Raw genomic sequence first — 115,343 nt, forward strand, 5'->3', positions numbered from 1 at the left:
ACTGAAAATTGATCTGGTGCTGACGGCTCATCCCACCGAGGTTACCCGCCGCACGCTGATACATAAATACAGCGAACTGGCCAACTGCCTGGCTGCCGTTCATGGTAAGGCACCCGATGAAAATCAGCGTAAAGCTTTGCTTAATCGTATTGCGGCGCTGATCAGTCAGGCCTGGCACACCGAGGAGATCCGTTCTGTCCGTCCGACTCCGGTAGATGAAGCACAGTGGGGCTTTTCAGTGATTGAAAACTCCCTGTGGGATGCCGTTCCGGCCTGCCTGCGGGAAATGAATGCCAGCTTTAAAAAGCACTTTAGTGAAAGCTTGCCGCTGGATGCCAGCCCGATTCGCTTTTCATCCTGGATGGGAGGCGATCGCGACGGCAACCCTTTTGTTACCGCTGATGTCACTGCCAAAGTGCTGCTGCTGGCGCGAAAAACCGCTGCCAGACTGTTTTATCAGGATATCAACAAGCTCCAGGTTGAACTGTCGATGAGCGATTGTAATGACGAGCTCAGAGAACAAGCCGGGGAACATCGTGAGCCTTATCGTTTTTTGCTGCGTCAACTGCGCGACAGACTGCAGGCCACCCATGATGGCATCGATGATTTCCTGTCCGGCAAACGGGTCGATCAATCTGTCTGGATCAGCCGTCAGGAGGAATTGCTTGAGCCCCTGATGCTGTGCTACCGCTCCTTAGCAGAAACCGGGCTGGAGATTGTTGCCAACAGTGAATTGCTGGATACCATACGTCGCGCCCACTGCTTTGGCATCCACCTGCTAAAACTGGATGTGCGTCAGCATTCCGAGCGTCACAGTCAGGTACTCAGTGAAGTGACCCGCTACCTGGGTATCGGTGATTATTTAAGCTGGAACGAGGAAGATAAACAGTCTTTCCTGTTAAGAGAACTGGCCTCCAAACGTCCTTTGATGCCGCGCAAATGGCAACCTTCTGATGACGCCAGGGAAGTGTTGGAAACCTGCAAGGTGCTGGCAGAAAACGATCAACAAGGCTTTGGTATTTATATTATCTCTATGGCCAGCCAGCCATCAGACATTCTGAGCGTACAATTGTTGCTCAAAGAGGCCGGCATTGACTGGCCGATGCCGGTGGCGCCGCTGTTTGAGACCCTGGAAGATCTCAACAATGCCCCGGATGTGATTGGAAAACTGCTGGATATTGACTGGTACCGGGGTTATATCCAGAGCCAGCAGTTTGTCATGATCGGCTACTCCGATTCGGCTAAAGACGCCGGAGCCCTCGCTGCGGGCTGGGCCCAATATGAATCTCAGGAAAAACTGGTGGCCCTGACCGATAAGATGGGTGTCAATCTGACCCTGTTTCACGGTCGTGGCGGCACCATCGGTCGTGGAGGCTTACCCGCCCATGCAGCGATACTCTCTCAGCCTCCTGGTTCACTCAAAGGCGGTTTCCGGGTTACCGAGCAAGGAGAAACCATACGCTACAAATTCGGTATGCCGCCGCTGGCCAAGCGCAGCCTGAAACTATACGCCAGCGCCATTCTCGAAGGCATGTTATTGCCACCACCCGCGCCCAAAGACGAATGGCGTGAGCTGATTAAGGCGATGGCTGCAGAAGGCCGGGATAATTACCGCAAGGTGGTAAGGGACGATCCTGAATTTGTGCCCTACTTCCGCGCGGCCACACCTGAAGAAGAGCTGGGCAAGCTGCCCCTGGGCAGTCGCCCCTCGAAGCGCAAGCCGGATGGTGGCGTAGAAAGCCTGCGTGCCATTCCATGGATCTTCGCCTGGGCGCAGAACCGCATGGTACTGCCTTCCTGGCTGGGTGTGATGAAAGCAGTGGAAACCGCTATCCAGGATGGTCAGCAGGACATGCTGGAACAGATGATCGAGCACTGGCCGTTTTTCAAAACCCGCCTGTCAATGCTGGATATGGTGTTTGCCAAAGCCGAGCCACGGATCGCGCTGGAATATGACAAGCGACTGGTGCCAGACGACCTGCGCCACTTTGGTAAAGGTTTGCGTGATGAACTGGCCCATAGCCAGGCATTGTTGCTCCAGTTGATGAAACAAAGCAGCTCCATGGAGCAGGATCCACAGGGCAAAGAGTCGATGCAGATCCGAGCAGGTTATCTGGAGCCATTGCATATGCTTCAGATAGAGCTGTTACACCGGGTACGCACGCAGGAGGATGCCAGGCCGTTGCTTGAAAGAGCCATGATGGTGGCCATCGCCGGCATCGCCGTAGGCATGCGCAACACCGGCTAGGCCTAAAAGCGTTCTACCGCAAAGTCGCAGAGAACGCGGAGGTGAAAATGAACAGAGATAAAAATCTCTGCGATCTCAGCGTCTCCGCGGTAAATTTACCATCATCAAAGGCACTGGATTCCCGCCAAAAGCTCGCGGGAATGACACCCGGTCATGCCCGAGTGTCGTTATCGGGCATCCAGCGACCCTTATGAACAGCATGAATAACCACAGAGGCACGGAGAACACAGAGATTTGAGTGATTAAGCACTTGGATCCCTTTCGTTTTTCTCGTGCCTTTCGTGGTTAAAAAGCTTTCAACCGCGACAAATAGCCCCGTATTCCGCTTCGCGCTATACGGCCTACGCTGTTATCTCGCAGAGATGAAGGGTTGTAGGGTCGAAAGCGGATACAAGGATGTATTGTTTCGCGAACCGAAGGATGGAAAGCGGATACAAGGATGTATTGCTTCGCGAACCGAAGGATGGAATTTATTCGCCTGACAGCGCCAGTTAGCCACACAAGTCCAATAAATTGGCGCTTACAAAATATTGCTTTTCTTTGCGCCCCTGCGCCTTTGCGAGATCATCCTGCTTTTGTTTATTTGATCTCGCAAAGGCGCAAAGACGCAAAGACGCGAAGATCTTAAGACCCCTTCTATGCTCTGTGCTCTTTGCCCTCTGCCTGCCCAGCCCTTTTTTAAGCTGTTTCCTGAGGAAAATACCTCTAATCTAAAATTGCAAAGGTGCGGGGTGTCTCTGTGGTGAATTTCTTTTAAGACCTCTATAGCTGATAAAAAAAGCCCCCGTAACTTGCGCTACAGGGGCTTTTTTATTGATATATACCGATTTTAATTGAGGTTTTCTTCAAACAAGTTGTAGATCCGGCGATATTCGTCCAGCCAGGAGCTGGGCTGACGGAAACCATGGGCTTCCACCGGATAAATGGCCGTTTCAAAGTTGTCTGTTTTTTCCAGTTCAATCAGACGTTGCACCAGGCGCACCACATCCACGAAGAACACATTGTCATCCACCATAGGCGCGTTGATTAAAAGCGGTTTCTCCAGGCCTTCGGCATAGTAGATAGGTGAGCTGCGGGTATAGGCCAGATCATCCACCTGTGGGGTGTTGAGGATATTACTGGTATAAGGCGTATTGTAATAAGCCCAGTCCGTCACCGGGCGCAGTGCCGCACCGCACTGGAACAGATCCGGCGCAGTAAACAGGGCCATAAAAGTCATAAAGCCGCCATAAGAACCGCCGTAAGTGCAAACCCCCTCGCGATCCACATTGGCATTTTCAGTCAGCCACTTCACGCCATCCTGCAGATCCTGGGTTTCGGGTGTACCCATCTGCCGGTAAATAGCGGTACGCCAGTCGCGACCATAACCCTGTGAAGCGCGGTAATCCATGTCCATGACCACATAGCCTTGCTGCACCAGCATGCTGTGGAACATAAACTCACGGAAATAGCCGGACCAGCCCAGATGGGAGTTTTGCAGGTAACCGGCACCATGGTTAAAAATTACCGCCTTTCTGGGCTCACCGGCCTGATAATCTTCAGGCAGATACACCTTGGAATAAATCGGCTTGTCGGTATGACTGGAAGGTACTGGTACAATTTTCGGCGCTGACCAGGGCATTGCCTTAAACGCTTCGCTGACTGTATCGGTGAGCTTTAACGGCCGGGCACCAATCTCCGCTTTTTGTACATACAACTCATCCGGCATCGTCACCGTACCATGGGTAATCAATAACTGGGTCTCATCGGGGCTGAGTACATATTGATTATTACCGCCCATATCCGTCATGGCTTCGATTTCTCCATTCTCAAGATTGACCCGATAGACTTCGTAAATGCCCGGATGCTTAATATTGGCACGGAAGTAGATGTAACTGTCATCTCTGGTCAGGGTCAGATCGTCCACCTCATAATCACCATAGGTCAGGGAAAGCTCCTTGGCGCCTGGCGTTTTGGTGTAAAGATGCGCATAGCCTGACTGTTCAGACAAGAAATACAGGGTCTCAGAATTATTCAGCCAGCCAAAGCTGTTGAACTTGTAGTTAATCCAGGCGTCATCATGGAGTCGATGTTCACTGACCAGGCTGTTGTTTCTGAAGTCTACTGTGGCTATCCAGCGGTCTTTGTTATCCCAGGCTTTTAGCATCACTGCCACCTGCTGACCATTGCTGTGCCAGTTTATGGCACTCTGAGTCCAGTACCAGTCCGTGATCAGACCAATATCACGGGGCAACCTGTTGGTGGTGTAAGTTTCACCTTTGGCCTCGGCATTTTCACGTTTGACTTTGGCCAGCACATCTTCGTTATATCCCGGCAGAGTCTCATAGCCAAGTTTGCTCTGACTGTGGTTTTGCAGATCCAACAACCAGAGTTCCTGACTACGGGGTTCTGCATCCACGACCTTGCGTCTGACCGACTCGGTTTTGATGCGGCCATCTTCACCAATGTAGTTGGGCATGATGTCATCGTCATCACGACCAGGAAGATCTTCCTGCACCGCCAGAATCAGACGCTGGCCGTCAGGTGACAAACTGGCCTGCACCGTTTCATAATCGGGATCAAAGTAGAAAGATTCAGGCACCATGCCGACATTGCCTGCTCTGAGGGCCTGCTGCCGGTCAAACCTGGCCTTGCGCTCCTGACGTTCCTTACCTACATATTCAATCAGTTTCAGCTGTTTTCTGGCCAGATAATCTTCCGGCTCTTCGAGCGCCTGTGGCGCTTCACTAAACTTCCAGCTCACCAGTTGCTGACTCAGCCCTGTGTCGGGATCGATTGCCTGAATACTGTTGTTACTCTGATACGCAATCCGGCCATCCAACAAAAACATCGGCTGCTGTTTAGGTCTTTCTGTGCGGGTAAGCTGTCTTACCTGACCAGAGTTAAGATCTTTTACAAACAGATTGCCTTCGAACAACCAGGCCACCTTAGTATGATCCTGATTAAAAACCCGTTGTTGGTTGTTTGCCAGATGGTACTCCGCCAACTCAACCGGGCTGCCATTACCGCCTTCAGCGACACTGGTCTGCCAGATATCCCGTACCGGCGAGCCCTGCTGCTTGCGCAGATAACGAACCGTTACACTATCCAGCCCCCAGAAAGGCGACTCGGGTTGTCTGCCAAGCCAGTCAGGATCGGCCATAATCTGTTCCAGAGTGATGGTATCACCGGATGCGCTCTGGGGTTTGGCTGCCTCGATGGTTTTTTTCGGTGGGGAGGCTGTTTCCTGTGTTGCGCTGCTTTGTGGCGTCTGAGTAGCGGCACAGGCACTCAGGCCCGCCGTGATCATCAGCACCAGTAACGTTTTTGAGCTTTTCAGCATTCTTGTTATTCCTCAATTGGCATCAGTAATCCCGCCCATTAAAGCGCAAACTCAATAAGCCGCGCAAATTTGCGCTGATCTTTGTTGCACTAATTAGCGTAAAGTCCGAACATACTTTTACCCTAAACTTTAAGGTAGTCCCATGAAAAAACGTTTTATTGCCCTGTTTTTCAGTTTGGTGGCAGGAAGTGCCAGCGCCAATCAGTGCCCTGACCTGCTTAAATTTGTAAAGCGCAAACTCAACTCTCAGGAAACCGTCAATCTGTGTGAGAGCTTTCAGGGTAAAACCCTGTTGTTTGTGAATACCGCCAGCTATTGCGGTTTTACTGAGCAGTTTGAAGGTCTTGAAAAGCTTTACTCAGACTATAAAGACAAAGACTTTGTGGTACTGGGTTTCCCTTCCCACGATTTTAATCAGGAAGATGAAGACGAGGCCAAGACCGCGGAGTTATGTGAGCTGACCTATGGGGTACAGTTTCCGATGTTTGAACCCATGCCGGTCAGAGGCGATGATGCCGACCCGCTGTACCGTATGCTGACGGAGAAAGCCGGCACATCGGTGAAGTGGAATTTCTACAAGTATCTGGTTAATGCCAAAGGCGAGGTGGTGGAATCCTACAGCTCATTTACTAAACCTCAGGATGAGGATTTTATAGCGACGCTTGAAAAAACCCTGGCAAGCGATCTGTAGGTCAAAAAGCGGATACAGGGATGTATCGTATCGCGACCCCCGAATCAAGTGCGGGGCAGGCTTTAAGGATGGAATGTATTCCGACACCGGCGTTGAAATTGAGCATCGCTGTTGGGCTAAAATCCAACCTAGTCGATCCATAGACATCGCCGGGAAAACGTTCCCGACATTTCCGGCATACCGTCCTTTTGAATCAGGCACCCTGCCCTTATCAAAAGTCCAGCTGCGGCATCCATGCCTTCGCGCTGGTCACTGAAAATGCTCAGCATTTTTCTGGCGTCCCCAGCCCCTGGACATCGCCGGGGAATGTTCCCTACCACCCCGGCATACCGTCCATCCCTGGACATAAAAAAAGCCCCACCGGGTGGTGGGGCCTAAGAGCACACTCAACTAGGAACACACTTTTGCAAGGATTAAAAACCCTCGCTCACTGCACTTATTCAGGCAAGCTGATTTTCGATAAGTTCAAAAATTTTTTCATTTGCCTGAGCAAAACCTTTCTTTGCTGACTCTTCGCCCATGGCCAGGCCCTCTGCATACACGAACTCCACATCAGACATGCCCATAAAAGCCAGCACGTCTTTAAGATACTGACTCTGACTGTCTTTTTCAGTACCGTCATAGATGCCGCCCCGGGCCGCAAGAATGTATACTTTTTTGCCCTTGACCAGCCCCTGTGGACCCTTTTCTGTATATCTGAACGTGATTCCGGCGCGGGCGATGCGATCAATCCAGGCCTTGAATACTGATGGTACGCCGAAGTTGTACATAGGCATGCCGATCACCAGAATATCGCTTTGCTGTACTTCTTCGATAAGCTGGTCAGACAATGCTGCGAGTTGCTGTTGCTGCTCGTTGCGCTGAGCAATGTCTGTCATCCATGCCTGCATCTCTTCACCACTTAAGTGCGGCAAATTGGCACCATCAAGATCCCGCTGAGTTACTCTGATATCCTGTTGCTGTTGCAACTGACTGACAAACTTTTCTGTCAGTTGATTGGAATTGCCGGCACTGCCGTTAAGGCTGCTGTTAATTACCAGAACATTTTTCATCGTATCGCCTCCGTTATAAATGGTTTAGCTGATTGCTATAAACGAAGTTTAATCCGATTTAAAAGAAATAAAATCGCAATAAATTGGCGGAATAGTTCTATTTTATTGAGGTGTCCATTTTCAGGATCTGTTAAATAAATGTGATCCCCTCCACAGCCCTCCCCGTAGTCGAAATTGCACTAACAAAAACGAGGAGATAACCATGAAAGGGATCACGCAACTCTTTGCGGTCTCAAGCGTAACAGTATTACTGTCCGGCTGCTGGCTGGAAAGTGATAGTGACACACTGCCCACTCCCGAGCCAGCGCCTGCGCCACCGCCTGCAGCAGCTGACACTTTTGTACGGGTTACTCACGCGGTTTCAGATGCCCCCGGCGTTAATATCCTTGCCGAAGGTGAAATACTGGCCGGTCTGGAAAACGTAGACTATCAGATATCCTCTCCCTGGATAACTCTGGAAGAAGGTAGCTATTCTGTTCAGGTGGATGCGATTTTACCGGATCAAAGCAGCACCGCTGTGATCGGCCCGGTGGATTTGGATTTAGCCGGTGAAACCAGTTATGAGGTACTGGCTATTGGTACGGTAGAGACTATCGAACCACTGATCATCGAGAATGCCGTTACCGATGTTACCAGTGGCAGCGCCAGGGTTCAGGTTGTTCATGCTGCGCCTGATGCGCCTATGGTAGATATCTATGTGACCGCACCGGGTGATGACTTAAGTAGTGCTCAGGCCCTGGCTACCCTGTCATTCACAGAGTTTACCGGACAGACAGAGGTGGCTGCCGGTGATTATCGGATTCGCCTGACACCTGCCGGCACCCAGGATGTGGTCTACGATTCGGGTACTGTGAGTCTGGCCGATGGTGCCGATTTAATGATTGCAGCCACCACTAATGTCGGTGCAGGAACGTCTCCTGTGACCCTACTCGCGGCCGATGGTGAAGGCTCTGCAAAAATCTGGGATGCCACCACCGGTGCCAATCTGCGGGTGGTACATGGCAGTCCGGATGCGCCAGCGGTTGATGTGCTGGTCAACAATGCCGACGCACCAATCCATTATCAGCTCGATGGTCTGAGTTACCCCAATGCCACAGATTATCTGCCGGTTCCGGCTGAGGATTTGCTGGTGGATGTCGTCGCCGATGCGGATAACACTGTGGTAGCGCTGGATGATATTGCGGTCAGTCCTGAAACAGGTATGAGCTATACCGCCATCGCCACCAATAATCTGGCAGATATTAATCTGGCACTTTTAGCCGACGATAACCGTTCACTGGCCACTGCTGCCAAAGTGCGGTTAATCCATAACTCTCCGACAGCCGGTGATGTGGATATCTATGTGACCGCCACCGATGATATCAGCGATGCTGACCCGGCCTTTGCCGACATCCCCTACACCCCGGATGATTTGGCCAATACTGGCTATGTGCAACTGGAAGCCGGTATTTACTATGTCACTATTACCCCTGCAGGCAGTAAAGATGCTGCTATCGGGCCGCTGATGGTGGATCTGGCAGCCGGTGATGTAGTCAGCGCCATTGCCATGGATGCTGTTGGTGGCGGATTACCGCTTCAGGCAGTGGTACTGGATGACAGTGTGCCGGAGCCGGTGATGCTCCTGACAACAGAAACCTTCAGTGTCAGCTTAACCGGTGCTCAGGAAGTGCCTGCGGTAATGACGGATGCCAGTGCCACCGCAACGGTGTCACTGGATGAGAATAATCGTCTGTTTGCAGTCAGTGTCGACACGTCTGATGTGGACAATGTCACCGGAGTGCATGTTCATGCCGGTGACATTGGTATGAATGGCCCGGTTGCATTTCCGCTGACGGAAACCTCTGAAAATACCTATACCCTGGCACCCACCAACCTGCTGGATAATCAGGTCAGCGCACTGAAAGACGGACAGTGGTATCTGAATGTGCACACAGATGACAACCCCGATGGCGAAGTCAGGGGTCAGATCCTGGCCGATGGTATCTCCATGGTGACCTTCCCGCTAAGTGGCAGTCAGGAAATTCCTCAGGTTGATACCATGGCCACTGGTAGTGGTTATGCCACCCTTGATGTGGATACGCTGGCGGTGAAACTGGTGGCGGTAACCTCCGGCGTTGAGGACGCCAGCATGGCTCACATTCATGCCGGCTTTGCCGGTGAGAATGGTCCGGTCTATGTGGCGCTGGAACAGCACCCTGACAATGTCAATGTGTGGATGACTCCTGCCGGTGCCATGCTCGATGAGGCTAATGCCGCACAGCTGCTCGAAGGCGGACATTATGTCAATGTGCATACACCGGCCAACCCGGGTGGTGAATTGCGCGGCCAGATCACACCGGCCAATATTGAGGTGTATGGTGTAGTCGCTAACGGCCAGCAGGAAGTACCGCCTGCGGATACGGATGCCAGTGGCGTTGGTGCAATCACCTTAAATACCAGCACCATGACCATCAAAGCCATCCTGAATCTGTCAGACATTACCCCCAATGCCGGGCATATTCACGTCGGTGATGCCGGTGAAAATGGCCCTGTGGTGGTAGCACTGGAAAATCCCGAGGCCGGTTTATGGACTCTGGATGCCACCCTTGATTCGGATCAGATGGCGTTAATGCAGGCCAGCGGTCTGTATACAAACTTCCACACCGATGCCTTCCCGGATGGAGAGATACGCGGGCAGATTACGTTGGGATTTGAATAATCCGCGCATCATTGAAATACAGTAAAAACGGCCAGCTTCGCTGGCCGTTTTGTTATGCCCCTCTGATACCAAGACTGAGGATCCTGCCTTTATCATCCAGTTCACGCACGGTCAGTATCACCTGACCCAGACGCAAACTGTCACCGATAACCACACGGCGGTGGTATTTCAGACTGAAATAATCGGCCAGACTGAGGTTGGCGACTTTCTCTGCCAGATGACCCAATGGATAGAAATTATTCACTTCGGTCAGCGTCAGATCGCCATGCAGACTGAAATCACCAAAGAATTCGCTTTCTTTGAGCTTCCTGCCCTCCCCGCTTGCTGCCAGCACCCGGCTGATGCTGTCCATGTCTTCGACTTTTGCCAGTACCAGCAGAATATCCCCTTCCAGTAACCGGCTGTCAGGATCCGGTGGTAACCAGATCTGCTCACGAATCACACCGGCATAAGCGATATCCGCGCTGAAATTGAGCTCAAACCATTTGTGTTCAAAGGCAGGCACATCAGGAGTGATGGGAAAAGACATCACCTCAAGGGGATCGGCACTGGCGATACTCTCAAGCGGTACACGCTCCCGTGGATGAGGTGTTTCCGGCACCTCCAGTCCCAGCCAGCGGGCAATGGGGCTCATGGTCCAGCCCTGAATAAACAGCGAGATCAGTACCACAAAAAAGGCCACGTCAAAGTACAGTTCCTGGTCGTCCAGGCCCGATAACCAGGGATACAGCGCCAGAATAATAGGTACCGCGCCGCGCAGGCCGACCCAGCTGATAAACAGCTGTTCTCGCCAGGGAAAGGAAAATGGCAGCAGACACACCAGCACCGCCACCGGGCGGGCGATAAAAATCAGCACCAACGCCACAGATATGGCCAGGGGCGCATGGGCGATCAGGTTAGACGGAGTAACCAGTAAACCGAGGATCAGGAACATCATGATCTGCCCCAGCCAGGTCAGACCATCCTGCACCTGCAGAATATGCATCAGATGAGGCAACCTGGCATTTCCAATCAGATAGCCCATCAGGTAAACGGCCAGAAAACCACTGCCGTTGATATGGCTGGTCATGGCAAAAACAAAAATGGCGCTGGCTGCTGCCAGTATTGGCAGGAAACTGAAACTTAAGGGCACCCTGTGGGCCAGCAGCACAAAACCTTTACCGCCGAGCCAGCCCGCAGCCAGACCCACCAACATCTGCCAGGCCACATCCAGCGCCAGTGGCAGCAGATGTAATTCAGCACCGGATACCAGTGCCCCGGTCAGGGCCATGGTCAGGATCACGGCCATGGGATCGTTGGTACCGGATTCAATTTCCAGGGTCGAGGCAACCCGCTGTTTGAGCACCACCCCCCGGGACTGAAAAATCCCAAATACCGCAGCGGCATCGGTAGAACTTAAAATGGCACCAATTAGCAGCGCTGTGGGCCAGGGCAAGCCGAAGAAATACACCGCGCCGGCGGCGGTCAGTGAACAGGTCAGTGCCACGCCAACTGTGGCCAGGCTGATAGCGGGCCATAATGCCACCCGGAAGCGCTCTTTACGGGTGCGCATACCACCGTCGAAAAGAATAATCGCCAACGCCGCAGAGCCAATCAGGAAACTCAGCTCGGGGCTGTGAAACTCAATACCGCCTATGCCCTCTTCCCCGGCCAACATCCCCATAATCAGGAATATCAGCAGCAAAGGAGCGCCCAGACGGTCAGACAGCACACTGGCAAGAATGCTCAGCACCAGCAAGGCGCCGACAAACAGCAGTATGGTATTAATCTCCGCCATCAGTGCTCCTTTAACGCAACTCCTTTATAACCAGTATGCCTGAATAAGCGGATTAAATCGCATCCAGAGCCTGTTTAAAGTCGTCAATCACATCTTCGATATCTTCAATACCCACGCTGAGGCGGATCATATTATCACTGATGGCCATCTTCGCACGCTGCTCAGCACCCATTTCATAATAAATGGTGTGCGCCACCGGGATCGCCAGAGTACGGGTATCGCCCAGATGAGTGGCGTTAAGCACCAGTCTGAGCTTGTTTAAAAATGCAAAGCAATCCAGATCAGGCTTAAGATCGACACTCAGGATACCGCCATAGTATTTAAACAGCTGCCGTGAAAGCTGGTGTTGTGGGTGATCTGACAGGCCCGGGTAGTAAACCTTGTCCACCTTGTCGTGACTGGCCAGAAACGTGGCCAGCTTAAGGGCATTGTTACAACACTTTTCCATTCTCAGCGCCAGGGTTTCAAGCCCCACAGAAATCAAATGAGCCGAATCGGGAGTCAGGCAACCGCCCATATCCCGCAGGCCTTTTTTCTTGATTTGCGTAATACCCCAAAGCTCTGGCGGCTGAGATTTATAGGCTGGATTAATATTGACAAACTGCTGCCAGTCATACAGACCGGTATCGATCACCGCGCCGCCCAACACATGACCGTGGCCGGCAACATACTTGGTCAGCGAGCCCATCAGCAGCGAGGCCTTGGCCGCCTTGGCATCAAACAAAAAGGCCGGGGTCATGGTGTTATCCACCATATACACCAGTTTGTTCTGCTCGCACAACTCACCGATAGCCTGCAGATCAGCCACCTGTGTCACCGGATTGGCGATGGTCTCCAGATACACTGCTTTGGTATTGTCCTGGATCGCCGCTTCCACTTTGGTCACATCGGTCACATCCACCAGCGAGACTTCAATACCCAGGCCACGGAGTGTGTCGGCAAAACTGTTGGTATTGCCGAATAAAAACTGGCTTAAGATTAAATGATCGCCCTGACGTAACAATGTCAGCAGGGTAGTAGTGATGGCCGCCATGCCAGTGGCAAAAGTCAGAGCCGCCACGCCCCCTTCCATATCGGCAAGAATGTTCTGCAACGCATTAATGGAAGCCGATGACTGCCTCGAATAGGCATGGCCATTCTGACGCCCCTGAAACACATCCACCAGATCTTCAACCTGCGGGTATTCAAACAACACCGAGTTGGTGGTGGCCTGATGCACAGCGCCGTCCTCGGGCTTATTCAGCAAACGGTCTGCATGCACCAATCTGGTGGTAAAACCTTTAAAATCCAACGTGTTCCCCTTAGTCAATCTAGAGTCTGTTTATCTTTGTTCATAGTTTATGCTGGCGGTCAAAATGGTCTAGCGCAAGGCGTCGCTGGCGACGTTTGGCAATCCAAATAAGTCAGCGACAACACAGCGATGGACCATTTTGGCCCCAGCCCTTGGGCGTTGGCCATTTCTTAGCCATACTGCCCACAAATTCACTCATTTGGGCCCACCAAACTCCGTTCACTTGCGATTGTCTGGCTAAGAAATTGCCGAACGCATAAATCATGAACAAAGATAAACAGACTCTAATCATTATTGCGATAATTTTCAGTCTTGGATCTCAGTGCCAGCAGGCTCTGATCATGCCTTTTCAGGATGCCTGGCATAAATATTGGCGTAAAACGCTCTTATTTTAGCCATCTCGGCGTCTATATCATCGCCGATTTTGTGCAAAGGCCCAAATCCGATCACTTTGTGCTTATAATCAAAATAGATAAGCAACACGGGAATATCCGAATTTCTGGCGATATTTAAGAACCCGGTTTTCCAGCGTTTCACTTTTTTCCGGGTACCCTCCGGCGCCACCGCCAGAATAGTCGGTTCGGCGGCAATCCGTTCACACACCTGTTGTACAACGCCATGAGAGGCTCGCCTGTCGACAGCTATCCCACCCATATGCCGCAGCCACCAGCCAAAGGGCCCGATAAACAAACTGTGCTTACCCAGAAATGAAACTTTAAGACCCAAGGCAAATACGGTGGCCAGGCCAATTACGAAATCCCAGTTTGAGGTATGGGGGGCTACACAAGCCACAAACCGACTGAGGTTTGGAAACTCACCGTCAAGTTTCCAGCCCATGACTCCAAGTACACTGCGACCCAGCCAGCGACTGAAAGCATTGCCCTTGCGCGGCACCAAAGGGCCCGGCTGTTGAATTGTTAATTTGTTATTCAATGGTACTGCCTGAACACATCAAAAAGACAAATGATCGGATATGCGGGCTGGCTTGTCGAGCTTTATACTTTCTCCTGCCGGTCGCCTGAGGCACAATAGAGGCCAATTTGTTGTTACGGTAGATTCATGCACTTATCCGTTGTACTTCCCAAAAGCCTGATGTTATTCGCTGCCCTGCTCTGCTGCATTATTCCCGCGAAGGCGCAGGATAATGCCAGAGAATTATTTGGCCACTATCAGTCGGCACTGTTTCAGATTCGCATGATAGAAGTGGAGTCAGGGAATAAATCCTCTATTGGCTCCGGCTTTCAGGTCAGTGAAGACGGCCTGATGGTGACTAATTATCATGTTATCGCAGATAAAGTTTTCTACCCCGAAAAGTACCGCATTGAATACCTCACAGCCGATGGCGAGAGTGGATTGTTGAGCCTTCAGCATATTGATGTGGTTAACGATCTGGCCCTGGTGCGGCGTGATACCCAGAATAGCGACTTTTTGCCAATAGCCCCTCACTTACCGTCGCAGGGCGACAATATCTTTTCGCTGGGTAACCCCCATGATTTGGGTATGATTGTGGTGCCCGGCACCTTCAACGGGCTGAAGAAAAACAGCTTTAATCAGAAAATCCACTTTACCGGCTCCATCAACCCGGGTATGAGCGGCGGCCCTACTGTGGATGCCCTGGGCCAGGTGGTTGGTGTGAATGTGGCAACGGCCGGCAATCAGATTGGCTTTTTGGTACCGCTGAATAAACTGAGCGAGCTGCTGGCCAGAGCCGATGAAGCTGCGCCGGCGGATTTTATGCTGGAGATTGAAAAACAGTTGCTGGCCAATCAGAAGCGTTTACTCGAACCCTTTACCGATTCCCGCTGGCCGGTGGCCTCTTTAGGGCAGGCCAATGTTGCCGGGGAAGTGGTGAATTTTCTGCCTTGTTGGGGTAACTCTAACGCCAATGACAAGGAAGCACGATACCTGACCGCGCAAAAGCGTTGCCGTCTGGAAGAGGAAATTTATCTTAATAATAAGTTGCGCACCGGCAGCCTGGAGCTGGAATATGAATGGATTAGCTCTGATAAGCTCTCCGACACCGCCTTTTACAATCTGTATGAGCAGAGCCTGCAAGCTGCCGGCCCGGGCAACAACACCGCCAAAGAATTCAGCACCAATTACCAGTGTGAACAACAGCGGGTGCACAATCAACGGGGCATGAAGGTACGCTTCTTATTCTGTATCAGGGCCTACAAGGATTTTACACAGCTGTATGATGTGCTGATGCTCGGTGCCAGTTACGATCAGAAAAACCAGGGCCTGATAAGTCATTTCACTATTGCCGGCGTATCGGAATCACTCAGCCTGGCCTTCAGTAAACGCTTTATGGAGGCACTGGCATGGCAATAGTCATCGAGAAACTCTCTGCTAATAATAAACAGGTTAAACATTATCAGTTTGAGCAGGATACCATCAGCATTGGCCGTGGCTATGAAAACCATATTCGCCTGACTGACCCTTATGTGTGTGCCGAACACGCACTGATAAAACAGGATCCGGACAGCCACAAAATTGAGGTGATCGATCTGGGTTCAATCAATGGCCTGAGTGTCAATGGCAGAAAGTGTGACAAAGCCGTAGTCAGCAAAAGCGATATCGTGATGCTTGGCAAAACCCGGCTGCGACTGTTTAACAGCAATAATACCGTGCCACCGGCAATTAAACTCAGCGCCATAGAAACCCGCCTGGATATTCTTACCCACTGGCGTTTTGCGCTGTTTATGGGCTTTTTGTATGCCGCCGCTCTGGTGTTTGAAAGCTACCAGAATACGTTCACCGAATTTGAAATCGGTAAGGCCCTGCCACAACTGTTCAGTGAATTTATCCTGCTGTCAGTGTGGCCTTTGCTGTTTGCCCTGTTATCCAGATTACAGAAACAGGATGTACGCTTATCCAGCCTGTTTTCCGTGCTTTGGTTGATTGCCCTTGTGAGCATGGGCCTTTCAAAGGTGAATCACTGGATTGCCTTTAACTTTCCACAATTACCAGGCTGGCAGGTAGTGGAGCATCTTGGGTTGATGCTGATTTTTGCATTGCTGTTATGGCTGACCCTGCTGCTGGCCTTCCATCAGTCGGCAGCCAAACGTAACCGCATTACGCTGGTCTGCTCCGGTATTTTACTGCTGGCCACCGTGGGCTGGAACCAGCTTAAACAAGGGGAATTTTCCCAGCGTCCAAACTATGAATTTTCCCTGATGCAGGAAGAGGCCGCCGTGGGCAATGGTTTGGATACAGAAACCTACCTTAAGCAATTGCCGGATATCTACAAAAGGGCCGACAAACTCAGACAAAAACCCTAAGACGCCTTACGGCGTGTTAGGGCGTGTTGATCTTGGGTGTATATTTTTGCAGCAGTTTGTAGCGCATTTAGACAAGGCAGAGTGAATGTGGTGTAGTTGCTCTACATGAATGAGCGATAACACAGTATAAATGCGCTACAGACGCTGCCCGAAGGGTTCAACCCAAAGCCTCCTGCTCTTTGTTGCCGGATTTTGACTTAGCCCACCAGGAGAAGGCTTTGGTGCTGAACAAAATTCATACACCGGAGTTCAACACGCCCTTATGTGTATTTTATTTATCGCGGTGAATAAAAACCCTCAGTACCCGCTGATCATTGCGGCAAACCGGGATGAGTTTTTTGCCCGCCCCACTGCCAGTTCCGGGTTCTGGCCGGAGTTTTCTGATGTGCTGGCCGGCAAAGACCTCGAGGCCGGTGGCACCTGGATGGGCGTATCCACAACGGGGCGGATTGCTGCACTGACCAATATCCGCGACCCGCAAAGGATCGCACCTGATCGCCAGAGCCGAGGCAAGCTGGTACTGGACTATCTTAAGCAGACGTCCCACGCTGACAGTTCATCCGGCTATCTGCACTGGTTAAAGCAACAGCGCGCCAATTTTAACGGCTATAACCTGTTGTTTGGTCAGTATGTGCCGCAAACCGGGGTACAACTGCAGGTTTATAATAATCATCAGAACAGCCATATGAGGCTTGAAACCGGTGTGTATGGTCTTTCCAATGCCGATATCAACAGCCCCTGGCCTAAAACCAGCCGTGGCGTGCAGGCGCTGTCGCAAAGCCTGAATGATACAGAGCCCGGTGATGAAAAGCTGTTTGCATTATTAAAAGACCCACAGCAGGCCGATGATGCCGACTTACCCGAAACCGGTGTGCCCAGAGAGTGGGAGAAGAGGTTGTCTTCGATTTTTATTCGCGGTGAGGATTATGGCACCCGCAGCTCTACCCTGCTGCTGATGGACAAGAACGGTCAACTGCACTGGTCAGAGCGCACCTTCGATAACCGCGGTGAAGCACAGAAAACCATCAGTTTTTCCAGCCGCTTTGGATACAATTAACTGCTGTTTTATCATATAACCCATTTGACTCTCGAAAATAATCCTATCGCTGGCATAATAGGTGCTCTTGCCGTCAGGCCTTAAGGTCAATTTTACAGAGGGATATCATGTTAGAAGTGCTTAAGCAGTTACCTGCTGATCCTATTCTTGGTTTATCTACCGCCTTTAAACAGGACACCAATCCGAAGAAAGTGGATCTGGGTGTCGGCGTGTACAAGGATGAACAGGGCCGTACCCCTATTCTGAGTTCGGTTGCCAAGGCACAGAAAATCCTGCTGGCCAACGAAGACTCCAAAACCTATATCACCCCACAGGGCGTGCCCGGCTATATCAGCGGCATGCTGGAGTTGTTGTTAGGTAAAGGCCACAAAACTCTGATTGAAGAGCGTGTGGCAGCGGTACAGGCCCCCGGTGGCTGTGGCGCCCTGCGTATTCTTTCAGAACTGCTTAAGCGCTGTAACGGTGAGCTGACCGTATGGGTCAGTGACCCTACCTGGGCCAACCATATCCCGCTGATTGGCAGTGCCGGTCTGAACATCGAAACCTACCCCTACTTTGATAAAGAGCAGGCCGGTATCCGCTTCGACGATATGGTTACCTGTCTGGAAAAGGTCAACAAAGGTGATGTGGTACTGTTGCATGGCTGCTGCCATAACCCCACCGGTGCTGATCTGACCAAAGAGCAGTGGCATAAAGTGCTGGAACTGGCGCAACAGCGTGAATTTTTGCCCTTTTTGGATATTGCCTATCAGGGATTTGGTGACGGAATCGAAGACGATGTCTACGGTTTACGTCTGTTAGCCGATAATTTACCAGAGTTAATCGTGGCGGCGTCCTGCTCGAAAAACTTTGGCCTGTACCGTGAACGTGTGGGGCTGGCGGCAATGATTACCGCCAACCGCAATGTTCGAGACGCAATTCAGACCCAGATCCAGTCTATTGCCCGTGGTATATACTCCATGCCCCCTTCCTACGGCGGCGCCCTGGTGGATATTATTCTTAACAGCGATGAACTGAAAAACGAATGGCTGGGTGAAGTCACAGATATGCGAGAGCGGATGCAGACCCTGCGCCGTCTGCTGGTCAGCAAGCTGAAAGAAAAAGGCGCCAGCAAAGACTTTGAGTTTATTAACAGTCAAAAAGGCATGTTTTCCTATCTGTGTATCAGCCCTGAGCAGGTGCAACAGATGCGCAACGACTATTCCATCTATTTCGTTGACTCCAGCCGCGTGAATATCGCCGGTATCAGCACCTCGAATGTGGATTATATCGCCGATGCGCTGAGCGCTATCCTCTGATCGGTTAAACTGCCGAATTTAGGTTAAACAGTACTGCCTTCAGGCAGTGCTGTTGCCCTTTTATCTTCTGAATACCTTGCACTTTTTCCTTATTTCGTCATAAAAGCTGACTACACTGCTGTTATGGGATGTTGATAGAGAGGTATTGATGAAAACTCTTGTCGCCCAATCATGGGAACATTTACAGGAAGTGCTGTTCGATGGCTCCTGGAATCCGGCTATTGCCCGTTATCGCTCCCCTTATGTATTCCGCGGCCTGCCTGACAGCCGCTTTGATTTAAAAACCTCTCTGGCCCGCCTTGGCGGCAACTATGCTCAACTGGAACGTCACCTGCTCAGAAACTTTCAGAAATATGGCCATGACAGCTTTGATACCAATCGTTCCATCTGGCACTGGCTGACTCTGGCACAACATCATGGGCTGCCCACCCGCCTGCTGGACTGGACCTACTCACCCATGGTAGCGATGCATTTTGCCACCGCCGATATTGGTCTGAGTAATGAAGATGCGGTGATCTGGAAGGTAAACTATCACGACTCTTTTAAACAACTGCCGGTGGATATGGCCCGGCAACTGGAAAGAACCGGTGGCAATGTGTTTACCGTGGAGCTGTTAACACAACTGGTAGGCGAACTGGAGGTATTTGACCAGCTTGGTCAGTCTGACTTTTTTCTGTTTTTCGAACCGCCATCTCTGGACGGACGCATCATCAACCAACACGCCCTGTTTTCTGTGGCGTCCAATGCCGAACTGGCGCTCCAGGATCTGATCGACCAGACCCAGACTGACTCCCAGCAAGTGATTATTCCTGCCAGCCTGAAATGGGAAATCCGCGATAAGCTGGATCAGTCCAATATTACCGAGCGGGTGTTGTTTCCGGGCCTGGAAGGCTTAAGCCAGTGGCTGAAACGTCACTATAGCCCAAGAAATGGTGTGTCAGAATAATGTTCTGATATGAACTTAGCAGCCCAAATAACCTCATCATCCCCGATTTCCTCAATATCCATTGACTCTGTTTTTAGTCAGTTTCTGTGTTCTGATACTGATTTGTCCACCGGTGATTCGGTTAGTGTGCTCAAGACCTGCTGCATTATTTTAACCTGCGCAGGTGAGAAGCTGGCTTTCGCCAGGCCGACGTAGACCGGAGCCTGATTCAGAACAAGCGGATGGATCTTGATGTTCTGATAATCAGGATCATGTTTCTGAGCATAATAGATGTTCTCTGACTCGGCGACAAAGCCATCTATACGCCCTTTTATAAGCATATTAACCAGAGGTTCAAGCTCATACAGCACTGAAAATTTCGATCTGAAACGGGCGCTCTGACGAAAACGGGATTCAAATGCCTGCCCCATGTACACGCCCCGCTGAATACCAATGTTGTAGTTTCCCCTTTCGATGTCGTCCAGAGAATAGAAGCTGTCTGGTATTTCGCGGGTAACCAGAATCAGCTTTTCATGATGCGTCGGTCCCACGAAATCGAGATACTTGCGTCGTTCGGCAGTGTCAGACAACTGGAACATCATATCCAGTTTGCCTTGTTTTAAAAGCGCAAGCGCCCTGGCAAACGGCAGAGAGATAAAAACCGGCTGACAACCCAGTGCACTCAGCAAACTCCTGCTGTATTCAATATCCAGTCCCTGCCACTGGCCATCAACAAGATAGTTGTATGGAGGAAAGTCCATCACCCGGACCGTTTTCTCACATGCCTGCACTGCTGGCGATACCAGAGACAAAGCCAATACAAACAAGAAAACACATTTCGCCATTATCACCTCGGTTAGTCAGGGCCGGATTTATTTTCCATCGGCAGCAATGGCCCGACGAATCCGGGGCAGTCGTTAAGTTATATCAGGGCTCTGGTCATGTTAAACAACATACACAATTCTGTAGTCCGTTTTTTTAAAAAGGCATAATAACAGACTGCATCTAAGCGCCTGAGTCGCCGTAAACCATCGCGATTGCAATGGTTAAGTATCTGACTGTAATGTCTTTTATTAGGTTAATATATGAGATATCAGAGATTTATGCCTAGACTAAGGATGAACAATATTTATAAGTCTGTCGTGCAAACTGAGCACAAACACTTAAAAATAGGGAGGAAGTTGGCATTTCTCCATTGATTGTACTGATTTCCAAATACGTTGGTTAAAGCTTGATGAGAAAAAACGTTTTCAATTGTATTAATTTTAACGGGTACCTGCATTCACTACACAGAACCGGCGCAATTATGCTGTGTATACTCCCATTCTGGGGGCTACCGGCCTACGGTAATGAGAACGTTCAATGGTCTGGCTTTGGCTCTCTGGCTGTGGTCACCGCTGATTCCGATGAGCTCGGCTATCGCCGCGACTATTCGCTGACCAGTGAGGTGTTTGACGGGCAATGGAGCTTTGAGCATCACTCTAATCTTGGTGTCCAGGTTGACTGGCATATCAACAGTCAATGGGATGTGACGGCGCAGTTACTCTATCGCAGTCAGCGCGACATCAATCTGGATACACTGACTAATCTGGCCTTTTTACGCTACGCCCCTGATAGCCGGTGGCGATTTCGGGCCGGACGCTTACCCTTTGATCTGTTTTTAATGACAGAGTATCGCGATATTGGTTTTGCCCACTCATTCGCCAAAGTTCCCAGTGAACTCTATGGCATCATTCCGCACCGGCATATCGATGGCATAGACGCGGAATATCATACCAACATCGCCATGAACACGCTGAGTGTCAAAGCCTTTTATGGTGAAACCAAAGAACTGGTGTCAGCGGCAAACACACAAAGCGGACGGGACTTTAAACTGGATGATGTGTGGGGGCTGGCCATAGATCTGAAGTCCTTTGAATGGGAGTTGGGGCTGAATCACACCCGCACCCGTATTGACAATCAGGTAGCTCAGCCTCTGATTGAAGGCAACATTGCATTATCACAAATTCCCTTTTTAAACGCGGCATGGCCCGATGCAGTGTCCGACGCATTAAGACTGAACCTGGATAATGAAAGCATCAGCTTTACCTCCTTTGGCGGGCAATATCATTTCCCTGCAATAACCCTGCAGGGTGAAATTGCGCACATGCAAAGCACCACGGAAACCGTAAATGATCTTAACAGCGGTTATCTTGCTGCTATCTACAATTATGGCAGTCATCAGTTTACCGCTTCGGTATCTCATGCGGCTACCGACCGTGACGAATCCTTATTGGAAGGTATCGATGTCGGCACTCTGTCACTGAGCCCGGATGCACTTGGCTTATACATCGGGGCTGACTTTCTGCATGACTTTTACAATATTAATCAAAACACACTGTCTGTTGGCTGGCGCTGGAACTTTAATGACACCACGGCGCTGAAAGTACAGTGGGACAGAAGCCGGATTTACGGCTCGGGCAGTTCTCTCTGGCAGCCACCGGTTGAAACACGCTCAGGGCCTCGTTCGACCGGAACGGTGAATGCGCTGTTTGTTGAAGTCAGTTGGGTGTTCTGAATGAAGTTTGCAGCCATTATCCCAGTTTTCATTCTGAGCCTGACTATGCCGGTTCAGGATGCCCGTGCATCAGAAGAATTCGTGGTGGTGGTTAACCCGCAAAACCCTACCTCGAAGATAAATAAAAACGAGCTAATCGATATCTATATGGGTAAGCGTACTGCATTCCCGGGGGGCTCAAAGGCGTTTCCGCTGGATTTTGAAATGAACAGCAAATTGCGTACCGGCTTTTATCAGAGCTTGTTAGGTATTCCGGTGGCGCGGGTCAACGCGTATTGGTCGCGCATTCGCTTCTCCGGTAAAGTCAGCCCTCCGATGACACACGCGGATTTACCCTCGGTACTGGATTATGTGGCAAACAATACAATGGCGATTGCCTATATTCCAAAAAGTGCGATTACAGACAATGTAAAGGTGGTATACCGACTGTATGAATAGATCTGGTTTAGTTGTCAGAATTGCCTTAGGCGTTGGTGGAACTGCGGTTTCGGTCACATTACTATGCACTTTTTTATTCTATCAACTGACCGTAAAGCAGGAAATCAAAGTCAGCACCCAGCAGGCAGAAAGCCTGTTTATCACCGTCAAAGAGACCGCCGCCAGTGCCGCTTACCTTGGCGAGCAGGGAACGGATCTGGCTCAGGAGCTGGTGGATGGCCTGACCAATAATGAAATGGTGGCTTCCGCCCATATGCAATTCAGTGGTTTGCGGGTCAGCAGCGGTACTGATGGAACCACCAGCGCGACGCCGGAAATTTATAATATTTACTCCATATTTCAGCCGGATGAAAAATTAGGGGAGCTTCACCTGTATCTGGATCAGGAATATATCCAGTCCCGGGCCGAAGATATCGCCCGGGGCAGTGCTTTGGCCATGTTGTTCCTGGCCTTTTTAGTTACCCTGTTTGTGATGGTGGCAGCCTATTATCTGGTGACCCGCCCCCTTAGCCGGATTGCCAAAACCTTACACAATATAGAGCCCGGAACCGAAGGCCGTTTGCCTAAAGCCGACTTTCACCAGCAAAGTGAATTAGGATCACTGGTAGAGGATATCAACCAGTTGCTCAGTAAGGCAGAGCATCAGTTAAAGTCTGAGCGGCAGTTAAGGGCACAGATTGAAGCGCTGGAGAAGAAATTCAGATTGATGTTCCAGAATTCCATTTCACCCATAGTACTGGCCGACATTAAAGGCAACGTCATGTTGCATAATCTGGCGTTCGAACGCTTGCTTGACTCATTGGGCGTCACAGACTCAACTCAGCACGGACCTTTGCTTTGTGATCTGTTTGCTGCACCCACCGCTATGCTGAACACCATCGTGCCGGCGTTAAAAACGAACAATGTGGCGCTGGGTGAATTTAAGCTCAGAACGCCGCCTGATAAGCCAGGGTGCTGGGTGCAGATGGTGGTGTCAAACTTTAAAAGTGATGATGCCAGTGAATATCAACAGATTACCCTGCATGATATCTCCTCACAGCACGAAGAGCTCAAAGCCCTGTCACGTAAAGCCCAGTATGATCCGCTCACTGAGCTTCTCAATCGCCACGGACTCGAAAACAAACTGGATGAGAAAGTCAGCAAGGGTGAACCTTTTACTCTGGTGCTGTTTGATTTGAACTGGTTTAAGCAGGTAAATGACCGATACGGCCATTCAGCCGGCGACAGCATCCTCAGATACATCGCAGAAGGGATCCGCAATACCTTGTCGCAAACTGATACAGGTGGTCGTTGGGGTGGTGATGAGTTTGTTCTGATTATTGATGGTACCGATCGTCAGCGGGTGATGGAGCTGTGTCAACAATTGCTCGACTTTATCAGCCAACCCTATCCGCTGGAGGAGTTTGAGACAGAAGTCAGGGTCGGAGCCAGTATGGGAGCTGCGATGTTTCCTCACCACAAAAGCGATATAAAAGAGCTGATTGCCCTGGCTGATAAAGCCATGTATGTCGCAAAAGGCGTCAAGAGTCGCGACAAAAATGATGAGTTTTTAATTTTTGCCGATGATGAAGATCCCTCAATCACCTAGTCAAGCAGGCCAGGGATCGGCCCAGGCTGGAAGTTGCATCAGTCCGCCCAGCCAGCTAAGAATATTTGGGTCATCCCGCAGCGGTGCCTGAGCTTTAATCCAATAAACTTGCATGCCTCACTCTCCTGTTTGATTAGTTTTCATATTTGTCGTTCTAAGAAATCTGAAATCGACAACAGCAGGGTGATTTTCAGAAGCAGAGAAACCGCGGCCTCATCATGTGGCTTCAGAAAAACGCCAGCGTTCATAAAAAATACCCGCTCTGATCATGGCGATTATAAAAATCTTCCCTCGCTGTTGACCTCAATAAAAGTTGAGGTTTTATGCTATTGGTCTTCACAGAGAACAAAAAGGAACAATCTTGACTCAGATAGCCGTAATTTATCACTCCGTTACGGATACCACCCGGGGGCTTGGAGAAGCAGTAGCTGAAGGGGCCCGGTCTGTGCAGGGTACCTCTGCAATCATTCTGGCGGTAAAAGGTAACGATATTCTCGAAGGTCGCTACTCTAATAGCCACGTATTGAGCCAACTGGAGCAGGCCGATGCGATTGTCTTCGGTTCACCAACCTTTATGGGAACAGTATCGGCCCAGTTCAAAGCCTTCGCCGATGCCACCTCTGAATGCTGGGAAAAACAGGGCTGGGCCAATAAAATTGCTGCGGGTTTTACCATTGGCAGTAATTTCAGTGGCGATCAGCTGCATACGATCCAGTACCTTCAGGTTTTCGCCAACCAGCATGGCATGCTCTGGGTTGGTCTGGATATCCCATGCAACTCAGTGGAAGAGCGGCGCAACAGGCTGGGGGCTCAGTCCGGCCTGATTGCCCACTCACCGGATGGTGTATTGAATGAGGCAGATTGTGTCACTGCTCGTTACCTTGGCCAGCGGGTTGCGCTAACGGCTCAGGCGTTTAAGGGGGTACGACAGAAGCTCTCTTAACCCGTAGATCCACATGCATTCTTATCCGGATATATGTCGGCTAACAGACGGATACCACCAGACTCAGGGAGCAGAGGCTCCCCTGGAAAGGTTATTAAATCTCAATTTCCTCGTACCTTGAGGGCTTACCTGTTCCTCCTGCTTTGAGGCCGGTTATTTTTTCTCCCTCCCGTTCCAGTACAACTTCAATACAACTTGGAGAAGGCGGCTGCATTGAATAGCCCTGCTCGATGAGGAATATTTGCTGGTGCATACCCATAAACTGATACAGATAACAGGCAAGAGGGCCCGCAGCCATGCCTGTGGCTGATTCCTCCTGAATACCGTAACGGGGAGCAAACATTCTTGTACTGGCATCTCTCCCGCTCTTGTTGGTTTCAGGCGTAAAGACATAAAAACCAATCAGGTCGTACTCTTCTGAGATTGCTTCAATCTTCTGGTAATCCGGAGTCAAACTCGCTAAGTCGCTGAGCGTTTTGACTCCAATAATCAAGAATGAATTGCCCGTATTGACGATGGCCGGTGCACAAAGCACCCGGCTGTCACTGACCCCTGCTGCGGCATAAACCTCACTGTGATCCAGCACTGGCGCGTTGTACTCAGGCGCCGTTTGCCCCATATAGGCAAAGTCCCCCATCACCTCAATGTCTCTGTTACCATCAATGGTTTCTTTAGAGGTATTTTTATTGGGCACCAGGCCTTGCTGGGACAAAAGGCTGAATGTTGCAATCGTTGCATGCCCACAGTGAGCGATTTGTTTTTGCGGGGTATAAAAGTCGAGCTTAAAATCCGCTGAGTCTGATTTGGACACAAACGCCGTTTCAGAAAGTCCCACTTTGCTCGCTATTTCAAGCTTCTGTTTGCCCGATAACTGATCGGCATCAAGTACGACACCTGCAGGGTTACCGCCTTTATCACCGTCTACAAAAGCATCAACGATGGCTACTTTTACTTTCATTGCTTTACTCCATTTAATGGTATGGGAGTAAAGTTAACAACCTGGACCATGCTCTAGATCAAGGGTTTTTGAATCTGAAAATCTTATTTTTTGTCACCTCAATGTAGTGACTGATGTTTTTGTGCTGCACCTGTAAGTGCCGCAAATGCTCTTCCAGCATCTCAATACAGGCATTCTTGTCGTCAGTATAGAAAGCGCTTGTGTATGTTTTAATCTTATTCAGCGACATGCCTGAGTTTTTCATGCATGAAATCCAGTCTAATATCTCAACATCCTTTGACTGGTATGTTCTATGGCCACTTGCATCCTTCCCGGGCTTTTTGAGCAAGCCTTGTTTTTCGTAGTACCTGATGGTGTGAATACCAAGACCTGTCTTCTTACTTACAAAACCTATTTTCATGATTTGATATGACCTCAGTTAAGGGGGCAGCCATCAAGCCTGAATGGGCACCAGCTAATACTTAGCTTGCCAGTAGGTTTCCAGCTGTTCAATCATATCCTCCGGGTAGTCTTCCTGATACAAACGGCGCATAGTGCCATCCATATAACTTTGCTTTAGTGCATCTTGCCAGCACTGCACCCGCTCCTTTGGAATATCAGGTGAAAATGCCAGGTACAGATAGGATCGATAAAGTGGCTTCCAACGCTGTAGAGTCAGCTCTCCGAGCTGAAAAAAATCACCATAGCGCAGCGCATTCAGTGCGATCACATCTGTTCTGCCCCGTTCTGCCATCACCTGACACTCATGGGCATTAGCCACCACCGACAGGTTGTGCCCTGCCTCAAAACCTAACTGTTTAAAGTATCCGAGTTGCGCCGAACTGCGATAGGCACAGGCTCTGAGGTTCTCTTCGCTGAAATCAGCCGGGTGGGCAACCACTTCAGGTGAGGTGTAAAGCTGCATATCAAATAGCTTTATCGGCCCGACCCACTGGAAATATGGCTCCCTGGCTGGAGTGCGCACGGTTTCGAACAATACGGTATTAGGCCGTTGCCTGGCGAGTTTCAGCGCCCTGGCCCAGGGCAATAAGGTAAAGCGTAACCGCTCATCCAGCTGCGTTTGCAGGTGCCGGATCAACTGAATAGTGACACCATCGATTTCGCCAGCTTCATTTAAATATTGCGACGGCGGGCTGTGCTCAGTCAGAAAATGCAGCTCAGGGCCAGAGTTTTCACGGGCAAAACATCCGGCAGATAACAATAAACCCAGACAACAGCCGAGTAGCAAACGCATAGTGAATCACTGCAACGGTATAATGAGGATAATTCAACTATAGCAACCAAACTGATACTCACTGAAGCCATTGACGATAATTATTGCCGGAGCGGAAAAAACTGCTGGCTTTCCGTCCGGTACAGAGACTACTCACAACTATGAGGGTTAACAGCCTCGGCGCCAAATCTTGCAGGAAAACTGCGGCGTTAAGCTCAGCTCTCCTGCACTTCATCAATCAATTGCCGGTGCACAATAACTGCCGTGCTTTTGGGGCGGACGGACATGCCCCTGCCTTCGAGGTGCGCGCGGGTAAACGCTGCCCCGAACAGCAGGATCATCGAGGAATAGTTCACCCAAAGCAGCAGCAGCGCCAGAGAGCCGGCGGCACCATAGGCCGATGCCGTTGCCGTATAGGCCAGATAGATGGAGATAAGAGAACGGCCCACCGTAAACAGCACCGCGGTGATAAACGCACCGAGCAGAACGTCCCGCCAGGACAACAGCACGTCGGGCAGGATCTTGAACATCGCCGCGAACAGCAGCGTGATCACCAGCAGTGACAGAACGAGTTCCATTCCCACCATTGCCCAACCCGGAACCGGCAGCCATTCCTCCGCAAACGCCATCACGCCGCGCAAAGCCACAGACAACAACAGCGAAACCAGCAGAATAAAGCCGATAGCCAGGATAATGGTCAGCGACAACAAGCGGCTCTTGATGAAGACCCACAGGCTGTTCCTGGTAGGCCGTGGCGTAACGTCCCAGATTTGATTCAGGGACTGCTGCATCTGCGCGAAAACCGTGGTGGCACCGACTATGGTGGCCGCGATCCCGATCACCGCCGGCCAGATGCCGCTCTGGTCGATCTGTGAATTAATCACTGCCGTCTGCACCACGCCTGCAGCTTCCGAACCGAGCGTTCCCTCTAGCTGCTCAAAGAGCTGCCCCTGTACAGCCCGCTCGCCAATTACCAGCCCGACCAGAGTAACCACCACTACCAGAATCGGCGCGATGGAAAAAACCGTGAAAAACGCCAGCGCTGCGGCGTAAATAAAGGCCTGACTGGCCAGCCAGTTCTGGCTTGCCGCACCCAAAATGCCGAGCCAGTGCCTGACCGGAGCGGGAAGTTTATTGTAGATCCTGAAAAACATGGTCGAAGTTCCCTCATCCATAGAGCCAATGCCGCTCTGTTAAACCCAGTATAGGTGCTATCCGATCTCTGTAGAAGATAATCAATTTATGACATTAGCCGTTCCGAAAAAGCGCGGAGTTACAGAACGGCTTGCTCACGATAACCTGCCCCAGGGGTAATGAAAGAGATTTGTGGTTTAAATGATGCAAACTTCATTTATTCCGTTCTGAGTTATTAATGCGTGTTCGTTAAAGCCGATGGGATTGGATCTCCGTTCAGTTTCCTGGTTTAGGGTGCTAAGGCCTAGCATTTCGCATCAACGCCGGAAGAATATACCGCTCAACCATCTCAAACGGCTGCTCCATTTCCGGGAATAGCCCGTAGTTCTCGCCGGTAAATACAGCAACGAGATCGAGCGAAGGGAATACCATGACGAACTGCCCGCCGTTTCCCCAGGCCTCGAACGAGCGTATCGTGTGGCCTTCCACTGTGCGGTCGATCATCCGCCACAGATATCCGAAATCTTCGCCGTGGAGGTCACTCGTGGCATGTTTGCGCGTCGACTCCTCAATCCACGCTTCGGGGATCAATTTCCTCCCCTCCCAGACACCTCCGTTTAGGTACAACTGCCCGAACTTAGCCATATCCCGTGGTCGCAAGTTCAGCCCGCCACCAGTCATGGCGAGACCCTGGCTTCCCCGTGAGTTGGTGATGGGCCACCGGTAATCTGCAATACCCAGCGGACCAAACAGGTAACGATCGGTAAACGCTGGAATGCGGAGGTCGCAAGCCCGTGTGATAACGTTACCTAGCGTCACTACCCCACTCGTAGCATAGGAAAACTTCTCGCCCGGCGTTGCCGCCAGGGGCTGGTCGAAGTAAAACTTGATCCAATCGTCCGTGGGGTACATGGCGTCCTCGTTGCCACGGATCCCCGATGTCATTGTCAGCACGTGGGCGAGTGTGATGTCTCGCTTCCGATCATCCCAGTTCTCGATCTCGCCCTCGTATTCCGGGAAATAGGCCAGCAGTGGCGCATCGAGCGTCGGGATGCAGCCTTTGTCGAGAGCGATACCGATCAGGGCCGAGGTGATGGACTTCGAAGCCGAGCGCATCGAGTGTAGGCTGTCTCGCTCTGACTCACCGAAATACTCATCCAGTACGAGAACACCGTCGCGAACGAGCAGGACGCTGCTGATACCCGTGTAACTTCCGGCATGGATCTGCTCCATCATCTCAGTAACAAGTGCAGGATCAATTCCCTTGTTGGCAAGAGAGGTTGTTTGCCACCCGTCATCGGTTCGCGGTGGTGTACGGTAGAGATAGCCAGAAGGCGCAGCCGCCTCACTCTCAGGCCTCTGAGTCTGATGAGGAGATGTACAGCCAGCTAACCCGGTCAGTATAAGCGCAATCATAAATTGAGATAGAAAGTTACGTATCATGCTATCAGGCTCCCAGGTCGACCAGGGTGTGGAAAAGTAAACGCGGACATAAGCCCCCTGATTCAGCTCGGAATGTTTGCCGACTGCCAATTCGCTCCAGAATGACCCCGAAACCGGCAATTCATCTACCCTGCCGTCGCCCCGGAAGTGCAGGTAGGTGCTGAGAACGTTGTTTGCTGTGTTCATTATTGTCTCCCTTGGTGCCAACGCCAGGCTCACGCGCCGGTTTGGAGCCACGAGGCGGCGCGAAAAGCGATCGCCGTACAGCCGTTGGTTGTGCTTTATAAAGTACGCAAAATGCCGGGCTTGAGCAAGATATCAGAAAGCTGAACATAGCCCGAAGCGCATATGCATTAAGGAGCCAGACCGCGCCTTGTCGTATCTGTGGTCGGACGGCTCAAAACTGGAATATAAGACTTATCTTCAGATCTCTGGAGCTTCCGGGTTCCTGAACGTTCGCTGTCGCACAGAATGTGCAGATCGCAGAGAATTACACTTATTATTCGGCGATCGGTCCAGTCAGGCGCAGCAAAAAGATCCCTGATGGCGCTTAGTTTGTGTTGTACGTCGCACTTATCGCTTGAACCCTAATCATCAGTGAGGACGATTTCATGACTACAGCAACAGATTCAAAACAGACCATCTCTGATCTGAATAACCTGATAGAGATCGATGTTGCCACCGGTGCTACCCGGGAATTTGCTTCAGGCCTGCGCAATCCGGTGGGCCTGGACTGGGAGCCTGGCACCGGTGCGTTGTGGGCGGTTGTCAACGAGCGCGACGAACTCGGCAGCGATCTGGTGCCCGATTACCTGACTTCGGTTCGCCGGGGTGCGTTCTACGGTTGGCCATACAGCTACTACGGCCAGCACGTTGATACACGCGTAAGCCGCCAAAAACCAGAGCTGGTGGCTCGCGCAGTCTCACCTGATTTTGCTCTCGGCGCACATGTGGCGCCGTTGGGTCTGGCTTTCAACAACAGCACCGTGGCCGGTTTTGCTGAGGGCGCCTTTGTCGGCCTGCATGGTTCCTGGAACCGCCGGCCACTGAACGGCTATGAAGTTGTCTTTGTACCCTTCACCGATGGTCGCCCGTCCGGCCCAATCCGGGTCGTGCTGTCGGGCTTCGTGGACGCAGAGGGTAACGCCCGCGGGCGGCCAGTAGGTGTGTCATTGGATGGGCGTGGTGGTCTGCTGGTGGCTGACGACGTAGGCAACTCAGTATGGCGGGTAACGACTGCGCACAACCTGGCTGATTCTGTTCCCATCATGGCTGAAGAACAGTTGAATGAGTGACAGGGAAATTGACCGGGATGCCTCTTCCGGAACGAGCGCCTGGGAGGCCACAACGCCTGCCCGCATCGGTTACAAAGCCGCAGCGAAGCGGAGGGTTTGGCATCCGGAGCACGGCCTGGTTATACCTCACTTTGGTCAGTGAAGCTGATTGAAGACTTCCGGGTGTTGCTCGGCAATGCGCAAAAGAGCAACAGCAGGGCCTTGTGGCTCCCTACGCCCCTGTTCCCAGTCTTGTAGGGTTCGCACGCTCACACCCATTAGTCCCGCAAACGCGGATTGAGACATGTTCAACTTCATCCTGATTACTTTAGGGGGCGACGGCTCTGAAAGCTCATGCGTTCGTAGAGCCAATTTGCCCTTCTTGAACTGCTTGATTTCATTGATGCCATCAAGAATCTCTGTCCCAAGGTTTCTGTCACTCATTTTTGATTGCCTCCGCTATCTGCTTGAGCATATAGCCAGGAATACTGGCGCGCTCTGATTTACTGTACAGCGTGAGCATTCATATCTCATGGTCAGATTTTTTCCAGTAATAAATGGCTCTGATACCACCGCTCTTTCCCGAACCCGCTGGTGCCCATCGAACCTTGCGAACCTCACCTGAGCCTTTATAAGGTCGCCCGCATCCGGCTTCTGCAAAAGATACGTTTGCAGTCCACGGTATTCCTCATCCGTGAGGTAGTTCGGCAATAGCTTGGTGAAAGTTGAGGTTTCGATGAATAGCATCAATTAAATATACGGCTATGCCGTACAAACTTCAAGACTGAGTCAGTAACTATAACGCATCGCACTTACGGCATTTGCACAGTGAATACGGGGTCAGGCGCCAACGTCACGATGTTCGGTACCGGCTCCCGGTGTCAGAAACACCATGGTGGTTGGCACCTGTGTTCTTGCTGTGTGCCACACATTCTGCGGCACAAGAACAAATGCGCCTGGCTCATTCAGATTTACCTCACGCTCCACCCCGGATTCCTCAAGCACGACCGTAGCGGCACCTGAGAGCAGCATCACCAGCTCTTCTCCTGCCGGATGGCGCTCCCAGGTCGACCAGGGCGTGGAAAAAGTAAACGCCGACATTAACCGCCCCTGATTCAGCTCGGAATGCTTGCCGGCTGCCAGCTCGTTCCAGAATGACTCCGAAACGGGCAATACATCCGCCCTGCCGTTATCCCGAAAATGCAGGTAAGTGCTGAGAACATTATTCGCTGTATTCACTATCCTCTCCTTTGGCACCAACACCATACACCTGAGTGCGGCATTGCGGCGTCCTTTGGCGGTGGCGTAAAAGTATAGAATTTATCAAAACCCTCCCTTTGTAAACCAGAACCTCCTCAATTGCCGTTCAGGTCCTCAGGCTCGCACATAGCGCAAATGGGCAGCATCGGGAGTATTCAGCACCTCGTCAATACAAAACTCTGGCATAGCCTGGTGCAGGTTCTCAAACAGGCGCCTTCCACCGCCAAATAATACCGGCGCCAGGGCAATTTCCAGCTCATCAATAACACCCAGATTTAAATACTGCTGGATTACATTCGCGCCTCCCGAGATGCGGATATCGCGATCACCTGCGGACTCTCTGGCCTGTTCAAGGGCACTTTCGGGGCCGTCATTGACGAAGTAGAATGTTGTTCCACCGGGTCGGACCCAGGGTTCGCGCTTCTCATGGGTAAGAACATATACCGGAGTGTGAAACGGCGCCTCATCGGGCCATGAGACCTCGCCTTGCTCGAACATTCTCATGCCCATGATGTTTGCGCCGCTACGCTCCATGGTGTAGCGAAGCATGTCATTAACCGCACCGGTCTCTCCGCCTGGCCCGAAGTTGAGGTTCTCGCGGAAGTACTGCTGTTTCAGGATCCAGCTCATCATCGTACCCCACTTCGCTCCCCACTCCTTGTACTCCGGGCTGTCCCAATTTTCTAAGGTCATGCCTTCTGGTGCCATATAGCCGTCCAGACTAAGTCCGATGTTTACAAATACTTTGCTCATTACAGTTTTCTCTGACTTGTACCTTGTATGTAACAACTAGTCGAAGCCAACACTGGATAATCGACATACCAGACCGAATTTATCGACTAACCAGACTGATGGCCTGTCGCGCGCTTAAACGGCGAGCAACCTGTTGCTAGTCCAGCGGCCGAAGTCCGAAAACAAGTGCTGGTCAGCAGCCGCGGAAAGCGCGACTGCCTGAAAATACTGTGGGGTTGCAAACGGCACTGGCTCCCTGTGTGGTGGTTCGGGCTACTTTCCATTGTGGCTCTCTGTTTCGCTGGTTAAGAATTCAGTCTGCCAGATTTTCAGGCTGTGGTGAACTGCTTTGTCTAACACCGTGAACCAGGGTGCTGGCCGACTGGCACACCCACGTTCATATGAATGAACGTCAAGTCTTACGACCCCTTGTTCAGTCGTTAACACCCGCCACGCACAGTGCATCAGACCTGCCCCCCGAATCCACTGATCCCGTATCCCAAACTGTCTTGTTTATTCCCTTATGGTTCTTGTCGAAGGCGAATTCAGGGGAAACTTAGGCAATACCGGCACGTCTGGCTAAGAAATGCCGAAAGTGTCAATGTAAAACTCATCTTCATCAGACCCGACAGCACAGGAGTGTCCGTTAATCCTTCCACGAAAGACGGGCGGCTAAACGCGCCTCATCAACCTGCAGCGAAAACGACCAGCCATTGCGCTCACACAGCCTTTGCACGATACCCAGACCCAGACCATAGCCGTGAGACGACGCCTCGGTCGGCGTCTGCCGCCCATCAGCGTCACGGCTCAGCTGATTGGTGACTGACAGCTCATGCTCTTTGATGCGAATCTTGATCGGTCCCTGCCCGTCGAGGGTGTGCTCGAACGCATTTCGCACCAGATTATTGACCGCGATAGCAAAAGCCTGCGGATGTCCGCAAACGCTGGGGTTTGCGAGTTCGTCGATATCAACATCGACCAATTTTCCGCTCAGCAGGTAGCGCTGCTGATCTATCGCCCGGCTCACCAGCGGCATCACTAAAAACTGCTCGTCATAAAAGCCGTCGTCAGTTTCGCGGGCGAGGCACAAGAACATTTCAATGGTGGTTTTCATGTCGAGCGTGGCACGCCTCACCCGATCCAGCGCCTTCACATCGGCCGCTGACAGCTCGCTTTGTTCCAGCAGCTCAAGCGCACCTGTAATTACCGTGATTGGCGTGCGCAGCTCATGACTGGCTGAACTGGTAAAGTAGCGCTCCCTGGCAACAAAAGCGCTGATACGCTCAAGGGTCTTCTCAATGGCCCCAGCGAGCACACCAACCTCATCATCACCGAACCGGCCAGACTCTATACGTTTATAATCTTCGCCCGATAGTTGTTCCAGGTCGATATCAGCGACCACTTTGGCCAGTTGCGCCACTGGGGCGACAGCTCTGCGCATCACAACAACTCCCAGCCCGAAACCAAGAACACCCAGCGTACCGACGACACCGGTGATAACGAGCAGCAACCACCAGTCCTCTGACGATGCCGCCTCAATCCCGGCAACATCGAAAACCACAAAGGCGCGCGGCGATTCATTTTCGGCTGATGGCTCTTCATTGTCGGCAGACAGCACTGCGACATGCAACTCTTCGGATTCGAATTCGTACAATCCCTCAGCGGGGTTTGTTTGCGCCCAATCCCTCAGTGATTCCGGCAAGCTGGCAACGTCATCGTAGCCGCGAAGGTTCATTGTTGCAGCAGGATAGCTTTCGGCGGCTACCTGTAGCTGTTGCGTCAGCACTCGGTCTTCGGTCAGCCTGATCGCAGCCAGGAAAGCGAATCCCCAGGCCACGCTGAGTACAGCAACACAGATCGCAAATGCAAATGCGACACGCTTGCGCAAACTGTGCCGGTACATGAGAGGCTGTTTATCTTTCATATACCCCTCTGTTGAGAGATAAAAATGGCTCAATCAAGGCGCGAGTGGTGTGGTTTAGCCATCTAAACGAACCGGGCGCAACGCAGAGTGAGCCATTTTTAGCCTCAACCCATAGGGCTGGGGCCATTTTTCCGCCCAACGGCGTTATCAGTCGCTTATTTAGGCCCACTAAACTTTACTCCTGTTGCCTTGCTGGACAATAAAATGGCCGCCAGCAGAGCGCGTATATGAAAGATAAATAGCCTCTAAGTATCCTCTGCAATGCGGTACCCGATGCGGTGCACCGTATGAATCAGCGGGCTTTCAAACGGCCTGTCGATGGCCTGCCGCAGCTTGTACATATGCGAGCGAAGCGCATCACCATCGGGGCGCTCGTCAGCCCACAGCAAGGTTTCAAGAGCATCGCGAGCCACAACAGACGGCGCCTCTTCCATCAGTCGTTGCAGTAGTTTCATGCCAGCAGGGTTGAGATCAACGCGCCGTCCCGCGCGATGCACCTGCAGCGTGGATCTGTTCAGAGTCAGCTCACCAACAGTTAAAAGGTTGTCGGTTTTTCCGTGACTGCGTTTGTACAGCGCCTGCAGTCGCGCATGCAGCTCTTGTAATGCGAATGGCTTGACCAGATAGTCGTCCGCCCCCGCCGCAAAGCCTTTCAGTTTATCGTCAAGGGTGTCTCTGGCCGTTAGCATAAGCACGGGCGTTTCCAGTTTGGCATCAGCGCGCAGCTTTTGGCAGAAACTCAGGCCATCCATCCCCGGAAGCATCAGATCCAGAACAATAACGTCGAACGGATTCGTCAACGCAAGGTGCATCGCGCTAATACCGTCATAGGCAAAATCCAGAATATAGCTATGCTTTTCGAGATATGCGGCAATGTTCTCACAAATGTCGCGGTTATCTTCGACAATCAACACTCTAATCGGCGCTTCACCAAGTTTGCCTATCATCTGCTGCCCTCCCTTACCAGGCACGATTTACCAAGCATAGTCCAGTCGCAGACCAATCAGTGGCTCGGCTTCGCTATCGTCCTTCACTTCAACGCCACGGCGGTAGTCAAATTCGCTGTCATCGCTCGACGATGCTGCCGTTACGTTGATGACATCGAGAAAGGCGGTGATATCTATGGGGCCAAATGCGCGCCGATAGTCAACGCGAACGTTCAACAAACCTGAACCGCTTTTGCGACCGACATTGCGCTCAGTGATCTCTTTCGAGTAGCGTAGCGGTTGTCCTGGCCCCAATACGTCTGAGTGAATAATAAATTCGTCGTCTGGCCTGCCGGAAAGATATTTGTAGCGCCCGGCGACTTTCCAGCGGTCGCTGATTTCCCAGGTCAGGCCAAGGGTGGCGACATGCTTGCGGCTGAATTCTGCGGCTACCTCACCGCGACCGTCTTTGCGGTCGACTTCAGCATCGTTGTAAGAGTAAGTTGCGGTCGCGTAAAGGCCTTCGAAGACCGTACCCATGATCACGATATCGACGCCGTACGATGTGCCGTCACCAATGTTGGCAAAGGTTCCGCTTGCCCGATCAAGGTCTACCACCAGGTCGTCGAGGTTCTGATAATAGGCCTCCGTTAACACCGACCAATTGTTGTTCGGGAAATATTTTAAACCAACACTACCATGGGTGATTTTTTCGGTCTTAAGGTCGTTTGACTCGTTAGCGGCAAGCTCTAAAAACCGTGGCGACTGATGAAACAGCCCTGCGGTCGCAAAATATCTGACCATTTTACCCGGCTGCCAGTTGACGCTGAACCTGGGCGACGCGAAGCTTTCATCGGCAAAACCGTCCCGTTCGACCCGTAAGCCAGTGCCAAAATCCCAGTCACCGAGTTCAAAAACCTGATCGACGTAGCCAGCATAGTTCGTTTCTTTCTGACTTATTGAAGAGTTGATATTCTCGGGCTCAAGCACAATAAAACGCTGCTCGGGGTCTGGTCTGAAATCATCGTCGTCGTAGATGAACCGGTTCCAGTCGCCATCCAGAACAGTGTTGTAGTCCAGTTCAATTTGCGTTACCCGAACACCGGCACTGAACACACCCCATTGATTCACTGTCTCAAAATCACTTCTCCAGCCAATCTCCGTTTCATCTTCACCTATGGTAATAATGTCTTCCCGCACCGGAAAATCAGACGCGGGTGATCCCGCAGGTACGAGATCAGGAAAAGCTTCGCCCTCTGAGCTGATCTTGTCGCTTTTGCGGTAGTAAACCTTATTGGTCCAGACCGCTTTTTCACCAATCAATGATCGCAATGTGAAACCGTACAAGTCACTATCCTGTTCAAAATCCAGCAGCGCAGCATCTTCGAAATTGGGCGATTCGAAAACGTGAGTTACGCCGCGAGTATAGTCCTCGTGTGTATCCATCAGCAGAACTTCAAACGTGTGGTTCTGGTTGATTGGTATGACCGACTTTACGATGATATCTCTTAACACAGGTTCCCCAATGTCCAGTTCGTCAATCGTTTCAAACAAAGCGCCGAAGTCCAGTCGCCGGGCAGAAACGAGCATCGTTGCGTCTTCGGTGATACCAATAGGGCCGTCGTAGCCCACTTCGTAGCCTGCAAGGTCGTAGCGGAAACTTGCTGAGGGGCTTGGATTGCCACCGGCGACGTCCAGTTTGAGCAGCGATGCAGCCCGACCACCATAAGCAGGGCCCCACCCGCCGGGTGAGAACTCTGCTCCGCTGATAACGTTCGGTGCGAAAATCGAGAAACGGCCACCACCACCGACATCTTCCTCTTCACCTAATGTCGCGTCAAAGTGCACCGCTTTATCAAAGGGAAAGTCATCAACGAATAACAAATTATCTCTTGGGCCACGGCCGCGTACACTAAAGCTTGCGAATTCACTGGCGGATGCCAGGCCAGGCAATCCGTCCAGCGCGAGGAGCGGATCTGCGCCACCGCCCACAGCGCTTCGCAACGCTTCTCTGTCAAGATAGGTGCTGGAAGCTGATGCAAATGCATTGGTTTGCTTTCCCAGAACAACCACTTTCTCAATTTCCACTTCTCTAAGTTCGAATTCAATCCTGATATTCTTGCGCGTAACCACGCGTACACTTGGTTCGTACAATGAAGCGAACCCGCTTTTTGCTACGTTCACCGAGTAGAGACCGGGGTCGAGCTGTTCAACAACGATACGACCTTGTGCATCGGTTTCTATAGTTTGCGTGGAATCGGTTTCCCGTTCCTTGATCGTGATCTGCACGTTTGATAGTGGCCGCTCAGTATTCTGATCTTTGACTATAACGGTCAGCGCACCGGGCGCCTCTGCAGCGTGGGTAAAAAGTGGAACGCCAAACAGAAGCGCCCACAGAGTCAACCACGATACCTGTCTTAATTGCCTGCACATATTACTATCCTCCAACAATCCGCTGTATTTTTTTGATGAAACGCAGGGAGGATAGCAAAGCCAATGTAACTAAAACGTCGCCGTAATGTGAGCGCTACATTAAAGCCAGGATGGATGCCTGCAACCGGTTAAACTCAAGGGAAATAGCGGCACCACGTTATGTAACGTGGTGCGCGGGACGTTTTGAAACGCCGCTAGCAGCGGCAAAATCGTGCGCCTTGTTAAAAGTCTGCATCAGCATCAAAATAAGTCTTATAGGTTTCAATTAGAGAATTTGAGACGGTGACTGATATTTTTCCGTCTTGTAATGGTGAGCAGCATGTGGGGTTTTGATCTGAACTCTTGAATATTTTGCCAACCGAATTACCGCAAATTTCTAAGATAATAGCTCCATCCCGAATGCCAACAGACTCAAAATTCTTGTTGAGAGATGCAGACTTTACCCGTAGGCCAACAACTACACTTTCGTTTCCTTCGGCACGCCGAACTGGTAATAAAGTTCCTTTAACGAAAATATGGTCAAACTTATCAAATAGCTGGTACGGACTACTGAAGCAATGATCTTGAGCGATCACTCCTTGCGCGAATAGAAGACTAATGAGAAAACAAGGAAACCTAATATTCATATACCTCGTGTTCTTTTAACGCCGCCAACGACGACCGAGCGCAGCGAGGCCCAGCGCACGCAGTGCGCGATGCTGCTTGGCCTTGTTAAGCGTGACCATCTACGTCAAACCTGCTTTTAATTAAATTGGTGATTAATTGTATATCGGCTTCTTTACTTTGAGACCGATACTGCTCCGCGTTTGAGTTTACCCAGCTACCAACTACTCTGGCGCCTCCGGCTGGTGAACCTGAAAGCTGGATACCAAAGATATGATGGCCGGTCCAACTACGTACAAAGTAAACCCACCCATTTTCTGAATATATAAACCACTTATCGTCCATGTCCGTTGGCTTGTGACCGGACATTATTTTCTCTGCATCAGCATCCCAGAAGAAATTTGTATATCCCAAGTCTTCTCGTTCGTCTGGTATCGGCTTAGTTTTCCAGTCTGACTTTTTTACCACGATGCTTCCTGACGCTTAATGCCCCTGCGTGTATGAGTCCCAGCGAGCGTAGCGAGTGAGTTTATTGGTTTGTTATCTGCCATGCACTAAACCTAAAAAAGGAAAGAATAACGAAAAAACGGCAAAAACTAAAAACACATGAAAAGCTACTAAAAAGATGAAGCTTGAGACCTTGCTCCAAACTGAAACCAGTGACTCGAACAATGATGAGGCGAGAATGCACAGCAGTAAAGGGTTTGAAGTTTGAAACTTGTTCTTAGGGCGGTATTGTTGAACAGACTGAAACCCAATAACTAATACCAAGCCCGCAGCGAAACCAGAGTGAAAAATAAAACTACTCAGTAGCGGCATGAAGTCCTTAGTAATCGCTGTTAAGGCCATTACGATTAAAAGAAACCCGATTATTTTTAGAGCCACGTAATTGCTATGTGGCTCAAATTTTCTAGCAAATAATTTTGGTAAATATTCCATTCTCAAACCAGTAGTGCTAGCGCCCGCCATAAGCGGCCGGGTGAAACAAGGCCCGGCGCACGAAGTGCGCGACCTTAATGGCCTGGTTATGCGGCATCAAGGTCAATTTTTTGCACCTTGTCGAGCTTAACGCTTTTTCCCGCAACCCAGAGGTCATACATGTCTTGCATCGCAAGCCAGCTTTCAGGAGTCCGGCCCAAAGCCTTGGCAAGACGCAGCGCCATTTCCGGGCTAATACCGCTCTGCTGCTTAAGCAGGCGGTTTAAGGTGGACGGAGATACATCCAACCGCCCCGCCAAATAACGGCAACTCAGGCCAAAAGGCTCCATATAGGTCGCCAGAATGAACTCGCCGGGGTGTGGGGGGTTATACATCTTCATTAGCGGTAATCCTCATAATCCAGTACACAAGCATTACCGTCGGAGAACTCAAACGTCAGCCTCCAGTTTCCATTAACGGTAATGGCCCAGCTACCCTTCCTGTCACCCTTTAGAGGGTGAAGCTTGTATCCGGGAATGTCTAAATCATTGATTTCCTTTGCTGTATCCAGTGCTGCCAGTTGCATGCACAGCCGCTTTCCATGTTTGGCCTGAATTCCCCGAGCACTACGTCTCGTAGAAGCGTTTCAGTCCTTTGTGTTTGAATGACTTAATCATGGGAATATTGTAGCGCATTGCGCAACGGGGTCAGCCTGCATACCGCCTTTTTCAGCGGCTTGTTCGCTGAAATGCTTTTTATGGCTTCGTGTGCCAGGAAATGTCGATCTTTTTATGATGTGCGGCACAATCTCTGAGATAAAGGTTAATCAGGCTTTGATAAGGTACTCCGGTTTCTTCTGCCATCTCCTTAAAATATCCGACAACATCTTCGCTAAGCCTTATTGTTACAGGCTTTTTTAATTTAGAAGCATATGGATTCTTGCGTGATTTCATTGTTGAAAAATCATATTCATCTCTCATGACGCTCACCCCTCATAATATTTTCGCTCTTTACTGGTTGCTTTACGCGCAGAAATAATCCGAATAGTTTCGCCGTGCTCCCGCTCACAGTGACACACTACCAGGACGCGGGCTTCATTACTCATTCCCAACATGAGGAAGCGGTCTTCGGAAGGAGCCGAATTCTCATCATCAAAGAATTGGATAGCGAACTCATCGTAAAACACTGATTTCGCCTCATAAAACGAAACCCCATGCTTTGTGAGGTTTGAGTCAGCCTTGTTCTGATCCCACGCAAACTTAATCATACGTACACTGTATGTACATTCTGTCGAACTGTCAATCTTGGTAGGTCACAACGCCCGCATAACGGGTTAATAAACCTTGGCAAAATTGGTAAAGCCCGAAACAAGCCAAGCTTTATTAGTCCATGTGTTGATGCGCTTGCTCTTACTACTGGCCATAAACCATATAAGAAGGCCAAACCATGTCAGTTTCAGTGTGAAACTTGAAGTTTACTAGAATGTCATTCTTATCTATTGGTTTGTAAGTGAAAAACTTAGCAAACAAAATACCTTTCTCATAATTCATAGTGATTAAATATAAATTTGATTTAGGCCCCAAATTATTGCTTTTAAATAAGTCGTATCCTAAGTATTTTCCATAATAGTCTTCAATCTGCCTGAACATGTTTGCTTGAGCTAAAGCATCTTTACTACCTTCAAGCGCGCTACCTTTAATCCAAGACTCTATAGCCGATTTTGGCCCACCAGATTCATATGCTTCAAATCCAGCGCTTAATATTTTCGGTATATCTCCAGCTAAAGCTCCCATTGAAGGTAAACTTAAAATTAAAATAATTATCAGTTTTCTCATATATTCTCCTTTACGTATAACGTTTGTAGCAGAGGCGCGACGTCAGGAGCGCCCCTTGCCTACACTTGTTATGAATGATTAGCAACAGCACCAAAATCCCTACGATTTATTCCCCAATAATCTAGCAAACATCCAATAATGCCGCGAAGCTCAATTGTTGATTCTGAATGGCTTTTGAATGTGCGATTCATCGCAATGCTTTCGAACTCTCTCGCAGTTGAAAAGATTACCTTCGCAACTTCGCTCTTTGCGAAATATTCTCCGACAATATTTGTTGGCAGCGACTCAAAGTCCGCGATCACTTTTGATCGTACTTGTGATGATAGAGCTTTTCCTTCTGGAGCAAACTGTTCTACGAGAGAGAGAGACGTAGATAACATCTGTGTCACGCCGGCTCTACCCTTTGACCCGAATGTAAACCCTTCTACTAGCCTGCCTACTCTCTCTTCGTGGTCTAGGAAAGAGAGCTCTTTAAGGATGAAATCCACACCAATAGAAAAAAGTGATAAAGAATAATAAAAACACCTTAGCGCAATTTCCTTTTGGCTAGGTTTCGTAAGTATTTGTTCAGCAAAAAATCGTGCAACCTCCAGCCACTGGTTGCACGAGTCAAAACCAATATTATTGGCAAGCAAACTCTTTGATTTTAGGATCTGACCCTTCCAATCACCATCTAACTTTCCAAGACTGTAATTATCGATTGCCTCCAGAAACTCTTCGTCGGAAAACCTATTCTTCAAAAAACTATCTGACTTTGACAATTTAGAAACAAAAACCCCGTCCAATACCAAAACATCTAAGTCACGACCGAAATCCTTAACTTCCTTTCGTCTATCTGTAGTAGCTACGATAACGTTGTTAGCACTCACAGCTTTGGCCAAGCCTTTGGCCCAAAATATTCGCTCAATAGCTTGAGGTGTCTTTTTGTTTTTAACATCAACAATAGTAATATTTCGAGCCAAAGATGATTCTCGACTATATAGCCATAAATCAATATCTGTCACATCAAAACCTTTGTAACCGAAAGGCACGCCTCGAACGACGAAATAGCCAGATTGGAGAAAGTAATTCCTGAGTTTTTCTTCCATCCCAAAACCTTTGTGGATTTTCTTAACCATTAAAATCCACCTCCTGTTCTTAATGCACTAATCATGTCATTGGTTTCAAAAGGGCTTTTCTGTATCTGCTCTCGTCTTATAATTTCTCTATTGACTTCTGGCCCCCTGAATTTAGTTATCGCAGCACCGGGTAGGGCGATAATTGATTGCTCACTTACGTCACCCTGCCTGATAGCTTGCAATGCCAGCTCGCCCACCTCTTTCTTTAGGAGTCTCATTAGTGGCCCACTTCGCCCACCTTTTGTACCATGCCTTATGGATACGACGCCTTTTAGTTCCAGGATTTTATAGTCCTGGCCAATAGCACTTACCGGGCCTACTTCTCTGTCATCAATTAAAGCCCCGAGAAGCCGATCAATCATACTAATTTGACCTCGTGCATAATCACTTTTGGTCATACCATAAGTCAACGATGCGACGAATGCTTTGGCCAAATCAAATGCATCATCGACCATAGAACTGCTAAACTTCGAGAATGCCGCAGGCAAAGTTAAGTAACCAACCTCTTCTTGGCTATTGCTAACCACGTTAATGTCAAAAAAACCGATGGCATTGACCTTCTTGAAGAGCTTTTCTCCTAATATTTGCAACGCATCTGCATATGGCACGCATGCATTTTTCTTCAGCTTCTGTATCAGTTCGGCTAACGCGGCCTGCTCAGCGGAGTTGAGAGAATCTAAAACAGCCTTAGTTTTAACCGCAGAATCTCTTCTAAAAAGATTGCCATTAAATAGTAACTTTTCATCTTTGCCGATAGCTTCGGCATCCACAAAACCGATGTTTTCAGAATCATAGAATAACTGTTGTATTTCCTTTTTAGAAAGCTTGTAGTCATCTGAAAGTCTCTCGCCTAGCTCTGAGCTGCGTACCGGCTTTATTGAGGCGGACTCCGCGAGTTCTATCGCAGAAACCTCAATACTTTTTGGAGAGAGAGATTCGAAGATGCTAGAGGTGTGCTGCAGCGCGGATGAAGTTGTCACACCAAGCACACCCACACCTGAAGCAGTAACATCAATTAGCTCTTGCTCTTTTAGCACCTCAAGTAGCCGGGGCAGCTCAAACCCTATATTGATGTTAGAGGCATTGGCTAATACCTCTAACTTATCATTAGGCAATACACTTTGATTTGTCTCGGAGATCGCTGAAAGTAAAATGCCTGCTTTCCCTGCAACAAACGTGCTCTGATATTGTCCTTGATTGGTAACATTCTGCAGCTTGTTCGTATGATGAATCAGCCAAGAACCTTGCAGTTTTTTGTCCATATAGATACTTCCTAATCCGGATTTTCTTCATCACGCTGAGCTTTGCGGCAATTTTGGAGCCGCGAAGCGGTGCAAAAATTGTCCGCCAACAGCGTCTTGTTAGACGCACTTCTGGCCATGCTTTTCCTTCTGCTAAATCATCTTTATCTTTAGTCTGTTTGCATTGCCGAATCTAACTCAGCGGTCAGCCATCCATTGTGGATGGCGCACTAACTACGACACATCCATTGATCCCATCGAGCTTCAAAACACCTTCCCTAAACTTCGCATGTTCTTGTGTCGCGCGTGTACAATCCCACAGGAAGATGACAATTAGTGCGTCCGTGTATTTCGCGTCTGCGCGGTAGAGTGACGCATCTTCGGCGATCTCACCAACGAGCGCCGGGAAGGACTTCTTAACATTCTTGCGGTACTTGACCTCGATGATCGTATGCAGCGACGGCAGGTAGAGATCAATGCGAGGATTCTTCTGGCCTACAGGCTGTAGATTCACTTCGTCAGCAATGTCATTAAAAATCGGAGCTAGCAAGACATAGAGAAGGTTCTGGACGTGGTATTCGTTCATAATAGACCACTTGACTGGCTCCGCGCCTTTCGTCCGACCAACGTCCTCCCATGTCCAGCGTTTTAGACCGACGGGAATATGGTCAAGGAACCCCAAGAGGTCGCCGAGGCTCCAGCCTTGGGGAGGCACCACGGCCACATCCTGATTGACCTGATCAAAAACGTACACCATCAGGCTCAAAAGAGCTGTCGACGCACCTCTCTGCGCTTGCGCTCGGAACTCTCCCATAAAACGGTCAATAAGCGAAAGCCGCTCTTGATGATTGCCAATCCGCTGAATGTTCTGGTAATGAAGGAATAGTGGCACACATGCGCTCGCATAATTGGTTGATTCGTCGCTACTAACATACGCTGCGATGTCTTTTTCGAAGGTATTTAGATTGTCACTTCTCACTTGCTTCGCAAGGAAACCTGATATCCAGATCTCAAACTCTTGAGCGATGCGGGCATCGTCCATTTTCGCAACAAGCCATTTCACGGCCATGACGCCAAATACGTCAGATACCCATGGGCGTGGCGTGGAGTCGATTTTGGCAGCTTGCCCAAGAAGGCGCGAAACGTCCAGACTTGAAGCAACCTCTTGCAGAACACCGAGGCCCGCAATAGCGCACCTCTGATACAAGGGAAGCACCGCAAAATCGAAGGACGGAACACTTCCCTTCGACAATCCCAAGTAATGTAGAAAACAACATTTGAAAGGGTCTATGTGGGCCCCCTCGATCATCTTGTTATAAAGGTGATCACGCAGTTGGTAGGCATTTTCCTTCTCTACAGGAACCATTGAGACTGACCTATTTTCCCGACCAACACAGAGTCGCTCCAGCCTGGAATTTGGTTCAGCCAACCAAGATTCCGAGCGATCAGGTCTGAGTAGCTGATTGTCACAGGTAGAGGGTTAGGAAAGTAACTGCGCCAAGAATGTGAGGCGAAGCTATGAACCTGTGCACTTAAATATTTTATGTCCGTAAACGTCGAATCCTTATGTACATCAAGAATCAATCCGCGTGGGTGACCGTCGGTGTCGTTACGTAACTCTCTCTGACCGATCAAATAGACGAGCATTTCATGTTTGGAGAGTTTAAACGTCTTTCCTCGCAGGGGCGCAAGCTTTCCCTTCTTCTCGCCGGCCGTAGTGGAGTCGAACATATGCAGGCCGTGATTCTCTGAGATTTTTAGGAATGTATACTCAACCTGGTATTGCTGGTACTTATCTACGACGGTCTGGACGGCAGCAATTTCATCCTTGCTGAACTTCTTGACCTGCGCATGGAAAACTAGACGAATCGTATCGCCTTTCTGCCAGTTCATACGTTTCTGAATTTTATCAATGGTTTCGTCGAGAACGGAAGTCAACGCCTCGCAGTAGGCCTCAGGGACAACAGCCTTTGAAGTATTTGAGACAATATAGCTGCCATCACCAGAGAAAACGGTAGTAATTCCCATGATTCTTTGGTTTTCAAAGCCACGCTTCTGTCCGATATTCGCGCTGCCGATCCCTATCACAAGCTCGTGAGAAAGGGTCGGAGAGGATTTTAGAAGCCACGGGATGCCGCCCATCTTTGCGTAGCAAGCCAATGCCATATTGTTAAGCGAATATCCGAGTGAGTAATCGGACTGTCCTAAAAGTTCTATCGTAAAATCCTGTACAGGGATCTGATGCAAGAAAAAGAGACTTTTGCCTACATAATAAGGATTTTCACTGACCTCGAGCTTTTTGAAAGATTGCCGAACCTGAACGAGCGCCAAATCCCACCGCCCACCCTCGTCGGCTTTTTTTCGGATCGCGGACTCGATGGCGTTCTTGTATGCATCCACGCTGTCGTTGGCGATAGTAAACACATCGATGCGGCTGGTTCCGAGCGAGAACTTTCCTTCAAGACCATTGCTGAAATAATTACTTCGCGCAATACCTTTCAATAGCTTTCGTACAAACTGCTCGACCCGCCCCTTGTCGTGCTGGGCGCAGATCACGCAAATTGAGGGGTCGTTCCTGTCGAAGGTTCGCTTTGTATATGGACCGTATTGAACTAGGCCTTTCTCAGCCCAACTGGCCTCGCCATTGTCGTTGAAGACAAAAACCGGTTTTTGCATCTGCCCACACTGGCTCCGAATATCCGGTTGTTCCATGATCTCAATGGGCGTCGCGTCAATAAACGAAATGTCTCTCGACTGAATGTAGTTTTTAAGTGCGTCGATGCGAGCTTTCTTATTCTTGCCGCCATTAAATGCTGAAACAACTTGCCGGATGCGTTCGACGATGACGTCTTTTTTCTCGCCATGAGTATGCAGGATGTAATCGTCGAAATTTACTCGGCTGGCCTCGAGGTAAACGTCTTTCGCATTGACCTCCACTTCCTGCTTGTCAGGCCGCGTGACAGTGAGTGCTTCACCGTTACATTGGCTCACTGCTCCGAGGAGCTTTCGGTAACCATCGTCCTGCTCAGTAACAACATAACGGCCCACAAGATCGTATCCGGCATTCAGGAAGTACAAGCTGTCTTCTTTGAGCACCCGTCGCGTTGTGCAATCAATGACAAGACACGGCTGCCCTTTAACGATGCGTGTGTCAATTGTGTATTTGGCACAAATCTTAAATGGGTAACCATCACCAAGAATCGAGGACAGAAGATTGTCTTCCGGCTTTGCACTCACCAGCTCAATGGGCGAAAAACCGATGGGATTGCGGCCTAGTCCGACGAGATGCTTTGTCAAAGCATCCTTTATTAGCGAGCAGAAGATGCCGAAATTATCCTTTAACGTGATCCTGCGCGGCGTCCCGGATATAGGGAATGCTCCATCCTCTGAAAAAATCAGTATATTGTCGCTCTGGCGACGAAAAGAATGCATTGCTCCATATTGTGCACGAAGACTATCCAGCTTCTCCTTGTCATAGGTAATCTGGAGAGCCGTAAGCTCTGTATCAGGTACTCTAAGTGGAAATGCGTTCAGGAAGACTGACAAAATTTAATCCTTTTTTTAGTCACTGCTCGCGCCCTTTTTCTTGTACGTCTAACGCTTAGATAACCAGAATCGTTCTATCCCAAACTTAACGTAAAACCTGTCGCATATAAGACTTCCGGCTAATAAGCATTAGCGCGTCGCTACTGGGCCTATGGGGATCCGATTCCCTTCTGTGGGTTTACTATGCCCCAGCCTTGGCAGCAGTGCAATTTTCTGTCATTAAAAATGTTTTGCTTTTCAGTGACATCAAACTTGTTCGGGCACAGTAACCTCTACCTCAGGGAGTCCAATCCTTTACTTCTCTAATTGATACAGCAATGCGTCGTATTGGTGGCAACGGGGCGCTATGGTATATTCTGCGCCCTTTATCGGCGGTTTACAGATTCTTTGATGAGTGATTTCTCCCAGCGCTTTGGTGGTACCCAGCGGCTTTATGGTCAGCAGCATACAGAATGGCTGAGGCAGGCCCATTTCTGCATTATTGGCATTGGCGGTGTCGGCAGCTGGGTGGCCGAAGCACTGGCGCGCACTGCTGTGGGTAAGCTGACGCTGATTGATCTGGATGATATCTGCACCACCAATGTTAACCGTCAGATCCATGCCCTGACTGATACTGTGGGCAGGGATAAAACCGAGGTGATGGCGCAGCGTATTGCGCTGATCAACCCCGAATGTAACGTCAGTTGCATTGAGGATTTTGTTACCCCGGAGAATGTGCGCGAGTACCTCAGCGGCTTTGATTATGTGATTGATGCCACCGATTCGGTGACGGCCAAAGCGGCAATTATCGCCCATTGTAAACGGCGTAAAATACCGGTGCTGACGGTGGGCGGTGCCGGTGGGCAAACGGACCCTACCCAGGTTGCCATCGCCGATTTAAGTAAAACAAAGCAGGATCCCCTCGCCGCCAAAGTCCGTTCTCTGCTGCGCCGGGATTATGGTTTTACCAGTAACCCCAAGCGCCGTTTTGCGGTGGATTGTGTGTATTCCACCGAGCAGCTGCGTTACCCGCAGGCCGATGGCACGGTATGTCAGACTAAGGACTTTGCCGATGGCGGCGTAAAACTGGATTGCAATTCAGGTTTTGGGGCCTCAGTGGCCGTAACCGGCACCTTTGGGTTTGTGGCTGCCGCCCGCGCTATGGAAAAATACCTGCAGCGCTGTGCACGCAGGCAAGAAACGGCTGAGCAAGACTAGGGCCTGTTGATCTTCACTGTATGTTTTTGCAGCGAGTTGTGCGGTATTTATACAATAAAGCACGATTGTGGTGTAGTTGCTCTACATGAAAGAGTGCTGAAGCAGTAGAAATGCCGCACAAACGCTGTCCTTCGGATTCGTCTTAAACGCTTTTTACTCTTTGTTGCAGCATTTCGACTTAATCCATTAGGCCTTCAACGCTGCGCCTCGATTAAAAAGCGTTTAATTAGAACAAAATTCATACAGCAAAAATCAACAGGCCCTAATCAGATCTGATTCAGAATGGCTTGCATCACCTGATGCAGGCCGTTGTTGCGCGACTGGCTTAAATGCCGTTCAAGGTTAATCTCTGCCAGATAGCGTTGCAGATCAAAGGCTCTTATCTGCTCGGCGGTTTTTCCTGCCAGCGCTTCACAGATAAGGGCTAACAGCCCGCGCACAATTTTGCTTGGCGAAAAGGCCCGCAACGCTATCTGCTGTTGTGCTGTTGTTACCTGCAGCCATACCTGGCTTTCACAGCCCTGCACTTCGTACTCTGTTGTGCGCTGGCTTTCGGGCAATATGGGCAGCTGTTTACCCGCCAGCATTAAGGCCCTTAACTGGTTGTCCCAGCCTCTGGCTTGTTGTACTGATAAGGCCACCGGGCCGGGTTGGAAAATATCACCCATAGATTAAAACTCAGCGGGCCTGTTCTTCGGCAATGGCCTGTTGCATCTCATCGATTTTTACCACGATGGCGTCTTCTTCGCGCACCACAGGAAAGAGCATCAGCATCACCTCATCGGGCTGCCACTGGCTGAACAAGGTGTTCTGCAGCTCATCAAGGCTGATGGCTCTGGCTTTAGCCCCGGGGAAATGTACATCACTCCAATGTTGCGCCGTTTGCTGGTCAGGGAACAGCGGTGTGCAGGCATCCCCTTCGGCGCTGAGCATGGCCCACACGGCTTTTTGTGTCAGGCCCCAGAGCTGGCCCTGGCTGAGCAGCGCGGTAAAGGTATATTCGGCGCGCTGTTCGGCATCCATGGCAATAAGATCAGAAAATGTTTGGGTCATAACCGGCTCTTAATCAATTAGCTGTCATTGGTTTCAGGGGCGACAGGGGTTTTAATGGGCGCAGCCTGCTGCTTGCCTTTGCCCACCGCGGTTAACATGGAGCCCACCATCACCATGGCCGCACCGATATAGGCCCAGTGGTCCAGATCGCTGGGCGCAAAATGCTGCGGCCAGATACGCACCGCCCCTTCCATACTTAAAAAGGTAAACAGGGGGGCCAGGGCAATCACCGCACTGACTTTTGAAGCGTGCCACACGTGCAGGGCCTCGGTAAAGGCACCATAACCCACCACCGTATTGGCACAGCAAAACATCAGCGCCCAGAATTGCAGCGTGCTCATATCTGTTATCAGCACGATATCGGAAAACGGCAATAACACCAGCCCGCCGGCGCAATACAGGATCAGGGTCAGCTGTTTAGCGGTAATGGCGCGCAGCAGCACCTTTTGCGACAAGGCATATACCGCCCAGGTGATGGCCGCCACAATAATAAACAGCACGCCCTGAGTGTACATACCTAATGAGCTGAACAGCAGCGGCAGGCGTTCATTAAAAAACAACAACAGGCCACTTAACAAAGTCACCGCGCCTACGGTTTCAAGGCGGTTAAAGCGCTCTTTATATAAGAGTATGCCGCCCAGCATCAGCAAAAAGGGCGCCAGCTGGATCAATACCTGAGCGGTTTCCGGGTTCAGGTAATCCACCCCCTTTAAATACAATATATAGTTGGCGATAAGCCCTGCTGCGGCAATAAACAACAACAGGTTATTACTGCGGCTGATAGCGCGCATGGGTGGCAAAGCATTAGATTTATACAGCATCAGCCCCACAAACACCGCCGCCAGCGTAAAACGGAACCAGGTGATGGTAATGGCATCCATCACCTGCAGGCTGAGTTTCAGAAAAACCGGCAGCATGCCCCACAACACGGCGGTAAGCAGAGAGAGGCCGAAGCCATACCAATGTCTGACAGCAACGTTATGCATAATAAGGGCTCAGGGCCTGTTTACCTTTCATATTCGTCTCTGTTGAGAGCAAAAAATGCTTCAATCAAGGCGCGAGCGGTGTGGTTTAGCCATCTAAACGAGCCGCGATTAACGCAGAGTGAAGCATTTTTTGCCTCAACCCGAAGGGCTGGGGCCATTGTTCCACCCAGCAGTGTTATTAGTCGTTTCTTTAGGCCCACTAAACTTCACTCCTTCTGCCTCGCTGGATGAAAAATTGGCCACCAGCAGAGCGCGTATATGAAAGATAAGCAGGCCCTACTTACTGCTTGTTTTTGATCTGATGTTTTCTGACCGCCCTGCGCATGCGCGAGATCTGCACATGGTCCAGTTGCTTTTTGTCTTCTATTTTCAGCAGGGTTTCGGTTTCAGGGGCCAGATGCGCCAGTTTGCGCAGGCCGTTCACCACTTTAAGTTCCAGCTCAACCCAGCCGCCCTGTGGCAGGCGTTTTTGCAGTTCCACATCGCCATAACGCACACGGATCAGGCGGCTGACGGTCACCTCCTGAGATTCCCACATGCGCCTGACTTCACGGTTGCGCCCTTCAGACAGGGTCACATTAAACCAGTGGTTCATGCTGTCTTCGTCACCGGGGTGGCGGCGTATGCTGGTAAATTTGGCTTCACCGTCTTCAAGCTTGACCCCGGCCTTGAGGCGTTTAAGCATTACATCGGTGACTTTGCCGTACACCCGCACCGCGTACTCACGTTCCACTTCCTTACTGGGGTGCATCAGGCCGTTGGCCAGTTCACCGTCATTGGTAAACAGCAATAAGCCGCTGGTATTAATATCCAGCCGGCCAACCGCAATCCAGCGGCCATTTTTAATCCGTGGCAGACGATCAAATACCGTGGGGCGCCCTTCGGGGTCTTTGCGGCTGCACAGCTCCCCTTCCGGCTTGTTGTACATCAGCACCCGGCAAACGGTTTTCTGATTTTGCGGGCCAAGCGGATTGCCATCCACCCGGATTTTATCTTCGGGCTCCACACGCAGGCCCAGCTCGGCCACTTTACCATTGACCGAAATCCGGCCGTCGCTGATCCATTTCTCCATCTCCCGACGGGAACCGATACCGGCATTCGCCAGTACTTTTTGCAATTTATCGCTCACCTGCGCTCCACTCTATGCGGCCAGTGTGCTGCTAAACAGCCACTGGCACAAAATTCACTGAATAATCGGCGCTATTGTACGTGCAGGGCGAGGCTAATACCAATAAATGGCTATCATCGATGTCAGTAAAACGTCACCCTGGCGGAATACAGCTGTGCCTGCTCATTTTCACCGTCCAGATACAGTTGCATATCGTAGCGCTCACCGGAGAGAAAAATGCCGCCGTGGGCCACCTGTAAATGCTGCCCCAGGCTTTGTCTGATGGCGGTTAACGAGCTTCCCTGGCGCAATGTGCTGGTCAGTGTCCAGCCTTGTGCAGTGTCTTGTGCCAGCTTATTGCTGAATACCTGCTGATAGAGATGTAACCGGGTGGTGCCAGGGCGGTTCACCTCCAGCACCAGGTGGTTATCAAAAATATCCAGATGCCCGCGATGAGAATGAAAAATACGCCCCAGTGGCTGCCCTATTTCCGGCATTAGATCCACAAAACGCAAATCCTGCTGATGCTCAATGCGCTGCATAAAGTCGCTGATTAGCTGGTAATTCACCGTCTTTTTAAGGTTCACCGGCGTGAGCCTGGCATTATGATGATAAAGCCGGAATCCTATAACATAACGCTGGTTATCTGCATCAGGCTGATTACTGTGAGCCCTGTCTAAGAGTAAGGATAATCGGCTATCCCCCTGCTTTATTAAAAATGCGGAAGACTGGGGCTGGTAGGTTCCTGCCGGCAACGCATCGCGCACCTGCTGCAAAGAGGATTTATTGCCTATGCCGGCATCGCCAATCTGCCAGGAAAAATTATCAAAACCAGGCAGCGGCGGGATCTGATTGAGCAGCTCGAAGGCAAGGTAGCCATCGGTAAACTCTGCCATCACCAGTTTATCCTGCTGAAAGTGCAACCAGTGCCTGCGGCCATACAACAGGCTCTGGGTATCAGAAAACAACTTAAACTCAGCACTGGGATAACCAAGCTGTTCAATCACCGCAGCCCGGTTTTGCCCAAGCTTAACACCATAAAGCCCTTGTTCCAGCGAAACCTTCTGATGCTCGGGTAATGGCCTGTCTGCCCAGTTCTGGTTGTTAATTTTTTCGTCTGTCAGCAAAGAGCGGGCCACCGGGAATGTCACTTCAAGCTGAGTCTTACGTTGCCTTTTTGCCACAATATTAAAATTTATCACAGGTTGCCCGCGATGATCATAATCTGCAATCTGGCGTTTGGCCGTGTCTTCCTTCTCACAATAATCGACAGGTAACGCGGTGTATTTGTAGAGCTGTCTGCTGTGGCGTTCACCGCCTCTGTCCATTAAATCTCTGGTATGCACCTTAAGATCGGTGATCACCAGAGCATCGGCACCCTGCTCCCCGGCTGCGCCACGCAGTTTAAACAAAACCGACTGTAAACTGCTTTCATAGCCGCCACTGCCCAGGTTTGTTTCTACCTCTCCCTGAGCGTTTACAGCCTCATATTGTTGATAATCACAACCAGGGAAATAAGGCAGAATTTCAGGCAGTGCCAGTGCTTTTGAACAAATAAAAAGTGGGATTATTAGCAGGGACTTTTTCATTATCGCTCCATGATATGTTTTTCTTATTACTATACCCTACTCACTTTTGCTCCGCTTGCCAACACAAAGCCGCACACTACCCCTGCCGTTCACCCATCATCAGCGCTTCTGCCTCGGTGCTGTCGGCCAGCGCTGTAAAGGCCCCGGGGCGGCTTACGGCAATGGCGCCGCAACAGCTGGCAAAGTAAACCGCTTGTTCAAGTTTTGCCAGCGGCTGTTCGGTCAGCGGCTCATCACTCTGGCTCAGGCGATACAATAACCCGCCAATAAAAGCATCCCCCCCGGCGGTGGTATCCACCACTTCTGTAGCAGGCGGCGTTATTTTTCGCTCACCTGCGCGGGTGATCATACGCACAGGGCCGCCGCCATCTGTCACCAGTATTAAGCGGCAGTGATCAACCAGGCAATCATTTAAATACTGCTGCGTATTCTCACCGGCCAGATAGTTAAGCTCGTCGCGGGAGAACTTAACGATTTCGGACTGCCTGACCAGATCATTGATCTGCGCTTTATCAGCCTGACCTTCGGGCCACAGATTATGGCGCAGATTGACATCGAAACTTAAGCACGAACCCGCAGTGCGGGCTTTACTGACCAGCGCCTGTGTTGCCTCTGCTGCAAATTCCGTGGTCAGACAATTACTGCAAAAATGCACTATTGGCTTATCAGTAAACCAGTGCGCGTCAATGTGTTTGGGGTCAAACAACAGATCGGCCGTATTGTTACGGTAAAAACTGAATGAACGCTCTTTGTGTTGATCCAGCATCACAAAGGCCAGTGCTGTGGGCGCACTGGCGTGCCTTAATAACAAAGAGGTGTCCACCTGATAGGCCTTCAGTGCCTGTTCCAGAAAATCACCAAAGGCATCGCCGCCCACCTGCCCGGCAAATTTCGCCCTGCCCCCCAGTCTTGCCACCGCCACGGCGGCATTGGCCGGTGCACCACCCGGATACTGGCGGTAACCGGGTAGTGTCAGAGGCCCCTGCTGCTGTTCGTCGGTATGCAGAAAATCAATCAGCGCCTCACCAAAGCAAATTACCGTTTTCATTGGCTCTCCTTATGCAAAAGCCACAACCAGTGCCGTGGTCACCGCCAGCAATACAACAGATAAAAAGATATAGTTCTGATACAGGGGCAATCGGGCCTCGTCCTGCATTTCCTGACGAAACTGCGCCGGGCTCCAGGTATAGGCCTGTTTATCCTCAGATAAGGGCTGTTTTTCAATCAGGCTGATCACAATGCCTGTCACCATGGCGATGGCAAACAGCAACCCCGCCACATGCAAAAAGTGAATATCCACCACGCCTGCGCCCTGCGCGATCAGCATCGAAACCGACAGGGCCAGGGAGAGCATAAAGCTGTAAAAGGCGGCATTGGCGGTCATGCCTTTGTACAGCGCACCGAGAATAAACACCGACACCACAGGTGGCGCAATATAGGCCAGCACCTGTTGCAGGTATTCAAACAAGGAGCCGAATTTTTCGATATAGGGTGCCCAGGCTGCGGCGGCCAGCATAAAAATAAAGGCGGTGAGCCGGCCTACTTTCATCAGCTGTTTTGAGGTTAAATCCGGCTTGGCCTTGGAGACAAAATCCATGGTCACCAGGGTCGAGGCAGAATGCAGGGTCGAATCAATACTCGACATCAGCGCCGCCAGGATCCCGGCCACCACCAGACCTTTTAACCCCACCGGCAGAAGCTCAAAAATCAGCGTCGGATAAACCAGATTCGGGCTCTCAATATCCGGGTAGAGAATCCTGGCAATAGTACCGGGAAAGACCATCAGAAATAACACCGGCAGCTTCAGCGCACCGGCCAGCAACAGGCCCCAGCGGCCATGCTGGTTGTTTTTAGCACTGAGTACCCGTTGCACCATAAACTGATTGGTACACCAGAAGTAAAAACCCAGCACCGGCACGCCGAACAGCAGCCCTGTCCAGGGCATAGAGGGATCATCCGCCGGGCGGATCAGGCTTAAGGCCTCAGGATCCGTGGCAGCCTGGATAGCATCCCAGCCGCCGGCCTTGTTATAGGCAATTACCGTAATGGCGATGGCGCCGATCAGGATCAGCACGGTCTGGATGGCATCGGTATAAATGACCGCTTTTAAGCCCCCGACAATAGTATAAATACCGGCCGCAATAGAGAGCACAAAAATAATCTCCCACAACTCAAAAGCCGGGAAGATCAGTTTCAGTAAGATGCCACCGGCAAACAGTGCCCCGGCGGTATCAATCAGGATATTGCCAATCAGCGTCACGCCGGAGAAATAGTACCTGGAACGCACATCGAAGCGGCGTTCGAGATACTCGGGCATGGTATAGATTTTTGAATTGAGATAGATAGGCAGCAGGAAGATGGCGAAAAACACCAGCACCACCGAGGCCATCCATTCATAGTTAAACACCGAAATACCGGTGGAATACGCCGAGCCGGACAGGCCCACCAGGGTGGTACTGGAGATATTCGAGGCAAACAGCGAGATCCCCACAAAGGGCCAGATCATGCTGCGGCCGGCAAGAAAGTAGTCCTGGGCGTCTTTATGCTTACTGCCCACTTTTACGCCGATAAACATCACTACGGCAAAGTAGATCAGGATAAAAACGATATCGATTTGACCCAGACTGTAATCAGTCATAGCGGTATCCTTCAAACAGCCAGCGCGACCCCATCAGGAACGCGATTCTAATAATTTCAGACAGCTTTATGCCAGACAGGCACACCATCCCTGGCGCCTGCTGACAAATACAATCAGAACTCGTAGCGCAGGGAGATATTGGTTGTGCGCCCGTTTAAGGGGCGGGCACGAATGATATCACCCGGGTTGGCAAAACCCTCTTCCGATTCGGTAATAACGAACTCGTCTGAGGCGTTATTCACGTTCAGGGATACCGAAAACCGATCCGAGGCGTACCAGGTGGCAAACAGGTTAACCAGCATATAGGCATCCTGCTTCAGCTCATTGGAATCCTGCACATAGTAGGACGATGAGCCCTGCAGGCTGGCACCAAACAGCCAGTCGGCACTCTGGTACTGAGGCGTCAGGGTGTAGATAAAGTCAGCCTGGCGCCGGGGTGTTTTGCCCACTAATGCCGGGTTAAACACGTCCTTGCTGATCTCGGCATCGGTCCAGGTCATATTGCCCTGCAGGGTAAACCCATGGCCGAATTCATACAGCCCCTCAAGTTCAAGGCCGGTAGCCTCATACTCACGGATAAAGGTCAGCCCGGAAGTCACTTCCGCCTGCGTATCCTGGGTGACGGTATCAAACAAGGTGGCATTTAGCTGGAAATCGGCGGTGGCATATTTTACCCCCACTTCCAGCTGTTCGGTTTCATCATAGCCCGAGGTGGTGTCGCTCAGACTGCCATCGGCATTCAGGGCGCCGGGGATCTGTACCAGACGATCGGCAATGGCGCGACCACCTTCACTATAACGGCCAAACAAGGTCAGTTCTTTGCTGTACAGATAAGAGCCCCCTAATGAAAAGGACGTGTTACTGGCATCATAATTGACCGCCTGTACCGCCGCACCGCCGCGATTAAGATTGATCACCCCGCCGCTGAAAAAGCCGCCGTTAATTGCAGAGGCATCTTCGGTATTGCCGCTGATCACACCATCACCGTTGATATCCACATCGGTATTGCCGCCACAGCAACTGTTGATCACTTCACCGGTGGCTTTGACTTCGTCGTGACGGGCACTGACATCAATCAGCCAGTTCTCACCGATTTCAAAGCCAAGGTTAATATAAGGCGCGGTGGTGGTGTATTGCAGATCCCAGTCCCAGGACAAAAAGCTTGGTGCCCACAGCCCATTGTTCACCAATGCTTCACCATTGGCATCTTCGATATGCAGTAACTGGGAGTTATTACCGTCTACCGTCTGAATATAGGTTTGCCAGCTGTTCCAGGTGGCTTCGATATTCTGCTTGGAATAGTAATAGCCCACAGTCAGGGTCATACCGTTGTTAAATTCCTTGCGCAGATTCAGATCGTTAATCAGGTTACCCAAATCGCGCAGTTCGGTATCAAACTGCAGATTCAACAAGGCCAGACCGTCGTAGTTATTGCCGGCACCGGGGCCATTGGCCAGTACCACAGAAGTGGAGGAACAATCGAAGCTGTTGCCCTGGCCATCAAGAGCCGAGCCACAGATGGCCTGCGCCATACTGTCTGCCGATTGCGGCCCGAAGCCGCCGAAGGTATCGGTAAAAGGCGAGATAAAGCTGCCGCTGATATCGCTGGTTCTGAATTTATTCAGCAGGAACAGATCCTGTGCCACTTCCAGATCTGCTTCGAAGCCAAAAGAGGTAACTTTGGACTCGATACCGTCGGTCACATCACGGTTGCGGGGATTACCATAGGCATCGAAAGTAGACACATTGGTATTGTATGCCGAATGCAGGGTCTGTGAGCTGGCATCAAAGTTTGGCACCGCACCGAAGCTGCCGTTGGACTTTACTGCCACAGGTGCAGGCAGATAAGTGGTCACCCGATCGTCGAGGTTTTTAAAGAAGAAGCGCAAATGACCATTATCCAGCAACTGGGTCACGTTCAGTTTTATCTGGCCGCCATTGTCACCGTCAAAACCGGTATCGCGGGTACCTTCGCCATCGCGGGCAAAGCCGGCAATATGAAAATACAGGTCGCGGTTAAACTCACCGCCATAGGCGAAATCGAGACGGAACTCGTCATAATCCACCCCGAAAGAGGTGCCGATGGCGCCGCCACCGGATTCACCGGTATTGCTGATCATATTGATCACACCACCTGGTGAGTTACTGGCAAAGGTGGAGGCCGAACCGCCCCGTACCGACTCCACCAGCCCCACAGACCAGTCATGGCGCATAAAGTTGTCGGTATTACCGAAGTTGATATCACCGAATTCCAGCACCGGCAGCCCATCTTCATGCAGCTGCATAAACTTGGAGCCGCCGGTGGCCAGCGGAATACCGCGAATAGTTATATTGGCGTTACCGCCACCGCCTGATGATTCGGCGCGGATACCGGGCAGCGCGCGGAACACTTCAGCGGTAGAGCGCGGTGCCAGTTTAAATACCTCTTCCTGGGAGAAAGAGCTGACCGACACACTGGCTTCCTGCATTGTCGCCCCACCGGGGCTGGCGGTCACAACAATCTGTTCAAATTTTTCTTTCGGCTGCTGCGCCGGTGATGCCTCTTCCTGCGCCACAAGTGGCTGAGTCAGAAACAACCCGGCAATTGCCAGGGCCACGGGGGTTTTACTAAAACGCTCAGTCATGGGTTTGTCCTCTGGTGGTATGGTTTTTATACGACTCAACAAAGCCGAATGTAAAGTCACTTGCAAAGTCTTCTTAAACGTTTAAGATGGAAGTTAGCAAAGATTTCACAGCGTGTAAATTGTTTGTGAAATTTTATTTTCGGCAGGTAGAGTTAACCTGATAAACAGCCAAGGTGAATTATGAAGTCAGAGCAGGAGGCCGCTAAGGCGCTCACCAAAATCCTCCAACAACTTGATACCAAAGCCCTTTGTGCCAGCGAGAAGAAGCAGTTTGTGGCCAGGCTGGAGACGCACTTCCCTGCCCTGTTTGCTTCACTTATTGAGCTGTATGGCGAACGCTACGACTTTTTTTATTACCTGCAGCAGATTGTAAACACCTTGTTAACCGGCTATCAGCAACGGGACGAGCATCTGCACCAACTGGACAGCAAAAGACTGGCTGAACCCTTGTGGTATCGCCATCAGAATATGCTGGGTATGGCCTGCTATGTGGATCTGTTTGCCGGCGACCTGAAAAAGCTGCAGAAGAAACTTCCCTATCTGCAGGAGCTGGGCATTACCTATCTGCATCTGATGCCTTTGTATGCTGCTCCAAAAGGTGACAGCGACGGTGGCTACGCGGTCTCTGATTACCGGCAGGTCAATCCATCACTGGGTGATATGGCACAGCTTAAAAGCCTGTGCCGCACTTTTAGTGAAGCAGGCATCAGCGTTGTACTGGATTTTGTGTTTAACCACACCTCAGACGAGCATCCCTGGGCCGAAGCGGCAAAACAGGGCGATAGCGACTATCAGCAGTTTTACTATATGTTTGATGATCGGCAGGAGCCCGATCAGTATGAACAGAACCTGCGTGAGATTTTCCCACAGGTCAGACGGGGTAACTTCAGTTTTAGCCCCGAGGCCAACAAATGGGTGTGGACCACCTTTAACAGCTTCCAGTGGGACTTAAATTACAGCAACCCTGAAGTCTTTAATGCCATTACCGGGGAAATGCTGTTTTTAGCGAATCAGGGCTGTGAAGCCCTGCGCCTGGACGCCCTGGCCTTTATCTGGAAAGAAAAAGGCACCAGCTGCGAGAACCAGCCTAAGGCTCATACGCTGATCCGCGCCTTTAACGCTTGCCTGCAGATTGTGGCACCGGCACTGGTGTTTAAATCCGAAGCCATAGTCCATCCTGATGAGGTGGTGAAATATATCCATAAGGATGAGTGTCAGCTGTCTTACAACCCCTTGTTGATGGCATTGTTATGGGAAAGTCTGGCGACCCGCAAAACAGAGCTGTTAACCCGCTCGATGCAAAAAAGCTTCAGTATTGAACCCGATTGCGCCTGGGTAAACTATATCCGCTGCCATGATGATATAGGCTGGACCTTTGACGATCAGGTCGCCCATGAACTGGCTATAGACCCTCAGGGCCACCGCCATTTTCTGAACCGTTTTTATACCGGCCGCTTCCCCGGCTCTTTTGCCCACGGGGTACCTTTTGCGGAAAATCCCAGCACCGGGGATTGCCGTGCCTGCGGTTCACTGGCCTCACTGGCTGGGCTGGAACAGGCATTAGAGAAACAGGATAAAGAGTTACTTGAGCATGCCATCAGGCGCATCCTGCTGATGCACGGCATTATTCTCAGTGTGGGTGGCGTACCGCTGTTATATGCCGGTGACGAACTGGCCCTGCTAAATGACTACAGTTACCGCGAACATCCCCACCGCAGCCATGATGAACGCTGGGTACAGCGGATACCCTTCAGGCCACAGGATTATAAAAAGGCTACGACCGCTGGTACGCCACAGCAACAGGTTTACCAGGGCCTGCAGCAGATGATTAAGCTGCGTAAAGAAATGCCGGTTCTGGGGCAATCGGGCACGGAGTTTATACAGTTAGCCAGCCCCCACTTGTTTGCGTTTGTGCGCACAGGGGAACAGGGTGAACGATTAACCGTAGTGGCCAATTTCAGTGAGCACCCGCTTGAGATCCCGAACCTGTGGCAGGGACAACAGGACTTGCTTAACAGTGAGACCCTCACCGAGGATAAACTATCCATGGCCCCCTACCAGCTCAGGTGGCTGCAGTGATACTGTTATCTCGCAGAGGCGCAAAGACGCAAAGAATCAAAGGGACTAAATCCTTGTCCCTCTGCGGCCCTGCGTCTCTGTGAGAAATAGCTGTTCAGCGGCGTAGCCCGGATAAAGCGAAGCGGAATCCGGGTAAAAATCAGCTTATCCCGCAATCCGCTTCGCTCCTTGCCGGCTACATATTTTGTTGTCGGGCTAAAGCCCCGACCTACAGTATCAGAGGAGTAGCGTAGCCTGGATAAAGCGAAGCGGAATCCGGGTAAAGTCAGCTTGTCCCGCAATCCAGCAACCTTTGGATAAACCCATACTCATAACGCTAATATCCTGCTGTCAAAGGTGCTGGACACGTCCGCTTCGCTCCTTGCAGGCTACACATTTTGTCGTCGGGTTAAAGCCCCGACCTACAGTATCAAAGGAGCAGCCTCAGGCCTCTAAAACCATCTCAAAACCGCCATAGATCAGGCGCTTACCATCGAAGGGCATGGGGTTCACATCCGCCTGCAACCGGGGATCGTCCATTACCTTTGGCATGGCCTGATTACGTACATCCCTGGATGGCCAGAGGATCCAGGAAAATACCACGGTTTCATCAGGTTGCTTTTTAACGGCCATGGGAAATGAGGTATGGGTTCCTTCCGGAACATCGTCACCCCAACATTCAACCAGTTTAATCGCACCATGCTGCTTAAATACCTCTGCGGCTTTACGGGCATGTTCAATATACTGCTGACGATTAGCGGTGGGTACCGCTGCGGCAAATCCGTCTACATAAGTCATCATAATCTCCTGTTTGTAAGGTTCATTCTTGTTTAGGGGGCAACTCCCGCGCCGGGCGTACTTCAATACTGCCCAGACGGGCCGGTGGAATACCACTGGCCAGTTGCAAAGCCTGATCGAGATCCTTAGCTTCGAGCATATAAAAGCCCGCCAGTTGTTCCTTGGTTTCAGCAAAGGGACCGTCTGAGATCAGTACCTCACCATCACGCACCCGCAATGTGGTTGCGGTGTCCGTCATCTCCAGCGGCTGCCCACCCAGAAAATGCCCCTGTTCTGTGAGTTTCTCCACACTACGGATACATTCCTGATTCAGGTCCTGCCATTGTTTTTCGGTCATGGCTTTGATTTTTTCTTCCTGGTAATACACCAGTGCCAGGTATTTCATCGGCTTTGCTCCTTTAAAGTGGTTGGTATCAATGGCCGGCATCTGTTGGCCTTTGACAGAGTTAAGTCGAACCGCACCAGAGCAATTCGACAGCCCAGGTAAATTTCTTAAAGCTGCTGCAGCCGACGCTGCAAATAGCGCTTTTCAGGGCCCTGCTGAGTCAGGTTAAGTGCCCGCTCATAGGCACCACGGGCCGCCTGAAGTTGTCCGTCGCGACGCAGCAATTCTGCTCTTGCGCTGTGATAAAGATAATAATTCTGGATCGCCTTATGGCCACTGAGTTGATCCAACAATTGCAAACCAGCCTGCAGACTCTCGCCCATGGCCACCGCAACTGCCCGGTTCAGCGCCACAACCGGCGTCGGTGAAAGTGCCAGCAAACGATCATACAGACCAATAATCTGTGCCCAGTCAGTAGATTCTGCGTCTGCAGACTCCGCATGCACAGCCGCGATGGCTGCCTGCAGGCTATAAATCCCCGGGGGCCCTGACAGCAAAGCTTTAAGCAACCATTGTGTACCCTGCTTAATCTGTTGCTTATCCCACAAATTTCTGTCCTGCTCTTCTAGGGTAATCAGGTCGCCCTTGAGATCCTGCCGGGCTGATTTTCTGGCATCATGCAGCAGCATCAGGGCCAGTAAGCCGTACACCTCAGTCTGGGGTAGCAGGGTCGTTAACTGGGTAGCAAGTTCGATGGCCTGACTCGCCAGAGAGCTGTCCACAATGCTGTCGCCATCGCTGCGACTGTAACCTTCGTTAAACACCAGATAAATGACATCCAGCACGATGCGTAAGCGCTGTGGTAAGTCATTGCTCTGAGGAATTTCGTAGGCGATACCGGCTGTTTTTATTTTACGTTTGGCCCTGACAATGCGCTGAGCCACTGTCTCAGCTGGCACCAGTAACCCTGAAGCCAGTTGCTCCGTCGTCAGACCGCACACTTCCCGCAGCGTCAGTGCCAGCTGGGCATCACGACTCAGGCCCGGGTGACAACAGGTAAAAATCAGACGCAGCATGTCATCGGCCACGGCATTTTCATCCAGCGCCTGTTCATAGGTAAGCTCAGGCTGACGTTTAGCATAATCATTGGCGTACTGACGGCGGCGAATGGCGTCTATGCCTTTATTGCGACCGGCCCGAATCAGCCAGGCTTTGGGATTATCCGGTGTACCCTGCTGCGGCCATTGCTGCATAGCTGCGGCAAAGGCTTCCTGCATGGCCTCTTCAGCTAACTGAAAATCCCCCAACAGACGGATCAGGGTCGCCAGTACCTGGCGGGAATATTGTCGGTAGAGTTGATTAAGATAGTGATTGAATGACGGCTTCAACGTTGTACACCTGTTTTACTCAATAGCAGCAATGAGTCGAACCACCATGCTCAGGTTCGACAACATCAAATCAACAGGCGCTGTTAATCCTTCATGGCATTGCGTACCCTGGTGATGTCCTGCTGATATACCAGAGCCTGCTCTGCCCGCTCCAAAGCCTGTTCCGCATATTTTTCAGCCGCTTTGCGCGTGGCGGCATCTTCAGATTTCGACAATGCCCGCAAGGCCTTTTGCAGCCGTATTGAGACTTCCACGTTTGTGGCTCCGTCTCGGGCGATGGGTGTAAAGGCATCATCAAACATATCATCCACCGAGATCGGCGGTACTTCAATACGATCGTATCTGATTTCAGCAACCTGATTGTTACCCTCTGAGGAACCCGGCTTATTCTCAGTTTTTCCCCACAGCACAAACAGACGCACCATACGGCCAATAATATCGATACCTGTGCCGGGATCATTGACCGCCGGCGACAGCGCCCTGCTGGCGATCTCGGCGAGCACTACCAGCGCAAAGCGCGGATCATCCTCAAAGGTTCTCGACTTACCCAGCATAAAAGCCCGGCAAAGCTGCTGCTGTTGCTGCTTATCCGGCTTGTCGTCAAGGCCACTGATGCAGGCAAGCGGGCGATCAGGGGTAACAAAGGTGCCGGGCAATACCGCCAGCCTGATCCCTATCTGCCAGTCTTCGGCGCACTGTTGTAGCCTGGCCATATCGATATGCTGAACATAACCCACCTCATCACAATAAAGGGGATTACCCTTTTCAGTTTCACCGGTGAAGGGGACACCGCCTAACACAGGAGCCCCGCGGCGACGGGACAAGGCCTGGGTGGCAATATCTTCCACCGAATCGATGGTGGTGCCGACCCGTCCCAGACGGGCAATCCGGTCAACCCAGCGCACAAAGGTCAGGATCACTATGGCAAATACCACAACCGTTAATACCAGCAGAGTGAACAGCCCGGCATCCTGATAAAAATCATTTTCGATGGCGGTCAGGGCCACAATGCTGAAAATAAAGGCGCCAATAAAAGTAGATAATGCATTCTGGGATAAATCATCGGCGATCACCAGTTTGACCGCTCTGGGAGTAGCCGTGCTGCTGGCCGAAGCATAGGCCGATACCATCGAAGCCACGGCCAGGGTGGCAATCACCATCATGCTGGATGACATCACCGATAACAGACGGGATACAGATTCAAAGGTCACCTGTGGCATCCAGTTTGCCAGCTCGGTTCCTTCGGCAAACTTGGCCAGAAAAGCCACCGATACCGACAACAGAGAAATGATAAGGGGCTTGAGCCATAGCTGCTTGCGCAACTGCTGCAACAAAAACCGGATTCTGTCTGCGGATATAAATGGCATATTGCTCTCCTGCAATGTCCTTAGGGGGTAGAACCTCTTTAAAGGTCGCTGAAATCGTAGAGAATCAAAGGCATCAAATTCTTACCCTCTGCAACCCTGCGCCTCTGCGAGAGAATGCTGTTCAGCAGCGTAGCCTGGATAAAGCGAAGCGGAATCCGGGTAAAGTCAGCTTATCCCGCAATCCGCTTCGCTCCTTGCAGGCTACACCTGCGGTTGTTTTAACAAACTGTCGCTGGATGCCCGATAACGACACTCGGGCACGACCGGCGGTCATTCCCCCGTGCTGTGGTTGGAATCCAGTGACTTTACTCTCGCAGAGGCGCAAAGGAGCAGAGAATCAAAAGCACCAAATTCTTACCCCTCTGCGGCCCCGCGCCTCTGCGAGAGAATGCTGTTCAGCAGCGTAGCCTGGATGCCCAGCAACCGAAAACTGAGGACTGACACCTTACCCTCTGGAGCTTTCCCGGATAACCAGTTTAGTAGGCATCAGGGTCTCACCTTCGAGTTCTTTATTCAGCAATCTTGTGGCTGCCAGTTGGCCTTTCTGGCGGCTCTGCTGGCATACCGATGTCAGTGCAGGATTACTGCGACTGGCCTCCGGAATATCATCAAAACCGACAATTTTAATATCCTCCGGCACCCGCAACCCCTGCTGACGGGCTACCCGGATTGCGGCCAGCGCAATCACATCACTCATGCACAGCAAGCCGTCCGGGCGTGGATCCGCTGTCAGAGCCTGTTTAACCGCCTGTTCAGCTAACTCCGGCTTATTAAATGGGATATGCCAGATGCGCTGGTGGGGGATGTTGTAATCACATTCCTTTGCGGCCTGCAGATAGCCCGCCAGTCGGCGGCAGGAAATCTCGCCGGATTTAAGCGGTAAACTGTCCTGCTCAAAATTCTCTACCTGTTCAGAGTCTTTCAGCCGCAGCCCCATAATGGCCAGTGCCTTAACGGACTGAGAAAACAAATGCTCTGCCGCCATTTTTGCTGCATCGAAGTTATCAATGTTGACCGAGCCCACCTGATCCTGCTCAAAATCAACGGCCAGTGCCGGTTTACCGGTGCGAAGAATACGCTCAAAAGATTGGCCGGCCGGGGCACCATAAAAAATAATGCCATCGGGCAAAGATTCAGCACTGCTCTGATGCTGAGACTCCCCAAGGCTGGTCAACAGCAATAATTGTTTTTCATGTTTGACCAGCACATCAGCGACGCCCTGCAGAAACTGATTGGCGACCGGATCGGAAAAGTTATAACTGAGGCTGTCTGCCAGCACCACCGCAATCACATCAGATTCACCCCGGCGCAACGAACGGGCTGCCAGGTTCGGTCCATGATAACCCAGTTGCTGACACTGCTTTAAGATCTGCTCACGCAGCTTTGCCGAGAGCTGATCGGGGCGGTTAAAGGCATTGGAAATGGTCGCCGTGGATACACCCAGCTCGGCGGCAACTTCTTTAAGAGTTCGTCGTGTCGGCATAAAATTTATTGTTCACTGTTTGCAGTCAAGAGTAACAGGGTATCGGGCTAATGTAATAAATCCGTTGCGGATTGATCATCACCCGATGGCTCATTGTTCCTGATGGCTGTATCAGAATCCGCTTCAGGCTGGTTAGTTCCGGCCCTGTCCTCTTCCTGCGGTTCAAATATCCCGGTGGAAGGCAACTGCTCAAGGCTGCTCAGGGCAAAATAATCGAGAAAGGCTTTAGTGGTGGCATACAGCGCCGGACGCCCAGGTACTTCCTTATGGCCAATCACCTTGATCCAGTCGCGTTCCGTCAGGGTCTTGATAATATTGGAGCTGACAGAGACCCCTCGGATATCTTCAATCTCGCCGCGGGTAATGGGCTGTCGATAGGCAATCAGGGAAAGGGTTTCGAGCATAGCGCGGGAATAACGGGGTGCCTGTTCCTGCCAGAGTTTGCTTAGCCAGGGCGACAAACTGTCCATGGATACGAACCGGTAGCCGGAGGCCAGTTTGAGCAGTTGCACGCCCCGGGGCCGATAATCCAGCACCAGTTCATCCAGCATCTTCTGCAATTGCCTGTTACTGACATTCAGTTCCTGCAACACGCTGTCCTGCAATTTCTCCATACTCAGAGGCTCATCGGCCACAAAGATAGCGGCTTCGAGCAGTTGTTTTAACTGGGTATCAGAGATTTTCATCGCTTGATTCCTCTTCGCTGTAGCACTGTTCTCCCCTCGCCTGTAAGTGGATGTCGCCGTAGGCTTCGGTCTGCACCAGATCGACCAGGGATTCTTTCACCAGCTCCAGTATGGCCAGAAAACTGACTACCACACCGGCTTTGCCCTCTTTGGGCTCAAATAACTGATGAAAAGAGACGAAGCGGGCCTCACGCAGCCGCTGCAAAATATCACTCATACGCTGACGGGTAGACAGTGCCTCAGGGCGAATATGGTGATGCTCAAAAGCCGATGCCCGCTTCATCACTTCCTGCAGGCTGAAGGCCAGTTCCTGCAGGGTTACTTTAGGCAATATGATGCTGGGCTGGCAATTATCCGCGGCGTTGGCGGTGCCGATAAAGAGCTCACGCTCCAGACGGGGAATATTGTCGAGCTCCTGTGCCGCCTGTTTGATCTTTTCGTATTCCCTGAGCCGGCGAATCAGCTCGGCGCGGGGATCTTCCTCGTCATCCTCGGCTTCCTGGCGTCTTGGCAGCAGCACCCTGGACTTAATTTCCGCCAGAATCGCCGCCATCAGCAGATATTCCCCGGCCAGCTCCAGTTTAACTTCCTGCATCAGATCCACGTATTCCATATACTGGCGGGTGATCTGCAAAATAGGCAGCGTGGCGATATCGAATTTTTGTTTGCGGATCAGGTAAAGCAGTAAATCCAGCGGCCCCTCAAAAGACTCAAGAATCACTTCCAACGCATCGGGAGGAATATACAGATCTTCAGGCTTTTCAATCAGCGCCTGACCATTAACAAAGGCCAGTGGCAGCGGCTGCTGCACCGGCTCTTTGGGCGGACCTGAAGGCGGCAATTGTTCAGACAAAAGCGGAAATATCTCCCTCACCTTCACGCAGGATCACGCATTCTCCCTCTGACATATCCAGCACTGTGGTGGGATGCTCGCCAATATTGCCGCCATCGATAATCAGATCCACACGCTTCTCCAGGTTATCCCGAATCACTTCCGGATCGGACTCGGCCATAGTATTACCCGGCAGAATCAGTGAAGTGGACATAATAGGTGAATCCAGCTCTTCAAGTATGGCCAGCGCGATCGGATTGTTCGGCACCCGCAGTCCAATGGTTTTGCGCTTGGGATTTTGAAGGCGCTTCGGTACTTCCTTGGTAGCCTTGAGAATAAAGGTAAAAGGCCCGGGAGTGTTATTTTTGATCTGCCGGAACGCCTGGTTGTCCACTTTGGCATAGATGGACAACTCGGACATATCCCGGCACATCAGGGTAAAGTTGTGGTCTTTACCAATATCCCGGATACCGCAGATTCGCTCCAGCGCGTTCTTGTTATCCACCAGGCACCCTATGGCATAACCGGAATCGGTGGGATACACCACCACACCGCCACTGCGAAACACTTCACAGGCCTGTTTTACCAGCCTGGCTTGCGGATTATCGGGATGAATTTGAAAAAACTGACTCATGTACTCTTCCATCTTATTCTTGTCTGCCCGGCAGACCTACAGGGTCGCAGGGGGTAATTGACTCTCAGGCCAGATTCCAGTGTTGCCATATTGGCACAAGGTCATCGGCAAGAGAAAGGTTTTTACCTAATTCGGTCCAGCGGCCGGGAAAATGAAAATCCGAGCCCGCCGACGCCCTCAGGCCATAATCTTTCGCATAGCTGCCCAGCAACTTACGGGTATCGGCAGCAAGCTGAGGGTGACTGACTTCCATGCCCTGGCCGCCGGCCTGAGTAAAATCATTCAGTAAGCGTTTCAGCCATTTGCTGGTCATATCATAGCGGGCCGGATGCGCCAGTACCGCTTCGCCACCGGCCTGATTAATCCATTCAATGGCTTCATGAATCTCAGGCCAGGCCGGTGTCACAAAGGCCCGCTTTCCCTTGCCCAGATAACGCTTAAAAGCCTGTTCGAAATCTTTTACCATCTTGCGTTTGACCAGCACCCTGGCAAAATGCGACCGGGTCAGCTGGCCGGGGCCGGCCAGGGTTCTGGCCTCATCATATACTTCCTCAATCCCGCACCTGGCGAGTTTTTCAGCCATTTGCCGGGCTCTGAGATCCCGTCTTTCGCCCTGTCTGGCGATACGCTGCTGAAAAACCTCGTTATGGTGATCCACATTTAAGCCCAGAATATGGATGTCGAAGCCATGCCAGCGGGTTGAAAACTCAATGCCGGGGATAATCCGCAACGGACGCTTTTGTGTCTCCTGATAGGCAAGGGCCTCGGGCAGCGCGGCAGTGGTGTCATGATCGGTAATCGCCAGCACATCGAGCTGCATATTATGAGCGCGGTCGATCAGCTCCTTCGGTGACAGGGCCCCGTCTGAGTAGTAAGTATGGCTGTGTAAATCAATTTTCATCTTTTAGGCCCAAAGCTATTGACAGCGAGGTGAAATACAGGCTGAATATTGTAACAAAATAACGGCGGCAAATTGTCGCTGATTTTAAAATCCGAATTCAGAAAAAAGTTTGAGAATGCAAATGCAACAGTTCACAACAACCCTGATTAACTGGTGGTGGCACATCCCGACATAGCGGGCTTGTGTGTATTTGTGTTTGCAGCAAATTCAAAAAAGGCCCGCTTATGCGGGCCTTTTGCGTTTCGGCGCACAGAAAAAACCATGTTGGCTAACCCCTTAGCAAAACACAGGTTAGCCCGGCTACAAAGTCGAAAACAGAAATAGTTATAACAGCACAACAAGAGTGAAATATGAGTCTGGCAGAATTAAGCGAACAACCGGGCAAAGTGGAAACCCTGATCCACCAAAGCACCTATCAGGCCGATCCGCTGGATCTGTATCAGCGTCTGTGTCACAACAAGGCCAACAGCCTGCTGCTGGAATCGGCGGAAATCGACAGCAAGGACAACCTGAAAAGCCTGATTCTGGTGGATGCCGCCTTAAGGCTCGAATGTCGGGGCCATCAGGTAACCTGCCAGGCCTTAACGGATAATGGCCGGGCAATATTGCCGCTGTTGGCTGAGCATTGCGCTGCAGATGAGCAGCAAACGTCAGGTGATACGCTGGTACTGAATTTTAACGCCCCGGATCCTGCGCTGGATGAAGACAGCCGCCTTAAGGCCCGCTCGGTATTTGACAGCCTGCGTACGCTGGTGCAGCAAATCACGCCCCTGCGCGACCACCCTAATGCGCTGTTTGTTGGTGGCGCCTTTGCCTATGATATGCTCGCTGGCTTCGAGGCCCTGCCCGATGTCGGTGAAGGCCCTAACCATTGCCCCGATTTTGTCTTCTATCTCGCTGAAACCCTGATTCTGATTGATCACCAGCATCGCACGACGGATATTATTGGCAGCGTATTTTCCGGTGCCAATGTGGCACAAAGCTACTTTGCCGTCAGTCAGCGTCTTGAAGCCCTGAACAAGGAACTGCAAAGCCAGCAACGCTATCAGCAGCGCCCAGTCAGCACTGTAACTGCACAGCAGCTGGAAGTGGATAAAAGCGACAAGGTGTATCAGCAGCATGTGCTGGATTTAAAGGAGCATATTCTGGCCGGTGATATTTTTCAGGTGGTGCCCTCAAGAACCTTCAGCCTGCCCTGCCCCGACCCGCATCTGGCCTACGCCAGATTAAAACAGCAAAACCCCAGCCCTTATATGTTTTTCCTTCAGGATCAGGCCTTTTGCATCTTTGGTGCGTCGCCGGAATCGGCGCTGAAATACAGCCATCAGGATAATCAGGTGGAAGTCTATCCCATTGCCGGTACCCGCCCACGGGGCCGTAATGCCGATGGCAGCCTGAACCGGGATCTGGACAGCCGCATAGAGCTGGATCTGCGCGAAGATGAAAAAGAAAAGGCCGAGCATCTGATGTTGGTGGATCTGGCCCGTAACGATATCGCCAGAGTGTCTGAGCCCGGCAGCCGTTATGTTAAAGACCTGCTCAAGGTTGACCGTTACTCGCAGGTGATGCATCTGGTATCCCGGGTAGTGGGTCAGTTGCGCGGAGATCTCGATGCCCTGCACGCCTATCAGGCCTGCATGAATATGGGCACCTTAGTGGGTGCGCCCAAAGTGATGGCAGCGCGGCTTATCCGTGAAGTGGAACAGCAGCGCCGTGGCAGCTATGGCGGCGCGGTGGGTTATATCAATGGTCAGGGTGATATGGATACCTGTATCGTCATTCGCAGCGCCTTTGTCAGTAACGGCGTTGCCCATATTCAGGCCGGTGCCGGGGTGGTACATGACTCGGACCCGGTGGCCGAGGCCAATGAAACCCGCAGCAAAGCCCAGGCGGTGATCCGTGCCATTGTGGATGCCCATGCACAGGAGGCGCAACCATGAAGCAGCCAAACAGCAAACCCCATATTTTTCTGATCGATAATTTTGATTCATTCACCTACAACCTGGTGGATGAAATGCGCTGCTTAGGCTTTGAACTGACGGTGTATCGCAATAGTCAATGTGCTGAGTTTATTCTGCAAAAACTGAATGAATGCCCGGACCCGGTACTGCTGATGCTCTCCCCCGGTCCCGGCGCGCCGGCCGATGCGGGCTGCGTACCGGCGCTGTTAAAACTGGTGCAGGGCAAATTCCCGGTGCTGGGGATCTGTCTCGGTCATCAGGCCATTGTCGAGCACTACGGCGGCACCGTAGGCCGGGCTAAACAGGTAATGCACGGCAAGGCCTCGGCTATCACCCATCAGGGCAGACATATGTTCGCCAATTTACCCCAGCCTCTACCCGTGGCCCGCTATCATTCACTGGTTGCCACCGCCGTACCGTCGCAGCTTGAGGTACTGGCAGAGTTCGAAGACATGGCTATGGCCCTGTATCATCCGCAAGATAAGATGCTGGGTTTTCAGTTTCATCCCGAATCCATTCTTACCGCTTTGGGCAGCCAGTTGCTGGCTCAGAGTATTCATTATCTTGGAGACGCCTGATGCATCCGTTACTGGAACAGCTTTATGCTCACAAAGCGCTGACACAGCAGCAAACCCGCGAGTTTTTCTCTGAAGTGATCACCGGCAATATGGATCCCATCATGCTGGCCTCGGCCTTAACCGCCCTGAAAATGCGCGGTGAAACCCCCTCAGAGATTGCCGGTGCCGCCAGTGCGCTGATCGATCACGCCAGTGACTTTCCCCGGCCTGAGTATGATTTTGCCGATATTGTCGGTACCGGCGGCGATGGTTTTAATACCCTGAATATTTCCTCGGCCAGTGCCATTGTCGCCGCCAGTTGCGGGGCAAAAGTGGCCAAGCATGGTAACCGCAGCGTATCAAGTAAATCCGGCTCGGCGGATCTGTTCCGCGAGTTTGGTCTCAATCTGGCCATGAGCGCCGATACGGCCAGAGCCTGTCTGGATAATACCGGCCTGTGCTTCTTATTCGCGCCTCAGTACCATGCGGGTATTCGCCACGCCATGCCGGTGCGCACAGCCCTGAAAACCCGCACCCTGTTTAATCTGCTTGGCCCGTTGGCCAACCCGGCCCGCCCCACTCATATTCTGCTCGGCGTGTATCTGCCAGAGCTGGTCCGCCCTATGGCGGAAACCCTTAAATTACTGGGTTATCAGCATGCACTGGTGGTACATGGCAGCGGCCTGGATGAACTGGCCTTACATGGCCCCACACAGATTGCTGAGCTTGAACGGGGTGATATCCGCGAATACCAGTTAACCCCGGCGGATTTTAAGCTCAGAGAATATCCCATCAGCGCTATTGAAGGCGGTGAACCGGCAGAAAACAAAGCGTTAATTGAAGCGCTGTTAGCAGGTAACGGCCAGGACGCCCATCGTCAGGCGGTGGCGATTAACAGCGGTGCGCTGTTAAAGCTGCTGGGGCTGGCGGACAGCTATCAGCAAGGTGCACAAATGGCGATGGATAAACTAAGCAGTTCTGCCCCCCTGGCATTGATTCGCCACAGTGCAGAGCTATCTCAATCCTCACCGGAACAGGTTTAAAATCGAAATGGAAAATGTGCTGCAAAAAATTGTTGCGGATAAAAAAATTGAGCTTGAGGCGCTGAAGCAGGCCAGGCCGCTACAAAGCTTTATCGATACCCTGACCCCGTCAGAGAAAAGTCTGTATCAGGCCCTGAGTCAGCCACAGGCAGGGTATATTTTTGAGTGTAAAAAAGCCTCACCTTCAAAAGGGCTGATTCGCGCGCATTTTGATCTGGATGAGATACTAGCGGCGTACACACCCTATGCCAGTGCCATTTCAGTGCTGACCGACAAGAAGTACTTTCAGGGCAGTTATGATTATCTGCGTTATGTGACAGACAGGGTCAGCCAGCCGGTGCTGAACAAGGACTTTTTTATTGACCCCTATCAGGTGTATCTGGCCCGTTACTATAATGCCGATGCCATACTACTGATGCTCTCGGTGCTGGATGACCAGCAATACAAAGAACTGGCCTCACTGGCGGAAAGATACCGGCTGGATGTGCTCACCGAAGTCAGCAATGAAGAGGAAGCGGCAAGAGCCAACAGACTGGGCGCAAAAATTATCGGTATTAATAACCGCAATCTGCGTGATTTAAGTACTGATTTAAGCGCGACCGGCAGGCTCGCGCCCTTGCTAAATAAAGACGCGCTGATTATCTCGGAATCGGGTATCTATACCCACCAGGATGTGTTGCAGCTGGCACCTTTTGCCGATGGATTCTTAGTGGGCAGCGCGCTGATGGCACAACAGGATCTGAGCCAGGCGGTAAAAAATCTGGTCTTCGGTCAGATCAAAATCTGCGGCATTACAACGGCTGAATATGCTGCTGTGGTCAGGGCGTCCGGGGCCTGTTATGCGGGGCTGATTTTTGCTGAAAAATCCCCCCGCGCCATCACGGCAGAGCAGGCCAAAGCCATTGTCAGCCAGGTGCCCTTTAATTATGTGGGGGTATTTGTGAATGAACAGCCTGAGAAGGTGGCAGAACTGGCAGATGCGCTCAATCTCAGCGCGGTGCAACTGCATGGGCAGGAAGACAGCGACTATATTCAAACACTACGCAAACTTTTACCCGAGGATTGTGAGCTCTGGAAAGCACAAGGGGTCAGCGACAGCCTGCCACCGCTGAATATGGCAGAGGTGGATCGCCATCTGCTGGATTGCCAGGTCAGAGATCAATTTGGCGGTACCGGTACCTCTTTTAACTGGGCGCTGTTAAATGAGATTAAGGACAAATCACGTTTGGTTCTGGCTGGCGGCCTGTCGGCTGAGAACATCAAAGAGGCGGCGGCTACCGGCGCCGCGATACTGGATGTCAACTCCGGTGTGGAAAGTGCACCAGGACGCAAAGATGCAGACAAAATCACTGAATTATTCAAGCAATTAAGAGACTACTGATGACAGAACATTTAGACAGTAAATTTGGCCAGTACGGCGGCATGTATGTGCCCGAGCTGCTGATCCCGGCGCTGGACCAGCTCGAACAGGCCTTTGTGGATGCGCAGAAAGACCCTGAATTTCAGCAGGAGTTTATGGCGCTGTTAAAAGATTATGCGGGGCGCCCCACTGCGATGACTCTGACCCGTAATCTGGTCAGTAACCCCAAGGTGAAACTCTATCTTAAGCGGGAAGATCTGCTCCACGGCGGTGCCCATAAAACCAATCAGGTGCTGGGTCAGGCTCTTTTAACCAAGCGCATGGGCAAAAAAGAAGTGATTGCCGAAACCGGCGCCGGCCAGCATGGTGTGGCAACGGCTTTGGCCTGTGCCCTGCTGGGCTTAAAGGCCCGTATCTATATGGGTGCCAAAGATGTGGAACGCCAGGCGCCTAATGTGTTTCGTATGCGTCTGATGGGCGCCGAGGTGATCCCGGTGGAAGCGGGGTCAGGTACCCTTAAGGATGCCGTTAACGAAGCCATGCGAGACTGGTCAGCCACCTATGACAAGGCACACTATTTACTCGGCACGGCCGCAGGACCACACCCCTTTCCCACCATAGTACGCGAATTTCACCGCATGATCGGCGAAGAAGTCCGTCAGCAGATACTGGAAAAAGAGGGGCGTCTGCCCGATGCTATCGTCGCCTGTGTGGGCGGTGGCTCCAATGCCATCGGCATTTTTGCGGATTTTATTGATGAGCCTGAGGTGAAATTAATTGGTGTGGAGCCCGCCGGAAAAGGTTTGCATACTCATGAACACGGTGCCGCCATCGCCAATGGTACAAAAGGCATATTGCACGGTGCCTACAGCTATATTATGCAGACCGGTGATGGTCAGATTGAAGAGTCCTATTCCGTCTCTGCGGGCCTCGATTATCCGGCGGTGGGCCCACAACATGCCTACCTGAACGATATTGGACGCGCCCAGTATGCTTCGGTCACCGATGATGAAGCCCTGAACGCCTTTCAGTTGCTGGCCAGAAAAGAGGGTATTATTCCGGCACTGGAATCCTCCCACGCCCTGGCTCATGCCCTGAATATGGCCGATGAAGCCGAAGAAGAAACCCTGATCGTCGTCAACCTTTCCGGCCGGGGCGACAAAGACCTGGCCCATGTTCATCAGATACTGACCGGAGAAAAGCAAGATGGATAGATATGCACAGATGTTTGAACGCCTGGATGCCTGTGGCGAAGGTGCCTTTGTGCCATTTGTGATGCTTGGCGATCCCAACATCGATACCAGTCTGGAAATTGTTGATGCGCTGGTAAAAGGCGGTGCCGATGCCCTGGAACTGGGTATTCCCTTCTCCGACCCTATCGCCGATGGCCCAACTATTCAAAAAGCGGCTATCAGGGCATTGAAATCTGACGTGCGCCCCCCCGACTGTTTTGCCATCATCGCCAAGATTCGCCGTCAGCATCCACAGATCCCTATCGGATTATTGCTTTACAGCAATCTGGTACTGGCACCGGGCATTGACGAGTTCTACCGCCAGGCCAGTGAGGCCGGGGTGGACTCGATACTGATTGCCGATGTGCCCATCCGCGAGTCAGGGCCTTTTAGCGAAGCCGCCAAAGCCCATAGCATGCATCAGATCCTGATCGCGCCGCCCAATGCCAGTGACGAAACCATGGCCAGAATCGGTGAGCTTTCCAGTGGTTATACTTATCTGCTTGGCCGGGCGGGTGTAACAGGCGCAGAAACCGCCGCCACCATGCCGGCGTCTGAACTGATTAACAAACTCAAACAGGTGGGTGCCGCCAGGCCCATTCTTGGCTTTGGCATCTCCAAGCCGGAACAGGTTAAAGACGCCATCGCCGCCGGAGCTGCCGGGGCCATAGCCGGTTCGGCCACGGTCAAGCTGATCGAAGAGCACTTATCAGATGTGCCCGCCATGCTGCAGCGCCTGACCGACTATGTGGCCGGGATGAAAGCCGGTACTACCCATCATAGCTGACGATGTAATTTATTTACCGCGGAGTCGCAGGTGTAGCCTGCAAGAAGCGAAGCGGATTGCGGGATGATCTTACCTTTACCCGGATTCCGCTTCGCTCTATCCAGGCTACGAGTACTGTAAAAGCATTCAACCACGAACCACACGAAAAGCACAAAAAATGAGCAGGTGCTGTTTTGCAGTTTCCTTTCGTGTATTTAGTGTTTTTCGTGGTCGGAGTTTTGTTATCTTGGTTTTTCTCTGTGCCTCAGTGGTGAATAATCTCTTTGCTGTAGCGGTTGCAGGCTGTTGTTCAGTTTTAATTCATCACTCATCACTCATCATTCTGCATTCATTCCCCCCTGTCTTAGCGGGGTAAAAGTCGGTATTATCTGTGCTGCCAAGTTATTTAAGTGAGTCGTTATGCAGTTTTTATTAGAGTTTCTTCCCCTGCTGATCTTTTTTGTGGTCTACAAGATGCAGGATATTTTCTGGGCTACCGGGGCGCTGATGCTCGCCACCGTCATCCAGATGCTGATCACTTACCTGCAGACCAAAGAAGTGCCCAAAAAACAGTGGGTATTTCTAATCATGATCCTGGTGTTTGGTGGCCTTACCATAGGTCTGCGCGACGAGCACTTTATTATGTGGAAGCCAAGCATTGTCTATGTGTTATTTACCGTCATTTTGCTGGGCAGTCAGATATTGAAACGCCCCGCTCTCAAGGGCTTGCTTGGCAGCGCCATGGTATTGCCGGATAAGATCTGGAAGCGTCTGAATATCAGCTGGGCGGTCTTCTTTCTGGCCAGTGCGGCGGCCAACTTATATGTGGCCTATGAGTTTAGCGAGAGCGTGTGGGTCAACTTTAAAGTCTTCGGTATGACCGGCGCCACACTGATCTTTACTATCGCTACCATTATGTACGCCTATAAGTATATGCCCGAAGAGCAGGCCGACAACGTCAAGGAAGAGAAATAACCGATGTGGTATATGATTTATTCCGAAGATATCGATAACAGCCTGCCACTACGCAAGCAGGCACGGCCAGATCATCTGGCACGGCTGGAGCAGTTAAAGCAACAGGGGCGGCTATTGATCGCCGGGCCCTGCCCCGCTATCGATGCAGAAGATCCCGGTGAAGCGGGCTTTACCGGCTCGCTGGTAGTGGCCGAATTTGATTCTCTTGAGCAGGCGCAAGCCTGGGCCGATGCCGACCCTTATAAGGCGGCCGGTGTCTATGCCCGCAGCATTGTTAAACCCTATAAAAAAGTACTTCCTTAGAAAGTTGTAGCCCGTATGCAGCGCAGCGGAATACGGGGCAGGGCCAGCCCCATGAATAATTCCCGCAATCCGCTTCGCTCCTTGGCGGGCTACAGGTGATAGCTTATAAAGTGTTATGTTAATTATCAGCAGTAATGTCAGTATCAGCGAAGATGAAGTGGAACTGAGCGCCATTCGCGCTCAGGGCAGCGGCGGCCAGAATGTCAATAAAGTGGCCACTGCTATTCATCTGCGTTTTGATATCCACGCCTCTTCGCTACCGGACTTTTATAAACAGCGCTTACTGAAACTCTCCGACAGCCGCATTACCAGCGATGGCGTGGTGGTGATCAAGGCCCAGAACGCCCGTACTCAGGAACAGAATAAAGAAGACGCCCTCGCCCGTCTGGTGGCCCTGATTAAAGAAGCAGGAAAAACCCAGAAAGCCCGTCGGCCCACCAAACCCAGCAAAGCCGCCAAGCGCCGCAGAATAGAAAGCAAGAAGAAAACCGGCACTAAAAAAATCCTGCGTGGCAAAGTGGATTTTTAACCGCCCCACTACTACATATCTAATCAGACTTGCACGCTGGAGATTATGACACTAAGTCACGAGGATTAATGGCGCAACGGACATGATCCGAAAGCATTCCCGCGGCAACACAGGAACGAGATGCCCGATATAACACAACCAACAAGACCCACAAATAATCATCAGATAAGCCTCATACTGCTGATTTTCACAGCCTTGTGGCTGATAAGCTGTGACGCAATTGCAGCGCCGGTGAACCTGTACCTTTATCATAAGCAAGCCCCTTCATCACCGGAGATATCAACTACCCTGAACAAGGACTAGTCTTTGATCTGGCAGAGTTGTTAATGCATCAAAGCAATGCCCCGGAAGTTCGGGTAGAGATAAGACCGAGACTGAGGCTCGATAAGGAACTAAGGGGATGGTTAAATGGCCAGTGCCCCAAACACAAGAGTGAATGTGACAGCAACTGGATGCTCTTTGGCGTTATTCCTGAATGGGGATGGAAAGCACCGGCAGAACAAACCTTTAACTGGGTTCCACTTTTCAGGGATGCCGATATATTGGTTTCATCACATCAAAAGCCGATCAGGGATTTTACTCCAGCATCCCTGACCGGACTGGTCTTTGCCGGGTTGCATGGGCATCAGTACCCGGGCATTCTGGGGCAGTTGATCCAAACTAACAAGCTTACCCGGGATAACGGCTCGAGCAACCTGACGGTCTTACAGCGGGTGGCAAAAGGCCGGGCTGATATTACGCTGATCCGTCGCAGCACACTCAATTACCTGATACGCAACGAACGCAACGGCCTGACCGAGCAACTTTATCTTCCCGACAGCCCCTATAATAGGTTCACCTTGCAGGTGATGTTACCTGCTAATCGCCCGGACTTGCGTCAATGGTTAATAACCGTTCTGAACTCTGCTGCCTGGCGGGCAAAGCTAAAAAGTTACGGTATCCCTCCCCTTGATACCCATGGCAGTGAATAACCTTTGTTCTCAGCGGGTAACATCGCCCCCTTATCGCTGATAATTACGGATTAAAAACTGGCGCTGAAAACCCAGTTTACGGTACATGGGTTCACCGGATGCGGTGTCCCTCAATAGCTAATGCTCATTGGTACCAGCCAACTGAGTCAGGGGCGACCGTTAACTATCCGGTGTGCGGGTGGTCTGTAACTGGTACTGCCGGGCCAATGCTAAAAGCGCGTTATCAGGGCCGCAGATGTCGCCGCTTTGTTCATCGGTCAGGCTGAAATCCAGCCGGGTGTTGCCCTTGCGAAGGCTGAGAATCTGGAAACTTTGCTCAATATCAACCTCACTGTGCATGCGATCCCGCTCCCAGCCCTGTGCTTCATAATCTCTGATTATTTGTCTTAGCAAAGGCGCCGCAACAGCCTGCACCACCAGTTGCTTGTTAAACTTTAACTTAAAGTGGCGCCAGCGTTGTTTCAGTGAATAGGTGACCATCGTAACGTCCTTGATTTTGATTAGGTACGGTGTCCAGCATGCCCTGAATAGCGCTGCTTAATCAAATTTAATGCTGATCAGCACCGGATCGTGATCCGATCCCCTGTAGCTGTCGGGCGCATAAAGGGCCTGCACCTGCTCCGGGGTTTTGTTCTCGGTATTGTAGTCCAGAGCTCTGGGCTCATCGGCATTAATATGCCAGACGCTGGCATCGACAACCCTGGCGAACATCTGTGGGTTTGCCAGTGCATGGTCGATATAGCCGGACTGACCGCGATAGACATAGCTATAGGCCTTTTTTCCGGAAAATGTACCGACCAGGTCTTTATAGCCTTCGGAAATAAATGCACGGACAGGATCTTCTTTGGCATAGGCATTTAAATCTCCAATCACCAGTTGGTTTCCGCTGGCCTTAAGAACAGGCTCAGTATCCAGCCATTCAATGAGTCTGTTGGCCTGAGTTTCGCGTTTCGCATTAAAGCAGCCCTGACCGTCGCCCTGGTCTTTATCCTGTCCTTCGGCTTTATGACAACTGCCCTTAGATTTAAAGTGATTGACCACCACGGTAAAGACCTCCCCCGAGCCTTTGTGCTGAAATACCTGAGCCAGTGGCGGGCGATCAAAAATCGTATCAGAATTGATCATCGGTGCGGATATTGCCGAAATGACCTGCGGACGATACAACAGCCCCACTGCGATCACATCATCCCCAAGTGGACCGCCTGCGTCGACAAAAGCATAGCGGTTTTCACCCGCCGCCTGATTTAGTGCCTGAGTCAGCTGGGCGATGGCGCTGAACTTGTCAAAACCGTCATTTTCCAGCTCCATCAGACCAATGATATCGGCGTCCATAGCCGTTACAGAGGCGACCAGTTTGTCTAACTGGCGCTGATACTCCTCTGCTTTGTCGGCACCTCTGGGGGTAGGAAACTCGCCGCCCTGACCGTCGCCATTAAACAGATTCAACACATTCAGGCTGGCGATACGAAGGTCACCGTCCTTTAGCTCCGGAGTTGGCAGGCGTGGGTTGGCTCGGATAAATTCGGGCTGACTCAGTGGTTGCAGGGTAATACCCTCTTCCTCTACCTGCAAAATCCCGGTAACAGCAATAACCTGATCGCCGACGCGCAGGGTATTGTCGGCACGCAAACCCTCGCCGGGATAAATTATCTCCGCAGGATATTCCTGCTCATTGAGATCCAAAAGCTGAATACGGTTTAACTGGTTCCGCTGCTGCAATTCCTGCGCCTCTGCAGAACCTGGCAGATATAAATTGGTGGGCACATACTGCCGCTCGCTGGCAAGGGTCAGTTCACCGAAACGATGCAGGTTGTAGCTGTCGATAACTGTCAGAGGCTGATGAAATATTACCCGTTTACCGTGCAAAGATTTAATCTGCTGTTCACTGGTAAAAGGCAGTGACAGGACCACAGGCTCAGCAGAGGGGCTATTGGACTGTTCTGCACAGCCCGTTGTCAGCACAGATACGGTCAAAGAGAGTATGAGTAAGAAATATTGTGACAGTTTATTCATTTAATCTTCGCTATCAGTTATCGCCGGCATCGCCGATATAGCCAGTTTTTATGTGTAGTGAAACACTTAAGGCCCACAATACATGCACAAAAGCCCTGCAAAAGCAGGGCTTGATTCAGTGGGCGCGGAGTTTAACTGCGCTTTCTGTTTGCAGCAACAAATCCAGCCAATGCCAGACCAAATAGTGCCAGGCTGGCAGGCTCTGAAACTTCAGCGGCCGTTACATTGACGGATGAGTCTCCGGAGAAGGTCACCGGAACATCGCCGAACAGGGAATCGCTGAAGATCCCGTTTGCCAGTGTAAAGTCGAAAGAGCCCATAGTCTGTGCTGTCAGGGTAAAGCTGGCGATTAACACATCTCCGTTAAGAGAGAAAATGTCAAAGAAACCAAAGCCCAGACCCGTTTCCAGACCGTCGTCAAAGGCAGCAATATCGAACACTAAGGCCGATGCCAGATCTGAGCTATCCGCCATCACTGAGTCGCCAGCACTCAGACCAAAGCTGTCGGTATCAAACAACAGGTCAAACTGAAAACTGGCCACATCCACCACGTCAGTGGCACTGAGATTAACAGTAACTTCGTCTCCAACTGTGTAGTCAGTCTGATCCAGACTGAGGTTAATTTGTGCCCCCTGGGCACTGAAGCCCAGGGATAACGCCAGCATGGCTATAAGTTTTTTCATGGTATTTTCCTTAATGAAGTCTGTTATTCAGTTGCACAGTTTGCACGGGTACAAAGCGTAAACAGGATTTGCAAATCTCTGGTATTGATAACGCCGTCACCGTTCAAATCAAACGCCATATCAATGGATTGACGGGTCAGTATGGCCCGCATCAGTCCTTTCATATCGCTGCTATCCACATCACCGTCACCGTCAAAATCACCTTGTAACTCTGCAGCCTGCAGATCCAGGGTCACGATAACAGGGTCATGATCCGAAGCGCGGTAGCTGTCTGGCGCGTAAAAATCCAGTACCTGTTGCTGTGATTTAAACTCGGTGTTGTAGTCCAGAATGCGGGGCTCGTCGGCATTAATATGCCACTCAGTCACATCCACTACCTGAGCAGCCAGGGCATCGCTGGCAATGGCATGATCGAGATAGCCCGCTTCACCTGCAAACACGTAGGAGTATGCCTGGGGTCCTGCGACGGCCTCAATCAGATTGGTGTATCCATTGTCAGTAAACTCCCGGATGGGATCTTCCTTGGCATAGGCATTCAAATCACCAATCACCAGATGGTTTTCTTCACCAGAGAGCTGCTCATCAGTGGCTATCCAGTCCAGCAAAGCCTGGGCCTGAGCCACACGGGTGGCATTGAAACAGGCCTGACCGTCACCCTGGTCCTGATCCAGCCCCTCGGCGCTGCCACAACCGCCCTTGGATTTAAAGTGATTAACGATAACGCTCAGCTCGCCACCCTCAGTGTTGCTGAAACGCTGTGCCAGCGGAGGACGGTTATAGACTTCATCCAGGTGAATGCGCACATCACCCACCGGGGTAACGGTATTGGCTTTATACAGCAAGCCCACAGCAATGGCATCGGTGCCTAAAGGCCCTCCCGCATTGACGTACTGATAAACAGCATCACCGGCTTGTGCATTCAGCGCATCCGTTAACTGAGCAATGGCGCTGTTTTGATCATAACCATCGTTTTCAATTTCCATCAGCCCGACAATATCGGCATCCATGGCCAGGATTGCAGAAACCAGCTTGTCCAGTTGACGCTGGTATTCTTCAACATTGTCTGCGCCTCTTGGTGTCGGGAATCCGCCGCCCAGTCCATTACCATTGAAGAAGTTCAGTACATTCAGGCTGGCCACTTTGAGGTTACCCTCGGCAATTTCAGGAGCCGGTGTTCTGGGGTTACTGGCCACAAAAGTCGGGGCTTCAACCGGGATAATACGGTATTCACCAAAGCCATAATCAAGCACACCGGTCAGTGCGCTGACCTCGTCGCCGGTACGCAGGGTATTGCCGGCAGAGAGTCCACCTGTGGGGTAAATCACAGTAGCCGGGTTCTGGCCGTTGATACCATCGTCAAGCAGAATACGGTTGAGGGCATTTTGCTCTGCCAGCGCCTGAGCTTCCGGTGAACCTGGCAGGTGCAGGTTAGTCGGAATATAAGTACGGCCATTGGACAGTGTCACTTCACCATAACGACCCAGGTTGTAATTGTCGGTCACCGTCAGGCTGTGATCGAAACTGACCAGCATGCCCTCTAAGGTTTCTGTCTGTTGTGCATCGGCAAAAGGCAGTGACAGACTCACTGTAGCGGTATCAGCCTGACCACAATCAAGTGCTGATGCAGTGGCAGTAAGCTGGGTCTTGTCAAAGAACTCGCTAACCTCGCCCTGTACCCGCACTAATGTGCCCGGTTGAGGCAGATTCTGATCAGAATTGGTGTAGACAAACACCCCCTCAGAGGTACTGGCATCATTATCCCAGTCTGCGACTTCTTCCTGAACAAAATAGCCCTGCAGATTTGTAAAGGTGCCGGTTACTACGGCTTCGATAATGTGACTTTCAGAAACCACAGGCGAAACATCACCACTGCCCTGAACCTGACTGATCAGGGTTGCAGGGTCACCACACTGCCCCAGCTCAACCACCGGAGTATCGTCACCACCATCATCGCCGTTGTGACTTCCCAGGTAGGTAAAGGTATCTGACGCAAATTCCTGCCATTGGTCTGCGGCGACAAAGGTATCGGATGAATCTGTATCCCCTGCAGTAATATCAGCCTTGCGCACCAGTGTCACATTGCTGCCGAAGTACTGTCCGCTGCCCACCTGACCAATGCTGTCGACCAGTTCATCGTTATAGCGAAGTTCCAGCGCATCATTGCCGTTAAAATTGGTAACACCGGAAACAATATCAGCTACAGACTGAATCGCATCGCCCGCCTGTGAATTAGCAATAACCAACACTTCGCCTGCAGCCAGTGAGCCGCTGAGATCCAGTGTAGTACCGGCTGTCGTATTGCTATTTGAATACAGCAGTACCTGATAACCACCTAAATCCAGCGTTGAGTCTGTTGTGTTGGCAAGCTCAAGCGCCTTATTAAAACTGCTGCCTTCCACATATTCAGAGAAAATCAGTCCCTCACCGCCTTCGCCCGGCTCAACCGGATCCGGATCTATCGGATCAGGGTCAATAGGATCAACGGGCGTATCACCACCATCTCCGGCAAAAGTAGCCAGCGGAAATGGCACTGCCGCACTGGCATTACTGCTCTCATTGTCTAATGCATTGGGCCCGCTGAATTGCCAGTTGGCCTGTACAAAATTTCCGGCATCGGGGCCTGTTTCAGCAACGCGGTACGCCCAGCCATCCAGGTATTCCCATACCTGCCCGCTGCCATCTACCTCGGTTTCGCCAAAGGTATCCACCACTGCGCCATCACAAAAAAGCTCAATGGCATCATCGCCATTAATGTTGGCTGCACTGCTGGTGTAGTTGGGCGAAAAGCCAAAGAAATCAGTAAAACCGGCAGATTCTGAGGCCACATACAGATATTGGCCGGCACTCACTGCACCCGAAGGGAAGGTGAATTCCTCACCGTCTGTGCCGCCACCGTTATTGGCCGAGCCAAGCCCACATTGACTGATGTCATCAATGTCTTTGGCAACATAAACTTCAACGGCCTTTGGCAAGCCTCCCGGTAAGGGACCATCTACTACGCCACTGATGATCAGGCTGTCTGCCGGAGCAGCCGTTACCTGCATAGACGCCAATATGGCGGCCGACAACAAAGATATTCTGGTTTTCATTTTCTCTATCCTGTATCTGTTGGTTACTAAAATGCGCGTTTCAGTACTGCCAAACCTTCATCTGTACGCTGATTATTCATGTCTGATTGTGCTATCAGGTATCAAAATTAAGAAGGGGTTATAAAGATTCATAACTTCCTGTACATAAAGCTTTATGATCAAGAAGTTAAATTAGATAGGTAAATTTACCTGAAGCAATAAGTAAGAAAGGCGGGGTGGGATAGTTGTTTAAAACTTAATCTGTTGGTTGTTTTTTAAACTAATCAGCGGATATGACAATTAAGTGACAAGTTTCCTGTATAAAATCAGTTTTATGACAAAATTAAAAAGCCGCAGCAACCCAAGTTGGCAAGCTGCTGCGGGAATGGGCCAATACGCCCCACGGGAGACGCTTTACTAAGTAGTAACAGCGCTATTCAAAGGTACCTTTGACGCAGGCCTTACCCTGGGAGACCATCAGTCTTCCGCGGGCGTATACAGATTCGATCTGCAATGAATCTTCTGCGGCAATAATTAAATCTGCATCACAGCCAGGCTCAATACGCCCTTTATGAGATAACCCGAGTATATCTGCCGGGCTTTTAGTCACGCAGGCCAGGGCTTTTTCCAAAGGTGCCTGGTACTTTTGTACCGCGTCACAGAAAGACTCATACAAAGAGCCAACCCGCCCCACTTCCAGACCAATAAGTTGCCCTTTTTGATCAAATACCGGCAGGCTGGCATTGCCGTCTGAGCTGATGGTCAGCTGCGTGGCATCCACCCCTTCTTGCAGGCAATAGGCCAGGGCCTCTGCGGCAGGTATTTCTCCTTCATAGATAAACTGAGCATTGGTACTGCTGGTAAAATCAATACGTCCGCCAATCCTGGCCCATGCAATGCCCGCATCAAGCAGAGACTGATTACGATTGATATGGGTTGGATAAAACTGCGACGCAGGGATATCGGATTGCTCCACCACCTCGTGCAATAACCTCAGCTGACCAGCCCCATCCCCCACATGAATGCTGACAATCCCGGATTTACCCGACAGCATACCGCCAACCCTGGCGTCTGATGCAATCTGCATCAGCTCTCTGGGAGTGGGTTGTGATGAGCGATGATCGGCAATGGCTACTTCACCGATACCAATAAATTTGTCGATCAGCACAATATCGTCGGTCACATTGCCGGTGATAGTGCGCGGCGGCAACTGGTAAGAGCCGGTATAGCAATACACACTCAGCCCTTCTGTTTCCAGCCCTCTGGCCTTGGCCAGCAGATCCGGTAAGGTACGGGTGGTGGCATCGGTGCCCAGGGCACCAATGACTGTGGTAACACCGCCAGTGGTGGCATCGGTCAGGGACATTTGTGGGGTGCGGGTATGAAAACCGCCTTCACCGCCACCTCCTGTGATATGCACCAGGCTGTCAACCAGACCCGGCAATAACACTTTACCGCTACCTTCTACCTCAGTCAGCAGATCCGAACTGATAACGATGGATTTATCCATGGCAACCACTTGGCTACCTGCGATCAGCACATCCAGCGTGCCTTTATCTTCAGGGCACAGTACCCTGATATTCCTTATTAAAGTAAGACTGTTCATTGATAACCTATTGCTACCGCCACTACCATTGCAGCGGCTGACATTAACATAAGACCCAGCACCGGCTTCCAGGCAAACTTCGCCCACACCGACCAGTCAATGCGTGCCACACCAAGACAACCAATTAATGATGCAGAAGTTGGAATGATGGTGTTGGTCAGCCCGTCACCCAGCTGAAAGGCCAGTACCGCAATCTGCCGGGAAACCCCAACCAGATCGGATAGAGGCGCCATCAACGGCATGGTAAGGGCAGCCTGGCCTGAACCCGATGCAATAAAGAAATTAAATACCGACTGAAAGCCAAACATAAACAGGGCTGAACCGGTCTCCGATACCGATGCCATGCTGCTACCGGCATGGTGCAGCAGGGTATTGAGCACCGAGGGGCTGGTGGCATCGTCACCACCTAAAATCAGTACAATTCCCTTCGCCATACCCACTATCAGTGCCGCCGGCAGTAACTCTTTTGCACCTTTCTGGAAAGCTTCCGATGCACCATTCATAGTCATACGACCGCCGGCTATGGCGATGATGGCCACCACTATGCCCATGGCAAAAAACTGACTGGCAATCTCCGGAATATAATACTGATACAGGGTTACACCCCAGATCACCCAGACTATGCCGGCCAGTAAGGTCAGCAGAATTGCAATATCAACAGGACCAAAGTTGTTACTCAGCGCCTGTTGTTGCTGATGACGGAAATGCAAATCCGCATCCAGGCTGGCACTGCTGTCCGGGTTGGCCTTGACCCTTGCGGCATAACGCATGGTAAAAGCCATCCCCACCAGGGTGAAAATTGCCCACAAGGTGACACGATAACCCTTACCAGACATCAGCGGCACATCCGCAATCCCTTGCGCAATAGCAACGCTGAAGGGATTCATCCAGGAAGTGGCAAAACCAATCTGAGTGGCAATGTAGGTAATCAGTACTGCGGTAATCGCATTGTATCCCAGCGCCACCATCAATGGTGTCAGCACGATACAAAAAGCAATCGCCTCCTCACCCATACCAAACACCGCGCCACCAAAAGAAAACAACAAAAACATCATAGGTACGATGAGCTTGTCGGCTTTTTGGGTCCGGCGAATCAGGGCCATAATGCCGTTATTAACTGCACCCGATTGCATGATGATGCCAAAGGCGCCACCGACGATCAGAATAAAGGCCACAACACCAATGGCGGCGCCCCATTTAGAGCCCGACACCATGCCCTCAAAGGCATAATTAAAAAAGCCCTGACCACCACCGCTGGCAAAGATCCTGGCACCTTCGTCCTGCTCACCTGCGTAAGTAAAGCTGTCTGGCTCAATCAGCGTACGTGTTTGTTCCTGACCATCCACTATCCGTGTCACTTCACTGGTTTCAAAGTAACCAGCCGGAATAATATGGGTCAGAACTGTGGCGATCAGCACCACGAAAAACAGGATCACAAAAGCATCGGGCATCTTACTGGCCAGCGATTGCTGTTGCGGCTGTGAAGTTGATTTTTCAGCTTGCATAACACCACCTGACTGAGGATTCAGCCAATCTATGTATTAACAAAAAGCGGACGGGGCTGATGCCCCGCCGCCGACTTGAGCTATACCAATCGGATTAAAAGAAGTAACTCAAGGATACACGGTAAGTGGTGCCGAGGGCATCGTGATTAATAGAGTCAAAGCCCCGGGCAGAGCCGTAAGCGCGTGGTGGTTCACGATCGAACAGGTTGTCGACAGACAGGCTGACACTGGCGTTTTCAAACTCATAACCGGCGCTTAACCGCACAGTAGTCCAGGCACTGACATCCCGCTCGCCGTTTTCATCCAGTTCACCCAGACTATCGAGCTCGTCAATTTCACGGCCACGCAGACGCTGAATATCATCGGCATAAGCGTCAGTGTAATAGGCCGTTACCCCGGCAAACCAGTCGTCGGTATCCCAGAACAGACCCAGACTGGCGATATTCTCAGGATAACGCCAGGTACCGATCAGCTCTTCAATTTCATCGGAACCGGGCTTATTGCGCTCAAAGCTGATGTAATGGGTGGCATCGAATTGCAGGGACAGATCGCCACCGCTGAATTCAAACCTGTGATCGAAGGCCAGATCCAGACCACTGACGGTCTGATTGCCGGTATTTTCCAGCAACAGCACATGATCACGGTTCAGCGGCAGCTCTTCGAAGCGCGGCTGATCGAAGTCTATCCAGGCATCCAGTATTTCACTTAAGTTGGCTCCATCCTGTTCGATGGTCAGACCCGCCGTATCCGTCACCAGACACAGGTCCGGGTCGTAAGCAATGCCCATCTCACCTTCAGGTACCAGACCACAATGGCGCAATGAGGCATCGCTGATGGCTCTGTCCAGCACGCCTGTCATGTCTGTATCCACCAGTTTTTCATGGTCGAAGCGCCAGTAATCCAGGGTTATTGTGGTATTGCGGGCCGGACTCCAGGCAAAACCCACACTCACAGAGTCAGATTCCTCTGCCTGCAGGTCCGGATTACCCAGCTCCAGCACGTTGTTGCCACGCAAGTCACCGAAGCCTTCACAGTAGAGATCCGCCACTGCCTGATTGGCTGAACAATCAAAAGACGCTCGGGTGGTACGTAACTTCACGCCAGCCTGAGTCAGTGATGGCGCTCTGAAAGAGGTGGCCCAGGAGGCACGCATCACCAGGTCATCAGTTGGTCGATAAATCATCGATACTTTGGGATTAAAGGTGTCACCAAAGTCATCATAATCGTCATAACGGCCAGCCAGTTGCATTTCCAGTTGCTCTGTCAGTGGAATATGGAATTCAGCAAAGGCGCCCCACTGGGTACGATCCGCTTCAGATAAACTGGAGCCAAAGCCGAATACATCCACCAGATAGTCATTTTCAAAGCGGGCGCGGGCATTTAAGGAAGGCACATCGGTGATTTCCTCCTTGCGGAATTCAAGACCGAAAGCAGAACGAATCACATCGTTATTAAATTCCATCAGATCGCCGGAAAAGCGCAGATCCCAGCCATATACGGTACTTTCACCATCACGGGTCGGCATTTCCTGAGCCAAATCTAAAATGGCATCGTTCTGAGCATCATTCTGGGCAAAAGGATTGTACATACCCAGCAACTCGCCACCGGCACAGCTTAAGGTGTCAGTATCGGCATCGTAATTGGCAATACTGCCGTTTGAGCAAAGTTCACCGGCAATGGCCGCATGGTATTTATATCGGTTGTAGATACCGGCTGTTGCAACCTGCTCAGATTCAGATTTGGACAGGGTAACCCCTGATTCCCACTCCCAGTCACCAACCATACCCTGCAAGGCGGAAACCAGGCGGAAGGAATCGGTTTCAATCTCTACCGTACGGGGATCTTCAAAGCGGGCATCAAATCTGAATCCCCAGATACGTTGTCCTGCAGGGGTATCGAAACGCTGGAAATAGATATCTTCCAACAGGCGATCACGAATATCATCGGGGTAAATATCAATAGCTGTCTCAGAGGTAAACGGCCCTTCTGAATCATCTATCTGATTAATGGGTGCAGGTGTCGAGTAAGAGGTGGACTTGGTATTAGTGTAGAAAAAGTCGGTTTTCCAGTTCAGATCACCAAAATCCTTGTTGTAACTAAAACCTGTGGAGAGGCTTTCCAGCGGTGTTTCCAGCCAGTCATCGCCATTACCATAATAGGCACAGATATCTTCGCCAAACTCAGTTCTGACCAGCTCGGTCTGACAATTTGGGTTAGCAATCTCCAGATAGTTGCCGTCTTCATCCTGAACATTCGAAGAGTTATAGTAAATATTTGGAGTTTTTGACAAATAAGAATAACTGCTTTGCAGCACCGGGTCCCGGGTATAGCTGCGATCTGTGGCTTTAAAGTCCTTGCGATCATAGTAATCGGCAAACACCATTAAATCACCGCCTCCGACTTCATCACCCCAGATAAAGTTGATATTGGCCTTGCCCTCATCGGAGCTGGCAGTGCTGTTACCGTAAGAAACGTTAAGCTCCGCTCCCTGATAGTCTTTTTTCAGGATGTAGTTTATAACACCGGCCACCGCATCAGCGCCATAGGTAGCCGAGGCCCCTGTGGCCAGCACTTCGATGCGCTCAATGGCGGCCAGAGGAATGCTGTTAATATCGACGAAATTCTGGGTGCCCGACGCAAAAGAACTGGCAGCAATACGACGACCGTTAATCAGCGTCAGGGTCGAGGATGGGCCAAGACCACGCAAAGAAGCGGCAGCCTGCCCTGCCGGTGTGGATGTGGATGTTGCGCCACTTTCAGAGGTCGAGAAAGAACCCTCACCACCGCGGGTTTGGGAGATAGTGCGCATCAGTTCAAATACGCTGCTGGCACCGGATTTTTTAATATCTTCGGCGCTGATAATGGTCAGCGGTTGAGCGCCTTCCATGTCGACACCGCGAATATGTGAACCGGTGATCTCAATTTTTTCTACACCCTGTTCGCTGTCCGTTTCCTGTGCGTTGGCAACTCCTGTCATGCCCAATCCCAGGCCTATACAAATGGCCGTATGCAATCTGTTGATTTTCATGATAATTACCCTGTTATTGCTATGCCGGACGGATCAACGCCACGAAAAACAGACGTGCCCTGTCGGCATTTTTTTAATAATTGATTGAGTTTCTTGGGTGGTGGTTTCAGGCAGCAGATTGCCGCTCCGATTCACCTAGAGAGAAAGGAGGTTGGCTATTCGTCGAACCACTCAGACAAATAGAAGCTGTTGTAATGATAACTGGTCAGGTTGACCGCTTTTTTCAACATAATCACTTCGTTTTGGTTAACAGCATCATGCCAATATTTATGTGATTACCGCGCTTTTATGCGCTGCCACAATCTGATTGACACCCTATTAGAATTACCTTTAGCGTAAAAGCATGTCAACAAAAATTTAACCTTCTCTCACAGGAATTTCTGCTATGCAAATGTCTGCAATGCCCGCGGTTATCGCGCTTATGCTCTCTTGCGCCGCCTGGGCAAACATCGGTGAAAACGCGGATAAATTCGGCGAAAACAGGGCGATATTCGAAGATAATTACAATCTTATGTTGGTGGGGGGCGGCCTTTCCACCTGTTCAAGTTACAGCCAGAAAAACTGTCTGGACAGCAGCTTTTCACAACAGCATAAACAACAGTCTTTGTATCAGATCACTGAGAATGCTGTTCAATCATTGCTCAGTTCAGCTCCTTTTTTACATCAGCCAGAGGACTACCGGGCAGACTTTTCCCGGGTGATTAAGAATATTTATGCAAAGCTGCAGAATAAAAGCCTGACCAGTAGCGATCTGCGTGATGCCTTTTCCAGGGTGAATTACAGCAACCTGAATGGCTCACTGTTCTATCAGGAAATTCCGGACAAGCTGTACTATGCCATGCTGGATTTCTTCGAAATTCGCCAGCTTGATGATACGGGTAACAGAAAAGCCGAGGTGACAGACCTGGCTCAGAACAAGAACCCGCACTCCAGAGCTGTCTACCAACGTTTTGTGGAGATGGCCCGGGCCCGACTGGATAACCAGGACCGCAAACCCAGGATTGCCGTCATAACTGCCTCAAGTCGCGATCCTTTTGAAGTGGCCGATTTTTACCAGTCAGTGTTTAAGGAGGCCGGTGCCGAGGTGATCTGGCTGCCGCTGGATAAAAGCTATCAACAGGCCAGAAACCTGGAAGAAAAAGGCTTTGCCGGTTGTGAAAAGCTGACTGATATCCGTGCTGCCAATGGCAGTTTTAACCGCGAGGCGATCTATCCCAATCGTACCGCACTACAAATGACAGTTTGCCAGGATCCGCAACAGATTTACCAACAGATACGTCAGGTACAGGGAGTCTTCTTTAACGGTGGCGACCAGAGTCTGACCCTGGCCGCTTTATTAAATGAAGACGGTACTGACAGCAAAGAATTACAACTGATCAAACAGCAAATGGCTGCGGGCAAACTGGTTATTGGTGGTACCAGCGCCGGAACGGCAGTGCAATCAGGCGGGGTATTCGCCAACCGCCCGGTGCCAATGATCTCAAATGGTACATCAGTTGCCGCTTTTGCCAGGGGGCCTTTTGCTACCCCACCTCCAAGCACAAGATGCGCTGCCGACAGCCAGTGTGGAAATGGCTTGCAGGGCTCTGATCTTACCTATAGGGCCGGGGGTGGCAGTGGCCTGTTTAACATAGGCATACTGGATACCCATTTTTCCGAGCGCGACAGAGAAGCACGCCTGGCCCTTTTAACAGCCTATACCGGCACCCGCTTTGGCTTTGGCGTTGACGAGGCTACCGCGCTGATGGTCAATACCACCGAAGAAGAAGTGCAAATGGAAGTGATCGGCCAGGGCGGTGTGTATATTACGGACAGTCAAAGCGGCATCTATAAACTGCAGGGCAACAAGCGACAACTGGTAGCAAGCAGCCATTACCTTAATCATGGTGACAAACTCAGTTTTGATGCACAAAACAACCAGCTAAGTTTTGAACTGGCCTGCAGCCCGGTCACTGACAAGGTAAAAGTGACTCCGGTTCTGGAGGAAGGTCTCTGGCGCCGTATGCTCAGCCATAACTGCGGCACGCGGGAACCACTAAACTGGAGCCAGGATAATATCGCCTATGTGGTGATGCCCACTGAAGACACCCGCTTTACTCTGTCTGAGAACCAGGGTCAGCAGCGCTGCAGTTATATCAATCTGGCGTTTGGGATTGAAAATTAATCACAGGTGGCCGCCAAGGGGGGAACGTCTTTATCCCTGGCCACCTGATTTTTTCCCTGCTGCTTGGCCTGATACATAGCAGCATCGGCACGATGAATAGCCGCTTCCAGATCCTGCAGATTTTCTACCTGGCTGACACCAAGACTCAGGGTGACTTTCAGGGCCGGGTTTTCAGCAGGCAGCGCTTCAACAGCTGCACACATTCTCTCGGCCACTTTTTCCGCAGTAGAAAAGTCAGTATTAGGCAACAACGCCAGAAACTCTTCACCACCAAAACGGATTAAAATGTCTTCTTCCCGCAATAATCCCTTGAGCGTGTCTGCCACTGATCGAATCGCGCCGTCACCTTTTATATGGCCCTGCGTATCATTAAGCTTTTTAAAGTCATCTATATCGGCAAGAATGACGCAGGTACTGAGTCCGTAGCGCTGGGCAGAAGAAAACACTCCCGAGGTAATACGATTAAAAAACCGCCTGTTTCTGAGCCCGGTGAGTTTATCGGTGTAGGCGTCATTCTTAAGCTTTTCTACCAGGTCGTAGATATAGCTGATAGCGACACCGCAAAATAACAAACACTCCAGAACCATCGCCAGCAAGGTGGCGATATTGATAAGCTCCTTGCTGTCTGGTGCAGTAAGCGCAATATACGAAGGCAGCAACAATGTCAGTACCAGCCAGATCACTGCCAGCGCGATTTTTACCAGACGATCACCGTAATTACTTCGTTGTGGGTGCTGATGCAGAAAAAAGATGGTCAGCCACAAAGGTAGAGACAGATTAAAAAACGCAATAACATCTCTTACCAAAGCCGACAGAGAAAAATACAGAGTCAGCCACTGCAAGATCGAGAACAGCAGAATATGAGCCACAATAAGCCAATAACCCCGTCTGCTCAGGTGGAGGGCAAAACGGGACCTGACACCGATATAAAACAAATATAAGGCACCGAGCAAAAATAAACTGGTAAGGAATACCGATAACTCAAACCATTGCTGAAATCTCAGTGTGAAGGCCAGAAAGGCCAGAAAAGTCGTGACAAAGGAATATTGAAAACAATAGAGGGCGACCTGCTGATTGGCTTTTGCCTGCCGGGGCAGGATAAAGATCATAAAATAAAACGCTGTGGTGATAATAAACAACACCGCAGTGTTAAACCCAAAACTTAGCAATGGCGTGCCTGATTACAATAATTAACAAATTATTAGGAGTGTAAGGCAAAATATGCTGATATCCCACAGGGTTTTTTCAGGAGACGTATCAGACCCATGCTGTTTTATCTGACACTTATTGTTGTGAGTTTACCTGTGGCCATTGCTATCAGCTATGCTGTGGCCATCCTGTGGCTGTATATCCGGGTAAAACACTTTTATGGCCGCAATTACCTTCGCTTTTATAAACTCAGCCCCGCACAGCTCTGGCTTTTCTATACTGAGGTCATCCGGGCGGTAGTACTAATGAGTCTATGGCTGGTTTTTAAAAGCAATAAAAACGGTCTGCACAAGCCATCAGCGCCTGACAAACCGGCGATACTCTGCGTACACGGGTTTCATATGAACGGCAGTTGCTTCTGGGGATTGCGTCGGAGGCTGGAACAAGCCGGGTTTGCGACCTACAGTGTCAGCCTGGGCCGCCCCTATGTGGATCCCAGCAAATATGTGGACAGCCTGCATCAGGCATTGGCGCAGACCTTTATGAATAATCAGCAACAGCCGGTACATCTTCTCGCTCACTCAATGGGCGGGCTGGTTTGTCGCATGTTATTGCAGCACTACCCTGAAGATAAGCACCGTATTAAGTCCATCATTACCCTCGGCACGCCCCATCATGGCACCCAGGCGATAGGCGATTTCACCCTGCCCTGGCTCAAAGAGATGTTTCATCCACACAGCCCGCTGCTGCATCAACTGCCTGAATTCAGCCAACTGGCCCCTGAACTGCCGGTTATGACCATCGCTTCGGTTAACGATTTAGTGGTTTACCCCGCCCATCGTGCTCTGCTGAAAAACAGTACCAGAGTCAGGTTTGTCACCATCAGCCATATGGGATTATTACTGAATAGCAGAGTAAAGCGGCGGATCAGCCGCTGGTTGACCCAATCCACATAGATAATTGCTCACGGGTATTAACTATTCAGTGAAGGTTGCTTGTCCTCTGCCGGTGCATCGCCGGGCTGGTTTTGTGGAAGTTCCTTCACAAAATCATCAAAGGCTTTCTGCTGATTTTCATCCAGATTGCTCTTGCTCAGAATATCCAGAGTACGCTCAGCCAGTTCCAGTTGGTCAGCATCCAGGCCTTCATCCCGATGAATGGCCACCAATACCTTCAGAATACTCAAAGATACCCGCACATTCTTGGGTGTCAGTTGCAGCGCCTGTTCAAGGGATTTCAGTGCCGGCACTTTTTTATTCTTTTTGAATAACTCCACCGCCATGCTGTTAAGCTGTTTGGGGGTAAAATGCACCTCTTCACGTTCAGAGGTTTCCTGCTCGATATACTTACCCACCACCTGGCTGGTAAGGCCTTCACCGCCAATCTGCTTTTTCACTTTGTCCAGCAGGCTGATAGCCTCTTCGCGTCGTCCCAGCTCATGAAAGACCTTCACCTTGTCGAGGTTATCCTCCACCGAGGGCGTTGCTTTGAGGGTTACATGGGCATCGACGATACGCTCGGCACGGTCCCGTTCTTCTCTGGCATTGTGCACCCTGGCTTTAACCACCACCAGTTGCTCTTTAAACTCTTCATTGCCGGCATAATTGTTCTCAAGATCAGCGATATAACGCTCTGACTGCTTAAGAATTTTGAGGGACGCCTCACCAGTCAGGGTACAGGCCAGATCAATCCCGGAGCGGATCACATTGAACAGCAGGGCCGGGGAATCATGAATGGAATTCTTGGCATATTTAGCCATGGCCTGGGTGGCCTTATACTGGCCCTGGTGATCATGGGTCAGACGGGCCAGATCCCAGAGCTTTTTATTACGTTCTATATTGCGGGGCGCCAGCTCGGCGGCCTTTTTAATTTCTTCGTAAGCCTGTTCATAGTCTTCCCGTTCGATATAATACTGCGCCAGCAAGTCATAGGTAGCAAAACGGGTCTCAACTTTGTCGGTCAGTTGCGCCAGCAGTTCTTTGATCTCCTGCATTTTATCCTGCCTGAGCAACACCTTGATAAAGCCCAGATACACCCAGGGCGCAGTATACTTTTCCATTAGCCCGCGGTAGTAAGCTTCTGCATCTTCCAGCTCACACAGGGCCAGCAGGCTTTCCCCTTTCATTCTCAGCAGTTGCATCTGATACTTTGCCAGCGCCGGGTTAAGCAGATGGCGATCGGCGTAATAAATGGCTTTCCCAAAATCCTTGTTATCCACTGCCTGATAGATGTTATACAGGGTCTTTTTGACCTCCAGCACATGAGGAAGACGCTTTTTGACCTGAGCAGGGGAAAGAGGCTTGACCCAGAAGTCATCGGGCTGCAGCTCGGCAATACTGTTGACCAGACTCTCATCGGTATCGGCGCTTAAAAATATCAGGATGGTGCGCTTGGTGACATGGCCCTTGAACTTAAGCTCCTCCAGCAGATGAAAACCATCTTTGTCGCTTTTTACATTAAAGGCGCAGATCACCACATGAAACCGTTGCTGCTCACATAACCGCAGACCAAAAAAGGCGTTTTCGGCACTTTTTACCGTGCGGATCCCCAAATCATAAAAGGTTGACTTGAGAATGTCGTGGACCAGTGTCTGATCATCAATAATCAGCACATTCAGCGCATCTAAGTTACTTAAATCGTCTTTTTCCATTATTAACCACAGTGATTATTCGCCAAAATCTGTCACTACATGCATCGGTCTGCACTGTAGAAGCCTAACCAGAATAGTATTGTCTGCCCGCAGTAAATGCCAGATCTGTACTGCAGTTAAATAATGACGTTGTCACCCGGAGCCTCAAACTTGACACAAGTCAGATCTATAACCTAGTTCTTAGCGTACAATATGGGTTGTAATCCAGAGTGGAGATAGTAATTTGCGTTACCCATGGATAGACGAAGCAAACAAGGTCTTTAGTGGAGTGTTAGTCGCTCAGGTTGCAATAGCTTTTGCTATTGCTGCTTACACTGACACTTGGTTATGGGCGATGATGATAGGCATTCCCACTGCAGCTCTACCCCTCATTTTAATTTACACTCAGCCTCAGGCTCAGATGACACGCTATGCCGTCGCTATAGCTGTCCAACTGCTTACAGCCCTGCACATTCAGCAAAGCTTTGGCCTGACAGAAATACATTTCGAAATCTTCACATTACTGGCATTTTTAGTTTATTACCGTGACTGGAAAACTATTCTTATCAGCACCACCACTGTCGCAATTCATCACATAAGTTTTTTCTTTTTACAGAGTAACAGCGCTGGTGTGTACATCTTCGAGGAGGGTCATCTGACTATAGGAATATTGCTCATTCACGCCTTCTTCGCCATTGCGGAAGGAGCTGTATTGTCGGTGATCGCCAAACGCAGTTTTAAGGAGGCTCATACCTCTCTTATTCTGAGCAACACTATTACCCACATTCAAAATCGTGAAGGAATAATAGATCTCCAACGACCCATAGACCCAGGTTTAACGGAATTCTCAACGCTTATTGGCGGCATCCGCAAGGTTCTTGATGAATCGTTTGCAGTATCAGAGCAATTAATTGGTGCAACAGGTGCCATCTATCAGCAACAACAGCGTCTCAATGAGCTTAGCAAATCGACCAGTCAGCAAGTCGATACTATAGCCAGCTCAATGCAGCAAATGACGAATTCCAATCAACAGATAGCATCATCATCCTCAGAATCGGCAGAGGAAACGACTGCGGCAGCAACAGCAGCCACCCAGGCTGGTGAAAATATCAACAATGCCAGTCACAAGGTCCGTTCTGTGCATCAGGCATTGAGCAAAATGTCAGAGAGAATCGGGTCTCTCAACCAGCAATGTGAGAAAATCAGCAGAGTAACCGTCACCATTAAAACCATCGCGGAACAGACAAATCTCCTGGCACTAAATGCGGCCATCGAGTCTGCCCGGGCTGGTGAACATGGCAGGGGTTTTTCCGTTGTCGCCGATGAAGTACGCCAACTTTCAATGAAAACACAAAACAGTACTGAGGAAATTGAGACTGTCAGTAAAACACTGATAGATCAGACGAAAGATTCGGTTGAACAAATGCAGCAAGTCCTGGAACTCATTAATGAGACTGTATCCCAGTCTGCAAAAGCAGATAAAGCCTTTAATGACGTCAGTCATCGTATAACTGAAATCGAGCGCAACATACTCTCAGTATCGTCGGCAAGTGAACAACAGGCAAACACGTCAGATAATGTATCACTAGCCACACAAGCTTTACTGAACAACATCAGCGATAGCTCAGCGCTGAATCAGGAAATTTTTAACGATTTCCAGCAGCTTCGAAAAAGCTCCGAGAGCCTTGAAAAGGCCCTCTCCAGGCTGAAAATATGAAACCTCAGTCCTGGGCGTTTTTGCTTATCTGGGCGGGTATTTTACTGGGCACATTAGTATTAATGTCACGCTGGCAACTGGTCGACTACGATCCTAATGGCATGTTGCTGGATAAGGAACACAGCACCGGGCTGGCTAAAAAACTGGCTAAGCTCAGTGATAATAACCGTTCTACCGCTATTCACATCACAGATAGCGACTGTTTTTGCAATCTGATAAGCCAGAGCCATCGGCAGCAGGTCAGTCAGTTATTAAAAGATTATGGTTACAGCAACAAATCAATTAATCTTTCTGATTTTGACGAACTCAGACAATGGATCACCGCGGTTCCAAGTATCATCTTATTTGATGCCGATAGTAACCTGACGTTTATCGGACCATACTCGACTGGTCTCAGATGCAGCGCGGGAAAAGGTTTAATTGAAAGCTGGCTGACATCCTCCATCGATACTCAGGGTTTAGGTCCAACCGTCATCTCTGAAGCAAAAGGATGTTATTGCCCGGCCTGACTTACTCTGGACTCTGATAAGGTCACTGAGAACATTTCATGGTATTCCAACATCCTCTTGATTTGTTCCGACCCGATAAATCAACAGGTTGACTGGGTATTTTTTAAGCGACACGGATGCCATTGCTTTTCCCTTCATGTATAATCCGCCGACTTTTCAGGGGCCACTGACTTGCCTGCCCCAGCAGCCACAGAACAGCGAGATGACATGAGTGTAGAGACCTTTAATCCCAAACAAACCACCACCCTGGAAACGCCCAAAAAAGTGATGGCAGATAATGCCGCCAGAGAGGGCCAGACCATGGATATTGGGGCGGGTAATCGCATCGGTTTTATCTCGCTGGGCTGCCCGAAAAACCTGGTGGATTCGGAGCGCATTCTCACTCAGCTGCGCACCGAAGGTTATGATGTGGTGAATACCTACAACGATGCCGATCTGGTGATCGTGAATACCTGTGGCTTTATTGATTCGGCGGTGCAGGAGTCACTGGATACCATAGGTGAAGCCCTGAACGAAAACGGCAAGGTCATTGTGACCGGCTGTCTGGGCGTAAAAGAAGATGAAATTCGTGAAGTACACCCCAATGTACTGGCCATTACCGGCCCTCATGCCTATGAGACCGTGGTGGAACAGGTACATGATTACCTGCCCAGGCCTGAACATAATTCCTTTGAACACCTGGTGCCCGATCATGGGGTTAAACTCACGCCCCGGCACTTCGCTTACCTTAAGATTTCCGAGGGCTGCAACCATCGCTGTACTTTTTGCATTATTCCCTCAATGCGCGGTGATTTAGTCAGCCGCCCCATAGGCGAGGTGCTGGATGAAGCCCAGCGCCTTAAAGTCGCCGGGGTCAAAGAGCTGCTGGTGATCTCACAGGACACCAGTGCCTATGGTGTAGATGTGAAAAACCGTACCGGTTTCTGGAACGGTATGCCGGTTAAAACCGGTATGACAGAGCTGTGTGAAAAACTCGGCGAGATGGGGATCTGGGTCAGACTGCATTATGTATACCCCTACCCTTCAGTGGACAAGGTGATTCCACTGATGGCTGCAGGTAAAGTGCTGCCCTACCTGGATATTCCGCTGCAACATGCCAGCCCCAGAATATTGAAACTGATGAAACGCCCGGCCGCTGCCGAGCGCACCCTTGAGCGTATCCTCAAATGGCGTGAGATCTGCCCTGAACTGGTGATCCGCTCCACCTTTATTGTTGGCTTCCCCGGCGAAACCGAAGAAGACTTTCAGATGCTGCTGGATTTCCTCGATGCCGCTCAGCTTGACCGTGTGGGCTGCTTTAAATACTCCGATGTGGACGGCGCTAAAGCCAATGAACTGCCCGATGCCGTGCCGGAGTCGGTTAAAGAAGAACGCTTTGAACGCTTTATGCTAAAACAACAGGCCATCAGCGCGGCCAAACTGCAAAAACGCATCGGCCAACAGATGGATGTATTGATTGATGAAGTGGACGAAGAAGGCGCCATCGGGCGCAGCTACGCCGATGCCCCGGAAATTGACGGCATGGTGTACTTAAACGGTGACACTGAACTCAAACCCGGCGATCTGGTCACCGTCACCATAGAGCATGCCGATGAATATGATCTATGGGGCAGCCGGGTTGTCTGAGCCTTATGCACCGCGCTTAGCGGCAAATGCAGTCAGTGTATTAAAGGTACGCTGATTGTTGTCGCTGGCAAAAGCGATAAAAGGACAATAACCTTGCCATGCCTGAGTATCTGAGATTTCTGTACTGGCAATTTTATCTCTTAATTGTTGATAAACTTGCTGCAAATGCTGATGAAACAACCCAAATTCTCTTGGTACGTCGGTGAAATACCAGCGATAACAATAATACTCCAGGTACTCGTACATCAAATCATGACTTTCCTTGTGGGCGCTGTAATGTTCCCCTCGCTGGGCAAAAGGCACTTCATTGATAAACCTGGCCCGTCTGACCAGACGCATGGCGTGCACTTCCCTGATGCAGTAAATATAGGAGAGCATATAAGTTACCAACGCTGACAGATCGGCACCCAGATAATTTTGTACCAGCTTCTCATCATAAACGCCCATCTGTATGCCCTGACATAGTTTTTCCGCTTCATTTAGTCCTTTACGCAATGAATCCCGATCAATATTCAGCTTCTCAGAAAGCCGCTTCCACTCAGCCAGTTCGACGCCTTTAAATTTTACATCCGGTGCCCCAAACATCGCTAATATAGAGCCAAGTACTGCAATATGTTGTTGACCTTTATCACGCTCGAGGAGTCTGAGCTGAATCTGATTAAATTGGTTGATTGCCTGAATGGGATTACTGACATCACTTAATCGCCAGTCACCGGAAGATTTTTTGCCTAAACGCTTTTCCCCCTGACCTTTCCATAGCAGACCTATGGCTTGCAGGGTATTGCTCTCCCGATTGAGCTGAATATTCTGATACAGTGTTCTGAGGGTCGCAAAAAGCGCAAAAGTTGCAGAAATACTGACTGCCAATGCCGGTAAATAGGCCGTTCCCTTATCAAGGTACATTTTTATCAGCCACAGACTAAGTAAAACTAATGGTACTACCAGCCAGTACTTATTTAACGTCTGTCGCCCTTCTAAAGGAACACCATACCAGTGGAAGGTTCTGGCCAGGCCATCTTCATCATTACTGATATCAGGGGGTGGTTAAGATTAAAACTATGAAAGCTGTAGGCTTTTTTTAAGGATGGAGGGTTGCGCTCGTCCATGAGTACGGGTCAGATTTCCAGTACATCCCCGCCCTGGGGCATATAAAAGTGTTTCATTTTTTCACCTTTTATCATTTAGCTACTACCTAACAATACGCCAGAAACCCCTGAAGATAAAGCTCCGGGTATTTATTTAAATTTGGTGGTGTCAAGTATCACCGGCCCGGGACCTTCCGCCGCCAGCTTATCATCAGGGTTATAAACCGGACATTTACCCATCGACAGGCAGCCACAACCTATGCAGCCGGTCAGTAAATCACGCAAGCGCTGCAAATAATCAATCCTGTCACTTAATTGCCGATACCAGCCAGAGGATAACGCCTGCCAGTCCTTTTTATCCGGGGCTCTGTGTTTGGGCAACGCCGAAAAGGCCTGCTGAATTTCCGCCAGGGTGATGCCCATTTTCTGCGCCGCCTTGATCACCGCCACCCTTCTCAGTACATCTGCACTGTAACGGCGCTGATTGCCACTGTTGCGACTGGAGTATATTAACCCTTTGCTTTCATAAAAATGCAGCGCCGATACCCTGACACCACAGCGCTTTGCCACCTGCCCGACACTGAGATCCTGAGCTTGCATATTTTCTCCTTAAAAAGTCTTTACCTTAACTTAACTTGAGGTTTTAGCATAACCCAGGACTTAACAAAAGGAGAAAGCTATGCAAACCGAAAGAACCCACTCTGCACCTGCTGGCCGGCTCAGCCGTTACTGGAAAAACTACTGCCACCTGTTCAATCAGACCATGTATTTCAAATAAGGAGAATCAGCATGTTACAGCTAGAACATTTGAATCTGGTGGTCAGAGATATCGAAAACAGCCTTACTTTTTACCGCGCCGCGTTTCCACACTGGCGTATTCGCGGTGAAGGCAAAGCCGACTGGTATGGAACCCCCAGAAATTGGGTACACTTTGGTGATGACTACCAGTATCTGACCCTGAATGACAATGGCACAGGTGAAAACCGCGATCTGAAAAGCAACAGTATAGGCCTGGCTCATTTTGCTTATATTACCGAGGATCTGGACGCCATAGTTCGGCGACTGGCCGAAGCGGGATTTAGTCCGGCCAAAGCTGGCAGTGAGGATCCTTACCGCAAAAATATCTACTTTATTGACAATGATGGCTTTGAAGTTGAATTTGTTGAATATCTGAGTGATATCCCCGGCGAACGGAACTTATATCGTTAAAGCAGGACATTTAATCCTGTAAATGATTGAATTGCCGAAACGGCTTACTTTAGAATAAAACGAAGTTCAACCTGCGGATAAGATTTTGCCTTCAGGCTTTAAGAATCAGCCTATTGCGTTACTGGCGCTGTTGTTACTGCTGTTTAACCTGACAGTAGCGCCGCTATCGGCATCCCGCACCCTTTCAGCCGCACAGGCGTATGCCAGCGACGACAAGGTACTGATTTGTACCGGGCGGGATATGAAATGGGTGGATATGGCCGCATCTCTGAGCCGGGGCCAGTTCGTTTTTGTCGACCCGCCGGAACAACTCCCGGAGCCCTTGCAACAGGTAGAATGCAGCGCCGGATTGTTGCTCGACAACCACGATATTATGGCCGGCAACACTGCGCTCATCGCTTCACAGAAAATAACCCTGAGGGCATTCAGTCTTTTTTCCAGTGCTACCCTCAATGACAGGTACAACAACGCGCTGTCCCGCGCACCTCCTTTTGTATTCAGGCTTTTCCCATAATCGCCTGATCACACTGCTGCATCAGGCCCGAGTTTAACCAGCCGGATTAGTCTTTAATCCGGCCAGCCTGAAGTTATTACAATGAATAAAAACACGGTTTTACCTCGCCGCTCACCTGCTCTGCGTGTGGTGTTATCTGCTATGGCACTGAGCCTGCCGTTATCTGCACAAGAACAGCAAACAATGTCTGCCCTGCATCCAATTGAAAAAGTACTGGTTATGGGGGAAGTGATGGCGTCACCTAACCAGATTGTTACCGACCCTAAAAAGCCCCGCCAACCACTGCCCGCCCATGATGGCGCTGACTATCTGAAAACCATCACCGGGTTCAGTATCGTTCGCAAGGGCGGGGCCAGTGGCGACCCTGTATTCAGGGGCATGGCCGCCTCGCGTCTGAACATCATTACCGACGGCAATATGTTGCTTGGTGGATGTAGCAGTCGGATGGACCCGCCTACGGCCTATATCTCGCCACAGAGCTTTGATCGTATCCGGGTGATCAAAGGCCCCCAATCCGTACTCAATCTGCCGGCCAATGCCACGGTTTTATTTGAAAAAGACCAATACCAGCTTTCAGAAGCCGGAGTTCAGGGTGATATCAGCATGACTCTGGCGGAATTTAACCGCAAAGCACTCAATGCCGACCTCACCTCCGGCAATCAGAACGGTTACCTGCGTATGAGCCTCAGTAACGCCAGCGCCAGTAATTATCAGGATGGCAACGGCAACCCTGTCAACAGCGCATATGACCGCTGGAGCGCTGCGACTGAACTGGCCTGGACACCCGGGCCCGATACGCTGTTAATGCTGAGCCTGGGCCGGAGTGACGGCGAAAGTGCCTATGCAGATCGGGCCATGGACGGCAGCATGTTTGATCGCCGCCATATCAGTATCAAAGCCAGACAGGATGACTTAAATGATTGGCTTTCCCGCATTGAGGGGCAGTTATACTTCAATCATATTGACCATTTGATGGACAATTTCAGCCTCAGAAACTTTACCCCTGATGCCATGATGCCGTTTCCGGCGGCCATGAATCCGGATCGTTACACCCGCGGTGGTAAAATTCAGCTGGATCTGACTGCAGCGATAAACTGGCAGATCCGCCTGGGACTGGATAACAGCCAGAATGTGCATCGAAACCGTATGAGCATGAACCAGCTGATGATGCCCTGGCAGGATATGCTCAGAGTCGAAGATGGCCGCTTCGATCAGTGGGGTATATACGCCGAGATAGACCACGCGATTTTAGCCAATCTGAGTCTGTTTGGCGGCTTGCGGGCAGATCACTGGGAAGCTGAGGATCACCGGCCAATGCTGCGTAAAAATATGCAGCTGAACCTAATCAACCCGAGCTTTGGTGACCGTCGCCAGGATACCCTGACAAGCGGCTTTGTTCGTATTGAGCAGACTCACAATCAACATACCTGGTATCTGGGCGCAGGCCGTGCCGCCCGTTACCCGGATTACTGGGAGTTACTGGGTAACGCCAGAAGTGGCGAAGACAGCCAGTCAGCTTTTTATACGTCACCGGAAGTAACCCATCAGTTGGATATAGGCTGGCTCTATCAAACTGATTTTACCCGGGTATCGGTGTCTGCCTACCTGTCGGATGTAACAGATTTTATTCTGCTGGAAAAACAACAGCCCATGTTACTGGAGCAGGTCAGAAACATTGATGCTCACACCTGGGGCGGCGAGGTGTCGGCAGAGCTGAGCCTGACAGAGAAGCTCACCCTGGAAACCTCACTGGCTGTGAGCCGCGGCACCAATGACAGTGATAATCTGCCACTGGCCCAACAACCGCCGCTGGAGTTTCGGATCAGCGCCGCTTATCAGCTACAAAACTGGCATCTGTCAGGCTTGTGGCGATTAGTTGATCAGCAATCCCGTTTTGCTGCCGGTCAGGGCACCATAGCGGGGCTGGACAGTTCCGCTTCCGCTGGCTTTGGGGTGTTGTCTGTTAATGCGCTGTATCGCCCTTCAGACAAATGGTTACTCAGTCTCGGCATCGATAACCTGCTGGATAAAACCTATCAGGAGTACCTGAGCAAAACGGCAGCATCTGTTCCCGGTTTTGTTGCCGATGATCGCATCAGTGAGCCGGGGCGTACTGCCTGGGCGAAACTGGATTACCGTTTCTGAATACTCAGGGTTGTGGCTTTGCCAGATGAAGGCTCTGTCCAATTTGAAGAGTAATAAAGTCGTCGCCGAGCCCGGCTTCAGTGGCCGCCTGTTGCAGTCGCTGCGCCGGTTCAAATAAGGGCTCGGCACTAAGCTGGAAGGTAGACCAGTGCATACCGATACTTTTCCTGCTGCCCAGTTCCTGATGCAGCGTTACCGCTTCTTCAGGATTAACATGGTACTCACGCATAAAATCCCTTGGCGAATAGGCCCCAATGGGGATTAAAGCCAGATCAAAGGGGCCATACTGTTCACCGATTTGCTTAAAATCCACGGCGTTATATCCGGTGTCACCGCCAAACCAGAATTTAAATCCGTCAATTTCCACCACCCAGCTTGCCCACAGCGTATGGCGGCGATCAAACAGACTACGCGCCGACCAGTGCTGCGAAGGCGTTGCGGTAATGCGCAGCTCGCCTGTCTCACGCTGTTGCCACCAGTCATAGCTTTGAGTCTGATAGTTGCGCTTATCCAGTTGCTTAAACCAGTTATCGACGCCCAGTGGAACATGATACTGCACCGTATCCGGTAAGGCCGTTACCGTATATTCATCCAGATGATCATAATGATTATGGGAAATCAGCACATGATGAATATCAGGTAGATCTGATAGTCTGTAAGGCATAGGCGCAAGACGTTTCGGGCCCCGCAAAGCTCAGTGGTGAAGCCCGCTCAGAAAAGATCGGGTCGGTCAGCAGGTTTATGCCGTTGTAACTGATCAGAAAAGTGGAATGACCCAACCAGGTGACTCTGGGTTGTTCAGGGGCCTGTGTCAGATCCTCCAACGTATCGGCTACCGCTATCCGGTGTGCCTCACTTTGCTGATCGGCAAAGGGTACCTCACCAAAATATTTGGTCCAGGCGAAAGCAAATACGGTTTTTTCCGGATCTTCTATATGGGGGTTCTGATAAACCTCCCCTGCCCTGGCGACCACTTCACTGACCCGGCCTTCAGACTGAACGGTACAGCCGGGCAGCAATAAGCTGACCAGGAGCACTGGGAAGATCAATCTCAGCATAAAGCGCCTTTACCGGGAATTAACGTTATTATGACTTTACGCCACAACCAGGCTTTAGATCATGTCCCATAACAAACTTATTCCCCTTGCATAATATCCATAGCCGTTGCAGTTAAGGCTTCAGCGGCGGTGGCAATTACTTTGTCTGCCTGTGGCGCCCACAACGGGCTATGCAGTGAAGGCAACTTGGTGCCCTGCTCCTGAGCTTGCTGCCATTTATCTTCTGGCACACCACCCACCCAGATAATCATGCTGTTGATGCTGGTATCAGCGCGATAATAACGGCCAAAGTCTTCTCCTGCCATCACAGGCGGGGCCTGCACCACTCTGTCACCGCCAAATCTGGCGGTAAAGCGCTCGGCCATTTTGCGGGTAAACTCCGGGCTGTTGTAAGTAGAAGGGGTATATTCGTCTTTAATATGTACCTCTGGCATCAGCTCCTGTGGCATGCCGGCGGCAATAGCCTCACCTTTGGCGATACGGGCAATGCCGTCGAGCAGCATCTGACGTGTTTCATCGGAATAACTGCGCACGGTCAGCAACAATCTGGCTTCATCGGAAATAATATTATGCTTGGAGCCTGACTGAAAACTGCCGACCGTTACCACCGCCGGGTTCTGTGGATCCAGCTCCCGGCTGACCAGGGTCTGCAGTGCACCCACAATACGACTGCCCAGTACGATAGGATCTTTGGTGGCATGGGGATAAGCACCGTGGCCGCCAACGCCTTTAACGATAATATCCACGCTGTCGACATTGGCCAGTGTATAACCCGGGGTATAGCCAATTACCCCAGCCGGTAATGAGGCGGAGTTATGAAAGGCCAGCACATAATCGGGCCTGGGGAAACGCTCATACAAACCATCATTAAGCATATCTTTGGCGCCCCGACCGCGCTCCTCTGAGGGCTGCAGGATCATAACCAGTGTGCCTGACCAGTTCTTTTCCTGAGCGACCAGCGCACGAGCTGTACCCAGCCAGCCGGCCATATGCGTGTCATGGCCACAGGCATGCATTACCGGACTTTCGATGCCGTCTTCTGTGGTGGCGACCACTTCTGAGGCATAGGGTAAACCGGTTTTCTCCTCAACGGGTAAGGCATCCATATCGGCACGGATCATCACCACCGGCCAAGGCCGTTTTTCATCAACGCCACCACACCATGACCGCCCACGTTTTCGGTTACCTCAAAGCCCAGCTCACGGGCTTTTTCCGCCAGCATCGCCGCACTCTGCTCTTCATCACCGCTTAGTTCGGGATACTGATGCAGATGTTTGTAGGTTTCCATCAACAGCGGTAAATCCTGCTGTATCTTATCCCGCAATGTGTTGTCAGCAGCCGCCTCGGCATTAACTGGCAGGGTAAGCACAGAAAAACAAAAGGGAACCAGCAGAGCAGTTTTCAGGGCATTCATGGTGTAATCCTTAATAAAAAAAGCACACAATCAGCCTACAGCGAATAACGCAGCTTGGCAAAGTGTGCCCGAATGACCCAAGCGTTATAGAAAAGCCAGACATTTCATCCGCCACAGATTGCACTGCTCTTAAGCCTGCGGCATAGTAAATTACAGAACGGAAGCGGATCCCCATAGCCCCGGCTCGATGGAGCGGTGCCATCTGAATTCATTCTACGCTGTTGAATCTGTCTGACAGCAAGGCTGCCACAGACTAAAGGCATAAAAGAGCCTGCCTTTGTGATGATTTTAGTTTAAGGATGCATTAATGAACGTAAAACTTTCCCGATTACAGAGCATTGTCATGATAACGCTGACGTTTGCCTGTCAGCTCAGCTTTGCCAACCCTGCTGGTTGTGATATTGAACAAATTAATGGTTTTGATGCAACCAAAGAGCACAAACCAGCTTATATAGAAGGGGTAAAGGCCAACCTTATTCGCTGTGCGGAATCGGGGCATGAAATGGCTGTTACCGGGCTTATGCTGAGTTATTTTCAGGGCAATCCAGCGCTAAATATTGAAAAAGACCATAACAACTTACTGAAATTCCTTGAGAGAATTGCTTCTGAAGGCAACATTTTTTCTCAGGATATGCTGGTTAGGTTTTACACAGATGATGATTTCCTCAAGCTAACAGACGTAACAGAGGCGAACGCCAGGTTTAAGGCCTATAAGTGGTATTACGCATCCTTAGCATCAAATCAGGAAAGTGTCCGAAAATTTAAAAAAATTAAATCCCTTGAAAGCAAAATGAACAGCAAGGAAATCTCTCGGGCAATTGCAGAAGCAGAAGCTATCTACCCAAAGAACTTCAGGAAAAATGGACATGGCGTTTACAACCATTTGGGCCATAAATATTTTGAGGGCAAAGTGGTCGAAAAGGATCTTAAAAAAGCACATGAATACTCTCTCAAAGCGGCAAATTACGGTAATGAATACGCCCAGTACAGGCTTGGAAAGCATTACACTCAGGGTACAGGTTATGTAGATGTGGATGGACCGCAAGGCATACGCTGGTATGAGAAATCCGCTGAGCAGGGGAATGCCTATGCGTTGTTTGATCTGGGAAAACTCTATTTGACGGGTTCCCATGTGGATCAGGATATACAAAAAGCCATTCGCTATATTGAAGCGGCCGGCGAAAAGGGTAACAGCGAGGCCAAGGTAATGCTGGGCGAGTTCTATGTTAATGGAACCCATGTTACCAAAGACGCCAAGCGGGCATTCGAATTATTTTTATCAGCTTCAAATACTCACAATAGCCGGGCCCAGTACTATCTGGGGCATTGTTTTAACTATGGAATCGGTGTCGAAAAAGACAGTACAACAGCTTATAGCTGGTATATGAAATCCGCCAACGCCGGGAATCCCGATGCCCAGTATTCAATGGCAGTGGCCAGGCAAAATGGCGTGGCTGAAGCGGGCATATCTCAATCCCTTTCCGAGGCGGTTAACTGGTATACCAACGCGTCTGCACAGGGGCATGGTAAGGCTCAGTTTAATCTCGGTATTCTTTACGCACAAGGTGGAGACGGGGTAGAGAAGAATCTGTATCAAGCCTACAAAGAAATATTACTGTCTCGTGTTAAGCATGAATACAAAGAAAAGACGCTGGCTTCTATCACCCAGCAAATGTCCCAATCGGAACTGGCAAAAGTTGGAGAGCTGCTGGAGTCTCTAAAGTAAGGAAAAGGAGTCCAACAGAGTCTCATCGGCCAGAAACACTGAACTAATATAAACCAATTCAGACAATCTGGCCTCGCTATGTCTTCCTGCCTGTACTATCAGAACAGGCAAGCTGCACTAACGAAGAGATACCAGCCTACTGATACAAGCCTGCCCGTGCGTTGATTTGCAGCTGACTCACCGCTAATGGGCGAACACTGCATACCACAAACGAATCCCCAGGATTGGTGCTAATTCAGGGGAAAGGTCAATGCGCCCTCATAAACTGCTTGACTTAAAGTCGACTTTAACTTGTATGCTCATTGAGTAAGTACCCCATTCCAGCATCGCGGGGGTGCCGACAAACCAATCAACCAAGTAAACAAGGATACAGATATGGATAGCGATTTTTGGCATCAAAAATGGGAACGGGGTGACATCGGCTTTCATGAGCAACAGGTCAACCCGGCATTAGTGGGGAACATGGAAAGCCTGAATCTGATAAAGGGCTCACGACTGTTTCTGCCTTTGTGTGGGAAAACACAGGATATAGCCTGGTTACTTGCACAGGGATATCGCGTTGTTGGTGCAGAGTTAAGTAAACGTGCGATAAACGAGCTATTTCAACAGCTGAATGTAACTCCCGATATTACTGAGGCAGGAGAACTGACGCGATACAGCGCCAATAACATAGATATCTGGGCCGGGGATATATTCAACCTCGGCGCCAATAGTCTTGGCGCTGTTGATGCTATTTATGACCGCGCGGCTTTGGTGGCATTACCTGAAGAAATGCGTCAACGCTATGCAATTCATCTTGATGCAATATGCCATAGCGTTCAACAGTTGCTGGTCACTTGTGAATACAATCAGCAATTACATGATGGCCCACCATTTTCGGTCAGTGAACAAGAACTGCAACGACTTTACGGCAACCAATATCAGTTGAATAGGCTGGCGCAAGATGACATTGCGGGCGGGTTCAAAGGCAAAGTCGCTGCGACAATCAGTGTTTGGCACTTACATCGGTAAAGTGAATAGACGCAGCGGATAAGGAATGGCTATTGTTATACGCCGTTGTCGGCCTTTTGTTTGGCGTTATGGCAGGTTATAAACACCAATTTATGCTTGTACCAAAGCGTGAAGTTGCACTAATCCCGTGAAAATAAAAAACCAGCTGTATCATTATAATTTATCCGGATCGGCCAGTTGCACTTCCTGCTGTTTGGCTGGCTTTTCGGGTACCAGTAGCGACGGGGAACCTTTTACTTTTTCGATCTGACGAAACACATCCCGCCAGCTTAAGATCCCCACCCACTGACGCTCGGCATTGACCACCGGCAGACAGGAGATGCGGTGGCGGTTAAACAAACGTACGGCCTGAAGCACTGATTCAGTATCCAGGATCACGATAAGTTCCCGGCTCATAATCTGCGATACCTTGCGTTTAAAGGCGGCCTGATCGTGTTCATTGGCCATGGGGGTGCCGATTCTCGGGCTTAAGTGCTTAAGCAGGTCGCGATCAGAGACGATGCCCAGCAAAGTTTTACCGCTGACCACCAGCAGATGATGAAAGCGGTGTTTTTCAAAAATCTGGTAAACCTTGCCCAGATTATCATCCACGCCAACCGTCACCACCTTAGTGGTCATAATTTTGCTGACTTTCATACCCCTTCCTTGCCTGAAAACGCCATATATCAACAGGATAATAGACCATGAGTCAGATTATCCTTTTTTATGCGGTTTTATCCAGTACCAACTCAGTAATACCAACAGACCAAAAAGGGAGTAGATAAGTATAAACACCCAGGCCGGTGCCTGATAATACAAAAGCTCTGACATCCAGTGGGCAATAAAAGCGCCGCTGTAGGTGACCTGCCCTGCCTGTTCGCGCAGCATCATCTCCCATTGGGTAAGCGGGCAGATTCTGCCAAGCCAGGCCTGTATCACCACAAAGCCAATGGCCAGAAGATGGGCAAAGCGAAAGCGTCGGTTCCTTACCCAGATCCAGCGCTGCCACTTGCCGATAAAAATCAGCAGCAAGCCCCCTACTACAAAAAGCACAAAGGCCAGATGCAGGCCAAGCAATAAATCTGCACCAAGGAGATAAAGCTGTTGTTGGTTCATATTTCAGGCATAGCAGCGAACTCCCACCGATACCAGTCAGTCTTCCTCTTCTGGTGACTGGCTCTCCAGCATTTTAGCACTGAGTTTTTTACTGCTTTGCACGCCCAGGCTCTTAAACTCTTCCACCCGGCGTACCAGATTACCGCGCCCTTCACTGAGCTTATTCATGGCGCCGTCGTATTTCTTTTGCACTGTTTGCAGGCTGTTACCCAACCCTTCGAGATCGTCCACAAAGCCGACAAATTTGTCGTACAGACGCGCGGCTTTTTCGGCGATCACCTTGGCGTTCTGATTCTGATACTCGTATTGCCAGATATTATTGATGGTACGCAGGGCCACCAGCAGGTTGGTGGGGCTGACCAGCATAATATTATTATCCAGCGCCAGTTTAATAAGGTCCGGGGCATTATCAATGGCCAGCAGAAAGGCGGCCTCCACCGGCACAAACATCAGCACATAGTCGAGGGTTTTTACCCCCTGCAGGTTCTGATAATCCTTGTTACCCAGCCCTTTGATATGATTGCGCAGCGAGCTGATATGCTCGTTTAAACAGCGGGCCCGAACCTCGTCATCCTGCTCATTAAAATAACGCTCGTAGGCCGCCAGTGACATCTTGGCGTCGATAATCACGTCCTTGTCCCCGGGCAGATGCACAATCACATCCGGCTTATAAGCCTTACCCTGCTCATCTTTATACTGGCCCTGAGTGTCGTATTCGTGGCCTTCGCGCAGCCCCGATTCGCTTAAGATCCGCTCCAGTACCACCTCACCCCAGTTGCCCTGTTGCTTGTTGTCGCCTTTAAGGGCTTTGGTCAGGGCGGCGGCTTCCTCGGTGATCTGAATATTCAGTTGCTTCAGACTTAAGATCTCGGTTTTCAGCGAGGCACGTTCCTGCCCCTCTTTCACATACTGATCCGTCACCTGCTTTTTAAAGCCTTCAATCTGGTCTTTTAAGGGCGTCAGCAGACTGTCCAGGCTCTGCTTACTGGCACTGGTAAAGTTTTCGGTCTTTTGCTGAAAAATCTTATTGGCCAGATTCTCAAACTGCTGTTTCAGGCTCTGTTCGGCATCTTTAAGCAGTTGCAGCTTGTCTTCGGCGGCCTTCTGCTCCTGCTCAAAACGGGCCTTTTGCGATTCCAGTTCGGTGCGCAGCCTGCCAAGCTCATCACTGGCCTGCTGCCACTTATCCTGCCACTGGCGGGACTGCTGATCCAGCTCCGGAATACGCTGCGCCTGCTGGCGGTATTGCCCCAGCTCGTTTTGCAGTTGCAGCTGCTGCTGATGCGTATCATCCAGCTTTTGATTCAGCTCGTCCACACTGGCATAGGCCTGATGCAGGCTGTGCTGATCCTGCTGATGTTGCTGATTCAGCCGGTCCAGCTCAGTTTGTAAGGCCTGGGTTTTAGCCTGCGCTTTACTGCTCATAATCCAGGCGCTGATCAGGCCACCGACGGCCAGCCCACCTGCGGCCATCGCCAGGTGCAATACTTCCAGTTCAGGGTTCATCAGCATCCTTAGCGGCTTAGCTCAGCTTCCAGCTCTTCGATTTTGGCTTTCCAGATAGCCGGGCCGGTTTGGTGGGCATTGGCCCCGGTGCTGTCTACGGCAACCGTTACCGGCATATCTTCCACTTCAAATTCGTAAATCGCCTCCATACCCAGATCTTCAAAGGCCACCACACGGGATTTTTTGATTGCCTTGGAAACCAGATAGGCCGCACCGCCCACTGCCATCAGGTACACGGCTTTGTGTCTGGCAATACTGTCTACGGTGGCCGGGCCGCGTTCGGCTTTACCGATCATGCCGATAAGACCGGTTTTCTCCAGCATCATATCGGTGAATTTATCCATCCTTGTGGCGGTGGTGGGGCCTGCAGGGCCAACCACTTCATCACCTACCGCATCAACCGGGCCGACGTAGTATATAAAGCGGTTGGTCAGATCCACGCCTTCAGGCAAGCCTTCACCGTTATCCAGCATGGTCTGAATGCGTTTGTGGGCGGCATCGCGGCCGGTCAGCATCTTGCCTGACAACAGCACGGTTTCACCCACTTTCCAGTCGAGAATATCTTCTTTGGTCACCGCATCCAGATTTACTCTGCGGGTGTTCTCGCCCACTTCCCAGGTGACTTTGGGCCAGTCTTCCAGCTTTGGTGCTTTAAGTTCAGACGGGCCGCTGCCATCGAGGGTAAAATGAGCGTGGCGGGTAGCCGCACAATTGGGGATCATGGCCACCGGCTTGGAAGCGGCATGGGTGGGCAGGGATTTGATTTTGACATCCACCACCGTGGTGAGTCCCCCTAAGCCCTGGGCACCAATACCCAGATCGTTAACCTTCTTAAAAATATCCAGGCGCAGTTTTTCTTCTGTGGTCTGAGCCCCGCGCTCCATCAGTTCCTGAATATCCACCGGATCCATCAGGCTCTCTTTGGCCAGTACTGCGGCTTTTTCAGCAGTGCCGCCGATACCTATTCCCAGCATACCCGGTGGGCACCAACCGGCCCCCATAGTCGGCAGGGTTTTTACCACCCACTCGGCAATATCATCAGAGGGGTTGAGCATCACCATCTTGGACTTGTTTTCACTGCCGCCGCCCTTGGCGGCAATCATCACTTCAATTTTATCGCCGGGCACCATATCGATATGAACCACTGCCGGTGTGTTGTCCTTGGTGTTTTTCCTCGTACCGGCGGGGTCTGCCACAATGGAGGCGCGCAATGGGTTGTCGGGGTTCAGATACGCCCTGCGGGTACCCTCATCCACCATTTCCTGTACCGTCATGTCGGTTTTATCCCAACTGACCTGCATACCGATTTTCACAAAGCAGGTAACAATACCGGTATCCTGACACAAAGGCCGTTTGCCCTCAGCTGACATCCGTGAATTGATCAGAATCTGTGCCATGGCATCTTTGGCGGCCTGGCTCTGCTCTTTTTCATAAGCCTGTTCGACGGCTTTGACATAATCCAGGGGGTGGTAATAGGAGATAAACTGCAATGCATCTTCGATGCTGTCGATAAAATCCTGCTGACGGATCTGTGTCATGCTGTGCCTCGTTGAATGGTCGTTCTTGTTTGTATATACCCAGGCTGTTTCAAGGTAGCCTGGCTATACCGGGTTGGCGTATCATACATCAAAGTATGCAGGTTCAGAAACGCTCTGAGCCGCGCTTCATTGTCTTTTTCAGGTAGTAATGTGAATAAAACTCCCCTTAGTCCACAGCTGGATCTGCCCCGTCTTTTCAGTCATTACAGTGCAAGGCCCTGGGCCATGTTACTGGACTCCGCCGGCACCACACACGT

At 50.7% G+C, this 115,343-nt stretch carries 98 protein-coding genes and 3 pseudogenes (2 of these 101 cut by a window edge); 36 read left to right on the plus strand and 65 right to left on the minus strand.

Features of this window, described 5'->3' with window-relative positions:
• Nucleotides 1–2,248: the 3' portion of a phosphoenolpyruvate carboxylase gene (gene ppc, locus AT746_RS10760; protein ID WP_062480175.1), read on the plus strand. Its footprint begins 368 nt before the window's first position; the window shows 2,248 of its 2,616 coding nt (coding positions 369–2,616); its start codon lies beyond the left edge, outside the window; the stop codon is at nt 2,246–2,248.
• 829 nt (nt 2,249–3,077) lie between these two features.
• On the opposite strand, the gene AT746_RS10765 is transcribed toward ppc, so the two are convergent.
• Complete coding sequence (locus tag AT746_RS10765) at nt 3,078–5,570, minus strand: prolyl oligopeptidase family serine peptidase (protein WP_062480177.1); 2,493 nt, start codon at nt 5,568–5,570, stop codon at nt 3,078–3,080.
• 142 nt (nt 5,571–5,712) lie between these two features.
• Here AT746_RS10765 and AT746_RS10770 point away from each other — a divergent pair, with 142 nt between their 5' ends.
• Nucleotides 5,713–6,261, plus strand: coding sequence for a glutathione peroxidase (locus AT746_RS10770; protein ID WP_062480179.1), 549 nt, complete (start codon nt 5,713–5,715; stop codon nt 6,259–6,261).
• Between the two features lie 440 nt (nt 6,262–6,701).
• Here the strand turns inward: AT746_RS10770 and AT746_RS10775 are convergent, their stop codons facing one another.
• Nucleotides 6,702–7,313, minus strand: coding sequence for an FMN-dependent NADH-azoreductase (locus tag AT746_RS10775; protein WP_062480181.1), 612 nt, complete (start codon nt 7,311–7,313; stop codon nt 6,702–6,704).
• A gap of 202 nt (nt 7,314–7,515) precedes the next feature.
• Here AT746_RS10775 and AT746_RS10780 point away from each other — a divergent pair, with 202 nt between their 5' ends.
• Complete coding sequence (locus AT746_RS10780; protein WP_062480183.1) at nt 7,516–10,011, plus strand: CHRD domain-containing protein; 2,496 nt, start codon at nt 7,516–7,518, stop codon at nt 10,009–10,011.
• A 52-nt stretch (nt 10,012–10,063) separates the two neighbouring features.
• Here AT746_RS10780 and AT746_RS10785 read toward each other — a convergent pair whose 3' ends face one another.
• From AT746_RS10785 to AT746_RS10795, 3 genes are all read right to left on the minus strand, one after another.
• The gene (locus AT746_RS10785) at nt 10,064–11,788 is read right to left on the minus strand and encodes a potassium/proton antiporter (protein WP_062480185.1); all 1,725 of its coding nucleotides are present in this window, start codon (nt 11,786–11,788) and stop codon (nt 10,064–10,066) included.
• A gap of 52 nt (nt 11,789–11,840) precedes the next feature.
• Nucleotides 11,841–13,079, minus strand: coding sequence for a cystathionine gamma-synthase family protein (locus tag AT746_RS10790; protein ID WP_062480187.1), 1,239 nt, complete (start codon nt 13,077–13,079; stop codon nt 11,841–11,843).
• A 339-nt stretch (nt 13,080–13,418) separates the two neighbouring features.
• Nucleotides 13,419–14,012: a lysophospholipid acyltransferase family protein gene (locus AT746_RS10795; protein ID WP_062480188.1), complete on the minus strand. Its 594-nt coding sequence runs from the start codon at nt 14,010–14,012 to the stop codon at nt 13,419–13,421.
• 126 nt (nt 14,013–14,138) lie between these two features.
• Here AT746_RS10795 and AT746_RS10800 point away from each other — a divergent pair, with 126 nt between their 5' ends.
• The 5 genes from AT746_RS10800 to AT746_RS10820 all read left to right on the plus strand — a co-directional run bounded on the left by AT746_RS10800 (nt 14,139) and on the right by AT746_RS10820 (nt 19,661).
• Nucleotides 14,139–15,410 carry a S1 family peptidase gene (locus AT746_RS10800; protein ID WP_231730919.1) on the plus strand — a complete coding sequence of 424 codons (1,272 nt, stop codon included), beginning with the start codon at nt 14,139–14,141 and terminating at the stop codon, nt 15,408–15,410.
• Nucleotides 15,401–16,360: an FHA domain-containing protein gene (locus AT746_RS10805; RefSeq protein ID WP_062480190.1), complete on the plus strand. Its 960-nt coding sequence runs from the start codon at nt 15,401–15,403 to the stop codon at nt 16,358–16,360. The genes AT746_RS10800 and AT746_RS10805 overlap by 10 nt, the downstream gene beginning before the upstream one ends.
• A 262-nt stretch (nt 16,361–16,622) precedes the next feature.
• A complete protein-coding gene (locus tag AT746_RS10810) occupies nt 16,623–17,417 on the plus strand; it encodes an NRDE family protein (RefSeq protein ID WP_062480192.1) in 795 nt (264 codons plus the stop codon).
• 107 nt (nt 17,418–17,524) lie between these two features.
• A complete protein-coding gene (locus AT746_RS10815; RefSeq protein ID WP_062480194.1) occupies nt 17,525–18,715 on the plus strand; it encodes an aromatic amino acid transaminase in 1,191 nt (396 codons plus the stop codon).
• 148 nt (nt 18,716–18,863) lie between these two features.
• Nucleotides 18,864–19,661 (plus strand): FRG domain-containing protein, encoded by a 798-nt coding sequence (locus AT746_RS10820; protein WP_062480196.1) that lies wholly within the window; start codon nt 18,864–18,866, stop codon nt 19,659–19,661.
• A gap of 77 nt (nt 19,662–19,738) precedes the next feature.
• Here AT746_RS10820 and AT746_RS10825 read toward each other — a convergent pair whose 3' ends face one another.
• The gene (locus tag AT746_RS10825) at nt 19,739–20,485 is read right to left on the minus strand and encodes a substrate-binding periplasmic protein (protein ID WP_062480198.1); all 747 of its coding nucleotides are present in this window, start codon (nt 20,483–20,485) and stop codon (nt 19,739–19,741) included.
• 461 nt (nt 20,486–20,946) lie between these two features.
• On the opposite strand from AT746_RS10825, the gene AT746_RS10830 reads away from it, so the two are divergent.
• The 4 genes from AT746_RS10830 to AT746_RS10845 all read left to right on the plus strand — a co-directional run bounded on the left by AT746_RS10830 (nt 20,947) and on the right by AT746_RS10845 (nt 25,166).
• Nucleotides 20,947–22,197, plus strand: a complete 1,251-nt coding sequence (locus tag AT746_RS10830; protein ID WP_062480200.1) for a hypothetical protein — start codon at nt 20,947–20,949, stop codon at nt 22,195–22,197.
• Nucleotides 22,198–22,635 (plus strand): hypothetical protein, encoded by a 438-nt coding sequence (locus tag AT746_RS10835; RefSeq protein ID WP_062480202.1) that lies wholly within the window; start codon nt 22,198–22,200, stop codon nt 22,633–22,635.
• A complete protein-coding gene (locus AT746_RS10840) occupies nt 22,628–24,223 on the plus strand; it encodes a sensor domain-containing diguanylate cyclase (RefSeq protein WP_062480204.1) in 1,596 nt (531 codons plus the stop codon). The genes AT746_RS10835 and AT746_RS10840 overlap by 8 nt, the downstream gene beginning before the upstream one ends.
• 361 nt (nt 24,224–24,584) lie before the next feature.
• A complete protein-coding gene (locus AT746_RS10845) occupies nt 24,585–25,166 on the plus strand; it encodes a flavodoxin family protein (protein WP_062480206.1) in 582 nt (193 codons plus the stop codon).
• 94 nt (nt 25,167–25,260) lie between these two features.
• Here AT746_RS10845 and AT746_RS10850 read toward each other — a convergent pair whose 3' ends face one another.
• The 5 genes from AT746_RS10850 to AT746_RS10870 all read right to left on the minus strand — a co-directional run bounded on the left by AT746_RS10850 (nt 25,261) and on the right by AT746_RS10870 (nt 30,100).
• Nucleotides 25,261–26,124: a PhzF family phenazine biosynthesis protein gene (locus tag AT746_RS10850; RefSeq protein WP_062480208.1), complete on the minus strand. Its 864-nt coding sequence runs from the start codon at nt 26,122–26,124 to the stop codon at nt 25,261–25,263.
• 58 nt (nt 26,125–26,182) lie between these two features.
• Nucleotides 26,183–26,524 (minus strand): MerR family transcriptional regulator, encoded by a 342-nt coding sequence (locus AT746_RS10855; RefSeq protein WP_062480209.1) that lies wholly within the window; start codon nt 26,522–26,524, stop codon nt 26,183–26,185.
• Nucleotides 26,525–26,578: 54 nt separating this feature from the next.
• The gene (locus AT746_RS10860) at nt 26,579–27,358 is read right to left on the minus strand and encodes a substrate-binding periplasmic protein (RefSeq protein ID WP_062480211.1); all 780 of its coding nucleotides are present in this window, start codon (nt 27,356–27,358) and stop codon (nt 26,579–26,581) included.
• A 194-nt stretch (nt 27,359–27,552) separates the two neighbouring features.
• Nucleotides 27,553–28,512 (minus strand): YihY/virulence factor BrkB family protein, encoded by a 960-nt coding sequence (locus AT746_RS10865; RefSeq protein ID WP_231730920.1) that lies wholly within the window; start codon nt 28,510–28,512, stop codon nt 27,553–27,555.
• Between the two features lie 256 nt (nt 28,513–28,768).
• Nucleotides 28,769–30,100: a serine hydrolase domain-containing protein gene (locus AT746_RS10870; RefSeq protein WP_062480215.1), complete on the minus strand. Its 1,332-nt coding sequence runs from the start codon at nt 30,098–30,100 to the stop codon at nt 28,769–28,771.
• Between the two features lie 425 nt (nt 30,101–30,525).
• On the opposite strand from AT746_RS10870, the gene AT746_RS10875 reads away from it, so the two are divergent.
• Nucleotides 30,526–31,209: a PQQ-dependent sugar dehydrogenase gene (locus AT746_RS10875; RefSeq protein ID WP_062480222.1), complete on the plus strand. Its 684-nt coding sequence runs from the start codon at nt 30,526–30,528 to the stop codon at nt 31,207–31,209.
• Nucleotides 31,210–31,344: 135 nt separating this feature from the next.
• Here AT746_RS10875 and AT746_RS10880 read toward each other — a convergent pair whose 3' ends face one another.
• The 19 genes and pseudogenes from AT746_RS10880 to AT746_RS10970 form a co-directional block, all read right to left on the minus strand.
• On the minus strand, nt 31,345–31,632 hold the full coding sequence (locus tag AT746_RS10880; RefSeq protein ID WP_062480223.1) for a helix-turn-helix domain-containing protein: 288 nt from the start codon (nt 31,630–31,632) through the stop codon (nt 31,345–31,347).
• Nucleotides 31,633–31,714: 82 nt separating this feature from the next.
• A pseudogene (locus AT746_RS20060) lies at nt 31,715–31,935 on the minus strand (transcriptional regulator); the annotation flags it as partial.
• Nucleotides 31,936–32,028: 93 nt separating this feature from the next.
• Nucleotides 32,029–32,427: a cupin domain-containing protein gene (locus AT746_RS10890; RefSeq protein ID WP_156413675.1), complete on the minus strand. Its 399-nt coding sequence runs from the start codon at nt 32,425–32,427 to the stop codon at nt 32,029–32,031.
• 135 nt (nt 32,428–32,562) lie between these two features.
• On the minus strand, nt 32,563–33,201 hold the full coding sequence (locus tag AT746_RS10895) for a dihydrofolate reductase family protein (protein WP_062480226.1): 639 nt from the start codon (nt 33,199–33,201) through the stop codon (nt 32,563–32,565).
• Between the two features lie 625 nt (nt 33,202–33,826).
• A complete protein-coding gene (locus AT746_RS10900) occupies nt 33,827–35,104 on the minus strand; it encodes a sensor histidine kinase (RefSeq protein ID WP_082633237.1) in 1,278 nt (425 codons plus the stop codon).
• A 245-nt stretch (nt 35,105–35,349) separates the two neighbouring features.
• Nucleotides 35,350–36,024, minus strand: a complete 675-nt coding sequence (locus AT746_RS10905; protein WP_062484151.1) for a response regulator transcription factor — start codon at nt 36,022–36,024, stop codon at nt 35,350–35,352.
• 54 nt (nt 36,025–36,078) lie between these two features.
• Nucleotides 36,079–38,433: a TonB-dependent receptor gene (locus AT746_RS10910; RefSeq protein WP_231730921.1), complete on the minus strand. Its 2,355-nt coding sequence runs from the start codon at nt 38,431–38,433 to the stop codon at nt 36,079–36,081.
• Nucleotides 38,434–38,684: 251 nt separating this feature from the next.
• Nucleotides 38,685–39,089 (minus strand): hypothetical protein, encoded by a 405-nt coding sequence (locus AT746_RS10915; RefSeq protein ID WP_062480230.1) that lies wholly within the window; start codon nt 39,087–39,089, stop codon nt 38,685–38,687.
• An 85-nt stretch (nt 39,090–39,174) separates the two neighbouring features.
• The gene (locus tag AT746_RS10920; RefSeq protein ID WP_062480231.1) at nt 39,175–39,534 is read right to left on the minus strand and encodes a hypothetical protein; all 360 of its coding nucleotides are present in this window, start codon (nt 39,532–39,534) and stop codon (nt 39,175–39,177) included.
• Between the two features lie 72 nt (nt 39,535–39,606).
• Nucleotides 39,607–40,005, minus strand: coding sequence for a hypothetical protein (locus tag AT746_RS10925; RefSeq protein ID WP_062480233.1), 399 nt, complete (start codon nt 40,003–40,005; stop codon nt 39,607–39,609).
• An 86-nt stretch (nt 40,006–40,091) separates the two neighbouring features.
• Complete coding sequence (locus AT746_RS10930; protein ID WP_062480235.1) at nt 40,092–40,385, minus strand: HigA family addiction module antitoxin; 294 nt, start codon at nt 40,383–40,385, stop codon at nt 40,092–40,094.
• Nucleotides 40,385–40,661: pseudogene (locus AT746_RS10935) on the minus strand (type II toxin-antitoxin system RelE/ParE family toxin). The gene AT746_RS10930 and the pseudogene AT746_RS10935 overlap by 1 nt, the downstream one beginning before the upstream one ends.
• 78 nt (nt 40,662–40,739) lie before the next feature.
• Nucleotides 40,740–40,964 carry a BrnA antitoxin family protein gene (locus AT746_RS10940; RefSeq protein WP_062480237.1) on the minus strand — a complete coding sequence of 75 codons (225 nt, stop codon included), beginning with the start codon at nt 40,962–40,964 and terminating at the stop codon, nt 40,740–40,742.
• Between the two features lie 5 nt (nt 40,965–40,969).
• The gene (locus AT746_RS10945; RefSeq protein ID WP_062480239.1) at nt 40,970–41,251 is read right to left on the minus strand and encodes a BrnT family toxin; all 282 of its coding nucleotides are present in this window, start codon (nt 41,249–41,251) and stop codon (nt 40,970–40,972) included.
• 145 nt (nt 41,252–41,396) lie between these two features.
• Entirely contained in the window at nt 41,397–41,819 is a 423-nt protein-coding gene (locus tag AT746_RS10950; RefSeq protein WP_062480241.1) for a hypothetical protein, read from the minus strand.
• A 68-nt stretch (nt 41,820–41,887) separates the two neighbouring features.
• On the minus strand, nt 41,888–42,937 hold the full coding sequence (locus tag AT746_RS10955; RefSeq protein ID WP_062480243.1) for a hypothetical protein: 1,050 nt from the start codon (nt 42,935–42,937) through the stop codon (nt 41,888–41,890).
• On the minus strand, nt 42,937–44,199 hold the full coding sequence (locus tag AT746_RS10960) for a hypothetical protein (RefSeq protein ID WP_062480245.1): 1,263 nt from the start codon (nt 44,197–44,199) through the stop codon (nt 42,937–42,939). The genes AT746_RS10955 and AT746_RS10960 overlap by 1 nt, the downstream gene beginning before the upstream one ends.
• 184 nt (nt 44,200–44,383) lie before the next feature.
• Nucleotides 44,384–45,544: a hypothetical protein gene (locus AT746_RS10965; RefSeq protein WP_062480248.1), complete on the minus strand. Its 1,161-nt coding sequence runs from the start codon at nt 45,542–45,544 to the stop codon at nt 44,384–44,386.
• Nucleotides 45,532–47,724, minus strand: coding sequence for an argonaute/piwi family protein (locus AT746_RS10970; protein ID WP_062480250.1), 2,193 nt, complete (start codon nt 47,722–47,724; stop codon nt 45,532–45,534). Before AT746_RS10970 ends, AT746_RS10965 begins: the two co-directional genes overlap by 13 nt.
• 390 nt (nt 47,725–48,114) lie before the next feature.
• Here AT746_RS10970 and tcdA point away from each other — a divergent pair, with 390 nt between their 5' ends.
• Nucleotides 48,115–48,921, plus strand: a complete 807-nt coding sequence (tcdA, locus tag AT746_RS10975) for a tRNA cyclic N6-threonylcarbamoyladenosine(37) synthase TcdA (RefSeq protein WP_062480252.1) — start codon at nt 48,115–48,117, stop codon at nt 48,919–48,921.
• A gap of 266 nt (nt 48,922–49,187) precedes the next feature.
• Here tcdA and AT746_RS10980 read toward each other — a convergent pair whose 3' ends face one another.
• The 8 genes from AT746_RS10980 to AT746_RS11015 form a co-directional block, all read right to left on the minus strand.
• Entirely contained in the window at nt 49,188–49,589 is a 402-nt protein-coding gene (locus AT746_RS10980) for a SufE family protein (RefSeq protein WP_062480254.1), read from the minus strand.
• A gap of 10 nt (nt 49,590–49,599) precedes the next feature.
• A complete protein-coding gene (locus AT746_RS10985) occupies nt 49,600–49,974 on the minus strand; it encodes a DUF2750 domain-containing protein (RefSeq protein ID WP_062480256.1) in 375 nt (124 codons plus the stop codon).
• A 17-nt stretch (nt 49,975–49,991) separates the two neighbouring features.
• Nucleotides 49,992–50,960, minus strand: coding sequence for a DMT family transporter (locus tag AT746_RS10990; protein ID WP_062480257.1), 969 nt, complete (start codon nt 50,958–50,960; stop codon nt 49,992–49,994).
• 280 nt (nt 50,961–51,240) lie between these two features.
• Complete coding sequence (rluB, locus tag AT746_RS10995) at nt 51,241–52,089, minus strand: 23S rRNA pseudouridine(2605) synthase RluB (protein WP_062480258.1); 849 nt, start codon at nt 52,087–52,089, stop codon at nt 51,241–51,243.
• 122 nt (nt 52,090–52,211) lie between these two features.
• On the minus strand, nt 52,212–53,657 hold the full coding sequence (locus tag AT746_RS11000) for a hypothetical protein (RefSeq protein WP_062480259.1): 1,446 nt from the start codon (nt 53,655–53,657) through the stop codon (nt 52,212–52,214).
• Between the two features lie 76 nt (nt 53,658–53,733).
• A complete protein-coding gene (locus AT746_RS11005; RefSeq protein WP_062480261.1) occupies nt 53,734–54,705 on the minus strand; it encodes a carbohydrate kinase family protein in 972 nt (323 codons plus the stop codon).
• A 9-nt stretch (nt 54,706–54,714) separates the two neighbouring features.
• A complete protein-coding gene (locus AT746_RS11010) occupies nt 54,715–56,295 on the minus strand; it encodes a sodium:solute symporter (protein WP_062480262.1) in 1,581 nt (526 codons plus the stop codon).
• 113 nt (nt 56,296–56,408) lie between these two features.
• Nucleotides 56,409–58,919: a TonB-dependent receptor gene (locus AT746_RS11015; protein WP_062480265.1), complete on the minus strand. Its 2,511-nt coding sequence runs from the start codon at nt 58,917–58,919 to the stop codon at nt 56,409–56,411.
• Between the two features lie 180 nt (nt 58,920–59,099).
• Between AT746_RS11015 and AT746_RS11020 the strand changes: the two genes are divergently transcribed.
• On the plus strand, nt 59,100–60,998 hold the full coding sequence (locus AT746_RS11020; RefSeq protein ID WP_062480267.1) for an amylosucrase: 1,899 nt from the start codon (nt 59,100–59,102) through the stop codon (nt 60,996–60,998).
• A gap of 423 nt (nt 60,999–61,421) precedes the next feature.
• Here the strand turns inward: AT746_RS11020 and AT746_RS11025 are convergent, their stop codons facing one another.
• From AT746_RS11025 to AT746_RS11065, 9 genes are all read right to left on the minus strand, one after another.
• Nucleotides 61,422–61,775, minus strand: coding sequence for a DUF1428 domain-containing protein (locus tag AT746_RS11025; protein ID WP_062480270.1), 354 nt, complete (start codon nt 61,773–61,775; stop codon nt 61,422–61,424).
• 22 nt (nt 61,776–61,797) lie between these two features.
• Nucleotides 61,798–62,160 (minus strand): YciI family protein, encoded by a 363-nt coding sequence (locus tag AT746_RS11030; protein ID WP_062484153.1) that lies wholly within the window; start codon nt 62,158–62,160, stop codon nt 61,798–61,800.
• A 107-nt stretch (nt 62,161–62,267) separates the two neighbouring features.
• The gene (locus AT746_RS11035; RefSeq protein WP_062480272.1) at nt 62,268–63,488 is read right to left on the minus strand and encodes an RNA polymerase sigma factor; all 1,221 of its coding nucleotides are present in this window, start codon (nt 63,486–63,488) and stop codon (nt 62,268–62,270) included.
• Nucleotides 63,489–63,571: 83 nt separating this feature from the next.
• Complete coding sequence (locus tag AT746_RS11040) at nt 63,572–64,855, minus strand: DUF2254 domain-containing protein (protein ID WP_062480274.1); 1,284 nt, start codon at nt 64,853–64,855, stop codon at nt 63,572–63,574.
• A gap of 445 nt (nt 64,856–65,300) precedes the next feature.
• Nucleotides 65,301–66,338, minus strand: coding sequence for a LacI family DNA-binding transcriptional regulator (locus AT746_RS11045; protein ID WP_062480275.1), 1,038 nt, complete (start codon nt 66,336–66,338; stop codon nt 65,301–65,303).
• A gap of 47 nt (nt 66,339–66,385) precedes the next feature.
• Entirely contained in the window at nt 66,386–67,024 is a 639-nt protein-coding gene (gene scpB, locus AT746_RS11050; RefSeq protein ID WP_082633238.1) for an SMC-Scp complex subunit ScpB, read from the minus strand.
• Nucleotides 67,011–67,877 carry a segregation and condensation protein A gene (locus tag AT746_RS11055; protein WP_082633239.1) on the minus strand — a complete coding sequence of 289 codons (867 nt, stop codon included), beginning with the start codon at nt 67,875–67,877 and terminating at the stop codon, nt 67,011–67,013. The genes scpB and AT746_RS11055 overlap by 14 nt, the downstream gene beginning before the upstream one ends.
• A complete protein-coding gene (locus tag AT746_RS11060; RefSeq protein WP_062480279.1) occupies nt 67,870–68,490 on the minus strand; it encodes an L-threonylcarbamoyladenylate synthase in 621 nt (206 codons plus the stop codon). The genes AT746_RS11055 and AT746_RS11060 overlap by 8 nt, the downstream gene beginning before the upstream one ends.
• Nucleotides 68,491–68,554: 64 nt before the next feature.
• Nucleotides 68,555–69,391 (minus strand): PHP domain-containing protein, encoded by an 837-nt coding sequence (locus AT746_RS11065; RefSeq protein ID WP_062480280.1) that lies wholly within the window; start codon nt 69,389–69,391, stop codon nt 68,555–68,557.
• Nucleotides 69,392–69,741: 350 nt separating this feature from the next.
• Here AT746_RS11065 and AT746_RS11070 point away from each other — a divergent pair, with 350 nt between their 5' ends.
• The 10 genes from AT746_RS11070 (at nt 69,742) to AT746_RS11120 (ending at nt 79,088) form a co-directional block, all read left to right on the plus strand.
• Nucleotides 69,742–71,331 carry an anthranilate synthase component 1 gene (locus AT746_RS11070; protein ID WP_062480282.1) on the plus strand — a complete coding sequence of 530 codons (1,590 nt, stop codon included), beginning with the start codon at nt 69,742–69,744 and terminating at the stop codon, nt 71,329–71,331.
• A complete protein-coding gene (locus tag AT746_RS11075) occupies nt 71,328–71,930 on the plus strand; it encodes an aminodeoxychorismate/anthranilate synthase component II (protein WP_062480283.1) in 603 nt (200 codons plus the stop codon). The genes AT746_RS11070 and AT746_RS11075 overlap by 4 nt, the downstream gene beginning before the upstream one ends.
• Nucleotides 71,930–72,952: an anthranilate phosphoribosyltransferase gene (gene trpD / locus AT746_RS11080; protein ID WP_082633240.1), complete on the plus strand. Its 1,023-nt coding sequence runs from the start codon at nt 71,930–71,932 to the stop codon at nt 72,950–72,952. Before AT746_RS11075 ends, trpD begins: the two co-directional genes overlap by 1 nt.
• A 7-nt stretch (nt 72,953–72,959) precedes the next feature.
• Nucleotides 72,960–74,333, plus strand: coding sequence for a bifunctional indole-3-glycerol-phosphate synthase TrpC/phosphoribosylanthranilate isomerase TrpF (gene trpCF / locus AT746_RS11085; protein ID WP_062480285.1), 1,374 nt, complete (start codon nt 72,960–72,962; stop codon nt 74,331–74,333).
• Nucleotides 74,333–75,526, plus strand: a complete 1,194-nt coding sequence (gene trpB / locus AT746_RS11090) for a tryptophan synthase subunit beta (protein ID WP_062480287.1) — start codon at nt 74,333–74,335, stop codon at nt 75,524–75,526. Before trpCF ends, trpB begins: the two co-directional genes overlap by 1 nt.
• Nucleotides 75,519–76,331 (plus strand): tryptophan synthase subunit alpha, encoded by an 813-nt coding sequence (trpA, locus tag AT746_RS11095; protein ID WP_062480294.1) that lies wholly within the window; start codon nt 75,519–75,521, stop codon nt 76,329–76,331. Before trpB ends, trpA begins: the two co-directional genes overlap by 8 nt.
• Nucleotides 76,332–76,730: 399 nt before the next feature.
• On the plus strand, nt 76,731–77,285 hold the full coding sequence (locus tag AT746_RS11100; RefSeq protein ID WP_062480296.1) for a septation protein A: 555 nt from the start codon (nt 76,731–76,733) through the stop codon (nt 77,283–77,285).
• A 3-nt stretch (nt 77,286–77,288) separates the two neighbouring features.
• The gene (locus AT746_RS11105; protein WP_062480298.1) at nt 77,289–77,588 is read left to right on the plus strand and encodes a YciI family protein; all 300 of its coding nucleotides are present in this window, start codon (nt 77,289–77,291) and stop codon (nt 77,586–77,588) included.
• A gap of 115 nt (nt 77,589–77,703) precedes the next feature.
• A complete protein-coding gene (gene arfB, locus AT746_RS11110) occupies nt 77,704–78,117 on the plus strand; it encodes an alternative ribosome rescue aminoacyl-tRNA hydrolase ArfB (RefSeq protein WP_062480300.1) in 414 nt (137 codons plus the stop codon).
• A 326-nt stretch (nt 78,118–78,443) separates the two neighbouring features.
• The gene (locus AT746_RS11120) at nt 78,444–79,088 is read left to right on the plus strand and encodes a hypothetical protein (protein ID WP_156413677.1); all 645 of its coding nucleotides are present in this window, start codon (nt 78,444–78,446) and stop codon (nt 79,086–79,088) included.
• 159 nt (nt 79,089–79,247) lie between these two features.
• On the opposite strand, the gene AT746_RS11125 is transcribed toward AT746_RS11120, so the two are convergent.
• The 7 genes from AT746_RS11125 to AT746_RS11155 all read right to left on the minus strand — a co-directional run bounded on the left by AT746_RS11125 (nt 79,248) and on the right by AT746_RS11155 (nt 90,991).
• Entirely contained in the window at nt 79,248–79,568 is a 321-nt protein-coding gene (locus AT746_RS11125) for a hypothetical protein (RefSeq protein ID WP_062480307.1), read from the minus strand.
• A 57-nt stretch (nt 79,569–79,625) separates the two neighbouring features.
• Nucleotides 79,626–81,101 (minus strand): ExeM/NucH family extracellular endonuclease, encoded by a 1,476-nt coding sequence (locus AT746_RS11130; RefSeq protein ID WP_062480309.1) that lies wholly within the window; start codon nt 81,099–81,101, stop codon nt 79,626–79,628.
• Between the two features lie 131 nt (nt 81,102–81,232).
• Nucleotides 81,233–81,784, minus strand: a complete 552-nt coding sequence (locus AT746_RS11135; protein ID WP_062480311.1) for a cohesin domain-containing protein — start codon at nt 81,782–81,784, stop codon at nt 81,233–81,235.
• A gap of 23 nt (nt 81,785–81,807) precedes the next feature.
• Nucleotides 81,808–84,873: an ExeM/NucH family extracellular endonuclease gene (locus tag AT746_RS11140; protein ID WP_082633241.1), complete on the minus strand. Its 3,066-nt coding sequence runs from the start codon at nt 84,871–84,873 to the stop codon at nt 81,808–81,810.
• Nucleotides 84,874–85,285: 412 nt separating this feature from the next.
• Nucleotides 85,286–86,458: a beta-aspartyl-peptidase gene (iadA, locus tag AT746_RS11145; RefSeq protein ID WP_062480315.1), complete on the minus strand. Its 1,173-nt coding sequence runs from the start codon at nt 86,456–86,458 to the stop codon at nt 85,286–85,288.
• Entirely contained in the window at nt 86,455–87,963 is a 1,509-nt protein-coding gene (gene yfcC, locus AT746_RS11150; RefSeq protein ID WP_082633242.1) for a putative basic amino acid antiporter YfcC, read from the minus strand. Before yfcC ends, iadA begins: the two co-directional genes overlap by 4 nt.
• 94 nt (nt 87,964–88,057) lie before the next feature.
• The gene (locus AT746_RS11155) at nt 88,058–90,991 is read right to left on the minus strand and encodes a TonB-dependent receptor (protein ID WP_420480291.1); all 2,934 of its coding nucleotides are present in this window, start codon (nt 90,989–90,991) and stop codon (nt 88,058–88,060) included.
• 385 nt (nt 90,992–91,376) lie between these two features.
• Here AT746_RS11155 and AT746_RS11160 point away from each other — a divergent pair, with 385 nt between their 5' ends.
• Entirely contained in the window at nt 91,377–93,155 is a 1,779-nt protein-coding gene (locus AT746_RS11160) for a cyanophycinase (protein ID WP_062480317.1), read from the plus strand.
• Here the strand turns inward: AT746_RS11160 and AT746_RS11165 are convergent.
• Nucleotides 93,152–94,324 carry a GGDEF domain-containing protein gene (locus tag AT746_RS11165; RefSeq protein WP_062480319.1) on the minus strand — a complete coding sequence of 391 codons (1,173 nt, stop codon included), beginning with the start codon at nt 94,322–94,324 and terminating at the stop codon, nt 93,152–93,154. The two genes, AT746_RS11160 and AT746_RS11165, sit on opposite strands and share 4 nt — an antisense overlap.
• Before the next feature lie 96 nt (nt 94,325–94,420).
• Between AT746_RS11165 and AT746_RS11170 the strand changes: the two genes are divergently transcribed.
• On the plus strand, nt 94,421–95,260 hold the full coding sequence (locus tag AT746_RS11170) for an esterase/lipase family protein (RefSeq protein ID WP_062480321.1): 840 nt from the start codon (nt 94,421–94,423) through the stop codon (nt 95,258–95,260).
• 17 nt (nt 95,261–95,277) lie between these two features.
• On the opposite strand, the gene AT746_RS11175 is transcribed toward AT746_RS11170, so the two are convergent.
• Nucleotides 95,278–96,954, minus strand: a complete 1,677-nt coding sequence (locus AT746_RS11175; RefSeq protein ID WP_062480323.1) for a response regulator — start codon at nt 96,952–96,954, stop codon at nt 95,278–95,280.
• Nucleotides 96,955–97,177: 223 nt separating this feature from the next.
• Between AT746_RS11175 and AT746_RS11180 the strand changes: the two genes are divergently transcribed.
• The 3 genes from AT746_RS11180 (at nt 97,178) to rimO (ending at nt 100,785) form a co-directional block, all read left to right on the plus strand.
• On the plus strand, nt 97,178–98,650 hold the full coding sequence (locus AT746_RS11180; RefSeq protein ID WP_062480325.1) for a methyl-accepting chemotaxis protein: 1,473 nt from the start codon (nt 97,178–97,180) through the stop codon (nt 98,648–98,650).
• Complete coding sequence (locus tag AT746_RS11185; protein WP_062480327.1) at nt 98,647–99,159, plus strand: DUF6436 domain-containing protein; 513 nt, start codon at nt 98,647–98,649, stop codon at nt 99,157–99,159. The genes AT746_RS11180 and AT746_RS11185 overlap by 4 nt, the downstream gene beginning before the upstream one ends.
• A gap of 207 nt (nt 99,160–99,366) precedes the next feature.
• Entirely contained in the window at nt 99,367–100,785 is a 1,419-nt protein-coding gene (rimO, locus tag AT746_RS11190; protein WP_062480329.1) for a 30S ribosomal protein S12 methylthiotransferase RimO, read from the plus strand.
• A 3-nt stretch (nt 100,786–100,788) separates the two neighbouring features.
• On the opposite strand, the gene AT746_RS11195 is transcribed toward rimO, so the two are convergent.
• Both AT746_RS11195 and soxR read right to left on the minus strand, forming a co-directional pair.
• Nucleotides 100,789–101,688 (minus strand): DUF4760 domain-containing protein, encoded by a 900-nt coding sequence (locus AT746_RS11195; RefSeq protein WP_062480331.1) that lies wholly within the window; start codon nt 101,686–101,688, stop codon nt 100,789–100,791.
• Nucleotides 101,689–102,020: 332 nt separating this feature from the next.
• Nucleotides 102,021–102,470 carry a redox-sensitive transcriptional activator SoxR gene (gene soxR, locus AT746_RS11200; protein ID WP_062480333.1) on the minus strand — a complete coding sequence of 150 codons (450 nt, stop codon included), beginning with the start codon at nt 102,468–102,470 and terminating at the stop codon, nt 102,021–102,023.
• Between the two features lie 189 nt (nt 102,471–102,659).
• On the opposite strand from soxR, the gene AT746_RS11205 reads away from it, so the two are divergent.
• From AT746_RS11205 to AT746_RS11215, 3 genes are all read left to right on the plus strand, one after another.
• Entirely contained in the window at nt 102,660–103,079 is a 420-nt protein-coding gene (locus AT746_RS11205) for a VOC family protein (RefSeq protein WP_062480335.1), read from the plus strand.
• Between the two features lie 85 nt (nt 103,080–103,164).
• The gene (locus AT746_RS11210) at nt 103,165–103,593 is read left to right on the plus strand and encodes a hypothetical protein (protein WP_062480338.1); all 429 of its coding nucleotides are present in this window, start codon (nt 103,165–103,167) and stop codon (nt 103,591–103,593) included.
• An 81-nt stretch (nt 103,594–103,674) separates the two neighbouring features.
• The gene (locus AT746_RS11215) at nt 103,675–105,738 is read left to right on the plus strand and encodes a TonB-dependent copper receptor (RefSeq protein ID WP_062480339.1); all 2,064 of its coding nucleotides are present in this window, start codon (nt 103,675–103,677) and stop codon (nt 105,736–105,738) included.
• A 4-nt stretch (nt 105,739–105,742) separates the two neighbouring features.
• Here AT746_RS11215 and AT746_RS20140 read toward each other — a convergent pair whose 3' ends face one another.
• The 3 genes and pseudogenes from AT746_RS20140 to AT746_RS11230 all read right to left on the minus strand — a co-directional run bounded on the left by AT746_RS20140 (nt 105,743) and on the right by AT746_RS11230 (nt 108,210).
• Nucleotides 105,743–106,402 (minus strand): MBL fold metallo-hydrolase, encoded by a 660-nt coding sequence (locus AT746_RS20140; RefSeq protein WP_062480341.1) that lies wholly within the window; start codon nt 106,400–106,402, stop codon nt 105,743–105,745.
• On the minus strand, nt 106,374–106,796 hold the full coding sequence (locus AT746_RS20145) for an MBL fold metallo-hydrolase (RefSeq protein WP_062480343.1): 423 nt from the start codon (nt 106,794–106,796) through the stop codon (nt 106,374–106,376). The genes AT746_RS20140 and AT746_RS20145 overlap by 29 nt, the downstream gene beginning before the upstream one ends.
• A 77-nt stretch (nt 106,797–106,873) precedes the next feature.
• Nucleotides 106,874–108,210 (minus strand): annotated as a pseudogene (locus AT746_RS11230) (amidohydrolase).
• Nucleotides 108,211–108,517: 307 nt separating this feature from the next.
• Here AT746_RS11230 and AT746_RS11235 point away from each other — a divergent pair.
• Nucleotides 108,518–109,936, plus strand: coding sequence for a tetratricopeptide repeat protein (locus AT746_RS11235; protein WP_062480344.1), 1,419 nt, complete (start codon nt 108,518–108,520; stop codon nt 109,934–109,936).
• A 375-nt stretch (nt 109,937–110,311) separates the two neighbouring features.
• Complete coding sequence (gene tmpT / locus AT746_RS11240) at nt 110,312–110,947, plus strand: thiopurine S-methyltransferase (RefSeq protein WP_062480347.1); 636 nt, start codon at nt 110,312–110,314, stop codon at nt 110,945–110,947.
• Between the two features lie 153 nt (nt 110,948–111,100).
• Here the strand turns inward: tmpT and AT746_RS11245 are convergent, their stop codons facing one another.
• Genes AT746_RS11245 through AT746_RS11260 form a run of 4 tightly spaced genes read right to left on the minus strand, consistent with a single transcriptional unit; the run spans nt 111,101 to nt 115,086 of the window.
• A complete protein-coding gene (locus AT746_RS11245) occupies nt 111,101–111,583 on the minus strand; it encodes a CBS domain-containing protein (protein WP_082633243.1) in 483 nt (160 codons plus the stop codon).
• Between the two features lie 57 nt (nt 111,584–111,640).
• Complete coding sequence (locus AT746_RS11250; protein WP_062480349.1) at nt 111,641–112,042, minus strand: DUF2784 domain-containing protein; 402 nt, start codon at nt 112,040–112,042, stop codon at nt 111,641–111,643.
• A gap of 36 nt (nt 112,043–112,078) precedes the next feature.
• Complete coding sequence (rmuC, locus tag AT746_RS11255) at nt 112,079–113,548, minus strand: DNA recombination protein RmuC (protein ID WP_420480292.1); 1,470 nt, start codon at nt 113,546–113,548, stop codon at nt 112,079–112,081.
• Between the two features lie 8 nt (nt 113,549–113,556).
• Complete coding sequence (locus AT746_RS11260) at nt 113,557–115,086, minus strand: fumarate hydratase (RefSeq protein WP_062480354.1); 1,530 nt, start codon at nt 115,084–115,086, stop codon at nt 113,557–113,559.
• A 150-nt stretch (nt 115,087–115,236) separates the two neighbouring features.
• Here AT746_RS11260 and pabB point away from each other — a divergent pair, with 150 nt between their 5' ends.
• A protein-coding gene (gene pabB, locus AT746_RS11265; RefSeq protein WP_231730922.1) for an aminodeoxychorismate synthase component I crosses the window boundary here: on the plus strand, nt 115,237–115,343 show its start. 1,261 nt of this gene lie beyond the right edge of the window; the window shows 107 of its 1,368 coding nt (coding positions 1–107); the start codon lies at nt 115,237–115,239; its stop codon lies off the right edge, out of view.

The sequence above is a fragment of the Lacimicrobium alkaliphilum genome (genome assembly GCF_001466725.1).
GTDB classification, from domain to species: Bacteria; Pseudomonadota; Gammaproteobacteria; order Enterobacterales; family Alteromonadaceae; genus Lacimicrobium; species Lacimicrobium alkaliphilum_B.

Coding starts and splice junctions, on each gene's coding strand:
- AT746_RS10765 (WP_062480177.1), bottom strand. CDS start 5,570: ATGCTGAAAAGCTCAAAAACGTTACTGGTGCTGATGATCACGGCGGGC.
- AT746_RS10770 (WP_062480179.1), top strand. CDS start 5,713: ATGAAAAAACGTTTTATTGCCCTGTTTTTCAGTTTGGTGGCAGGAAGT.
- AT746_RS10775 (WP_062480181.1), bottom strand. CDS start 7,313: ATGAAAAATGTTCTGGTAATTAACAGCAGCCTTAACGGCAGTGCCGGC.
- AT746_RS10780 (WP_062480183.1), top strand. CDS start 7,516: ATGAAAGGGATCACGCAACTCTTTGCGGTCTCAAGCGTAACAGTATTA.
- AT746_RS10785 (WP_062480185.1), bottom strand. CDS start 11,788: ATGGCGGAGATTAATACCATACTGCTGTTTGTCGGCGCCTTGCTGGTG.
- AT746_RS10800 (WP_231730919.1), top strand. CDS start 14,139: ATGCACTTATCCGTTGTACTTCCCAAAAGCCTGATGTTATTCGCTGCC.
- AT746_RS10805 (WP_062480190.1), top strand. CDS start 15,401: ATGGCAATAGTCATCGAGAAACTCTCTGCTAATAATAAACAGGTTAAA.
- AT746_RS10810 (WP_062480192.1), top strand. CDS start 16,623: ATGTGTATTTTATTTATCGCGGTGAATAAAAACCCTCAGTACCCGCTG.
- AT746_RS10815 (WP_062480194.1), top strand. CDS start 17,525: ATGTTAGAAGTGCTTAAGCAGTTACCTGCTGATCCTATTCTTGGTTTA.
- AT746_RS10820 (WP_062480196.1), top strand. CDS start 18,864: ATGAAAACTCTTGTCGCCCAATCATGGGAACATTTACAGGAAGTGCTG.
- AT746_RS10825 (WP_062480198.1), bottom strand. CDS start 20,485: ATGGCGAAATGTGTTTTCTTGTTTGTATTGGCTTTGTCTCTGGTATCG.
- AT746_RS10830 (WP_062480200.1), top strand. CDS start 20,947: ATGCTGTGTATACTCCCATTCTGGGGGCTACCGGCCTACGGTAATGAG.
- AT746_RS10835 (WP_062480202.1), top strand. CDS start 22,198: ATGAAGTTTGCAGCCATTATCCCAGTTTTCATTCTGAGCCTGACTATG.
- AT746_RS10840 (WP_062480204.1), top strand. CDS start 22,628: ATGAATAGATCTGGTTTAGTTGTCAGAATTGCCTTAGGCGTTGGTGGA.
- AT746_RS10850 (WP_062480208.1), bottom strand. CDS start 26,124: ATGAAAGTAAAAGTAGCCATCGTTGATGCTTTTGTAGACGGTGATAAA.
- AT746_RS10855 (WP_062480209.1), bottom strand. CDS start 26,524: ATGAAAATAGGTTTTGTAAGTAAGAAGACAGGTCTTGGTATTCACACC.
- AT746_RS10860 (WP_062480211.1), bottom strand. CDS start 27,358: ATGCGTTTGCTACTCGGCTGTTGTCTGGGTTTATTGTTATCTGCCGGA.
- AT746_RS10865 (WP_231730920.1), bottom strand. CDS start 28,512: ATGGATGAGGGAACTTCGACCATGTTTTTCAGGATCTACAATAAACTT.
- AT746_RS10870 (WP_062480215.1), bottom strand. CDS start 30,100: ATGAACACAGCAAACAACGTTCTCAGCACCTACCTGCACTTCCGGGGC.
- AT746_RS10875 (WP_062480222.1), top strand. CDS start 30,526: ATGACTACAGCAACAGATTCAAAACAGACCATCTCTGATCTGAATAAC.
- AT746_RS10880 (WP_062480223.1), bottom strand. CDS start 31,632: ATGAGTGACAGAAACCTTGGGACAGAGATTCTTGATGGCATCAATGAA.
- AT746_RS10895 (WP_062480226.1), bottom strand. CDS start 33,201: ATGAGCAAAGTATTTGTAAACATCGGACTTAGTCTGGACGGCTATATG.
- AT746_RS10900 (WP_082633237.1), bottom strand. CDS start 35,104: ATGAAAGATAAACAGCCTCTCATGTACCGGCACAGTTTGCGCAAGCGT.
- AT746_RS10915 (WP_062480230.1), bottom strand. CDS start 39,089: ATGAATATTAGGTTTCCTTGTTTTCTCATTAGTCTTCTATTCGCGCAA.
- AT746_RS10925 (WP_062480233.1), bottom strand. CDS start 40,005: ATGGAATATTTACCAAAATTATTTGCTAGAAAATTTGAGCCACATAGC.
- AT746_RS10930 (WP_062480235.1), bottom strand. CDS start 40,385: ATGAAGATGTATAACCCCCCACACCCCGGCGAGTTCATTCTGGCGACC.
- AT746_RS10940 (WP_062480237.1), bottom strand. CDS start 40,964: ATGAGAGATGAATATGATTTTTCAACAATGAAATCACGCAAGAATCCA.
- AT746_RS10945 (WP_062480239.1), bottom strand. CDS start 41,251: ATGATTAAGTTTGCGTGGGATCAGAACAAGGCTGACTCAAACCTCACA.
- AT746_RS10950 (WP_062480241.1), bottom strand. CDS start 41,819: ATGAGAAAACTGATAATTATTTTAATTTTAAGTTTACCTTCAATGGGA.
- AT746_RS10955 (WP_062480243.1), bottom strand. CDS start 42,937: ATGGTTAAGAAAATCCACAAAGGTTTTGGGATGGAAGAAAAACTCAGG.
- AT746_RS10960 (WP_062480245.1), bottom strand. CDS start 44,199: ATGGACAAAAAACTGCAAGGTTCTTGGCTGATTCATCATACGAACAAG.
- AT746_RS10965 (WP_062480248.1), bottom strand. CDS start 45,544: ATGGTTCCTGTAGAGAAGGAAAATGCCTACCAACTGCGTGATCACCTT.
- tcdA (WP_062480252.1), top strand. CDS start 48,115: ATGAGTGATTTCTCCCAGCGCTTTGGTGGTACCCAGCGGCTTTATGGT.
- AT746_RS10980 (WP_062480254.1), bottom strand. CDS start 49,589: ATGGGTGATATTTTCCAACCCGGCCCGGTGGCCTTATCAGTACAACAA.
- AT746_RS10985 (WP_062480256.1), bottom strand. CDS start 49,974: ATGACCCAAACATTTTCTGATCTTATTGCCATGGATGCCGAACAGCGC.
- AT746_RS10990 (WP_062480257.1), bottom strand. CDS start 50,960: ATGCATAACGTTGCTGTCAGACATTGGTATGGCTTCGGCCTCTCTCTG.
- AT746_RS11000 (WP_062480259.1), bottom strand. CDS start 53,657: ATGAAAAAGTCCCTGCTAATAATCCCACTTTTTATTTGTTCAAAAGCA.
- AT746_RS11005 (WP_062480261.1), bottom strand. CDS start 54,705: ATGAAAACGGTAATTTGCTTTGGTGAGGCGCTGATTGATTTTCTGCAT.
- AT746_RS11010 (WP_062480262.1), bottom strand. CDS start 56,295: ATGACTGATTACAGTCTGGGTCAAATCGATATCGTTTTTATCCTGATC.
- AT746_RS11015 (WP_062480265.1), bottom strand. CDS start 58,919: ATGACTGAGCGTTTTAGTAAAACCCCCGTGGCCCTGGCAATTGCCGGG.
- AT746_RS11020 (WP_062480267.1), top strand. CDS start 59,100: ATGAAGTCAGAGCAGGAGGCCGCTAAGGCGCTCACCAAAATCCTCCAA.
- AT746_RS11025 (WP_062480270.1), bottom strand. CDS start 61,775: ATGACTTATGTAGACGGATTTGCCGCAGCGGTACCCACCGCTAATCGT.
- AT746_RS11030 (WP_062484153.1), bottom strand. CDS start 62,160: ATGAAATACCTGGCACTGGTGTATTACCAGGAAGAAAAAATCAAAGCC.
- AT746_RS11040 (WP_062480274.1), bottom strand. CDS start 64,855: ATGCCATTTATATCCGCAGACAGAATCCGGTTTTTGTTGCAGCAGTTG.
- AT746_RS11045 (WP_062480275.1), bottom strand. CDS start 66,338: ATGCCGACACGACGAACTCTTAAAGAAGTTGCCGCCGAGCTGGGTGTA.
- scpB (WP_082633238.1), bottom strand. CDS start 67,024: ATGAAAATCTCTGATACCCAGTTAAAACAACTGCTCGAAGCCGCTATC.
- AT746_RS11060 (WP_062480279.1), bottom strand. CDS start 68,490: ATGAGTCAGTTTTTTCAAATTCATCCCGATAATCCGCAAGCCAGGCTG.
- AT746_RS11065 (WP_062480280.1), bottom strand. CDS start 69,391: ATGAAAATTGATTTACACAGCCATACTTACTACTCAGACGGGGCCCTG.
- AT746_RS11070 (WP_062480282.1), top strand. CDS start 69,742: ATGAGTCTGGCAGAATTAAGCGAACAACCGGGCAAAGTGGAAACCCTG.
- AT746_RS11075 (WP_062480283.1), top strand. CDS start 71,328: ATGAAGCAGCCAAACAGCAAACCCCATATTTTTCTGATCGATAATTTT.
- trpD (WP_082633240.1), top strand. CDS start 71,930: ATGCATCCGTTACTGGAACAGCTTTATGCTCACAAAGCGCTGACACAG.
- trpCF (WP_062480285.1), top strand. CDS start 72,960: ATGGAAAATGTGCTGCAAAAAATTGTTGCGGATAAAAAAATTGAGCTT.
- trpB (WP_062480287.1), top strand. CDS start 74,333: ATGACAGAACATTTAGACAGTAAATTTGGCCAGTACGGCGGCATGTAT.
- trpA (WP_062480294.1), top strand. CDS start 75,519: ATGGATAGATATGCACAGATGTTTGAACGCCTGGATGCCTGTGGCGAA.
- AT746_RS11100 (WP_062480296.1), top strand. CDS start 76,731: ATGCAGTTTTTATTAGAGTTTCTTCCCCTGCTGATCTTTTTTGTGGTC.
- AT746_RS11105 (WP_062480298.1), top strand. CDS start 77,289: ATGTGGTATATGATTTATTCCGAAGATATCGATAACAGCCTGCCACTA.
- arfB (WP_062480300.1), top strand. CDS start 77,704: ATGTTAATTATCAGCAGTAATGTCAGTATCAGCGAAGATGAAGTGGAA.
- AT746_RS11120 (WP_156413677.1), top strand. CDS start 78,444: ATGCATCAAAGCAATGCCCCGGAAGTTCGGGTAGAGATAAGACCGAGA.
- AT746_RS11125 (WP_062480307.1), bottom strand. CDS start 79,568: ATGGTCACCTATTCACTGAAACAACGCTGGCGCCACTTTAAGTTAAAG.
- AT746_RS11130 (WP_062480309.1), bottom strand. CDS start 81,101: ATGAATAAACTGTCACAATATTTCTTACTCATACTCTCTTTGACCGTA.
- AT746_RS11135 (WP_062480311.1), bottom strand. CDS start 81,784: ATGAAAAAACTTATAGCCATGCTGGCGTTATCCCTGGGCTTCAGTGCC.
- AT746_RS11140 (WP_082633241.1), bottom strand. CDS start 84,873: ATGAAAACCAGAATATCTTTGTTGTCGGCCGCCATATTGGCGTCTATG.
- iadA (WP_062480315.1), bottom strand. CDS start 86,458: ATGAACAGTCTTACTTTAATAAGGAATATCAGGGTACTGTGCCCTGAA.
- yfcC (WP_082633242.1), bottom strand. CDS start 87,963: ATGCAAGCTGAAAAATCAACTTCACAGCCGCAACAGCAATCGCTGGCC.
- AT746_RS11155 (WP_420480291.1), bottom strand. CDS start 90,991: ATGAAAATCAACAGATTGCATACGGCCATTTGTATAGGCCTGGGATTG.
- AT746_RS11160 (WP_062480317.1), top strand. CDS start 91,377: ATGCAAATGTCTGCAATGCCCGCGGTTATCGCGCTTATGCTCTCTTGC.
- AT746_RS11170 (WP_062480321.1), top strand. CDS start 94,421: ATGCTGTTTTATCTGACACTTATTGTTGTGAGTTTACCTGTGGCCATT.
- AT746_RS11175 (WP_062480323.1), bottom strand. CDS start 96,954: ATGGAAAAAGACGATTTAAGTAACTTAGATGCGCTGAATGTGCTGATT.
- AT746_RS11185 (WP_062480327.1), top strand. CDS start 98,647: ATGAAACCTCAGTCCTGGGCGTTTTTGCTTATCTGGGCGGGTATTTTA.
- rimO (WP_062480329.1), top strand. CDS start 99,367: ATGAGTGTAGAGACCTTTAATCCCAAACAAACCACCACCCTGGAAACG.
- AT746_RS11195 (WP_062480331.1), bottom strand. CDS start 101,688: ATGTACCTTGATAAGGGAACGGCCTATTTACCGGCATTGGCAGTCAGT.
- soxR (WP_062480333.1), bottom strand. CDS start 102,470: ATGCAAGCTCAGGATCTCAGTGTCGGGCAGGTGGCAAAGCGCTGTGGT.
- AT746_RS11205 (WP_062480335.1), top strand. CDS start 102,660: ATGTTACAGCTAGAACATTTGAATCTGGTGGTCAGAGATATCGAAAAC.
- AT746_RS11215 (WP_062480339.1), top strand. CDS start 103,675: ATGAATAAAAACACGGTTTTACCTCGCCGCTCACCTGCTCTGCGTGTG.
- AT746_RS20140 (WP_062480341.1), bottom strand. CDS start 106,402: ATGCCTTACAGACTATCAGATCTACCTGATATTCATCATGTGCTGATT.
- AT746_RS20145 (WP_062480343.1), bottom strand. CDS start 106,796: ATGCTGAGATTGATCTTCCCAGTGCTCCTGGTCAGCTTATTGCTGCCC.
- AT746_RS11235 (WP_062480344.1), top strand. CDS start 108,518: ATGAACGTAAAACTTTCCCGATTACAGAGCATTGTCATGATAACGCTG.
- tmpT (WP_062480347.1), top strand. CDS start 110,312: ATGGATAGCGATTTTTGGCATCAAAAATGGGAACGGGGTGACATCGGC.
- AT746_RS11245 (WP_082633243.1), bottom strand. CDS start 111,583: ATGAAAGTCAGCAAAATTATGACCACTAAGGTGGTGACGGTTGGCGTG.
- AT746_RS11250 (WP_062480349.1), bottom strand. CDS start 112,042: ATGAACCAACAACAGCTTTATCTCCTTGGTGCAGATTTATTGCTTGGC.
- rmuC (WP_420480292.1), bottom strand. CDS start 113,548: ATGAACCCTGAACTGGAAGTATTGCACCTGGCGATGGCCGCAGGTGGG.
- AT746_RS11260 (WP_062480354.1), bottom strand. CDS start 115,086: ATGACACAGATCCGTCAGCAGGATTTTATCGACAGCATCGAAGATGCA.